General features: G+C 58.2%; 97 protein-coding genes, 1 tRNA gene and 3 pseudogenes (1 of these 101 running past the window's edge). 50 read left to right on the forward strand and 51 right to left on the reverse strand.

The window, feature by feature from the left end; translation table 11 throughout:
• Positions 1–226: 226 nt before the first annotated feature.
• Together ACZ5MJ_RS34760 and ACZ5MJ_RS34765 are read right to left on the reverse strand one after the other, a co-directional pair.
• Positions 227–374 (reverse strand): annotated as a pseudogene (locus ACZ5MJ_RS34760) (DUF3096 domain-containing protein).
• 240 nt (positions 375–614) lie between these two features.
• Complete coding sequence (locus tag ACZ5MJ_RS34765; RefSeq protein WP_464227365.1) at positions 615–815, reverse strand: hypothetical protein; 201 nt, start codon at positions 813–815, stop codon at positions 615–617.
• Positions 816–1,001: 186 nt separating this feature from the next.
• Here ACZ5MJ_RS34765 and ACZ5MJ_RS34770 point away from each other — a divergent pair, with 186 nt between their 5' ends.
• From ACZ5MJ_RS34770 to ACZ5MJ_RS34785, 4 genes are all read left to right on the forward strand, one after another.
• Complete coding sequence (locus tag ACZ5MJ_RS34770) at positions 1,002–1,175, forward strand: hypothetical protein (RefSeq protein ID WP_464227366.1); 174 nt, start codon at positions 1,002–1,004, stop codon at positions 1,173–1,175.
• Positions 1,176–1,474: 299 nt separating this feature from the next.
• A complete protein-coding gene (locus tag ACZ5MJ_RS34775; RefSeq protein WP_464227368.1) occupies positions 1,475–1,936 on the forward strand; it encodes a fumarate hydratase in 462 nt (153 codons plus the stop codon).
• A gap of 142 nt (positions 1,937–2,078) precedes the next feature.
• Positions 2,079–2,152, forward strand: a tRNA-Arg gene (locus tag ACZ5MJ_RS34780).
• Between the two features lie 325 nt (positions 2,153–2,477).
• Positions 2,478–2,792, forward strand: a complete 315-nt coding sequence (locus ACZ5MJ_RS34785) for an H-NS histone family protein (protein ID WP_013954362.1) — start codon at positions 2,478–2,480, stop codon at positions 2,790–2,792.
• Positions 2,793–3,319: 527 nt separating this feature from the next.
• On the opposite strand, the gene ACZ5MJ_RS34790 is transcribed toward ACZ5MJ_RS34785, so the two are convergent.
• Entirely contained in the window at positions 3,320–3,517 is a 198-nt protein-coding gene (locus ACZ5MJ_RS34790) for a tetratricopeptide repeat protein (protein WP_464227369.1), read from the reverse strand.
• Between the two features lie 205 nt (positions 3,518–3,722).
• Here ACZ5MJ_RS34790 and ACZ5MJ_RS34795 point away from each other — a divergent pair, with 205 nt between their 5' ends.
• Positions 3,723–4,175 carry a zinc-finger-containing protein gene (locus tag ACZ5MJ_RS34795; RefSeq protein WP_464227519.1) on the forward strand — a complete coding sequence of 151 codons (453 nt, stop codon included), beginning with the start codon at positions 3,723–3,725 and terminating at the stop codon, positions 4,173–4,175.
• A gap of 156 nt (positions 4,176–4,331) precedes the next feature.
• Here ACZ5MJ_RS34795 and ACZ5MJ_RS34800 read toward each other — a convergent pair whose 3' ends face one another.
• On the reverse strand, positions 4,332–7,652 hold the full coding sequence (locus ACZ5MJ_RS34800; protein ID WP_464227370.1) for a DEAD/DEAH box helicase: 3,321 nt from the start codon (positions 7,650–7,652) through the stop codon (positions 4,332–4,334).
• A gap of 764 nt (positions 7,653–8,416) precedes the next feature.
• Here ACZ5MJ_RS34800 and ACZ5MJ_RS34805 point away from each other — a divergent pair.
• Positions 8,417–9,091 carry a hypothetical protein gene (locus ACZ5MJ_RS34805; RefSeq protein ID WP_464227371.1) on the forward strand — a complete coding sequence of 225 codons (675 nt, stop codon included), beginning with the start codon at positions 8,417–8,419 and terminating at the stop codon, positions 9,089–9,091.
• 459 nt (positions 9,092–9,550) lie between these two features.
• Positions 9,551–10,951 carry an ISNCY family transposase gene (locus ACZ5MJ_RS34810; protein WP_464223391.1) on the forward strand — a complete coding sequence of 467 codons (1,401 nt, stop codon included), beginning with the start codon at positions 9,551–9,553 and terminating at the stop codon, positions 10,949–10,951.
• A 336-nt stretch (positions 10,952–11,287) separates the two neighbouring features.
• On the opposite strand, the gene ACZ5MJ_RS34815 is transcribed toward ACZ5MJ_RS34810, so the two are convergent.
• Together ACZ5MJ_RS34815 and ACZ5MJ_RS34820 are read right to left on the reverse strand one after the other, a co-directional pair.
• On the reverse strand, positions 11,288–11,557 hold the full coding sequence (locus ACZ5MJ_RS34815; protein ID WP_464227373.1) for a Txe/YoeB family addiction module toxin: 270 nt from the start codon (positions 11,555–11,557) through the stop codon (positions 11,288–11,290).
• Complete coding sequence (locus ACZ5MJ_RS34820; protein ID WP_464227374.1) at positions 11,554–11,817, reverse strand: type II toxin-antitoxin system Phd/YefM family antitoxin; 264 nt, start codon at positions 11,815–11,817, stop codon at positions 11,554–11,556. Before ACZ5MJ_RS34820 ends, ACZ5MJ_RS34815 begins: the two co-directional genes overlap by 4 nt.
• Positions 11,818–12,052: 235 nt before the next feature.
• Here ACZ5MJ_RS34820 and ACZ5MJ_RS34825 point away from each other — a divergent pair, with 235 nt between their 5' ends.
• The 3 genes from ACZ5MJ_RS34825 (at position 12,053) to ACZ5MJ_RS34835 (ending at position 16,614) form a co-directional block, all read left to right on the forward strand.
• The gene (locus ACZ5MJ_RS34825) at positions 12,053–13,423 is read left to right on the forward strand and encodes a Fic family protein (RefSeq protein WP_464227521.1); all 1,371 of its coding nucleotides are present in this window, start codon (positions 12,053–12,055) and stop codon (positions 13,421–13,423) included.
• Between the two features lie 271 nt (positions 13,424–13,694).
• The gene (locus ACZ5MJ_RS34830; protein WP_464227375.1) at positions 13,695–14,258 is read left to right on the forward strand and encodes a hypothetical protein; all 564 of its coding nucleotides are present in this window, start codon (positions 13,695–13,697) and stop codon (positions 14,256–14,258) included.
• Entirely contained in the window at positions 14,251–16,614 is a 2,364-nt protein-coding gene (locus ACZ5MJ_RS34835; protein WP_464227522.1) for a TOTE conflict system archaeo-eukaryotic primase domain-containing protein, read from the forward strand. The genes ACZ5MJ_RS34830 and ACZ5MJ_RS34835 overlap by 8 nt, the downstream gene beginning before the upstream one ends.
• Positions 16,615–16,836: 222 nt before the next feature.
• Here ACZ5MJ_RS34835 and ACZ5MJ_RS34840 read toward each other — a convergent pair whose 3' ends face one another.
• Entirely contained in the window at positions 16,837–17,070 is a 234-nt protein-coding gene (locus ACZ5MJ_RS34840; protein WP_464227376.1) for a helix-turn-helix domain-containing protein, read from the reverse strand.
• A gap of 333 nt (positions 17,071–17,403) precedes the next feature.
• On the opposite strand from ACZ5MJ_RS34840, the gene ACZ5MJ_RS34845 reads away from it, so the two are divergent.
• The 5 genes from ACZ5MJ_RS34845 to ACZ5MJ_RS34865 all read left to right on the forward strand — a co-directional run bounded on the left by ACZ5MJ_RS34845 (position 17,404) and on the right by ACZ5MJ_RS34865 (position 21,531).
• Complete coding sequence (locus ACZ5MJ_RS34845; protein ID WP_464227377.1) at positions 17,404–17,565, forward strand: hypothetical protein; 162 nt, start codon at positions 17,404–17,406, stop codon at positions 17,563–17,565.
• Positions 17,566–17,655: 90 nt separating this feature from the next.
• Positions 17,656–18,612 (forward strand): tyrosine-type recombinase/integrase, encoded by a 957-nt coding sequence (locus ACZ5MJ_RS34850; protein ID WP_464227523.1) that lies wholly within the window; start codon positions 17,656–17,658, stop codon positions 18,610–18,612.
• Between the two features lie 8 nt (positions 18,613–18,620).
• The gene (locus ACZ5MJ_RS34855) at positions 18,621–18,872 is read left to right on the forward strand and encodes a hypothetical protein (protein ID WP_464227378.1); all 252 of its coding nucleotides are present in this window, start codon (positions 18,621–18,623) and stop codon (positions 18,870–18,872) included.
• Between the two features lie 128 nt (positions 18,873–19,000).
• Entirely contained in the window at positions 19,001–19,432 is a 432-nt protein-coding gene (locus ACZ5MJ_RS34860) for an HU family DNA-binding protein (protein ID WP_115213685.1), read from the forward strand.
• Positions 19,433–20,394: 962 nt separating this feature from the next.
• Positions 20,395–21,531 carry an IS110 family RNA-guided transposase gene (locus ACZ5MJ_RS34865; RefSeq protein ID WP_464227298.1) on the forward strand — a complete coding sequence of 379 codons (1,137 nt, stop codon included), beginning with the start codon at positions 20,395–20,397 and terminating at the stop codon, positions 21,529–21,531.
• Positions 21,532–21,898: 367 nt separating this feature from the next.
• Here the strand turns inward: ACZ5MJ_RS34865 and ACZ5MJ_RS34870 are convergent.
• Positions 21,899–22,138 (reverse strand): annotated as a pseudogene (locus ACZ5MJ_RS34870) (DNA-binding protein); the annotation flags it as partial.
• A gap of 796 nt (positions 22,139–22,934) precedes the next feature.
• On the opposite strand from ACZ5MJ_RS34870, the gene ltrA reads away from it, so the two are divergent.
• From ltrA to ACZ5MJ_RS34895, 5 genes are all read left to right on the forward strand, one after another.
• On the forward strand, positions 22,935–24,446 hold the full coding sequence (ltrA, locus tag ACZ5MJ_RS34875) for a group II intron reverse transcriptase/maturase (protein ID WP_464227379.1): 1,512 nt from the start codon (positions 22,935–22,937) through the stop codon (positions 24,444–24,446).
• 409 nt (positions 24,447–24,855) lie between these two features.
• Positions 24,856–25,548 carry a DJ-1/PfpI family protein gene (locus ACZ5MJ_RS34880; protein WP_464227381.1) on the forward strand — a complete coding sequence of 231 codons (693 nt, stop codon included), beginning with the start codon at positions 24,856–24,858 and terminating at the stop codon, positions 25,546–25,548.
• A gap of 55 nt (positions 25,549–25,603) precedes the next feature.
• Entirely contained in the window at positions 25,604–26,245 is a 642-nt protein-coding gene (locus tag ACZ5MJ_RS34885; protein ID WP_464227382.1) for an HD domain-containing protein, read from the forward strand.
• 93 nt (positions 26,246–26,338) lie between these two features.
• Positions 26,339–27,361 carry a GlxA family transcriptional regulator gene (locus ACZ5MJ_RS34890; RefSeq protein ID WP_464227383.1) on the forward strand — a complete coding sequence of 341 codons (1,023 nt, stop codon included), beginning with the start codon at positions 26,339–26,341 and terminating at the stop codon, positions 27,359–27,361.
• Positions 27,362–27,640: 279 nt separating this feature from the next.
• Positions 27,641–28,255, forward strand: a complete 615-nt coding sequence (locus tag ACZ5MJ_RS34895) for a glutathione S-transferase family protein (RefSeq protein ID WP_464227384.1) — start codon at positions 27,641–27,643, stop codon at positions 28,253–28,255.
• Between the two features lie 187 nt (positions 28,256–28,442).
• Here ACZ5MJ_RS34895 and ACZ5MJ_RS34900 read toward each other — a convergent pair whose 3' ends face one another.
• The 4 genes from ACZ5MJ_RS34900 to ACZ5MJ_RS34915 form a co-directional block, all read right to left on the reverse strand.
• On the reverse strand, positions 28,443–29,168 hold the full coding sequence (locus tag ACZ5MJ_RS34900) for an SDR family oxidoreductase (protein WP_464227385.1): 726 nt from the start codon (positions 29,166–29,168) through the stop codon (positions 28,443–28,445).
• A gap of 109 nt (positions 29,169–29,277) precedes the next feature.
• Positions 29,278–29,736 carry a MarR family winged helix-turn-helix transcriptional regulator gene (locus ACZ5MJ_RS34905; RefSeq protein WP_464227386.1) on the reverse strand — a complete coding sequence of 153 codons (459 nt, stop codon included), beginning with the start codon at positions 29,734–29,736 and terminating at the stop codon, positions 29,278–29,280.
• Positions 29,737–29,780: 44 nt separating this feature from the next.
• On the reverse strand, positions 29,781–30,662 hold the full coding sequence (locus ACZ5MJ_RS34910; protein WP_464227388.1) for an NmrA family NAD(P)-binding protein: 882 nt from the start codon (positions 30,660–30,662) through the stop codon (positions 29,781–29,783).
• Between the two features lie 1,951 nt (positions 30,663–32,613).
• Positions 32,614–32,919, reverse strand: a complete 306-nt coding sequence (locus ACZ5MJ_RS34915) for a DUF1488 family protein (protein ID WP_464227389.1) — start codon at positions 32,917–32,919, stop codon at positions 32,614–32,616.
• Positions 32,920–33,014: 95 nt separating this feature from the next.
• Between ACZ5MJ_RS34915 and ACZ5MJ_RS34920 the strand changes: the two genes are divergently transcribed.
• The gene (locus ACZ5MJ_RS34920) at positions 33,015–33,323 is read left to right on the forward strand and encodes an H-NS histone family protein (RefSeq protein WP_464227390.1); all 309 of its coding nucleotides are present in this window, start codon (positions 33,015–33,017) and stop codon (positions 33,321–33,323) included.
• Between the two features lie 225 nt (positions 33,324–33,548).
• On the opposite strand, the gene ACZ5MJ_RS34925 is transcribed toward ACZ5MJ_RS34920, so the two are convergent.
• The 6 genes from ACZ5MJ_RS34925 to ACZ5MJ_RS34950 form a co-directional block, all read right to left on the reverse strand.
• On the reverse strand, positions 33,549–34,466 hold the full coding sequence (locus ACZ5MJ_RS34925) for an SMP-30/gluconolactonase/LRE family protein (protein WP_464227391.1): 918 nt from the start codon (positions 34,464–34,466) through the stop codon (positions 33,549–33,551).
• Positions 34,467–34,510: 44 nt separating this feature from the next.
• A complete protein-coding gene (locus tag ACZ5MJ_RS34930; RefSeq protein ID WP_464227392.1) occupies positions 34,511–35,836 on the reverse strand; it encodes an MFS transporter in 1,326 nt (441 codons plus the stop codon).
• Positions 35,837–36,002: 166 nt separating this feature from the next.
• The gene (locus tag ACZ5MJ_RS34935) at positions 36,003–36,374 is read right to left on the reverse strand and encodes an AtuA-related protein (protein ID WP_464227393.1); all 372 of its coding nucleotides are present in this window, start codon (positions 36,372–36,374) and stop codon (positions 36,003–36,005) included.
• Positions 36,371–37,774: an acyclic terpene utilization AtuA family protein gene (locus ACZ5MJ_RS34940; protein ID WP_464227394.1), complete on the reverse strand. Its 1,404-nt coding sequence runs from the start codon at positions 37,772–37,774 to the stop codon at positions 36,371–36,373. The genes ACZ5MJ_RS34935 and ACZ5MJ_RS34940 overlap by 4 nt, the downstream gene beginning before the upstream one ends.
• 827 nt (positions 37,775–38,601) lie before the next feature.
• The gene (locus ACZ5MJ_RS34945; RefSeq protein ID WP_464227395.1) at positions 38,602–40,437 is read right to left on the reverse strand and encodes a tannase/feruloyl esterase family alpha/beta hydrolase; all 1,836 of its coding nucleotides are present in this window, start codon (positions 40,435–40,437) and stop codon (positions 38,602–38,604) included.
• A 152-nt stretch (positions 40,438–40,589) separates the two neighbouring features.
• The gene (locus ACZ5MJ_RS34950; protein WP_464227396.1) at positions 40,590–41,777 is read right to left on the reverse strand and encodes a 4-hydroxybenzoate 3-monooxygenase; all 1,188 of its coding nucleotides are present in this window, start codon (positions 41,775–41,777) and stop codon (positions 40,590–40,592) included.
• Between the two features lie 529 nt (positions 41,778–42,306).
• Here ACZ5MJ_RS34950 and ACZ5MJ_RS34955 point away from each other — a divergent pair.
• Positions 42,307–43,194 (forward strand): helix-turn-helix domain-containing protein, encoded by an 888-nt coding sequence (locus ACZ5MJ_RS34955; RefSeq protein ID WP_464227397.1) that lies wholly within the window; start codon positions 42,307–42,309, stop codon positions 43,192–43,194.
• A 191-nt stretch (positions 43,195–43,385) separates the two neighbouring features.
• Here ACZ5MJ_RS34955 and ACZ5MJ_RS34960 read toward each other — a convergent pair whose 3' ends face one another.
• Positions 43,386–44,747: an MFS transporter gene (locus ACZ5MJ_RS34960; RefSeq protein WP_464227398.1), complete on the reverse strand. Its 1,362-nt coding sequence runs from the start codon at positions 44,745–44,747 to the stop codon at positions 43,386–43,388.
• A gap of 1,527 nt (positions 44,748–46,274) precedes the next feature.
• On the opposite strand from ACZ5MJ_RS34960, the gene ACZ5MJ_RS34965 reads away from it, so the two are divergent.
• Positions 46,275–46,583: an H-NS histone family protein gene (locus ACZ5MJ_RS34965; protein WP_464227399.1), complete on the forward strand. Its 309-nt coding sequence runs from the start codon at positions 46,275–46,277 to the stop codon at positions 46,581–46,583.
• A 252-nt stretch (positions 46,584–46,835) separates the two neighbouring features.
• On the opposite strand, the gene ACZ5MJ_RS34970 is transcribed toward ACZ5MJ_RS34965, so the two are convergent.
• From ACZ5MJ_RS34970 to ACZ5MJ_RS34985, 4 genes are read right to left on the reverse strand one after another with little or no spacing between them, the layout of a single operon-like run.
• Positions 46,836–47,807 (reverse strand): hypothetical protein, encoded by a 972-nt coding sequence (locus tag ACZ5MJ_RS34970; RefSeq protein ID WP_464227400.1) that lies wholly within the window; start codon positions 47,805–47,807, stop codon positions 46,836–46,838.
• A gap of 26 nt (positions 47,808–47,833) precedes the next feature.
• A complete protein-coding gene (gene dmpG / locus ACZ5MJ_RS34975) occupies positions 47,834–48,844 on the reverse strand; it encodes a 4-hydroxy-2-oxovalerate aldolase (protein ID WP_464227401.1) in 1,011 nt (336 codons plus the stop codon).
• A gap of 9 nt (positions 48,845–48,853) precedes the next feature.
• A complete protein-coding gene (locus ACZ5MJ_RS34980) occupies positions 48,854–49,729 on the reverse strand; it encodes an acetaldehyde dehydrogenase (acetylating) (RefSeq protein WP_464227402.1) in 876 nt (291 codons plus the stop codon).
• A 48-nt stretch (positions 49,730–49,777) separates the two neighbouring features.
• Positions 49,778–49,963 carry a hypothetical protein gene (locus ACZ5MJ_RS34985; RefSeq protein ID WP_464227403.1) on the reverse strand — a complete coding sequence of 62 codons (186 nt, stop codon included), beginning with the start codon at positions 49,961–49,963 and terminating at the stop codon, positions 49,778–49,780.
• Positions 49,964–50,583: 620 nt separating this feature from the next.
• Here ACZ5MJ_RS34985 and ACZ5MJ_RS34990 point away from each other — a divergent pair.
• Complete coding sequence (locus tag ACZ5MJ_RS34990) at positions 50,584–51,405, forward strand: IclR family transcriptional regulator (protein ID WP_464227524.1); 822 nt, start codon at positions 50,584–50,586, stop codon at positions 51,403–51,405.
• A 386-nt stretch (positions 51,406–51,791) separates the two neighbouring features.
• On the opposite strand, the gene ACZ5MJ_RS34995 is transcribed toward ACZ5MJ_RS34990, so the two are convergent.
• On the reverse strand, positions 51,792–52,691 hold the full coding sequence (locus ACZ5MJ_RS34995) for a LysR substrate-binding domain-containing protein (RefSeq protein ID WP_464227404.1): 900 nt from the start codon (positions 52,689–52,691) through the stop codon (positions 51,792–51,794).
• 156 nt (positions 52,692–52,847) lie between these two features.
• On the opposite strand from ACZ5MJ_RS34995, the gene ACZ5MJ_RS35000 reads away from it, so the two are divergent.
• Together ACZ5MJ_RS35000 and ACZ5MJ_RS35005 are read left to right on the forward strand one after the other, a co-directional pair.
• Positions 52,848–53,690: a class II aldolase/adducin family protein gene (locus ACZ5MJ_RS35000; protein WP_078199098.1), complete on the forward strand. Its 843-nt coding sequence runs from the start codon at positions 52,848–52,850 to the stop codon at positions 53,688–53,690.
• A gap of 123 nt (positions 53,691–53,813) precedes the next feature.
• Positions 53,814–55,133, forward strand: coding sequence for an MFS transporter (locus ACZ5MJ_RS35005; RefSeq protein WP_078199097.1), 1,320 nt, complete (start codon positions 53,814–53,816; stop codon positions 55,131–55,133).
• A 17-nt stretch (positions 55,134–55,150) separates the two neighbouring features.
• Here the strand turns inward: ACZ5MJ_RS35005 and ACZ5MJ_RS35010 are convergent, their stop codons facing one another.
• Complete coding sequence (locus ACZ5MJ_RS35010) at positions 55,151–55,834, reverse strand: GntR family transcriptional regulator (protein WP_078199096.1); 684 nt, start codon at positions 55,832–55,834, stop codon at positions 55,151–55,153.
• 175 nt (positions 55,835–56,009) lie between these two features.
• On the opposite strand from ACZ5MJ_RS35010, the gene ilvC reads away from it, so the two are divergent.
• The 3 genes from ilvC to ACZ5MJ_RS35025 all read left to right on the forward strand — a co-directional run bounded on the left by ilvC (position 56,010) and on the right by ACZ5MJ_RS35025 (position 59,776).
• On the forward strand, positions 56,010–57,026 hold the full coding sequence (ilvC, locus tag ACZ5MJ_RS35015) for a ketol-acid reductoisomerase (RefSeq protein ID WP_464227405.1): 1,017 nt from the start codon (positions 56,010–56,012) through the stop codon (positions 57,024–57,026).
• A 127-nt stretch (positions 57,027–57,153) separates the two neighbouring features.
• Positions 57,154–58,710 (forward strand): Rieske 2Fe-2S domain-containing protein, encoded by a 1,557-nt coding sequence (locus ACZ5MJ_RS35020; protein WP_464227406.1) that lies wholly within the window; start codon positions 57,154–57,156, stop codon positions 58,708–58,710.
• Between the two features lie 73 nt (positions 58,711–58,783).
• Positions 58,784–59,776: a PDR/VanB family oxidoreductase gene (locus ACZ5MJ_RS35025; RefSeq protein ID WP_464227407.1), complete on the forward strand. Its 993-nt coding sequence runs from the start codon at positions 58,784–58,786 to the stop codon at positions 59,774–59,776.
• A 982-nt stretch (positions 59,777–60,758) separates the two neighbouring features.
• Here ACZ5MJ_RS35025 and ACZ5MJ_RS35030 read toward each other — a convergent pair.
• The 6 genes from ACZ5MJ_RS35030 to ACZ5MJ_RS35055 form a co-directional block, all read right to left on the reverse strand.
• Positions 60,759–61,733, reverse strand: coding sequence for a Bug family tripartite tricarboxylate transporter substrate binding protein (locus tag ACZ5MJ_RS35030; RefSeq protein ID WP_464227408.1), 975 nt, complete (start codon positions 61,731–61,733; stop codon positions 60,759–60,761).
• A 49-nt stretch (positions 61,734–61,782) separates the two neighbouring features.
• Complete coding sequence (locus ACZ5MJ_RS35035; protein WP_464227409.1) at positions 61,783–62,652, reverse strand: HpcH/HpaI aldolase/citrate lyase family protein; 870 nt, start codon at positions 62,650–62,652, stop codon at positions 61,783–61,785.
• A 34-nt stretch (positions 62,653–62,686) separates the two neighbouring features.
• Positions 62,687–63,460, reverse strand: coding sequence for an enoyl-CoA hydratase/isomerase family protein (locus tag ACZ5MJ_RS35040; protein WP_464227410.1), 774 nt, complete (start codon positions 63,458–63,460; stop codon positions 62,687–62,689).
• 3 nt (positions 63,461–63,463) lie between these two features.
• Positions 63,464–64,678, reverse strand: coding sequence for a CaiB/BaiF CoA transferase family protein (locus ACZ5MJ_RS35045; RefSeq protein WP_464227411.1), 1,215 nt, complete (start codon positions 64,676–64,678; stop codon positions 63,464–63,466).
• Between the two features lie 44 nt (positions 64,679–64,722).
• Positions 64,723–65,655: a 3,5-dioxohexanoate:acetyl-CoA acetone transferase gene (gene kce, locus ACZ5MJ_RS35050; RefSeq protein ID WP_464227412.1), complete on the reverse strand. Its 933-nt coding sequence runs from the start codon at positions 65,653–65,655 to the stop codon at positions 64,723–64,725.
• Between the two features lie 85 nt (positions 65,656–65,740).
• Positions 65,741–66,202 (reverse strand): MaoC family dehydratase, encoded by a 462-nt coding sequence (locus tag ACZ5MJ_RS35055; RefSeq protein WP_464227525.1) that lies wholly within the window; start codon positions 66,200–66,202, stop codon positions 65,741–65,743.
• A 220-nt stretch (positions 66,203–66,422) separates the two neighbouring features.
• Between ACZ5MJ_RS35055 and ACZ5MJ_RS35060 the strand changes: the two genes are divergently transcribed.
• From ACZ5MJ_RS35060 to ACZ5MJ_RS35070, 3 genes are all read left to right on the forward strand, one after another.
• The gene (locus tag ACZ5MJ_RS35060) at positions 66,423–67,268 is read left to right on the forward strand and encodes an NADP-dependent oxidoreductase (RefSeq protein WP_464227413.1); all 846 of its coding nucleotides are present in this window, start codon (positions 66,423–66,425) and stop codon (positions 67,266–67,268) included.
• Between the two features lie 87 nt (positions 67,269–67,355).
• Entirely contained in the window at positions 67,356–68,522 is a 1,167-nt protein-coding gene (locus tag ACZ5MJ_RS35065) for an acyl-CoA dehydrogenase family protein (protein ID WP_464227414.1), read from the forward strand.
• Between the two features lie 140 nt (positions 68,523–68,662).
• Complete coding sequence (locus ACZ5MJ_RS35070) at positions 68,663–69,367, forward strand: MarR family winged helix-turn-helix transcriptional regulator (protein ID WP_464227415.1); 705 nt, start codon at positions 68,663–68,665, stop codon at positions 69,365–69,367.
• A gap of 773 nt (positions 69,368–70,140) precedes the next feature.
• Here ACZ5MJ_RS35070 and ACZ5MJ_RS35075 read toward each other — a convergent pair.
• From ACZ5MJ_RS35075 to ACZ5MJ_RS35105, 7 genes are all read right to left on the reverse strand, one after another.
• The gene (locus ACZ5MJ_RS35075; protein WP_464227416.1) at positions 70,141–71,478 is read right to left on the reverse strand and encodes an MFS transporter; all 1,338 of its coding nucleotides are present in this window, start codon (positions 71,476–71,478) and stop codon (positions 70,141–70,143) included.
• A 298-nt stretch (positions 71,479–71,776) separates the two neighbouring features.
• Positions 71,777–73,480, reverse strand: a complete 1,704-nt coding sequence (locus ACZ5MJ_RS35080; RefSeq protein ID WP_464227417.1) for a class I adenylate-forming enzyme family protein — start codon at positions 73,478–73,480, stop codon at positions 71,777–71,779.
• An 862-nt stretch (positions 73,481–74,342) separates the two neighbouring features.
• Positions 74,343–76,169, reverse strand: a complete 1,827-nt coding sequence (locus ACZ5MJ_RS35085) for an acyclic terpene utilization AtuA family protein (protein WP_464227418.1) — start codon at positions 76,167–76,169, stop codon at positions 74,343–74,345.
• Complete coding sequence (locus ACZ5MJ_RS35090; protein ID WP_464227419.1) at positions 76,166–76,948, reverse strand: enoyl-CoA hydratase-related protein; 783 nt, start codon at positions 76,946–76,948, stop codon at positions 76,166–76,168. The genes ACZ5MJ_RS35085 and ACZ5MJ_RS35090 overlap by 4 nt, the downstream gene beginning before the upstream one ends.
• A 25-nt stretch (positions 76,949–76,973) precedes the next feature.
• Entirely contained in the window at positions 76,974–78,581 is a 1,608-nt protein-coding gene (locus tag ACZ5MJ_RS35095) for an acyl-CoA carboxylase subunit beta (RefSeq protein WP_464227420.1), read from the reverse strand.
• Positions 78,578–79,075, reverse strand: a complete 498-nt coding sequence (locus ACZ5MJ_RS35100; RefSeq protein WP_464227422.1) for an acyl-CoA carboxylase biotin carboxyl carrier protein subunit — start codon at positions 79,073–79,075, stop codon at positions 78,578–78,580. Before ACZ5MJ_RS35100 ends, ACZ5MJ_RS35095 begins: the two co-directional genes overlap by 4 nt.
• A gap of 11 nt (positions 79,076–79,086) precedes the next feature.
• Positions 79,087–80,613 carry an acetyl-CoA carboxylase biotin carboxylase subunit gene (locus tag ACZ5MJ_RS35105; RefSeq protein ID WP_464227424.1) on the reverse strand — a complete coding sequence of 509 codons (1,527 nt, stop codon included), beginning with the start codon at positions 80,611–80,613 and terminating at the stop codon, positions 79,087–79,089.
• 270 nt (positions 80,614–80,883) lie between these two features.
• Here ACZ5MJ_RS35105 and ACZ5MJ_RS35110 point away from each other — a divergent pair, with 270 nt between their 5' ends.
• From ACZ5MJ_RS35110 to ACZ5MJ_RS35135, 6 genes are all read left to right on the forward strand, one after another.
• On the forward strand, positions 80,884–82,071 hold the full coding sequence (locus tag ACZ5MJ_RS35110) for an acyl-CoA dehydrogenase family protein (protein WP_464227425.1): 1,188 nt from the start codon (positions 80,884–80,886) through the stop codon (positions 82,069–82,071).
• A 36-nt stretch (positions 82,072–82,107) separates the two neighbouring features.
• Positions 82,108–82,983, forward strand: a complete 876-nt coding sequence (locus tag ACZ5MJ_RS35115) for an SDR family oxidoreductase (RefSeq protein ID WP_464227426.1) — start codon at positions 82,108–82,110, stop codon at positions 82,981–82,983.
• Positions 82,984–83,099: 116 nt separating this feature from the next.
• On the forward strand, positions 83,100–84,680 hold the full coding sequence (locus ACZ5MJ_RS35120) for a class I adenylate-forming enzyme family protein (RefSeq protein WP_464227427.1): 1,581 nt from the start codon (positions 83,100–83,102) through the stop codon (positions 84,678–84,680).
• A 47-nt stretch (positions 84,681–84,727) separates the two neighbouring features.
• Positions 84,728–86,335 (forward strand): AMP-binding protein, encoded by a 1,608-nt coding sequence (locus ACZ5MJ_RS35125; protein WP_464227428.1) that lies wholly within the window; start codon positions 84,728–84,730, stop codon positions 86,333–86,335.
• A 52-nt stretch (positions 86,336–86,387) separates the two neighbouring features.
• Positions 86,388–87,575, forward strand: coding sequence for an acetyl-CoA C-acyltransferase family protein (locus tag ACZ5MJ_RS35130; RefSeq protein WP_464227430.1), 1,188 nt, complete (start codon positions 86,388–86,390; stop codon positions 87,573–87,575).
• Positions 87,576–87,667: 92 nt separating this feature from the next.
• A complete protein-coding gene (locus ACZ5MJ_RS35135; RefSeq protein WP_464227431.1) occupies positions 87,668–88,453 on the forward strand; it encodes an enoyl-CoA hydratase/isomerase family protein in 786 nt (261 codons plus the stop codon).
• A 584-nt stretch (positions 88,454–89,037) separates the two neighbouring features.
• Here the strand turns inward: ACZ5MJ_RS35135 and ACZ5MJ_RS35140 are convergent.
• Both ACZ5MJ_RS35140 and ACZ5MJ_RS35145 read right to left on the reverse strand, forming a co-directional pair.
• Positions 89,038–89,499 carry a MaoC family dehydratase gene (locus ACZ5MJ_RS35140; protein WP_464227432.1) on the reverse strand — a complete coding sequence of 154 codons (462 nt, stop codon included), beginning with the start codon at positions 89,497–89,499 and terminating at the stop codon, positions 89,038–89,040.
• 58 nt (positions 89,500–89,557) lie between these two features.
• On the reverse strand, positions 89,558–91,177 hold the full coding sequence (locus ACZ5MJ_RS35145; protein WP_464227433.1) for an AMP-binding protein: 1,620 nt from the start codon (positions 91,175–91,177) through the stop codon (positions 89,558–89,560).
• Positions 91,178–91,407: 230 nt separating this feature from the next.
• Between ACZ5MJ_RS35145 and ACZ5MJ_RS35150 the strand changes: the two genes are divergently transcribed.
• Positions 91,408–92,607: an ABC transporter substrate-binding protein gene (locus ACZ5MJ_RS35150; RefSeq protein WP_464227434.1), complete on the forward strand. Its 1,200-nt coding sequence runs from the start codon at positions 91,408–91,410 to the stop codon at positions 92,605–92,607.
• A gap of 364 nt (positions 92,608–92,971) precedes the next feature.
• Positions 92,972–93,610 carry a TetR/AcrR family transcriptional regulator gene (locus tag ACZ5MJ_RS35155; RefSeq protein ID WP_464227436.1) on the forward strand — a complete coding sequence of 213 codons (639 nt, stop codon included), beginning with the start codon at positions 92,972–92,974 and terminating at the stop codon, positions 93,608–93,610.
• Between the two features lie 46 nt (positions 93,611–93,656).
• On the opposite strand, the pseudogene ACZ5MJ_RS35160 reads toward ACZ5MJ_RS35155, so the two are convergent.
• A pseudogene (locus ACZ5MJ_RS35160) lies at positions 93,657–94,552 on the reverse strand (porin); the annotation flags it as partial.
• 134 nt (positions 94,553–94,686) lie between these two features.
• Entirely contained in the window at positions 94,687–95,673 is a 987-nt protein-coding gene (locus ACZ5MJ_RS35165) for an IS5 family transposase (RefSeq protein ID WP_464222743.1), read from the reverse strand.
• 227 nt (positions 95,674–95,900) lie between these two features.
• Between ACZ5MJ_RS35165 and ACZ5MJ_RS35170 the strand changes: the two genes are divergently transcribed.
• From ACZ5MJ_RS35170 to ACZ5MJ_RS35200, 7 genes are all read left to right on the forward strand, one after another.
• Complete coding sequence (locus ACZ5MJ_RS35170) at positions 95,901–96,608, forward strand: Crp/Fnr family transcriptional regulator (protein WP_464227437.1); 708 nt, start codon at positions 95,901–95,903, stop codon at positions 96,606–96,608.
• A 199-nt stretch (positions 96,609–96,807) separates the two neighbouring features.
• Positions 96,808–97,107: a DUF6351 family protein gene (locus tag ACZ5MJ_RS35175; RefSeq protein WP_464227438.1), complete on the forward strand. Its 300-nt coding sequence runs from the start codon at positions 96,808–96,810 to the stop codon at positions 97,105–97,107.
• A 580-nt stretch (positions 97,108–97,687) separates the two neighbouring features.
• A complete protein-coding gene (locus tag ACZ5MJ_RS35180) occupies positions 97,688–98,581 on the forward strand; it encodes a LysR family transcriptional regulator (protein ID WP_464227440.1) in 894 nt (297 codons plus the stop codon).
• A 300-nt stretch (positions 98,582–98,881) separates the two neighbouring features.
• Positions 98,882–99,625: a glutamine amidotransferase gene (locus ACZ5MJ_RS35185; RefSeq protein WP_464227441.1), complete on the forward strand. Its 744-nt coding sequence runs from the start codon at positions 98,882–98,884 to the stop codon at positions 99,623–99,625.
• Positions 99,626–99,643: 18 nt separating this feature from the next.
• A complete protein-coding gene (locus ACZ5MJ_RS35190) occupies positions 99,644–100,387 on the forward strand; it encodes an aspartate/glutamate racemase family protein (RefSeq protein ID WP_464227442.1) in 744 nt (247 codons plus the stop codon).
• Positions 100,388–100,394: 7 nt separating this feature from the next.
• Entirely contained in the window at positions 100,395–100,772 is a 378-nt protein-coding gene (locus ACZ5MJ_RS35195) for a RidA family protein (protein WP_078199080.1), read from the forward strand.
• A 237-nt stretch (positions 100,773–101,009) separates the two neighbouring features.
• Positions 101,010–101,216: a 4-oxalocrotonate tautomerase family protein gene (locus ACZ5MJ_RS35200; protein WP_078199079.1), complete on the forward strand. Its 207-nt coding sequence runs from the start codon at positions 101,010–101,012 to the stop codon at positions 101,214–101,216.
• A gap of 235 nt (positions 101,217–101,451) precedes the next feature.
• On the opposite strand, the gene ACZ5MJ_RS35205 is transcribed toward ACZ5MJ_RS35200, so the two are convergent.
• The 4 genes from ACZ5MJ_RS35205 to ACZ5MJ_RS35220 all read right to left on the reverse strand — a co-directional run bounded on the left by ACZ5MJ_RS35205 (position 101,452) and on the right by ACZ5MJ_RS35220 (position 105,220).
• The gene (locus tag ACZ5MJ_RS35205; protein ID WP_078199078.1) at positions 101,452–102,423 is read right to left on the reverse strand and encodes a Bug family tripartite tricarboxylate transporter substrate binding protein; all 972 of its coding nucleotides are present in this window, start codon (positions 102,421–102,423) and stop codon (positions 101,452–101,454) included.
• 54 nt (positions 102,424–102,477) lie between these two features.
• A complete protein-coding gene (locus ACZ5MJ_RS35210) occupies positions 102,478–102,849 on the reverse strand; it encodes an AtuA-related protein (protein WP_078199077.1) in 372 nt (123 codons plus the stop codon).
• Positions 102,846–104,198, reverse strand: a complete 1,353-nt coding sequence (locus ACZ5MJ_RS35215) for an acyclic terpene utilization AtuA family protein (protein ID WP_464227444.1) — start codon at positions 104,196–104,198, stop codon at positions 102,846–102,848. Before ACZ5MJ_RS35215 ends, ACZ5MJ_RS35210 begins: the two co-directional genes overlap by 4 nt.
• A 140-nt stretch (positions 104,199–104,338) precedes the next feature.
• Positions 104,339–105,220, reverse strand: coding sequence for a LysR family transcriptional regulator (locus ACZ5MJ_RS35220; RefSeq protein ID WP_464227445.1), 882 nt, complete (start codon positions 105,218–105,220; stop codon positions 104,339–104,341).
• A gap of 282 nt (positions 105,221–105,502) precedes the next feature.
• On the opposite strand from ACZ5MJ_RS35220, the gene ACZ5MJ_RS35225 reads away from it, so the two are divergent.
• From ACZ5MJ_RS35225 to ACZ5MJ_RS35235, 3 genes are all read left to right on the forward strand, one after another.
• Positions 105,503–106,462, forward strand: a complete 960-nt coding sequence (locus ACZ5MJ_RS35225) for a Bug family tripartite tricarboxylate transporter substrate binding protein (RefSeq protein ID WP_464227446.1) — start codon at positions 105,503–105,505, stop codon at positions 106,460–106,462.
• A 1,159-nt stretch (positions 106,463–107,621) separates the two neighbouring features.
• Positions 107,622–108,575 carry a 5'/3'-nucleotidase SurE gene (locus ACZ5MJ_RS35230; protein ID WP_464227447.1) on the forward strand — a complete coding sequence of 318 codons (954 nt, stop codon included), beginning with the start codon at positions 107,622–107,624 and terminating at the stop codon, positions 108,573–108,575.
• 9 nt (positions 108,576–108,584) lie between these two features.
• On the forward strand, positions 108,585–109,232 hold the full coding sequence (locus ACZ5MJ_RS35235) for a hypothetical protein (RefSeq protein WP_464227448.1): 648 nt from the start codon (positions 108,585–108,587) through the stop codon (positions 109,230–109,232).
• Between the two features lie 495 nt (positions 109,233–109,727).
• On the opposite strand, the gene ACZ5MJ_RS35240 is transcribed toward ACZ5MJ_RS35235, so the two are convergent.
• The 5 genes from ACZ5MJ_RS35240 to ACZ5MJ_RS35260 all read right to left on the reverse strand — a co-directional run.
• On the reverse strand, positions 109,728–111,188 hold the full coding sequence (locus ACZ5MJ_RS35240; RefSeq protein ID WP_464227526.1) for an amino acid permease: 1,461 nt from the start codon (positions 111,186–111,188) through the stop codon (positions 109,728–109,730).
• Positions 111,189–112,249: 1,061 nt separating this feature from the next.
• Positions 112,250–113,356: an alkene reductase gene (locus ACZ5MJ_RS35245; RefSeq protein ID WP_464227449.1), complete on the reverse strand. Its 1,107-nt coding sequence runs from the start codon at positions 113,354–113,356 to the stop codon at positions 112,250–112,252.
• Positions 113,357–113,429: 73 nt separating this feature from the next.
• Positions 113,430–113,984 carry an OsmC family protein gene (locus ACZ5MJ_RS35250; protein WP_464227450.1) on the reverse strand — a complete coding sequence of 185 codons (555 nt, stop codon included), beginning with the start codon at positions 113,982–113,984 and terminating at the stop codon, positions 113,430–113,432.
• Positions 113,985–114,121: 137 nt separating this feature from the next.
• The gene (locus ACZ5MJ_RS35255; RefSeq protein ID WP_464227451.1) at positions 114,122–114,796 is read right to left on the reverse strand and encodes a DsbA family oxidoreductase; all 675 of its coding nucleotides are present in this window, start codon (positions 114,794–114,796) and stop codon (positions 114,122–114,124) included.
• 119 nt (positions 114,797–114,915) lie between these two features.
• Positions 114,916–115,343, reverse strand: partial view of a TetR/AcrR family transcriptional regulator gene (locus tag ACZ5MJ_RS35260; protein WP_464227452.1) — the 3' portion only. It continues 142 nt past the right edge of the window; 428 of the gene's 570 nt are visible here — the last part of the coding sequence; the start codon falls outside the window, past its right edge; the stop codon is at positions 114,916–114,918.

Genomic DNA, 115,343 nt, shown 5'->3' on the forward strand with positions numbered 1-115,343 from the left:
GCGGTGGAAAGATCATAGGCGCAACACGCAGCCGCCCGCGCTAGCCGCTGCCACGGTAATGCGACACGAACAATGCACCAGGATCCGGCCACAGGCGCCGTACGCCAGGAGGCCACCGCCCATAGATGGTGAACTTACCTAAAGTAGGCAGAATGGTCGAGGCAGTAGCTCGCTAGCACCAGGCCGTCGGAAACGGCGCCGAAACGAAGTAGGACACCGCGTCCACTCAGCGCAGATGTCCGCCAAATAGTCCGAGCAGGCCGATGACGATCAGGTAAATGGCGACGATGTAGTTAAGCAGCCGCGGCATGGCCAGAATCAGGATCCCTCGCGATCAGCGAAATGAGAGGGCCAGCGCTGGTGATGATGGTCATGATGCCGTCCGAGATGGCTTCTTCCTGGCTCGGATAGTGCGTCGTTGAGCCATCTGTGCCTTCAACAGCGATAGCCTAGCCTTTGGTCGCCAGCCGGCAGAACATGAATATTTCGGGATGGCACGGTTGGTTTCCTGATTGCAAATTTCCGGCGCGGAGTCCGACGGCTTGGCCATGCCTATCAACCAGTTCGCGGCTTCTCCCGCGACGGTCGTCTGCTTTTGGGCTCAAGCTGACCGACTACCGAATTCGGCGCACCGCTTCGAGAATCGAATGCCCCTGACTTGTCAGGCGAGGATAGGCATTGCCGCTGGCATGACCATGCTCCATCGTGACCAGCTTGTGAACCAACAAGGTGTCCAATTGCTCAGGTTCGAGGTCGTCGATCTCTTGTTCGTCGCCGAGCAGCAGTAGCGCGGCGATTTCATGCGGGCTTAGCATATGTCGGCCTCCGTTGTCGTGGTTTGGAAAAACGAACTACTGCTGCTGCGAGCTCGATTCCCCAGTCGACAGTGGCCGGGGCAATGGTAGATTGGTGCGAGGAGGGCGGGGAAGCGTACACCGAGCGGCCACAATAAACTTCTTTGTCGCTGGCATCAAGCCAAAAGAATGCGGCAACGCAGCACCATGAAGCAACGCAACGAGGCGATGTTGCGTGCACCTACCTTCGGCGGCCTGCTGCTCATCTCCGACCCTCCGTTCGGAGCCTTCTATGTGGAAGAGCGGTCAGGCACGCCACTACGGCCTGATCATGGTGACCCCTCGCTCAACTCGATCGTCACACGATTGGCTACCTCGTGATGCCCCCGGCTGAACGCCGGAAGGCGGCGCCGAAATGATCGAGAGTAGCGGTGTGCCGGTCGCGCAGGCTAGCAGCAGAGGAAGGGGTGGGCAACGTGAGAAGCCGGCGCGAACGATGAGTCGTTCCCGCCAATTGCGCCAGAGAGCCGTATTGGCTCAATCGTGATGCCGCTTTTTCGCCGCCGCTAATTGCGCCGGCTGCAAAAACGTGGCGACACAAGGACGAGCCAGACCGCTATTTGGTACGCCAGCCCTGCGGTTATACTTCGCTCTCCACAACCGACTAACGGGAAATCAACATGGTCGCAGCAACTAAAAAAGCTGTTCAGGCAGAGGCAGTCACGAAGAAAAGGTCTGCCTCGAAGAAGATGATGGTGCCGACGAAAAAGGCCAGCGTGCTTGCCCGTGAGGCTCAGGCAGCGAAGAAGCGCTTGCTGAAGTTGCGCGCCGACACGAAGAAGGCAATTGAAGCGGCAAAGCGCGAAATTGCCCAGGCCGTGGAAACCGCAAAGTCCGCGGCCCGCTTTGAAAAGCAAGCCGCAAAGGACAAGCTCGCGGCGAAGAAGGCTAAGGCCGCAGGCGTCAAGAAGGCGAGGGGCAACAAGGCGGCTGCGACGAAATCGGCTTCACAGAAGGCCGCCGGTACTAAGGTCGCCACGAAAGCTGGTTCGAAGACCTCCGCCGTGAAAGCTGCGACGAAGAAGCGGGTTACGGCGAAGAAGGCGGTTCCTGCTGTTGCGTGGCCTGAAGCGTCGGCGTGATTCTTGCGTCGGCCGGTTCGAGAATTAGCCAACCGGCCGATTGATGCGGGATGGGCGCACCGCTTGCGCTCTGAACGGAACGACTGGAAAGGCTGAAGCCGACGCGAACTTGGCACTGACGGCTTTTCCCTTATCGCTTTATGGGCCTCTAGGCCTAGTTGGGGCAGCGGACTCCTAATCCGTTGGTACCGTGTTCGACTCACGGGAGGCCCACCATTCAACCGCAGATGCGCAGCAGCGTAAGCCTTCGTTATATGCGGATCGCTTGCACCGAGCTCCATTACATCGCCCAATGGGATTTCAGGCCGCCGAGCGTACCCGTTTCTGCGAGCTACGGCTTCGGCGCGAAGGTCCGCCATTCCTGGGGAGGACGATATCTTCGTGGCACTTTATTCGCCGCCGACCGCTGTCACAGGCCCATACGAATATTCATTAAGGTGAATGGAATGTTAAGTTCCGTATGAAGGTAGAGGACGAATACCTTGCAGATGATCTTTAGAATGCGTATAAGTCAATTGTGACTGAACATTTGGAGGCAAAAATGGCAACCTATCAGGATTTGTTGGCGCAGAAGCAAGCATTGGAAGCCAAAATCGAAGAGGCGCGTTCGACTGAGGTCGCAGGCGTCATCGAGCAGATTCGCGAGCTAATGGTTCGGTATAGCCTGTCGCCGGAAGACGTGGCGCCGCGTCGTCGTCGCGGCCGACCCGCAAGTACAGCGTCCGCGGCCACCGAGAAAGCGCCGCTGCCGCCGAAGTACATGGATCCCAAAACCGGCAAAACCTGGTCGGGACGTGGCCGGACGCCGGCGTGGCTGGGCAAACGGCCCGAGCGTTTCCTTATCCAGCAGGAATGAGCGATTGCAACGCCAATGTGAGCGGGTCGGGGCAGGCAACTCGTCATGGGAATGGCCAGCCCGCGGCGGACCGCGCAACACACGCGGTCAAATCGGGCGATGACCGAAAAAAGACGGCTCTCGACTGATAGCAGAGAGCCGCGTCCATGAAGAAATCGGGCAACTGGTGAGTTTCCCGCGCCCAGTATCGCCCAGTCGCCCCGCGCCAGGCAATCGGCCTGCCCACTGTTGGCGCAAAGGCTCGCTTTACCGAAAAAAGAGCCCGCGTCACCAGGGCGGCGAAGCGGGCGGTAGCAGGACTGCTCAGGCATGATATGACGTCGCAAGAAACGCTTAAGTCTGAATTAGGCCGAATTTAACGCGCTTTTTTTTCAGCAGAAGGCTCCCGTGTCTTATTAGGATGGAGCGATCATCACTTTTTCACGTGGAAGTGATCGATTGAGCCTCTTACGATAAGTGCCTTATGCGACCCTCTTGGGGCGGCACATCAGGGTTGGTTGGTCGTCGAATAATGCCGCGCCTTGGCATTACGGACGATCGAGCTTGCGGAATGCGTTGAGGTATCGCAGCGCCTTCTGGAAGTGGACCAGTTCCAGATGCAAACGCGCTGCGTTGTAGTGGGCATCGGCGGCGTCCGGTGCAAGTTCGATGCATCGCTCGAACGCTGCCAGAGCTGACTGCGGGGCGCCGACATCCTCGCGTGCAACCCCCAAGTTGAAATGCAACAGCGCGCGTTCGGAAGGACGGACAACGCCCCCTCATAGAGCATGATGGCTTCGTCGAAGCGATCTTTGGAGAGACGCGCTCGACGCAATCCTGGACGACCGGAACCAGCCCTACTACGAGCACCAGTTGGCAGCGTAGGGAACGAAGGATCCCGATCCCATGTCGTAGAATCGCCCACTTGCATTGAGCAACTCAGGGTAATTGATACGTGTTGGCCGACCGATACCTGCTGCTCCTCAGCCTCTCTGCGATTACTGCGGCGGGAAGGCGATTCTTGCCCGCGTGGGAGAAGAGGCATACCCCTATTTGGAGGACCACGGGCCTGTGTGGATCTGCTCCCCGTGCCAGGCGTGGATCGGCGTGCGTGCGCGAAGCAAGCAACACACCCCGCTTGGAAGGTTGGCCGACGCGGCATTGCGCGAAAAGAAGAGCCGACTGCACGATGCCCTCGAGCCTTTGATCACTGCGAAGATGCGGCGCGACGGTGTCAACGCCTTTGAGGCGCGGGGCAAAGCCATGAAGTGGCTGATTGCAGCGCTCCACATTCCAGTCGACAGTCCCAGCATCCATGCCCTTTCGCTTGAGCAATGCGAAGAGGCAATCCAATTCATCGCCGAGTTCCAGGCTTCACGTCAGCGTGAACCGTCGGGTTCCTAATGAGGGGCAACGAGGACTCCGCTAACAGAAATTCCTGCTCGCGGTGTTCAGGGATCCAAGCATGGGGTCATCGTACTTCTGGTGCAAAATCTGGCGCTAGCAAGCCGGAATGCCCTCGTGCAGTGCAGTCACGTTAGCGGTTGGGGCATGGCACTGTTATGTTCCGGCCCTAATGCGGGACCGAGACTTTGTCGTTGCCACGACGGGCGGTGCAGCCGGGATCGGCTCGAACAGCGCCTCGATGTCTGCGGCGGAGAATTTGACGGCGCCGGCGGCATCTTCCGACAGGATCGCCTCGGCAAGCGCGGCTTTCTGCGCTTGCATCGCGACGATTTTCTCCTCGACGCTGCCCCCGGTGATCAGCTTATAGACGAACACGGGCTTGTCCTGACCAAGACGGTGAGCGCGGTCGGTGGCCTGATTTTCAACGGCCGGATTCCACCAGGGATCGTAGTGAATGACGGTGTCAGCCGCCGTCAGGTTTAGGCCAACGCCACCGGCCTTCAGGCTGATCAGGAAAAGCGGCACCTCGCCTTGTTTGAAGCGCTCGACCGGGGTGACGCGATCAGCGGTATCCCCGGTCAGCATGACGTAGGGAATGCCGGCGTTTCGCAGGGCTGCCGCAATGAGATCCAGCATGCTGGTGAACTGCGAGAACAGCAGGATCCGACGACCTTCCTCGATCAGTTCGGGCAGCATGTGCAGCAGCAAGTCAAGCTTGGCCGATTCCTTGATCCGGGCCGCCTCTTTGATCTTGACGAGCCGCGGATCGCAGCAGACCTGGCGCAGTTTGAGCAACGCCTCCAGCACGATGATGTGGCTGCGCGCGAGGCCCTTTGCAGCGACGGCTGCCCGCACCTTTTCCTGCATGGCAGCGCGCACCGTCTCGTACAGATCGCGCTGCGCGCCTTCGAGCTCCACCGTGCGCACGATCATCGTCTTCGGGGGCAGCTCGGTGGCCACCTCATCCTTGCGCCGGCGCAGCATGAATGGCCGGATGCGCCGCGCGAGCAGGTCGCGTCGAACGGCATCGCCGCCCTTTTCGATGGGGGTGCGCCAGCGTCGGGTGAAGTCCTGGCGGGTTCCGAGAAAGCCGGGCAGCAGGAAGTCAAACTGGGCCCACAATTCACCGAGATGGTTTTCGAGCGGTGTACCCGTCAGGCAGAGGCGGTGTCGCGCACGCAGTCCGCGAATCGTCGCGGCCGACTTGGTGGCGGCGTTCTTGACGTATTGTGCCTCGTCCAGGAGCAGCAGGTGATAGTCGTACCCGGCAAGGATTGCCTCGTCACGCCACAGCAAGGCGTAGGTGGTCAGGATGAGGTCGTGCTCGCCGATCTGGGCAAAGCGATCGTGACGCTGGGGACCGTGCAGATCCAGGACGCGCAGCGTCGGCGTGAAGCGCTGTGCTTCCTCGCGCCAGTTGTGCACGAGGGTCGTCGGAACGACGATCAGCGCAGGCCGGTCCAGCCGGCCACGTTCCTTTTCGGTGAGGATGTGCGCAAGTGCCTGGATCGTCTTGCCAAGGCCCATGTCGTCGGCCAGTACGCCGGACAGCCCGTGCTCGCGCAGGAACTGCATCCAGGCGAGGCCCTGGCGCTGGTAAGCACGCAATTGGGCCTTCAGGCCACGCGGTACTGGCACGTCTGCCACCCCGGGACCGACCATCAGGCGCTGCGCGAGCTGCCGGATCGATGCAGCGCCGTCAAACTGCCAGCGCCCGGTCTGATCCAGGGCATGGAGCCGGGCCGCATCCCACTCGGAGATGCGCATGCCGGTGCCGAGCGAGTCGAACAGGTCGATCAGCACGCGCACGAGGGGTTTCAGCCGGTCGGCACACAGGCGAAGCCGCTCGTTGCGGTCGGTCTTCAGCTCAATTGCTTCGTCGTCAGGGATGCCATCCAGCTTGCCCGACAACCAGCGCGAATCCCGGCGAAAGAGATCCGCCAGCAAGGGCTCCAGGCGCACCGTGCGGCCGTTGACAGTGATGCCCATCTCGACGTCGAACCAGCCATCGCCAGTCTGGCGCAGGTTGCCGTCAATGGCTTCGATCTCAACCACGTTGTGCCGAAACGCGTCCGTCATCACGACGCGCCAGCCGTTTGCCCGAAGCCCAGGCAGCAGCGCCTTCACGAGATTTGGCCAGTCACCGACATCCTCGGGACCGAGCATGTCGGCCGGAAACGGTTCTGGCCCAAAGACATGGCCGGCGCGAATTTTCCGGAACCCGGCTTTTTGCAGCTCTGTCAGACGCTTGCGCTCAAGTTCGGCGTCCCGCTTGATCTGGACGACCTCGCCACCGGTCGTTTGAAGGAGGGTGGTGCTGCTGTGCGCGGGGAGGCTGTGTCCTGCGTAGTCGAAGCTGACCGTCGCAAAGTCCTGCGACGAGGCCCATGTCGACAATGTATCCAGGGCCAGTACGGGCACCAGCACGCAGTGGATGCTCCGCACCGACGCCGTTTCATGCGCGGGCGGCATGGGCAGGTCGGGGGCAACTTCACGCAGCACATTACCAACGAGTGCTGCCTCGTCCAGCGTAATGGCCGGCATGGACAGGAAATCTGCGAGTTGCTCCGATGGCCAAGGCGCGGCGAGGACTCCGGCTTCGCCAGCATCCGCGTCGACATACCAGCACGGCTGCGTGGTCGTCAGCAACAGGGTCGCGGGTGGTTCGGCTTGCAGGAGTGGCCGCACGCGCCTGTCGGGCTGCGTCTGCCAAGTCAGCTGTGCGCTGCGCGCGGGTCCGCAGTGCAGTGCACAGTGCGTTCCGGGATAGTGCGAACCGGCGGGGGAAAAGGAGGCAAAGGCACGTCCGGTTGCCATCAGTTGCTCCAGGATGATGGCACCGGTTGCGCCCTGCAGGCCAAAACCACCCATGTAAGAGGCCTGCGAGCGGCCCAGCCACAATCCACGCAGGATCGGCAGATCCTCCGCAGTGACAAATTTCGGGGGCTGGACCAGCGCCTTCTCGACGTTCTGCCACGGATCGTCAAGCGAGTGAATCGTGCCGTCGGCGCTGACGCGTGCCTTGTAAATCGTCACCTCGCAGCCGCGATACGATTGGCCAATTACGTATGCTAGGGCATGTGTGGGCCTGGATGGCTTTTTCTTGGCAACGGGATTGGCGGCCGTGCGCCTGGCACGAAAGCCTTCAAGCCAGTTCACCAGTTCCGCACGCACGCCAGTGGACGGTGGCATCGGCTGGTACGCCAAGCCCGCGATCAGTAGCGCTGCCACGTGCTTGCAGTCGACCCCGACGGGGCAGGTGCATTCCGCTTCCACCCACATCTCGTCGTCGACGTCGTGGAAATACACGCGCACGTCATACGGGCGCGTGCGGGTGCCTTGCACCAAGCCCGCCAGGGTATCCTCGCCGATCCAGCGCAACTCCGAGACGGCACTCGCATAGGGGCGCGCCTTGGACACCGTGAAGGGATCCAGCCATTGCGCGATTTGCCTGGGATCGTAGGAGACAGACATCGACTGAAGGGGCCGGTTGACAACGCCGGGAGCATTCTACGCGGCTGGACTCCCGGCTGGTAAGGCAGCGGGTGCCTTTCCGCCGTGGGCTGGGCGGTCTCGGAGGGTGGGCAGGCCCGGCGATCGTCTTCCGCGTGCAGGCCCGGCGCAAGCTGGTCGCCTATGGGGCCGAAACTGATGCGCCAGTTGGCAAGGTGCGGGGCGAGCCATCGCCGAATGAATGGTTTTTAGGGCGACGCTAGCATGGCGCACTTCGCTATTGCCAACAACGCAGCAGCAGGTTAGGATTTACTTAACAACTAACCCGCGATGTCGGTGTGGCTTGACCACCTGGTGTGCGGGGGGAAAAGCCGGCGAAAGCCGGTTTTTTCGTTTCGGAAGTCTGGAATGGCCGGGGCAGGGTGGCCGGACGCTCAGGGCGCGCGTCTATGTCGACGGGTATAACTTTTTGCTATGTTTGCCCTTCTGGATCGGTCGTGGCCAGCCTCAAAATGAGAAAGGGCGCTCCGCAGAGCGCCCTCAAAGCAGGAAGTCGGGGGTCCGCCCACCCTTACGGGCAGCTGCCAACACTGATCCCGACTTTTCACTGCCAACTATAAGGATCTATGGACGTCAAGTCAATGGACCACCTGTCCGAGGAAGAGCTGGCCGCTGTCGCAGCACTTCTATCAAGTGAGCGCCTCAGCACTTTCGAGCGGCTCGCCGGCTCAAATCGAGGCGCCATTGCCCTGCACTAGGAAATGCTGCGCTTGGGGACTTCTCTGATGACGGTCACGGCAGTAACTGAGATCGCACTCCGTAATGCAGTGTGCGATCAGCTCACTGGACATTTTGGTACAGCCGACTGGCTGCGTAGCCCACCCCAGCCCTTCCGTTGGGACGATGAACTTCGCGGGAAAATTGCGCAGGCCGAGGGCAGCGCCCAAAAGGCTGCTTACGCGAAGATGAGCCAGGAACATAAGCGGCAGTTGGACGCGCGTGCATTCCGGACTGGGGCGTCGCCCGATGGGCTGTCGCACGAGCGTGTCTCGAAAGCCCGGCAAGCCGCCATCGTCGTGCCAATGGGGCAAGTGGTTGCTCAGCTGACCATGTACTTCTGGAAGCGACTGTTCTCTCCGGACTATGAACACGCATTGTGGAAGCCGGCCCTAAAGCGCGTGTTTCCGGACAAGTCGTTGACCCGCGCAATGGTGGCGACCCAGTTGGAGGCAATCTACCAGACTCGCAACCGCATCGCCCACCATGAACCGGTCTATGGCCGCCGGCTGGTGCAGACCGAGTTGGCGATTAATTTCGTCGCGCGCCATCTGGGTAGCCGCGGGCATGACGGGGCGACGCCACTGGAGAAGCTGCTCCAACTTGAACTGAAGGAGCTCAAAGATCGAGCCGACGCGATGCGACAGCGCCTGACTGCCTTGCAGGCCGGGGAGCCAGAGTGAGTGATGGGAAAGATCTGATTGCCGCAACATTAACGAGGATGGAAAAAAACTCCTCTGAAAGGCAAATGGCTCGGCTACCGTAACGCAAATGGCCAGCACAGCTCCTACAACATGAAGGCGCGCGGTGGGTTCGCTCAATTGTCTACGCACTGCGTAGACAATCCTTTTGAATCACTATCAGTACTGATCAGCAAAACTCGCTTGCCACCGACGTGCACTCTCCAGCGTGCCAGGCAGGCTTGCCCATTTGGGTCGGGAACAAAATTATGCAAACCAACGCGACGCGAGAGCTAAATTTGTTATGTTGCTTAACTAATTTAACATAAAAAGTATTATGCGAAAAATGTCTGTAGCGGCAAAGTTGTAATGTCCGGTTTTAGCAAAGTTGAAATGTCCGCCTGAGGCGCCTGTTCGTGGTATTCAGCCTGCCCGGTTGAATGCATAAAAGGACGCCCGGCGATGGCTGGAACCGAGGTCATTACAGTAAGCATGCGTGAGTTAGACAGGCTCAAGACCGTCCAGGCGGTCGTGGATGGTCAATTGCGGCCCGGGGTGGCTGCCGAACGATTGGAGATCACGGACCGGCAATTCCGGCGGCTGCTGGAGCGTTACCGGCTGGAAGGCGCAACCGGGCTGGCTTCTCGCCGGCGCGGTCGACCCAGCAACAATCGCATGCCAGCGGACCGCGAATCCGTAGCCCTCAGCCTGATTCGGGAACACTACGCCGACTTCGGTCCAACGCTGGCGGCCGAGAAGCTGCGCGAGCGCCATGGACTGACGTTGTCCAAGGAAACAATCCGCCGACTGATGACGGCAGCCGGCCTGTGGGTGCCGCGCAAACAGCGGCCGCCGAAGGTCTACCAGCCTCGTAACCGGCGCGCCTGCTATGGCGAACTGATTCAGATTGATGGCTGCGATCACCGCTGGTTTGAGGAGCGTGGGCCAGCCTGCACGCTGCTGGTTTATGTCGACGACGCCACCAGCCGGATCATGGAGCTGCGCTTTACCCATTCGGAGGCCACGTTCACGTACTTCGCCGCGACCCGCGCCTATCTGGAGCGCCACGGCAAGCCGGTGGCGTTTTACAGTGACAAGGCCAGCGTTTTCCGGGTCAACAAACAAGGGGCGACCAGCGGCGACGGCCACACCCAGTTTGCCCGGGCGTTGTTTGAGCTGAACATCGAAGGCATCTGCGCCAACAGCAGCCAGGCCAAGGGCCGCGTCGAGCGGACTCACCTGACCCTGCAGGACCGGTTGGTCAAGGAGCTACGCCTGCGTGGCATCAGCACCATGGAGGCCGCCAATGCCTTCATGGCGGAGTTCATCGCCGACTACAACGCGCGCTTTGCCAAGGTGCCGCGCAATAACCACAACGCCCATCGGCCACTGCGACCGGATGAGAATCTGGATCTGATCTTCGCTTGGCGCGAGCCACGCTGCGTGTCCAAGAGCCTGACGATCCAGTACGACAAGATGCTCTACCTGCTGGCGGACACCCCGGAGCACCGCAAGCTGGCCGGCCGCTACATTGATGTCTATCACTACCCGGATGGCAGGATCGAGCCGCGGGCGAATGGCGCCGCCCTGCCCTATACCACCTATGACCGGCTGTCGGAAGTGGACCAGGGAGCGATCGTGGACAACAAGCGCCTGGGACATGTGCTGCAGATGGCCCAATACGTTCAGGAGAAGCGCGACAACACACGGTCACTATCTGTGCCTGGCACGGAGGGGGCTCCCCGCAAGCGAGGACGACCGCCCGGCAAGAAGTCGCAGCGATCGCTGGGCCAGAACGATATGTTGGAAGCTCTGAAACGGTTGCAAGAGCAGCCGTGGCCACTTAACGGAACGGAGAGCTAACCTCAGCTTGCGACTGGCAGTTCAACGCGGCCCTGGCAGGACGGCTTCACTCTGAGCTGGACTCAGTCGTGTCAGGCCAGCACCACCGCCCTACGGGAACCCCAAAAAACTGAACAAACAAGACGAAAAGTCACCGGACAACCGGACATTTCAACTTTGCTGGCGCCCGGACATTTCAACTTTGCCTAGACAATGTCTGTTTTAGTCACATTATGACGAACCCGATCGAATTTCACGCGCGTCGTGTGGACGAACAAGGGCGAGCGCCGCGTGTTCGTGGTGACCCCTGGCGCCGACCGAGCCTTGTCGGGCAGGCGTGCCAGGAGCCGGTCTAACCTACTTGTCGCCGTAGTGGTAGCGGCAGGCGGCGATGTACACCGCGTCGTCGTCAGACGTGTACACGAAGCGGTTGGCGTCGTCGATGCGGCGTGACCAGGCGCCCGCCAGGATGCCCTTCAAGGGCTCAGGCTTGCCGATGCCCTCAAAAGGATCGCGCTGGCACTCGACGATCAGCTGGTTGATGCGCTTGAGGATCTTCTTGTCCTGGGTCTGCCACCAGACGTATTCCTCCCAGGCGTGCGGGGCGAAGATGACCTTGCGCGTCATTTAGCGTCGGGGTCGATCAGCTCACGCTCCACCCCTTTGCCTGCACGCAGCTGCGCCAGCGATTCCATGAGTCGCTTGGCGTTGGCCGGGTTGGACATCAGGTACATCGTTTCCATCCAGCTGTCGTACTGCGCCTGCGACATGATGACGGCGTTGGGCGCGTCGCGGCGAGTGATCAGCACAGCGTCGTGATCGTCGATGGCTTGGTCGATGACCGCCTTCAGGTTGTTGCGGGCATCGGAGAAATGAACGGTGCGCATGGCGCTTCTCCCAGTAAACTTGTTCAACTACTGGGACAAGTATAGCACCGGGAAGTTCGGCGTGCGACACGTCACCCAGGAGACCCGAATAAGCTATGCCCGGGGCCGCGTCAGGTATCTCGTACATCATTTAAATGGCTCATCATACCGCGCCACATCCGCGCCAATTGTGGCGCAGTTTGAAGAACTGCGCCACAATGACGCCATCCCTCACGCGAACTGCGCCACGGCCCACATGTCAACTGCTCACGCCCTGCTAGAAAGCATTCGGAAAGCCCCCGCGGGATTGATGCTCGCCGAGTTGCTGGCACAGCATCCCGACATTGCGCGGCGGACAGCACAACGTTGGATCAGCCAATGGATCGATGGCGGACAGATCACGGCGATCGGCGCAGGGCGCGCCCGTCGTTACTTCATGGCGAAAACGACAGAGGTTGCCACGACTGCCACGGAGCGGGACCGCTTCCCGGGTTACATCCCGCTTTCCGCAGACAGCCGCGACATCGTGGCGTATATCGATCAGCCCCCGGCAGCGCGCAAGCCCGTGGGCTACCAACGCGACTTCCTTGACGCCTATCAACCCAATGTGACACGGTATCTGTCGGAATCGCTTCGGCGTCAGTTACACAAAATGGGCAAGACCGCACAGGCTGATGCCCCCGCTGGAACCTATAGCCGGGCGATTCTGGACCGGCTGCTGATTGACCTGTCATGGGCATCGAGTCATTTGGAGGGCAACACCTATTCCCGCCTGGACACCCGTGAGCTGATTGAGCACGGGAAGGCGGCGCAAGGCAAGGCGGCCATCGAAACCCAGATGATCCTTAACCACAAGACTGCCATCGAACTGCTGGTGGAGAACATCGGTACGGTCGGTTTCGACCGCTATACCTTGATGAACCTGCATAGCGCCTTGTCGGAGAACCTGTTGCCCAACCCTGCCGATGAAGGTCGGATTCGCCAGCACGCTGTGGACATTGGCCAATGTGTTTACCGTCCCCTCTCAGCACCACAGCAGATTGAGGACGCACTAGATGTCCTGCTCGAGAAAGTGAATCAAATTGCCGATCCCTTTGAACAATCATTCTTCGTGTTGGTGCACCTGCCATACCTGCAGCCATTCGCGGACGTCAACAAACGCACCTCGCGCCTAGTGGCCAATCTGCCGCTGTTCCGTGCAAACCTTTGTCCGCTGACGTTCCTGGATGTGCCGGAGCAAGCTTATAGCCGCGCCATCCTTGGTATGTATGAGATGACCCGCGTCGAATTGCTGCGCGATCTCTACGTTTGGGCCTACGAGCGCTCAACGCAAGAGTACCTGGCCATCAGGCAGGATCTGGCGGAACCCGATCCACTACGCCTTGCGTGGCGTGATGTGATCAAACAAACGATCCGGGACGTCGTGCTGCAACCCGATCAGGATGCGCTATCCGTGATTCGGCAGGTCGTCATGGCAACAGTGCCGGAGGTTGATCGTGACAACGTGCAAGCGCTGATCGTAGAAGAACTCCGACGGCTGCACGAGGGCGTACTGGCCCGCTACGGCTTGCGCCCCTCGGAACTCGCAGCTTGGAAGGCATCCCAGGTGGCGGGATCTCCCAACTGATGACATTGCCGCCACGTGAACAAGCTCTACACTCTGCACGCTCCCGGTAGGGGTCGCGGCATGGAAGGCTGTCCCGAGGGAAGCCCGCGCGGTTTCTACGAGACCGCAGCCCTGCGCTGCGGCGGGTCGGTAGCTAAACGTCGCAGGGAGTGGCGAGTGAAGGCGCGGCCTGGAGCTGCATGGTCGGACGTGCCGCGCCGAAGCGAACCGGTGTCCGTCCCCGCTGCTACCCGCGACGCCGGCGCGGATCTTCCACAATAGGAGCCTGTCAATGCCGGACGTGAAGTCTAAGGCCGCGCGCAATTCCTCGCCCTCCTGGAGCGATGTCAAAACCAAGCTGGCCGACTTCGACCGTGCCGGCCTGATTGGACTGGTACAGGCCTTGTACGTGGCGAGTAAGGACAACCAGGCCTTCTTGCACGCCCGGTTTACGCTGGGCCAGGATGTGCTCAAGCCATACAAAGTGACCATCGACCGCTGGCTGTGGCCGGATCTGTTCAAGAATCAGGACACCTCGGAAGCCAAGGCGAAGAAGGCGATCTCGGAGTACAAGAAGGCCAATGGCCAGCCGGAAGGGATGGCCGAACTGATGGTGTTCTATTGCGAACGGGCGTCCGGCTTCGGCGCTGACATTGGCTACCAGGACGATGGCTATTTCGACGCCTTGGTGCGGATGTTCGAGCGGTCGCTGCACATGATCGCTACCTTACCCGATGCCCAGCGGCCGGCACTCTGGGCACGCCTTGCCCAAGTACGCCGCACCAGTGACAATTTTGGCTACGGAGTGAGCGATGACATGGATGAATTGCTGGCCGAGCATGGCATCGATGGCTGATCGTGATGCGTTCGCTGCGCTGCAAGCCGAGAACGCCCGCCTGATCGTGTTACTGGAATCGCATGGCATCGACTGGCGCTTGCCGCCGAAGGCCGCCGCGCCTGGCGTTCAGGAAGCGGACCGGTCGCACTTTTCCACGGTCGATAAAGTGGCACTGTTCCGCCGGTTGTTCCGCGGTCGCACTGATGCCTACCCGATCCGCTGGGAGAGCAAGTCCACAGGCAAGTCTGGCTACGCGCCGGCTTGCGCCAACGAATGGCGCGCCGGCGTTTGCGAGAAGCCGCGCATCAAGTGCGGCGACTGCGGCAACCGATTGCTGATCCCGCTCTCTGATCAGGTCATCTATGACCATTTGGCCGGTGAACACACGGTGGGCATCTATCCGCTGCTGGAAGACGACACTTGCTATTTCCTTGCTGTCGATTTCGATGAGGCCGAGTGGCGCGACGATGCCCGTGCCTTCGTGCAGTCCTGCGGGGAACTGGGGGTGCCGGTCGCACTGGAGATTTCCCGTTCCGGCCAGGGCGCGCATGCCTGGGTCTTCTTCGCGGGCAAGGTGTCGGCGCGCGATGCGCGTCGGCTGGGCACAGCCATCATCAGCCACACCTGCTCGCGCACCCGGCAGCTCAAGCTGGCGTCCTATGACCGTCTATTTCCCAACCAGGACACGATGCCCAAAGGCGGCTTCGGCAATCTGATTGCCCTGCCACTGCAGAAGCGATCGCGTGAGCAGGGCTGTAGCGTGTTCGTCGATGCCGATTTTCATCTCTATCCCGACCAGTGGGCGTTCCTGGCATCAATCCAGCCGATGGCGCCGCACGACATCGAGCCAACCATCTTTCGTGCCACCGGTAGCGTCCACCCGCTGGATGTCACCTTCATCGGCGATGAGGATTTGGCCACACCATGGAGGCATGAAGCCTCGACGGCAAAGAAGCTCGGAGGCAAGATGCCGGAGTCACTGACCGTGACGCTGGCCAACCTGATCTATTTTGAGAAGGCGCAACTGCCGCAGCCGCTGGCCAACCGCCTGATTCGTCTGGCGGCATTCCAGAACCCCGAGTTCTATAAGGCGCAAGCGATGCGGATGTCGGTGTGGGACAAGCCACGCGTGATCGGCAATGCAGAAAACTATCCGCAGCACATCGCCCTGCCGCGGGGCTGTCTCAATGCCGCGCTGGAACTGCTGCGCGACAACGGCATCCGCTGTGATCTACGCGACGAGCGCTACTCCGGTGAGCCCATCGATGTTGCCTTCGTCGGCACGCTGCGCCTCGACCAAGAGGCCGCCATTGCCGGGATGTTGCCGCACGAGGCTGGCGTGCTATGCGCACCAACCGCTTTCGGCAAGACGGTGACGGCGGCCGCCATGATCGCCCGTCGCGGTGTGAACACCTTGGTGCTGGTACATCGCACGGAACTGCTCAAGCAATGGCAGGAGCGCCTGCAAGCCTTTCTGGGCGTCGGCAAAGGCGTGGTTGGCACCATCGGCGGCGGCAAGGTCAAGCCTTCCGGCAAGATCGACATCGCAGTGATGCAATCTCTGTCGCGGCAGGGCGAAGTCAACCCGCTGGTCGAGCACTACGGTAATGTCATCGTCGATGAATGCCACCACATCGGCGCAGTGTCGTTCGATGCGATCCTGAAACGGACCAAGGCCAAGTACGTGCTCGGCCTGACCGCCACCCCGATTCGCCGGGATGGCCAGCAGCGCATCATCTTCATGCAGTGCGGGCCAATCCGGTACACGGCGGCGAAGCCGGCCAGCTCACCACACGCCCTGGAGGTCGTACCGCACACCTGCCTTTCGCGCATCGAGTTGCCGCCCGAGTCTGGCATTCAGGAGGTATTCCGGCACCTGGTCCACGATCAGGCCCGCACTGACGCCATCGCTGCAAAAGTGCTCGAGGCCTTCAAGCAAGGCCGCAAGATTTTGCTGCTGACAGAACGCACCGAACATCTCAACGCCATCCAGGCTGCGTTGGACGGGCAAGTTTCCCCGCTATTCGTGCTGCACGGACGGATGTCGAAGCCGCAACACGCCGCATTGATCGCGGCGCTCGATGCCCTGCCACCCGACGCGCCTCGCGTCTTGCTGGCGATCGGCAAGCTGGTTGGTGAAGGTTTCGACCACCCGCCACTCGACACCCTGGTGCTGGCGATGCCCGTGTCGTGGAGAGGCACCCTGCAACAGTACGCGGGTCGGCTGCACCGGGAACATGCCGAAAAGACCAACGTACGGATCATCGATTTTGTCGACACCGGCCACGCGGCATTGCTGCGGATGTGGGAGAAGCGCCAACGAGGGTACCGGGCAATGGGGTATCGGATGGTAGAAGGGGCCGGGACAGAGTGATTGTTTCCCTGCAGCCGGGTTCCTACGAGCGCTTCTTCGCCGATTTGCCCCGCACGCATGGGCCGCCGCCCACGCCGCAGCCGGGGAAAAGCCGCCCGCAAGGATCAGCACTGAATCGGATAGCCCAGCAAGGCATAAGGCGCGTCAGCACGCCAAGCGAACGTCATTTCCGTACCAGTCGAAGAACGCACCCGGGCATGACGCCCGTCCTGATCGGTGTCTCTACCCCTCCAGCCAGTCAGGCTCATCCCTGGCCGCATCCTCGCCTATCTTGGCCGCATGGGCCGCTGCCTGTTCGAGCCAAGGCGCATGCGCCTTGGGAACGACCAGCATCGTCAAACCCAGGCCGTCCAGCACACGCAGGGCGTGCTCGAGATTGACGCCCTTGCCGTTCTCCAGCTTGGACAGCATGCCGATCGAGACAGCGCAATGCCTCGCCGCCTGGTCAATCGGCATCCCCTCCCCTGCCCGCTTGGCTCGTATGCGCTCGCCCAGTTGGTGAATGGTGCGAATTGTCGCGCGCGAAGGCGGCGTCGGATCAGGTAGTGGTCGCGGCATGGAGGCCCGTCCCGTGAAGAAGGGAAATCAGCTTGGAGGCTGCTCGCCCGATTGTTTCATGATAGTGAAATTATACTCCAACGCTGATGGCTGCCCTCAAAGCCAAGAAGGAAACGCGCCAGGCACGCCCGACCAACTCGTGGCGTTGGTCCATGCACGTCTGAAGGCGGGGCGAAGGTCGGCAATCTCCAGTTCCCGCCCGAATAGCGATATGCGCTGCTACAGGAAATCTTGCGCTACTGCGCCTGGGAATACCTGCTCGCGTGCTGCTTCACACAGGAGCACCGCTTGGAGCGGATCGCGGACATGCTGGATGCCACCTATCCACGCTATGCCTGCACCCGCGCAAAACTTGCCGCGCGCCGCAACCGCTATGGCAGGCCGCGGTTCTGAACCCCTCTCTTGGAAGCGATACACGCCGCGACGCGGCGGCACGTGTGCGAGCTGAGGTAATTTCAGTATATAACAGCGGGTATGGCACAAATGGACTCCCTCTGGCTCAGCAACCCGACCCAGGCTTACCGCGACTGGCAGGCACATGAGGCGGCCGGCGCAGATCGCCGCCCCTTCTCGGCACGCTCGATCGTCCAGCATCAGGCAATGTTCGAGCACTTCCGTCGACACCTGATGACCAGGGGCGCGACCATCGCCTCATTTGGCACCGCCGATGTCGACGCGTTCTGGCAGACGACCGACGGCCGGTCGTACTCCCAGGCTACCCGCATGCGGTATGTGAAGCTGCTGGATCGCCTGTGTCGGCATCTGGTCTTCGCCGGCGTGCGGCAGGACAACCCAGCGGCCGCACTCCTCTTTGCTGAGCGATGGCCAGACCAAGAACCCACACCCCTGTTCCTTGACGCGGCTGAGGATGCGCGGCTACAGGCTTATCTTCTATCGCCTGCCGAGGATCTGGCCGGCTTGCGTAGTCGCGCGATTGTCGCAACATTCCTCGCAACGGGTATTACAGCGGGGGAAGCGCGAGCAGCGCGTTTGAGGGATCTGATCCCGGATGCGAGCCCGCCCTACCTTTTTGTGTCGGCGCACGGCGCACGGGACGCGCGCACGGTGCACCTCGCCGACTTCGCGATACCTGTACTACGGACTTGGTGCGCCCGCCGCTCGATCCTCCCCGTCGAGGGCGACCTACTTTTCACGCTCACCCCCGATGGCCGACCGATTACCGACATGAGCTTCGGTCGGATCGTGGCGACCGCACTTGCCGCGATGGGATGCTCTGGTGCAGAGCCAAGCCCCCGTACGTTGCGCAATACGTTCTGCCGGCGCCATCTCCTGGCAGGCAGCTCACGTGATGAGGTCAGCCGCATGTTGGGGCTGGCCAGCCATCGCACTTGTGACCGAATTGCTGCGACACTGCCGGCAGCGGACGAACCAATGCACCAAAACAGCTCGCCTGACGCGCCAGCAAAGGCCGAGGAATAAGGAAGATCATGGATATTCCACTGGACACTGTGAAGGTCATTTACCGCGGTGCGATCGACCCAAGGGCGAGCGACGGTGAGGGTGCGGCCTGGTGGGCCGCCGTCGCGGAGGAAGTCATTGCTGTCGTCCGTGCCGAGGACACCGCGGCTGCCGCCAGCGTTATCGCATGGTGGCACCACGACTGGCATGAAGTGGGCGACTCCGCGAAAGCGGCAGCTGCACGCATCCGGCGCGCCTCGCGCGCGCTCAGGATCAGCTGATCGAGCAACCTTTGGCGCGCACACGATTTCGGGCCTTCCCTCTTGCATACGCGCCTGCTTTTGCTATTCTTCGCCGGTGCGCCGCCCCAAATCGCTGACAGGCGCGCATTTTCTAACCAGACACGACTATGGCCACGAAAGCAAAACCCGTAGCAAAGACTGCCACGAAGACCGCTGCAAAGAAGGCTGCACCGGCAAAGAAGGCCGCCCCGGCCAAAAAGGCTGCCGCAGCTGCACCGGTCGCCAAGCCGCTGAAGGACACGTTCAACAAGTCCAGTCTGCTGGCACACCTGATCGCCCAAACCGAACTGGACAAGAAGACCGTGCAGACGGTGCTCGCCCACCTTGAGAACACTATTGTGAGCGCGATCCACAAGAAGGGCGCCGGCGAATTCACGCTGCCTGGCTTGTTCAAGGTAGCCGCCATTCAGGTGCCGGCCACCAAGAAGCGCTTCGGCAAGAATCCGTTTACGGGCCAAGACCAATGGTTCGCGGCCAAGCCGGCCAGCGTGAAGGTGAAGGTGCGCCCACTGAAGAAGCTGAAGGACGCCGCGCTGTAATCGCATCCCCTGCGGCGAGCAAAAAGAAAAAGTCCCGAAATCTCGCGATTCCGGGACTTTTTGCATTGATTTCCACTAGAACAGGAAAGGCTGCAGCCTAGCGACCTGCCGCCATGCCGACTCCGTCCGCCGGGCAGGCCTTCAAACGGCAATGCCCGCACGCGCAACGCGTCGATGTCGTTTTGAAGATTCAAGCCGAGGCAATCCTTGTCGGCGGTGCGGCGCGCGATATCGTCGTGCTCTGCCGGCTGCGCATGGGAAAGCGTCAAGAACCCACACTAGCGCGTAACAGCAATATCCCGCTGTCACCTGGCCCGGCGCAATGCCAGCGTCATGGGTCTCAAGCAACCGATCCACCTCGAACTCCGAGATGAGCAAAGCCGCCTCCGGGTCCACCGAAAACTGCTGGGCAGTGGCTAATGCCCAGAGTTCGCGGCCGCCTGCCATCACCTGCAGAGTCGGCCCACGGGCGGAATCTGTCGTGAAGCTTCCGAGGTGGGGGTCTCGCAGACCTGTCAGTCTGAAGGGGCGACCGTGTCGTCCCACTCCTCGCCGACATGCATGCCGCCAGCGGAAGTGTTCCAGAAGACCGGGAAAGACTCCAGCTCACCACCGGCACGCTTCACCAGCCTGACCAGCTGGCCCAGTGCAGCGATCGGATCCCCACTCCATCATCAACAGGCCGTCCAAACCCGCGTGGTTAAAGGGATTGGCTGCGATCGACCTGGGGCCTTATCGTCGCTTTTACCGTCAACCGTGTAAAGCATTTGCTAGTGCGGAAGATGGAGCGATTTGCGGGGCGACGACCCTGGCGACACCATTGTCAATCAACTCAAACGATACAGAAATTTCAGCGCCCTGTCCGCGTTCCGCCGACCAATAGATACTATGAAGGGCCGCGAAGGCAAGCCCCTGGAGTAAAACGAAGATTCGCAGTCTCGTTTCTCGAAAGGAGCACGCAAATGAACATGCCTGACACAGCCCTTCAGGGGCAGAATACGACGATCACTGGCTGGCTGTACATGGCTTTCGAACTGGGCGAGAAGAGCTGGAAGCTGTCGCTGGGCGACGGCATGCGCGGACCGAGCCGGCATACGCTGGTGGCTGGCGACCTGAATGCAGTCCTGCAAGTGATCGCCAAGGCCAAAGCACGCTGCGGCCTAGCGCCGCAAGCCCCAGTGCGCAGTTGCTACGAAGCCGGCCGCGATGGCTTCTGGCTGCACCGATGGCTCACGGAGCAAGGTATCCAAAACCTGGTAGTTGACTCGTCCAGTATTGAAGTCAACCGCCGCGCCCGACGCGCCAAGACCGATCGGCTCGACGGCGACAAGCTGCTCTCGATGTTGATGCGTTACCACGCCGGCGAGCGGCGCCTGTGGACAGTCGCGCGGGTGCCAACACCAGAGCAGGAAGATGAGCGGCGTTTGCACCGCGAGCTCGGGCGACTCAGGCAGGAACGCACGGCCCACAGCAACCGGATTCGTTCGCTGCTGGTACTGCACAACCTGCGGATCGCCCACATCGGGGACCGATCCTGGAAGCGCTGGTGGAGCGATTATGGCTCACAACTGCCTCCCGGCTTGCGTGCCGAGATCGAGCGTGAAGTCACGCGATTGGCGCTGGTGGTAACGCAGATTAAGACCATCGAAACCCAGCAGCACCAGGCGGTGAAGGCCGGTACGCAGCCAGCCATCGCGCTGCTCGCGCACCTCCGCGGGATCGGCGCGGGCAGTGCCTGGCTCCTGATCAAGGAACTGTTTGGCTGGCGTCGATTTCATAACCGGCGCGAAGTCGCAAGTTGCCTGGGACTGGCACCGACGCCCTACAGCAGTGGCGAAAGTCAGGTCGAGCAAGGCATCAGCAAGGCAGGCAACAAACGATCCCGTTGGCTAATGATCGAACTGGCGTGGAGCTGGTTACGCTACCAGCCAACGAGTCAGCTCACGCAATGGTTCAATGCGCGCTTCGCGCCAGGCAGCAAGCGCATGCGGCGCGTCGGTATTGTCGCACTTGCCCGCCGATTGGCGATTGCCCTGTGGCGCTATCTCGAGTATGGCGAGATTCCTGCCGGGGCAAGTCTCAAACTAGTGGTGACGTGATGCCGATCTTAGCGCGAACAGCGAAGCGGTAACGAAAGTAGGTCAGCGCGCCCGTAAGTGAGCCGGGCTGCCCCCCGCGGGTAGCCGTCCATATAGATGGGGCGCGCAGGTAACAGGGGTAGTCCCAGCGCTTTGCGCATGTAGTATGTTGGTGCCGGCCATTGCGCCCGGCACGGATAGAAGGTAGTCCGGGCAGCAGCCCGACAATGAGGACCCGACCTCGATTTCGCAAACCGCATCAGTCCGCGAACGAGAAGGAATGGCTTGCAAGGAGAAGAGTTATCGCGCTAGGCATCCCTATGCTGAAATTCAATACTGTAGGGGGTTGACACCCTCGCCCTCATAGAAGGTTCACTCACGCTGGTCACGCTTCTCGTAGCTCGGGATGCTCGATAGTTGACTCGCGTGCGTCCGCACAGCTCCTGCCAGAACGCCTGCAGGACCTCGGCCGGCGTGCCCATGCTGCCCTTGCGCACCAGGCAGTAGAGCTTGTGGCGATAGGCGTGGCCCCATAGCGGAAGAACAGCTTGCCGCAGACCTCCCGGCACAGCGAGCGGGTTGCGGGAAAGCGGCTGCGCAGGTCAGCCTGCAGCGCGGCGTCGTGCATGTCCGGGTCGGCAACGCGCCGATATTAAAATTGCGCAATTACGTAATAATACGGTATTTTTATCGAAATTTTTTCATATTTTTAGATAAAACTGCGCTTATGTCTATAATATGGGCTCGAACGGCCACCCCACGCTGACCCGTTGGTTAAACTAACTTTGTATCCATTTCTAAACTAATTTTGTTCCGTGCGACCTGAAAGTCGCTTGAGTTTCTGTTTCACAGGAGAATTGATGACTGGATGAAACCGGTTGTTCCATCAACCGTTCCCTACCCAGACATGCGGAGCCGGTAACAGCTCTGTGTGAAGCTCTGGGGACAACGTAGCCGCCGGATAACCGGTACGCCAAGCCGCGAGGCGAAGCGGAATCTGCCAGCACGAAGGCGGAGAGGTGCTAGGGATGAGCGGGTACGACCAACACATGTGAACTTCCGATAAACGTCGTTAATTAGACCAAGCCAAACGTGCTGAAAGGCTTGAACCAAAACGGTATGCGGTATGGAGTGGCCACTGTGACATTGGCCACCATGGACGAAAGCCGCCGGCGAAAAGGAAGGGTCCGCCCCGCTCGGAAATTCATGCGGAACAGGGTAAGCCCGTAGCGCTGCCGGTAACGGCAGGCGAACCGCGAGGAACGCTGTTGGCGCTGCGGGTAAAGGAGTGCGGAGAAAGCGAACGCCTGTCTGTAATGGACGGGATACGGGTTGCGACACTACCCGACGCGAAAGCGGGCAGACTTCCGCATGGTCATTCGTGGCGAAAGAACTTTGACAAATCGTTATATGAGGGAAAGCAGATGACGGCGAACGATGCGAAAGCGTCCGGAACTGGTGCGCCCTCGCGCGCTGCACCGATGTGGGATCAGGCAAACTGGCCGCATATCGAGGCGGAGGTGAAACGACTTCAGGTGCGTATCGCCAAGGCCGCCCGGGCCGGCCGGTGGGGCAAGGTGAAAGTCTTGCAACGCCTGCTGACCCGCTCGCATAACGGCAAGATGTTGGCCGTGAAACGAGTGACGGAAAATCGTGGTAAGAGGACGCCGGGGGTGGACGGCAGGATCTGGTCATCTCCGGCGGCCAAATGGAAAGGAGTGTTGTCGCTGCGACATCGCGGCTATCGTGCGATGCCGTTGCGACGTGTTTATATTCCCAAGAGTAATGGGAAAAAGCGCCCGCTAGGAATCCCGTGTATGCGGTGCCGGTCGATGCAGGCTTTGTGGAAGCTCGCCCTGGAACCCGTCGCGGAGACCCTTGCTGATGCCAATTCCTACGGCTTTCGGCCCGAGCGCTCGACCGCCGATGCCATCGCACAGTGCTTCATCGCTCTGGCTAAGCGTAGGTCGCCGGAGTGGGTTCTTGAGGGGGATATCCGAGGCTGTTTCGACAGTTTCAGTCATTCATGGTTCCTCGAGCACATACCGATGGATAAGGAGATCCTGCGCAAATGGCTTGAGGCCGGATACATCGATGAAGGAACCTTGTTCGAATCACGGGCTGGTACACCCCAAGGGGGTATCATCTCGCCAGTGATCGCGAACATGGCGTTGGATGGGCTTGAAGCCGCAGTCTACGCAAGTGTGGGAACATCCAGACTTGCCCGCCAAACGGCCCAACTCAACGTCGTCCGCTATGCCGATGACTTTGTGGTGACTGGTGTATCGAAAGATGTGCTGGAACTCAAGGTACTTCCCGCAGTCAGGCAGTTCATGGCTGCCCGAGGTCTGGAACTCTCGGAAGAGAAAACCAGAATCACACACATAGCGGAGGGTTTCGATTTCCTCGGCCAGAATGTACGCAAGTACAACGGCAAACTGCTGATCAAGCCAGCGAAAAAGAGCATCAAGTCGCTGACTGAGAAGGTCGGGGCGATCATCAAGAACAACGCGAGCGGCACGCAGGAGGCGTTGATACGCCAGCTTAACCCGGTCATCCGCGGATGGGCCCAGTATCATCGCCACATCGTGTCGAAAGCGATCTTCTCCTCGATAGACTCGCACATTTGGCTACGGCTCTGGAATTGGGCGAAGCGTCGCCACCCCATGAAAGGAGCCCGGTGGGTCAAGCAACGGTACTTCCGGCATGACGGGAACCGGGACTGGATTTTTGCAACGAAGGGTTCCACCGCGGGTGCTCCCCATGGCCTGCCACTCTTCCGCGCAGCGACGGTTGCCATACGGCGACACGTCAAGATCCGTGGACTGGCCAATCCGTATGACCTGGCATGGAACACGTACTTCGTCCGCCGTCGAACCGCGACACGCTCCGCCGAGCGGCCCGGTGCCCACAAAGGTGCTGAGGGAATGGCTTGAGCCGTATGCGGGGTGACCCGCCCGTACGGTTCTTAGGGGGCGGCGGCGCAGCAATGCGCCGCTGCTACCCGACTCGACCCTCTGGTTGCCCTTATTTTCCGTGTCCGTGACGGGAACAAAATTAGTTTCACTGACGGCCGCGAAACGCGCATCCGCAGCTCCCGCCGCCATAGCGCCTAAAGTCAGATTCGAAACAGCGACCCATACCCCACATCGACCGAAAGATCGAGTCGTCCCAACGTGGCATGTGTCATCCGCGGGTCGACGCACGGTTCCCGGGCGCGCAAAGAGACCTTGACCGCAATGGCAGAAAACGAGGTGTCAATGGTATTGCTGCCAGCCGCGATCGGCCCTACTTTTGATTGCGAAGCGGCCCCGATGGGCCGGCTCAACATCAAGGAAGACCGACATGGCTTACTCAGACGATCCCGACTATCGCCCCACGATTGGGATCCTGCTTTACCCTGGCTATACGCTTCTGGACCTTGCGGGGCCGCAGATTGCGATCGGCAATCAAGGCAACACGCTCCTGTTCTGGAAGGACAAGAATCCCGTCCGCGGCGACAACGGCCCCGAGTTGGTGCCGACTACCACCTTTGCCGAATATGACGGCCACATCGACGTTCTGCTGGTCCCTGGCGGCTTTGGCGTCGAGGATGCGATGCGCGATCCCGAGATCATTGGGTTTCTTCAGCGCGCGGCCAAGACCGCACGCATCGTTTCCGCTGCGTGCACGGGCACGCTTCTCCTCGCGGCCGCCCGGCTGCTCGACGGTCGTAAGGCGACCACTCACTGGTTCGCCTACGAGGCCATCGAACAGCACTTCCCGAAGATCGAACTGGTGCGGGACGCGCGCGTGGTCATGGACGGCAACGTATTCACCAGCGGTGGTGTCACGGCAGGCATTGAGCTGGGCATCCGGCCCCTGGCGGAAGCCAAGGGAGACAGGGTCGCCGCGACGACGGAGCTCGCCATGTGCTACGACCCCGAACCACCCTTCGGGACCGGTAGTCCGCACAAAGCAGGACCCGAGCTGCTCAAAGCGGCCATCCAATATGCGGAGAAGATCGGGACGGAAAAGCTTTGGCTGGCCGCCGCCTGATCGCACCAAAACTGCCAGGCAAGTGTCTGCCTGGCCCAGAAACTGACGAGGACCTATGAGCCAACCTGTCACGATCGGCGGCATTACCGCGCCCGATTCAGAGCTGTCGCGCAAGGCGGCGGCGCTCGCCGCGCAAGGCCACGCACCAGCGATCCTGAATCACGTTCATCGAACCTACTGGTTTGCCGAGTTTCTCGCCAGGAAGCGCGAGATGAGGTTTGATCGAGAACTCGTGTATGTGGCCTCCCTGCTTCACGACCTTGGCCTTTCGCACGACCACGCGGCTGACAAGCGTTTCGAAGTAGACGGGGCCGATGCGGCGAGTCGGTTCCTGATCGCGAACGAGTACCCGCCCGCGAAGACCGACATCGTCTGGGATGCTATTGCGCTTCACTCCTCGGCCGATATCGCCGATCGCAGAGAGCCCGAGGTTGCCCTCGTTCATTTTGGCGCGCACGTCGACGTGATGGGACTGAGGATCGAGGAGATTTCTCCCCAACTCATCGACGATACGCTTGCCCTGTACCCGCGCGTCGGGTTCAAGCAGGCTTTCACCCAGGCGCTGGCTGAGGTGGCGAGGAAGAAACCGCACACGGCAATTGGTACGGGCCTGGCCGACATCGGACGGCGCCTCGTTCCGGGCCTGGAAATTCCGAACGTCTGCGACCTTCTCCTCTTCGCTCCTTTTGAGAGTTGAGGCGGATCGAGGGTTGCTTGTCAGCATTCGGACCGGAGGCCGCGATTGCACATCAGGGTCTCACAGACTACTTATCCTCACCGAAACGACATCATGCTCTCGAAGCGAGCGACATCTGCGGCACAAAAGCCTCGCAAGGTCGTCCTTGTGATCTTCAACGGAGCGAAGCTCCTCGACATTACCGGACCCATCCAGGTCTTCAGCGAAGCGAGCTACGAGGATGGCACGCCCGCCTACCAGATCGAAATCGCTTCAGAACCGGGAGGGGCCGTTACCACCGATGCTGGCGTGGTCCTGGAATCGGTGCGGCTGGAAGGGGTTCTCGCCGAGCCGGTTGATACGTTGCTGATCGCCGGCGGTGACCTGGCCGCTTCACCGCATGCATCGGAGGCCTTGCGGGCGTGTCTCGTCAAACATGTCGGCCGTCCTCGGCGAGTTGGTTCTGTCTGCCTGGGCGCCTTCACGCTTGCGCAGATTGGACTGCTGGACGGCCGAGAAGCGACGACACATTGGGCGGTCTGCGAACGGCTGCAGCATGAGCACCCTTCCATCATCGTGAAACCCGATGCAATCTTCGTGGTTTCCGATGGCGTCTGGACCTCGGCAGGCGTGTCTGCGGGCATCGACATGGCACTAGCCATGGTCGAGGACGATCTCGGTCACACGGCCGCCCTGAAATTAGCACAACTATTGGTTCTGTATCTGAAGCGGCCTGGCGGCCAATCGCAGTTCAGCTTCGAACTCCGGCGGCAAATGCAAGACGCCCGAGGCCGCTTTGACGCCCTGCATCTCTGGATCAACAACAATCTGGCAGAAGATTTGTCAGTCCCGGCCCTCGCCGCCGCGGCCCACATGAGCCCACGAAACTTCGCCCGCGTCTATCAGCGTGAGACAGGTAAGAGCCCGGCGCGAGCGATCGAGCAGATTCGGGGGGAGGCTGCGCGCCGCCTCCTGGAGGAAGGATCCGACCCGGTAAAGCAGATCGCGCACAATACTGGCTTCGGCGACGATGAGCGAATGCGCCGTGCCTTTGTCAAGGCACTTGGCGTCTCTCCGCAGGACTATCGGGGTCGTTTCGGCAGATTGACAAGCGGAGATTCGGCGTCTGTTTCCTGAGCCGCGAATTGTCGCGAGCGACCGCCAGATTAGACATCCGGCGAACGTCCAGCGCCGTGGCGGACACGCCCTTGGCCGCCTCCATTGCTGCTTCTCGTCATTTCTCGCTACAGCGAGTGCCGACCGGCTACTATTAGACGTGTTGACCCTGTGGATTCGATTGGTGACATTTAATCGTCGCTTTGCGCCTCAGGAAGATGTCGGACCGATGCGGTACACCCGTTTCTACCTGTGCGCCAGTGCAGTAAGACAGTATGGATCCCAATGAGGCAAGAGCGCATGCAAGGTTCAATCGAACTGTATGGAGCGTTGACGGGCAACTGTATCCGTGCCGCGATTGCTCTTGACGAGGCGGGCATTCCGTATACGGTCAAGCGGGTCAATCTGGCTGCAGGCGAACAGCAGAGCAAGCAACATCGCGGCCTGAATGCCTTCGGCAAGGTTCCGGTGCTTGTCGAGTATCGGAACGGCGGCACCTTCGTGTTGACGCAGTCGAACGCCATCATGCTGTTTGCGGCGGAGCGTTCCAACAACAAGCTCATGCCCGCCGATCCGGTGGCACGCGCAAGAGTCTATGAGCGTTTTTTCTATTTTGTGACGGACGTTATCGGGGTCAGCCACGGGGCGTTCCGGCTCGAACAACTCGGCGCGAATGCACAAGCCTCGCTCATCCATGACCTGGCAAGAGGCGCGCTCATCGAGGCGGAGCGATTCCTGGAGTCGACAGCGTTTATGGCTGGCGATATGTTTTCGCTTGCCGATATCGCTGCATTCACTATCGCCAAGGCTTTCAGCAGCAATATTCAGTGGGCAGATCACCCGGCACTGATGCGGTGGTTTCAGGCCGTCGCACGGCGCCCTGGCGTAGCGCAAGGGCTAAGGGCATTCGAATAGGAGACCGGTGCAAACCGGGGCTGAGCGAAATGGCGGCGCCTGTGCCCGGCCAGCCGAAGGTTGCAGCCGTCAATGCCCACCGCGCGGACTGGACTCAGCTTCGGAGCCTCTGTGTCGGGCGACCGGCACATCACGCCAATCCGTTCAGAGTGACGGCACTCGGCACTCGTCCGTCACGAGATTCAGTTCATGAGTTCCTCCTCTCGAGCACCTCGGGATCGATGTACGCCGGAACCCTGGACGAGAGCGTTTGCTTCAACGCACGTGTACCGGTATCGGCCAGGACTTCACTTTCTCCCGCTTCAAGGGTGTCATAGGATTGGCGGACTACATCCACAGGATCCGCCTTCGGCACGTCGAAGCCCTTGGTGAGATCGGTATCCACGAAGCCAACATGCAAGCCGACCACCTGGATGTTTCTTTCCTTGAGAGATGCCCTGATGTTGTTGGTATAGCTCCATGCGGCGGCCTTCGATGCGGAATACGGTGCAAGTGCTGGCACGCTTCTCCATGTGACATCGGACAGCACGTTAATGATCCCGCCTTTGCCATTGCTGGGGAGGGAAGCCTGGAACGCGCGGGTCGTTCGCATCAGGCCAAAGTAGTTCGTCTCGAAGATACGCCGCGCCTGATCGTCTGCGTTTTCGGAAAACAGAGATTCGATTGTCTCTGCAATCCCGGCGTTGTTGACCAGCAGAGTGACATCGTTCGCGAACCTTGCCGCCGCCATGACCGAGTCTGGATCGGTGACGTCGAGCTTGACTGGAACGATGCCGGGCTCGCTGAATCCTTCCGGATTGCGAACGCCTGCATAGACCTTTGCCGCCCCGCGAGCTAGCGCCTCACGGGCAAATGCCAGGCCAAGTCCGCGACTTGCTCCCGTCACGAACACGACGGAATCCTTGATCTTCATTCATAAACTCCAGCGGTGGTGCACCGGATGATGCTGTTCACAAGAAGGCTTGACTCTTTCTTACCTCGGCAAACGTTCAGCGACTCAGGGTGCCCCACCAAAACAGTGACTATTCCTGGGAAGATGCGGGCCCAACGCTGACCTTCATCTCCGAAAGGCTGCGACGCAACATCGCCACATTTGTCGCTCCGTTTATGACGCTGAACTGATGCTGCGCTTCTTGCCAGAGCGGCGCTGCTCGTTCATAGAGCTTCATTCCATCCGGGGTGAGTTCGACGAGGCGAATACGACCGTCCTCAGGAGACGGCCGTACCCTGACAAAGCCATCGCGCTCCAAAAAACCGATCATCTTTCCCATGGCTGTGCGCTCGATGTCGAGTCGCTCAGCCAGGGCATTGACCGAGGCGAACTCCTGCTCGTTCAACGTTGCCAGGGTCAGAAATTGCGTGATGCGAAGGCCGGACGGTTGGAGATACGCGTCATAAAGACGCGAGATCTGGCGGGCAGCCTTCCTCACCGTGAAGCAGTTGCATTGATCCACACCGATGGGTTGGCCTTCCGCCTGCATCTCACTTCTCCTCAACGTTGACAAATGGTTCAGTTCCTCGCATTTCAGGCAAATGCGCTTCGGTACTTTTCGATGAAGGCAGGCACGGACAGCGCCGGTGTGCCCGTGATCTTCTCGATAACATCGTTAGTTCCCTGGAAGACGCCCTCCCGATAGTGCTGGGCGACTTCGACGAGGTGCTGCACCAGGAAGGGAGGGAACTTGTATAGCAGTTCCATCTTTTGCTTGAACGCCTCGATCGAAGTCGGAGCATATTCGATCTTGGCGCCGAGCACCTCGCTCATCGCTGCAGCGATCTCCGTATGGTTCATTTCCACCGGACCGTGCAGCGTGTATATCTTGCCCCCATGGCCTTCAGGCCTTGCCAGCAGATGAGCAATGACCCTGCCCTGGTCGTCCGTGCTGATCGGGGCGTGGCGTCCGTTCTCGAAGGGAAACTCAATCTTCTTGTTGGCCCAGATTTCCTTCGCGAAATGGGGGTAGACGAGCCAATCCGCGAAGAACGTGGGCCGCAAGTGTGTCGTCGGCACACCGGACCAGTCGAACACCCGCTCGGACACCCAGTGGTCCTGTGCCGCATGGCTGGTCGATTCTCGCCGCGCAGAAATCTGCGACATGTTGACGATGGCGCTGACGCCGGCCTCCTTCGCGGCCTGCGCAAAATAGGCGGCAGCCCCGAGAATGCCCGGCGCGATCGGGTGCAGGAAGTAGGCAGCGCTGACGCCTTCCATGGCGGCACGAATCTGGTCGATGTCGGTGAAATCGCCGACGGCGATGTCAACACCGCGTGCCCGCAGCGCCGCTGCGCGCTCGTCGTCCGAGCGCACATAGGCGCGGACGCGCTGGCCCATCTGCAACAGTTCATCGATGGTTGCACCGCCGGTACGGCCGGTTGCGCCGCTGACGAGAATGGATGTGTCTTTCATGGCTGGAATCCTCATTGAGATGAGAGCATATGCTCTTAAACACAATATAGGAGCATATGCTCTCATAAGCAAGTTTTTTGTCTGGCGACTTATCAGAGCCGGGGGGATGCCGCCCCATTCTGAGTACCGTCTCGCTGTCAAAGCGTCGTCGAGGCCACAGACACGCTGGCGGTCTACCCTGGGCACTGTCGCCGCAATGGCTGCCGCACATTCGTGTGGTCATGCCTGCGACGCTCGCTCAGCAAATGCCCCTAGCCGTGGCGGCCTGGGCAGTTACGTGCATCAGCGACCGGCCACAGTGACCGATTCAGGGTTGGAACTGGCGGGGGACCGTGCCAGCGCCGTGGCGAGCGATTTAGGCGACATCGATTTGTTGCGCGCAAACTTCGGGACGCACCCCCTATTCGGCGGGTGCCAGCCCCGCGGCTATTCAGCTTGGCGTGCGGTTCCCGCCCCAGGCGTTTGCCAACCTCAACCGCATGAGCCGCTGCCGACTCGAGCCAGGACTCAGGCTCCTTGGGAACGGCCAATATTGTCAAACCCAGTCCATCCAGCACCCGCAAGGCGTGCGCGAAATTGACGCCCTTGCCATTCTCCCGTGGACAACATGCCGACCGAGACCCCGTAATGTCTCGCCGCCTAGTCAATCGGCAACCCGTCTTCCGCCCGGGTGGCGCGAATGCAGTCGCCAAGTTGATGAATGGTGCGAATCGTCGCGCGCGAAGGAGGCGTCGGATCAGGGAGGGGGCCGGCATGGAGGGAGGATGGCGGGAATGGCCAACTCGGCGGCAGCTCGCCGCGTAGTTTCATGTTCGTGAAATTAGATCAGGTTTGGTGACGATCGCCTGCAGGCAGGACGGCCGTACGCCGGAGGGCACACCATCACCACTGGCTGCGGCCCTTTGCTAGCTCCACAGGAGGTTGGCTTGTGGTGCTGGCGATTAATTGCATTTAAATATTTGAGCCCATTTGACAGGACCTCAACAGTTGGGAAATTCAGCAAAAAACGGCCGTCCGGTCATCTTATGCTTCCACGACAGTACGGACGCGTTATCCTTGCACTGCCTCGCCAGGAGTTTCAGTCTTCATATCTCTCGGCGTTTCCGCCTTGAATCCGGGGCGAGGTGCGCCGGATCTCTCATGGATCGGCCTGGCCGGCACAGAGATTTACCCGCTCCAGTGCAAATGCGGCCGCGTTATGGTTGAAGAAATTCAAGTTTGGATATGAATTGCCTATACGTCCGCACAAAGAAACGCCCCATTAGCCGCATTTCAGCAAAGTTTTGGACGGGAATTGCTTAAATTCCCGGCCACGATTCTCCGAATTTCCCATTAATTCAGCATTGGCCGCGTCTGGTATTCATGCATCACTTAGTGGGCCCGCGGCATTAACGCAGGAGCTTCACCAAGAGGTCGAAATGGACGCTGGACCTGCAGGAACGGTTCGCTTCTTCGTAAAGAGGATGCGAGCCCGGCACCACCGACACTCGCACTACTTCTGCTCGGTGTACCGGGCGGAGCCTGTGAGCGTCGAGAATTCGCTCTGATAAGGAGCTCTTCCCTTACGACTCGAGACAGACTCGCCTCAGGAACGAGGTATCCGAATCTGCGGCGCTACGGCGGAGCGGCTCCGGTTGGATGCCAGGCGCGCAAATCGATAGCGGCGTCTCAATGTCACGCACAGCCTCCATGCTTGTATCACCTTCTGGTGCAACACGGAGGTAAATGTGGCGCGCCACGATGGCAGCCATGACAACGACGATGGCCACAAGTAATGCTCTGGCGAACAACTTTGTCCAAGTGGTCACGGGATGATAACCATCGATCGTAGGAATCACGCACATGTCGCCGCAGTGATTGAGGCTGGAAGGACGACGTCGACGCCTTGGTGTTTTCGGACTCACGTTGGGCGGGATGCCCTCACTCACAGCGTGATGCTGTGGAAGCCAGACTATCCTCGGCCGGTAACCTCGCTGACCTGGAAGTCGCTGGTTGTCAGAACTACGCGATTGTGGCTTGGCGCCCTGCGGCTCCTTGCCGCTGTATCTCTGATGCGCTCCCATCCGTGCATGAAGGAGTCGACAATCACCCGGTCTCTATCCATGGCGGAGGAACTCGCCAGTGCAAGACCGAAATGATCTTCTAGGGCTTCCCGGCTGACCGCAAAAGTCTGGTTGTACCCCCCGATTAGATACTGAAATTCGACCCCAATGTCGTCATCGATGGCTGCGACCTTAAGTCCGACCGGGTAGACCATAGCCTTCTCCGAACGCATATCGATGGCATTAGAATACACCTTATGCTGCAGCTAGTGACGCCCCTGTTCAATGCTAACGTGAGCGAACCCTAACGATGCTCAGTTTCAACGCCCCTAACTCGCCCCTCGTTGAACGTCTCTCGGATGCTCAACAACTACGGGAGCGTGCTGCTGCGATTCTTTGGGTGAAGTCCCAGATGGCCAAGCACAGCATCGCCATCGATGACCTGGTTGCCGCCGGATGCTTTGCCGCAACCACCCCGGTTACCAGCCATGAGAAGGTCCATCCCATTCGCTTCAGAGACGCAGAAGGCCATAGCTGGGATGGCCGAGGCGACCAGCCTGATTGGCTGCAGCGGGCGATAAACGCAGGTCAGTCGAAGGAGCATTTCAGAGTCTCCTGAGAGCTAAGGAAGGTCTGACGGGGCCAGCACCCCTTGCTCCGTCTGGGTATGGTTCTTCAAAACTACCGTACAGGTCCTCAGGGACGATTGGCTATGGCTCTCGACACAGTGGGTTGAGCAAGCGCTGCTTCTTGCGCCGACACAGGGAAATGCGTTTCTGCGGATATTCCCAAAGCTCTGATCGATGACACGTTCAGGCCATCGATCCCCTTTGCAGAAGCTACGTTATCGAGGGAAAGCCATCATTTTCCCGGGAACATCAAGCTCGGCTTTCAAAACCTTCCCCGTTCCGGACTCGGTTATGAACAGTGTTGTCCTATCCTTACCACCGTACGCAACGTTGGTCGTGTGGACACCGGCACACGAATTCACTCGATAAACCGGCTCGCCTCGACTGTCGACAATCCAGACGCAACCCATGCCCGTATGAGCAATGGCAAGCCTGCCTTGCGCATCAAGCGCCAGACCATCCGGACCGCCCCCGCCAGACATCTGAACGAAAGTCCCCACCTTTGAGATGCTTCCGTCGCGCATCAGTGGAACTTTCCACACCGCGTTTGCACGAGTAACGGCCAAAAGAAGCGCCGTTTCTTCGAGATTCATGACTAGCCCGTTCGGGCTGGGGATGTTATCCATCAAGCATTCGAGCTTGCCAGCGGCGCTCATGCGAAACAGCCGTCCGCTCGGATCCTGATGACCGCTAAGACCCTGATCCGTAAAATACAGGTCTCCATTCTCCGCGAAGAACAGGTCATTGAGCGCTTTAAATCTTTCGACTCTGTAGCGATCGAGGAACGAGCTGATTTTTTTTGACTCGCGGTCGTAGACCATGATCCCGTTTTTGAAGTCTGCGATAAAGATGCGCCCATCACGATGGAACTTCAAGCCGTTAGGCCAACCGTCGTATTGGATGACTACTGTCGCCTCACCGGTGGGAGAGAATCGGACGATTCGCCCGTTGGGCAAGTCCACGCAGTACAGATTGCCTTCTTCGTCGAATGACGGCCCCTCGATCAATGACGAGGTGGGGGTGCCCAAAGGCTGACCCATCTCCCAGGCGGATCGCAGTTCGCTAGCGCCGGATGACTCCGGCAACGTAGCAAAGACAGACGTTTCCACCACCTTCGGTGCAGAGAAAAACATGAGAAAGTCTCCTTCAATTTATGGCGTCTCTCGACAATGGGGTTTCAGTTCGCCGTCCGCTGTTTTCGGACGCGAGGTGCCGTTTCATCCAGCAGCGATACACAGACGAAGGTAATTGCTGCATTGAGCATGACATAAAAGACGAGCAACCAGGGGCTCCCGTCGCCAATCTTGAGAAGCCATCCCGTCATAAGGGCCAATGTCGAGCCCAACAGCGTTCCAATCTGCTGAACGAACGACACGCCGCTTGACCGCCGCTCAACGGGGAAGAGTTCGGTAAACATCGCCGCCTGGGCACCGTACATCGCGCCATGCCCGAGAGCGATCGCGAGCGCTATGGAAATGGTCATCGCAGTAGAGTGGCCCTGATAGACCGCGTAGAACGCACAGGGCGCGATGACGAAGCTTGCGAAAGCTCCGAGTCGGTAAATTGTGCGACGCCCGAAGCGATCGGAAAGCGCACCGAAGATGGGTAAGAGGAACGCCTCGAGCAGCAACCCCACAAGGACGGCTGTAGCGATGGTCCCCGTATCAACGCCGCGGACAGTGGCGTACGCAGAAATTACTGTCGCGTAGACCGTGAAGACCACCCCTTCCGCCAGCTTCGCGCCGGATCCAAGAATGAGTCGACGTTTGTCGTTTGCAAAGACGTCAGAAATCGGCGAACGGTCTTGACCGTGCCGCGCACGGACCCCGACGAACGCTGGCGATTCGCTGATGTTCAGTCGGACGTACATCCCGACGATGATCAGAACAGCCGCCAGCAGAAACGGAATCCGCCAGCCCCAACTCATGAAGACATCATCGCTCATCTGCGAACGAAGCAGAGCAAACAGGGCGAGCGGAAAAACATATGCCAGCGGTACACCGATCTGAATCCAGCCGCCGAACAGTCCGCGCCTTTCCGGCTTCGCGAACTCGCACGCAATCAAGATGGCGTTCGCCTGCTCACCACCAGCGGAAAATCCCTGCAGTAAGCGGATGATGAGCAATGCGATCGGTGCCCACATGCCTATTTGGGCATACGTTGGCAGCAACCCGATACAGAAAGTGGCGAGCCCCGAAATGAAGAGCGTAATAACCAGAGAGAACTTTCGCCCCTTGGTATCACCCAGGTAGCCGAAGACGATGCCACCTATGGGGCGAGCAATGAAGCCTGCCGCATAGGTCGTCAGTACCACGAGGGTGCCAACCAAGGGGTCGAAGTTCGGGAAAAATATCTTGTTGAGGACTAGCGCGGAGGCTGTCGCAAAGATGAAGAAATCGTACCACTCCACCAAGGTGCCGATGGCGGAAGAAACGATGACCTTGGTGATGCTTACATTCCTGGTCGTATCGACGATGGGTACCGCCGTATTGGCTTCAGTCATGCTTGTCTCCAGTTTGGCAAGAACCGCATCTTTGTGTGGTCCTTTGCTTGCCAAAAGTCAGGCATATTGCGCGTTCACCGATATGCCGGGAAGGTGGAACGAAGACGTCTGGCCGTCGTATCTAGGTTGAACGCATTGTCGACGCCGCCGTCGGGAGCGCAGTGTCTTAGTCGACTTCTGGCGCTAGATACTTAATCAGCTCGGCGTCTACTTCAATGAGCGTGTCCAGTAACAGGAACGATAAAGCTTTGCCGTGCGTGTCCAGGTTTCTTGAATGATTGACACCTCCATCAAGCACGTTGTCTATCACCACGTTCATGGCGTCAAGATTGGGAACAAGATAGCGGGTGACTGCGCTAGGCTCTCTGTCGCAAAAGACCTGGGCAATTACTTCGGCCGTAAGCTGCTGAACGATTGTTTCGAAGAGGGCAGGATGCCAGGCGATTACACTAATATTTGACCTATCGCCCTTATCGCCGGTCCGGCCATGCGCGGCGCGATAGAGCGGTACCTTGTACTTCGTCGTGATGGTATTCATTCGATGAACTCATAGTTGGATGCGATTGCCGAACGGGGGATGTAGCACGCCAGAGTATCTAGTCGCTGCCGAAGTCCTGCGCGAACACCGCCGCCACCGGCAGGGCCGCACCTGTACAAAGCCGTCACCTCGCGACCGACGAGTTCGGCCAGCTTTGCATCCTGGTGGACCGCCGCAACACGCAGCCGAACGTCTCGCGCCGATCCTTGCGGCGTTCTACCAAGCATGCGTCCGGCATCGTCTCCGTGAATACTGAGAACACCAATCAGGTCAAAGCGAAGGTCCAGTTCATTGCCCAGCCTGTGCTTTACAATATCAGCGGCAAGACGAGCTCGCGCCTCGGCGCGAGGACCTGCATAGGAAATCTCGCCCTCCCCCAACCAACCACCGTCCTGGCAGATCAAGACTTTCAGAGTGTTCGGCCATTGTCGACCCTCGACCCCACTCACGCTGACGCAGTCAGGTCCTACCTGCTCGACTATGCAGTTCGAGATGTCGGAGATGGCGTCCGGAGTAAGGTAAGCGGTTGGGTCGTCAATTTCGTATAGCATTTGCTCACGCACAACTCTGGTGTCCACCAGGCCGCCAGTACCGTCAGCTTTGGTGATGATGCAATTGCCGTCCGAATCAACTTCTGCGATGGGGTAGCCGATATCGAACAGATTCGGAACATCTTTGATTCCCGGATCTGCGAAATAGCCGCCGGTCACCTGAACGCCGCATTCAAGCAAATGGCCCGCCATCACCGCCCTGCCGCGGCGCTTCCAGTCATCCCGCGGCCACCCAAAGTGCGCGAGCAGCGGCCCCACACAGAGCGCTGAGTCGGACACGCGCCCAGTCACTACAATGTCCGCGCCGGCCAGCAGCGCGTCGGCGATCGAATCGGCTCCCAGATAGACGTTTGCTGCAACCATGCGAGATTCATCGAGGGCGTCGCCAAGTGCCTCGCGGAAAAATGGCAAATAGGTTTCGCTCGATAGATCATCTCCTGAAATCACAGCGACGCGCGGAGGGCGTACACCGAGACGACTCGCGAGAGAAAGAATGCACCGACCGGCCGCTTGGGGATTCGCCGCGCCAAAGTTGCTCACGATCTTAATACCGTGATCGAGGCATTTTTCAAGGACCGGAGCAAGAATGTCCTCCAGCCAAGGGTCAAAACCAGCCTCTGGGTCCTTGCGACGCTCAAGTTGGGCTAGTGCTAGAGTGCGTTCGGCGAGAGTTTCGAAGATGAGACAGGATGGCAACTTCCGGCGGATCAAGGTCTCTACGACAGGAAGGGCTGCGTCGCGGCGATCTCCGGAGAATGCCGATGCCGCACCGATAAGGAATGAGGGTTTTGAGTTCACGATGGCGTAGTCCAATGTCACGGGCAGATGACCAGACTCTAGGCACATCATCGCTTGCGGTCCAACTCAAAGATTGGATGACGACGATCCAAGAACGAGATGGAGGTCTGCGTCGAGCGGGGACTATCGTGGCAGGTGATCTCGAATCAAGGCTATCAGGCACTCTGCCGCGCCTCGGGGAGCGCTGTCCGCTCGCCATGCAAGGTAAATACCGCGTGCGATATCGCAGCCAGCAAGGGGACGCATGACGAGGGCAATGGTGTGGATGTGTTCCCTCTCACATACAACCTGCTGGATAGTCGACCAAATCACTCAACTCAACACTTGCACAATCAGCCAGCGGATGGTTTGCACGACACACGAGGCAGAATGGATCTCGCTTCTGTGGTGATCCCCGATGGTGTGACGTCTAATGCAGCGATTGCAAAGTCGGCTCTTTTCGCGGCAACAAGCGTCACTTAGTCCCGTTGGAATACGCAGGAGAGTTCGACTTGAATGCCAGGAATAGATACCCTGAAGTCACTTAGAATTGGCGGCAGCCATGCATAGGTCAGTCCAACCATGGCCGCCAGCGCCACCTGTTGAGTCAAGTGCTTCGCGGATTGCTTGCACTCCAGCGTCGAAGTCACGAATGACGCCTAACGCGACTTCAGTGAACCCCAAGCTTGCGAAGCTTCACTCGTCTCCTCTGCTTCGCTATTCTTGAGGGTTCCGTCGCCTTGACTCGACGGAACACCATTTCGAAAATGCTCTTCATCCGTCTGCCCAATGAGACGCCGGAATCATTGTTAGGCTGACGCTCCTTTATTTTTTCCGTCTGCGCAACTTGCCCCCACTCATGTTCAGTGCTCGAGCACGCGTGGGGCAAATGGCCGCGCTTAAGAGCAGGTGTAGCTGGCGGCCACGTTTGGATCGCCGCTGGTGTATGTAGCCTTTTGCGGGTACATACATAGCGGACGGCTCTTCTGTACGGGGAATGATGTGGAAGCGGTGGTCTGAGCCGGAATCACCCCTGGAGCCTTACCGCTTTCCACCCAATCGGTAAGCAGCTTGTAAAGCTGATCATTCGTGGGCAGCGGAGGATTCGCGCTGGCGTTCGGTGTGCCGTTCGAGAATCCATGATTCATCCCAGGAATCAGGTAGAGACGGTAGAAATTCTGTACTGCGGCTGTACCCCCCATCTGCGTGAGAACTCGCTCGTAGTAGTTGACTGTACCCATCGCGAAGATGAGCGGATCAGCGAGGCCGTGGTATGACAGGAGCTTTCCGCCGCGGTCGCGGAATTTCGAAAGATCCGGATTATCGGTATTGATATGACCGAACACTGGGTCAAGGCTCACTCCACGATCGAACGCGTTCGACAGCTGCGCGTAGCTAAGCGTTTTCCATCCATCAGAACCATTCCCGCTGGCGTTGATGAAGGTCGGCTGAGCCAAGGTCGGATTCTGGAGCGCAATAGCAACTTGGTCAGTGGAGTTTGCGAACGGCGGCGTTCCACCAAGTCGGGTCATAATGGTCCCTCGCGTCAGCCCATACCATTTCTGGTTGCCCGCCAACGTGGGCGAGAGACCGATATCAACAGCTGGTGCCGGAATGCTTCCGTCAGACGTCTGACCGTACCACATCTTGTTTGCGGAGTTCGCCTGTGCAACGGAGACGCAGTTGGCAGTTGAATTGTTTCCGCCGTCACTCGGGCACAGAACGCTCACATCAGTGGTCGGGTCATACCGGCACTGCGTCGGATCTGGGATATAGCCCAAATGTTGGCCGCCAACCACATCACAGGCACTGATTGCGGCATTGGAGAGCAAATCTAACTGTCCGGTTGTCAGGTTGGAGCCTAGGTCTCGCAACTGTGCCAACTGCATGAAGAGCTGAGAAGTCTGGAACTTCGACCAGTTTATGGCGGGAGCGCCTGCCAAGATGCCGTCGAAATCCTCGGGATGTGCCTGGGCTTCCTTCATGCCTTGTCGGCCCCCCGTCGAGAAGCCGTTCCAGTATGAATACTTCGCGTCCTTTCCGTAGTACGCCTTCGTCAGCGCTTTTGTTTTGACGGCCATCTCGTGGAGGCTGCGATCTGCGAAATCTTTCCACAGTGCTTCATTGATGGTTCCATCTGGATTCATCGTGAACGAAGCATTCGCCGCTGCAACGTGTCCCGTGTCTGTAGACGCGGACACAGCGCCCTCGACCATGGCGGTAGTCGCCGCGCTGCCGGCGCTCCCAGAGGAAATTCCCGCCAGCGCGGTAAGAGAGGACTGCGTGCCGCCGGCCCAACCTCCGCCACCCTTTACGTGGATTCGATTGTTCCAGTTCGCTGGCGAGGGGAGCCAAATCTCAATGCCGATGCCCGCCGACGTGGAAGGAGCATCAGCCGGCCCCGGATTGCCTGGGCCCACGTTCAGCTTCACGACGCACACATCGTTAGCTGCGGTCGGCGTAGTTGAGGTCGAAGCTCCCGAAAGAAGAAGTGCATCGCCTTTCTTAAAGGATTTCACCATCAGCACCGTTGTGTCTGCGTCAGGTTTGAACGCTGCCTTCAGCGTATCGTCGCACGATAGGTTGGTCGGCGTGATAGGAGTGGTGGGTGTCGTCGGTTGGAGCTGCGATGCGCTATCGCCGCCACCGTCACCACCACAACCATAGAGGGCCGCAATCGAAAGCACGGTGGCACCGATTACGGTGTACCTTGTACTGATGGTCGTGTATTTCATCGTTGTCTCCTCGTTTCACATTGAAAACTATTTCCACAATGGAACGGATTCGCGTGGACTTCTTTAATTATTAAAGACTAATATTATTTATAAATAACGCTTTACGTCATTTTGATCTCGCAAATCTACTTCCACGAGATTCATAAATTTAGCTACGACGTATACTGCATTGGAAGGCCAACATAATTTTCGGCGAGGGAGGCCGCACCCAAAGGAGAACTTGTGACATAGTCAAGTTCTGCCGTTTGCATCCGGTAGCGAAAGTCGTCATCGCCCGGGAAGCGATGCATCATCGAAGTCATCCACCACGAAAAGCGTTGAGCCTTCCATATGCGCTTGAGCGCCGTTTCGGAGTAGCGCGCCAGCGGCTCGGGATTGCCTTGACGGTAAAAGGCTTCAATGCCGGCCGCCAAGACTTGGACATCCGCAGCAGCGAGATTCAGACCTTTCGCGCCAGTTGGTGGGACCACGTGCGCAGCATCCCCAGCCAGGAACAGGCGACCATATTGCATCGGGTCGGTAACCACGCTGCGCATGCCCACAACTACTCTGCTGAAAATAGGACCTTCTTTCGGTGCCCATCCGTCATTGACTTCGAGCCGCGCACGAAACTCCGACCAGATGCGATCATCAGACCAATCATCAACGTTTTCCGTCGGATCCACCTGAAAGTACATACGCTGCACCTCAGCGGAGCGCGTGGACACCAGAGCGAAGCCGCGCTGGTGCTGTGCATAAATCAATTCAGCTGAGGAGGGCGGCGCCTTGCAAAGAATACCGAACCAGCCAAAGGGATAAACTTTCTCGAATGTCTTCAGCTTTGCCGATGGGATGCTGGCTTTTGAGACACCGTTGGTTCCATCGCAGCCCACGATGTAGTCGCAGCGAATCTCTTCAGCAACGCCCTCGCTGCTCAGAAACGTCAATCGAGGCGTGTCTTTATCGAGATCGTGCAGCGTTACGTTAGACGCTTCGAAGCGAATATCTCCGCCCGACTCCAGCCGAAGTGCGACGAGGTCTTTGATGACTTCATGCTGTGGATAGAGAGCAACTGATTTTCCACCGGTGAGTTCCGGAAAGGCGATCCTGCGTGTTTGGCCATTGAAGCGCAGATGAATGCCATCATGTCGAACACCCTCTCGCTTCAGACGGTCGCCCGCTCCTATGCGGTCCATGAGTTCGACGGTACCATGCTCGAGAATTCCGGCTCGAATAGTGGCCTCAATCGCATCCCGACTTCTTGTTTCAAGAACGATAGATTCAATACCAGCAAGATGTAGAAGTTGGGAAAGCAACAGGCCTGCTGGGCCTGCGCCAATGATGCCTACCTGGGTGCGCACAGATGTCTCCCGCTGTATTAATAATCGTGGCTTTCGGAGCGTTCGCAATGCAGGTCCGGATAGGCCTAATGCTTGGCGCGAAGCTGGGGGCAGCCTTCTAATGTGTGCTCGAATTCTTGCACCCGCGACCGTCAAGGGGAATGTACGATTGCGCCGAAATCTTGCACTTTTCGGTTGTTGGCCGAACCCGGAAAGTCGACCTGCTTTGCGTAGCTACTCCGGTACGTTCGGACATACTGACAGTGCGTTCATGAAACGCATCCATCTCTTATGCACGGAGATGCCCTCGGAATCCGCGGAAATCCAGGGGTAAGCCTCAATGGGTTGAACGTGTGACGCGAGTTGCGGACACGCCATCTCCACTTGAACTCGTGGGCGCGTCGGCTCGGCAAATGTTCCTCTCGTTTGAGCACGCGCTTGCACATTCCATGCAATCACTTGTACTTTTGCTACAGCCGCTCGCCGGCTGTTTCAATAGGAGCTATCCTCAGTTGGAGTACCGCCAGCAAGAGCGGAGACGGAGGAGATAATGAAGAGCACGGGCGTCCCCATCTACATGCTTTACGGTGAACAAGATGTCTGGCCCATGCCAGACATGATGCATTGCGAATCGATTGCGTCTCGATGCCGTCTCCATGATTGGCACATCGAACCTCATCAACACGCCGGGCTACTTCAGCTGCTGTACCTTCAGCAGGGCAACGCGCAATTGCACCTGGATGGGGAAGAGACCCACATGGGAAGCGGACAGATCCTTCTCGTTCCACAGAACTTTGTCCATGGATTCAAATTTAGTACTGACGCCATCGGTTATGTGATCACCGTCGCATACCCGTTCGTCATCAAACTGGCTCAGACGATGGGAGGTGGAACGGGTTGGTTCTCACACCCGTTTCTTCATGAAGTTAAGGGCGGAGACGACGATGCTTGCCTGACCTCTGCCTTCGCTGCGTTTGTACGCGAGTATCGAGGCGGCGCTCCTCACCGACATCTGATCGTCGAATCCCTCCTCTCGACCATTGTCGTAATGTTGGCTAGGAAGGTCCAAGAGGGGCGGCCGCAGAGCGCGCGGGGAGTGAAGGACAATCCGCTGTATTGCCGCTTCACCGACCTACTAAACCAATGGTGGGATAAGCATTACTCGCTAGACCGATATGCAAAGGAACTTGGCATCACGACTGCCCATCTCAATGCGCTTTGCCGCCGCATTGCGCAGCGCTCGGCGCTAGATTTAGTTCATGAACGCCTCATTCTTGAAGCGAAACGGAGCCTCGCCTACACCTCGATGTCTATCAGTCAACTCTCGTACGCTATTGGGTTCTCCGACCCGGCCTATTTCACCAGGTTCTATAAACGCGAAACTGGAGAGTCTCCCCGCGACTTCCGTCTACGCCTCGAACTGCTGAGCGGCCAATAGAACCCAATGCACTAAGAGAGGCGGCCTGCCGACTTTCTCTCCAGCGGATAGGGTCTCAATAGCAGCGGCATTCCGCGAAAAGAATAAGCAGAGTCTCAGTGGCAAGGTGATGCACTTGCGACTGAGCCATGCCAGGACAGACATGCAGTGGAGCACTCAGGCTGCTGTTGCTAGGAGAATATTGGCTCTTGCTAGTGCCCGAGCATCTCATTCGAACGGAATGCAGCTGACTCCGGCTTTTGAGGACTCACGAATTGCTTAATAGTGAGAGCGAGGCATGCCGCCAGGCCAGCCGTAGCGACGATCGCGAAGATTCCGCTAAAGCCAACTTGACGACGAGTGAGCTCTGCAACCAGATACGACCCAGCGATACCGCCGAGCCGCCCGATACCCAGCATCCACGCAACTCCAGTGCCTCGACCCTGAGTCGGATAGAAGGCCGCAGCCAGGGCGGGCATCGACGACTGTGCGGTGTTCATCAATACGCCTGCCGCGAACACGACTGCTACGAGCAGGCCCACATTGCCAACAGCCTGTCCAATTCCATATACGGTTAGTGCAGTGAGCGCGTAGCAGAAAGCGATGACGCGATTGGCGTTAAATTTGTCCATCAATACACCGCACAGAACCGCCCCAATACCACCCAGCGGAAACAGCGCGGAGACCAGCGTTGCCGACTTTGGCGTGAGTCCAGCTTCCTTCAACAGGATGGGCATCCAGTTGATAGATGCGTAGAAAATGACGAGTCCCATGAAGTATGCGAGCCAGAGCATGATGGAGCCGGCCAGGTAGGGGCGCGACAGGACCAGAGCAATGCCGCCCTGGCCCGCCGGCGCTTGAGTCGGCTCGGTCATGATGAACGAGGATGCGTCGTGAGCATCGGAGTTTATCTTCGCGAGTGTGCGGCGAATCCTTTCCACCGGCTGGCCCTTTGCAATCATGTACCGCACGGACTCGGGGAGCAACAGTACGAGCAATACGAGCAGAACGAGCGGCGCAATCCCGCCCAACTGCAGGACACTGCGCCAGCCCAGGTGCGGGATCATCCAGGCCGCCAGAAAGCCACCAAGCGCCGCCCCAAGGGGAAATCCGCAGAACATCAAGTTCACAATCATGGCACGCCGCCTGTCGGGGCAAAACTCGCTCATCAGGGTAACCGCATTTGGCATGGCTGCACCGAGGCCGATACCGGTTACGAATCGCAGAGCTGTCAGCTCAGTGATGTCGCCGGCATAAGCCGACGCTAGGCAAGCCACGCCGAAAACGAGTACTGAGAGGATAAGCATCAGACGGCGACCCAGTCGGTCGGAGAGTGGCCCCGCCACGATCGCGCCAGCTGCCAGACCGAAGAGCGCAGCGCTTAGCACTGGAGCTAAGGCCGGCCGAGAGATGCCCCATTCCGACACCAACGAGGGGGCAATGAAGCCGATTGCTGCCGTGTCAAAGCCGTCTAGCAACACGATTACGAAACACATCCCAAAGATGAGCCACTGAAATGGACAAAAGCGGCTTCCATTGATGATACTCTGGGCATCGACGTTTGATTTGCTCATAGTTTCCATTGATTAAAAGGATTTTATTCCCGATATATTTCTTGCCCAATTAATGCGCACTTACCAGTGCCAATCCTGGCAAAAGCGCTTGATGCACAGCGTCTACGATTCTGGCGCCGAAGCGTTTTACGAAACGCCGAAGCAGTGATTCATGTCCAGCGTTTCGTTGATCGTGGGTGACTGAGAATCTGTGCCAATCTATTCACAGTCGGCTCCGAGGGCGTATCGGGGCCCAGTTCTAATCGCGAACCACAGCTCTCTGTATGCTTGATAGTAGGATTCTTAGAACAGGCCGAAGAATTCGGGATAACCCGTGCGCCCAAGCTTCGCGAGCCGCGCATTATAGGTGCGCAATTTCCGGGATCGGTTGATAGAACATTGTTCGTCTCGCACCCTCTTTACATTAGTTCGCTCGTTTTCAGCGAATAGTGCGAATATCTGACGGCGACAAAGTCGACATGCGACAAAATTTCATACAAACTACGCAAGAAGTCATTGGTGTTTGGCGTCTGGCGTCAGCAACCGCACACCAACCCGGGATCGTCATGTTCAGAGCTTGACGTCCATCGCGGTGCCGAGGGAGGGGGCGACGAGCGCGTTGCCAAGCACGCACATAATCATGCTCTCCGACGTGGTTTCGCTGGCGTCCTCCAACACATGACGCTCGGGCCATGCTGCGCGATGCAGCGGGCCCGCCGCAAGCAATAGCCCAGCAAAGAAACTGACGATCGGCGTACGTCCCTTACGTCCATGCGTTTCGGAGACTCAAGCGTCACGGCTGGCAAGCGGAGGGATTTACCCTCTGCTCCTTCTCGACTGGTATAGGGGCCTGGGCGCGATATACACAGCCCTCCGCCCGTTCTGGAGGCTCATCGAGCTACGCATCATCATGGCACCCGATGCTTTATTGTCACTTGGCGAACATCGTGTCCAGCTTGAGGCCGCAACGGGCCATCTGTGGGCGGGCAGCCGGTTCGGATTATTCGACTTGTCAGCTACTCCGGCTGCTGCCCCACCTGCGGTGAAATCGTCCACCTGGAAGATGGCCGCAAGGAGTTTCTTGGCGGACTCGTCGGCAGGTCGAAGGAACACCCCCGTCGAGCATGTCTTTTCGTTCGATCGGCCACGAAGGTGGGCAAGCCGTTGCAATAGCTCCGCTTCACTAGAACAAGGCGAGAACAGCGTATGGACGACGTACTGAGGGCTCTCAAGGACGAAGTGCTTCTTAAGTTGGGGAGGAACATTTCGGTCTTGAGCTTTCGGACTTTTCCGTTAGCGACCGCGATGCTGCGCTCCTTGAGTCTTTCAATCATGGATGGGAGCGCATTAGGACTGTCGCGGCGCGGAATCGGGCCGTGCCGAGTTCCGGCCGCATAGTTCTGAAATCAAGCGATTTCTAGATGGGGACCGGCTTGGAACTTTGGTGACAAGTCACCGGACTGGCAGAAGCGAAATTTTATATGCACACGAGACGTGTTTGCATTATTCTGTGATTCTATAGCCTAGCCTGAAAAGGGGATACACCGAATGGCAACTTACAAAGAACTCATGGCACAGAAACAGGCCCTCGAGGCCCACCTGGAAGAAGTGCGTGCCAATGAAGTCGCAGGCGTTATCGAGCAGATTCAAAATTTGATGGCTGAGTATGGCCTGACGGTCGATGACATTAACAAGCGCCGTCGCGGTCGTCCCGCAGGCAGTGGCGCTGGCAAGCCGAAGTCGCAACTGCCTCCGAAATATCGCGATCCCAAGACCGGAAAGACTTGGTCCGGCCGCGGTCGCGCTCCGTTGTGGCTGGGGAAGAATCCGAACCGGTTCCTCATCGCAGAGGAGTAAATCAGGCGTCCCGATGCCAACGATGAACGCGCCCTCTGGAGCGGAGACCAGCTTCATCTGCGGTCTGGCCAGGGCGCTCGTTCCGTCGGAGTGACGCCCCCACTGTGGCGTTCATTTTTGGTGCGTTTGCTATCCTGATGGGAACCTGGCGCCCCCTCCGCGGCGGCGTCGTTCGAACCTTATCTTCCGCGAGGAGCCAATATGAGTAGAAGAAGGGGAGCTGCGGCTCCCCTTCTTCGTGTTTGCGGTTCGCTAGCTGCACTCACGCGGGCGAATCAAGGTCCTCATGCCTCTGGGAAGCTTCTGTTCAGCGACCTCGAACAATCCGGATTTGAGGACCAGCGCCTTAAGGTTCTCCTCACCGTACCGCGCCTTGCGGCCAGCAAACGCGTCCGGTTCCAAGCGATTTACAACGATCGCTGCGTGAGCCAGGTCGGTCCACCCATCTGGACGCCTTAGAGCTGCTGTGATTTTGTTGAGCAATTCAACCATTCGGCTGCTCTGGAGATTGACGAGCTCAATGGCGGCCGAGCCCTCATCGGACGGCCCCAAGTCTGCGGCCAACTGTAGTGGCTCAGCCATTGGGCCATGCATCGATTTGAGGCGTTGGTGCATGGCAAGCATCCTCTCTTGATGGCGGTCCAGATGAGCGCTAGCCTGGGCTAGCGACAAAGCGGAACCAGGCTGCCAGAGCGGCAGAAAGTGGTGCGCGAGTTCGTTGCGGTCAGCGGTTAGCGCATCTAGGTCGGCCTCCAGAGCTTCCTTGTCCGACGGCTCAAGGTCGAACCAAATCGTCGTGCTGAACCAAGGCAACGAAGGGTCAGCCGGCTCCGGATTGTTTGGGGTCGCGAGACGTTCGCTGCGAAATCGCCGCTGCGAGCCCTTCATCGAGGTTGCCGTTAGGGGTGAATTTCGGACCTCAACCCGAGCCGGGGCATCCTCCGGTGTACCGTCGATCCTTGCGAGTCCGAGTATGGCCTTCAGAAGGTGTTCTACCTGCTGATTCAGCAGCAGGTTCCGTCCCATCTTGAGCAGAACCTCGTCCTTGAGAGATTGTGGTGCCGGATGTTGAGGGTCATCCATTCGTTTTGAGTTGAATTCGGCCGATTGTTTGCCGTTTCGCAGGCGTTCGAGCACGGCTTCCGCCAAGGCCCGCGTCATCTTAGGCAAAGAGGTGTTGCCCGAGGAGGGCAACACCATTTCGTGCACCTTGCTATGCATCATTCAATCGGGCTGTCGCTCTCGGCGACCTAGGTGGCCGAAGTACACGACAATTTCTGCGCCTCTTCGATGACCACGTCTTCTTGGGCGGCAACTACCTTGCGCTCGCCAAGGCGCAACACCAGTGCCCGCGGGTCACAACGGTACTTTTCGGCAGCATGCCTAACGGGATGGATGTATCCGCCATAGACATTCGCATATCCCATGAGTAGGGAGTCGTTATCGATTACGGGCATGGGTTGCGGAGCCACTTTGTGGGCGAAAATGTCGGCTGCGTCCATGATGCCGAACAAGTCGGCCCCAACTTCGTGACCGGCGCGCTTGAGCGCCGCGATTGCGACTTCAGTCTGCGCATTGCCCGCACCACCACCGAAACCCTTAAGACTCCCATCTATGAACGTAGCGCCCTCATCCACCGCAGCAAGGATGTTGCCGATGGCCAAGCCAAGGTTATTGTGGGGGTGAAATCCGATAGGAATCTTCACAGCTTGACGTACCGCACGAATGCGCGCTGCCACCTCGGTTGGAACCAAATGACCCTGCGATTCGGCTAGGTTCACGTAGTCTGCACCGTACGACTCCAGTTTCTGGGCTTGTTCCGCCAACTGTTCGGGGCTGGCCATGCCGGCCGAGATCAAGTAGCCGACGGTGAACATTCCCAGATCCTTGGCCCGACGCAGATGCTGCTCGGTCACATCAGCCTCAGTGCAGTGCGTTGCAATGCGAGCCACGCTCACTCCGACCTCTGCCGCCATCTCTAAATCAGCAAAGAGCCCAAAACCGGGCAAAAGGAGAACGCCGACCTTTGCTCGCTTCACGGCGCTGCACGCGGCTTCGAGTAGTTGGCGGTCAGTCGACGGCGCACGCCCTACGTGGAGGCAACTTCCGCCGAGGCCGTCACCATGGCCGACTTCAATGATGTCGACCCCCGCGGTGTCCAGCGCGGCAGCCGTCGCGTGCACAATTTCAGGAGTGAACTGATGACGGTATGTATGATTTCCGTCGCGCAAGGTTACATCGACGAAAGTGATCTTTGCCATGGATGCCTCTTAGAATTGTGTCGCGCAATAGCGATCTGCAACGGCCACTGCAGCCGCGTTGATGATGTCCAGGTTTCCTGCATAAGGCGGCAGGAAGTCTCCGGCTCCCTCGACCTCGACTCCAATCATGAAATGATCGTCGCGCAAGAACGGTTCAACGGTGAGACGGTAGCCGGGAACATAGCTCTGGACCTGTTTCACCATTTCCAGTACAGAGTCCTTTACTCCCTGCTCATCGACATCTCGATCCACAATCGTATAAATGGTGTTGCGCATGATGAGCGGTGGATCAGCCGGATTGATCACTACCATCGCCTTGCTGCGCCCAGCGCCACCGACCTCCATTAGAGCCTTTTGCGAGGTAAGCGTGAATTCCTCGATGTTCTCTCTCGTGCCCGGCCCGACGCTTCTGCTGGAAACGGTTGCAACGATTTCGGCGTACTTCACCTTCGCGACACGGCTCACACCGTGCACAATCGGAATTGTCGCCTGTGCCGCGCAGGAGATGAGGTTCACGTTCTTTGCGTCGAACCCGTCGTCCATGTTCACGCACGGCACGACACTGGGGCCAACCTTCGCAGGTGTGAGATCAATTGCGAAGATCCCAGCCTCCTTGAAGCGGGGTGCGTTTTGCCTATGCGCACGGGCCGAGGTTGCTTCGAAAACGATTCCGATGTCACCTTCTTCGAGAATCGACTCTACTCCGTCGGTGGACGTCGCATAGCCAAGTTCTCGCGCTCGCGCCAAACCTTCTGAGGCAGGATCGATGCCGGCCACCAGGCGAAGGTCGAACATAGGGTTACGTTGAATCTTGTACATCAGGTCGGTGCCGATATTTCCCGACCCCAAGATGGCGACGGGCATTCTTCGTGATGGTGTTTTCATGGCGTAGTTTTCTGTTGCGCTATCCGCAAGTGTCAAAACGTTGCTGTGTCAGAGTGCGCGGCTCCAATCGGTACGTGCACACCCGGCCTCGGTTTCTTGTATTTCGAGATAAACCACTCGTTCGATGATGCGCAGCGCGTCGCCATCTAGTTCAGTCGTCGTAACCGCCGGCAGCAAAGAGCTTCGTGTCCCCGCGGTATCCGTATGGATAAGCAGGACTTTCGGATTGACCATGACCGTACCGCCGTCTCGCCGATCGACCGAATAGACTGCATCGCCCGTCGATTTAGCAGCCTGAGGCTGGGCACCTTCCGGTGGGGGACTTACATCTAAGGACCTCATCGGCCCGCGTTCGCGCTCCCTAGCTGAAGGAGGACAGGTTGTCCTGCCATGCAAGGCTGTTCTCGTTGCTCCGACGTTTATGACGTCTCATGCCCGGGGCGCGAAATCAAAGCTGGTTGCGGAAATATTAGGTCTCAATTTCGTATACTGCAACTATAATTTCATTTTAATGCATAAGGGTTTCTACGCAGGGAGCCGGCCCCTCTCCATGCCAGCCCCGAGCCATCAACAGCCCTTTCACGACGAACCGCGGACTCCTTGCCAATCCGCGCGCACTCAGCACTGCCCCACGAAAACAAGTTGCCCTCTGCCCACGGTTCGGGCAGAGACACTACATTCCAAGTGCCGTCTCTACCGCCCTTCTGTTCCAGAGCCCTGCCCACTTCCCGCTACAATGAAACTTTTATTGCGAAATCTGCCGGATTCTTTCGGCATCTCCTCATAACGTGACGAAAAATACACTCAAACCTGGACGGTCTACACTTCGCGCCAAAGGTGATGAGGGTGCTGGCGTGACAGGGTCACTCGCCCGCGGGCTACAAGTCCTCGATGTCCTTAGGCAGGCGAATGGGTACGTATCGTTATCCGACATTGCCGCTGAAACGGGCCTCGACGCGAGCACGGCACACCGACTCCTGCAGACGCTGGTGGAACACGGCTACGCTGTTCGCGAAGAAGTTCAGAAGCGCTATCTGCCGGGGCCGTTGGCGCTATCACCCCTGTCACTGTTTCACCCCATCACTCAGCTACGACGGGAATCGGCGCCGACGCTCCATTCCTGTCAGAAATCCGTAGGAGGGGCAACGGTTGCACTTGTGCTATTCATCGGCAGTGAGCGGCTAATAGTGGACTTCGTCCAAGGTACCAATCCACTTTCGCCCTACTACGACACTTGGCTCAAGAGTCCATTGCACGGGTCTGCCTCTGGAAAGCTCCTACTTTCATGGATGACGGGGGACGAACGTGAGCGATTACTCGGTCCCGATCCTTACGAGGCCCACACGTCGAAAACGATCACGGCACAAGCAGCTCTGACGCAAGAACTCAATTTGGTCCGCATGCAAGGCTATGCCGTAGCGCGCGATGACTATTACGACGGATTGATGGCCGTTGGCGCGCCCCTGATTCACCAGAACGAACTACAGCCACTCGGTGCACTTCTCGTGACTGCGCCGAGTGATGCTGTAGCAGTCGACGCCGAGGAAGCTATTGGCGCGCAACTGAAGGCAGCATCGAAGCTCTTGATGAACGCTGCTCCTTCATTACAGATTCTCAGACAATGGGCTGGTCGCGGGGCCGCCCGCCGGCATCTGGCCAATACAAGCTTTGCATAGTCCTGATGGGCAGCGGAGATAGTTCGGCGATGTTGTGCTTCCCCCTCCGACATCCTGAAGGGGTCGAGAGAGCAAGGACGGGGGTGGGCTCTGACTCAACACTGTGCCGTGGCGCGGGTGCTGCCAGGCCTATATCGCGAACTACTACGCACCCCCGCGTTTCCGCGACCGGCTGGGCGGTTGGCATAGGCCGTTTCGGAGCCATGACAGGTTCGGTGCTGGACGGCTAGATCGCAGGGCCGAATTTGGATCCCGTGTGGAACTTCGCCTCATTTTCGGCCACCGCGGTGCTGACAGCGCTGGCGGTGTTCATCACGCCGAAGCCCGAGCATGTGAAGCAAACCCGAAGCGGGTAGTCGCGAACGGTCTAGCCCGCGAGGTACGCGCTATTCTTGATGGGGCACGTCAAGCTGTTCAGTCAGCCACTGTACGAATGCGCCGACCTTGTGCAGATGCGCTTCGTTCTGCCGATAGGAAAGGAAATGGGTCTCGCGCGCGATGTGTGTGAACTCATCCTCGCCAAGTGCAATCAGGTCTCCCTTCGACAGCTCGCGCTCTGCGAGCCGGATGCTCTCCAGGGCGATGCCCATGCCGTCAACCGCTGCGGAGATGGCAAGCGCCCCCCGATCGAACGACGCCCTAGGTCGCGTCGGGCAGACCATGCCGTTTGCGCCGAACCAGTCGGGCCAGGTTACCCGGCTCAATTGCGAATCAATCAGCGGGAGCCTTTCCATCTGACCGCGCAATGGCTCGTTTGCATCGAGCAATGAAGGCGAACATAGCGGGAGGATGCGCTCCTTTCCCAGGGGACGAACCGTCAGGCCCGCGCGGGTGTGCGCCGAACCGTAGGTAATGGCAACGTCCACCTCGCGGGCGTGCGTAAGGTCGATCGCTTCGGCGCCCGACGACAGCCGGATCGTGATGTCGCCATGCGCCTCCATGAACCGAGGCAACCGAGGGCCTAGCCACTTCACGGCAAAACTGGGCGCGCAATAGACAACAAGAACTTGCGACTGAGGCGCCAGCGCGACCTCATTGCAGGCGGCCTCGATCACATCGAACACACGTGAGAGGCTTTCCTGCAGACGCTTGCCTTCCGGTGTTAGCTCAACGCGCCGCGTGCGCCGGTCAAAAAGCCTCCGTCCGAAATACTCCTCCAACTCCTTGACCTGGTGACTGATCGCCGACTGAGTCAGGTGTAGCTCCTTGGCAGCGAGCGTAAAACTCTCCAGGCGCGCTGCCGCCTCGAATGCTCGAAGCAGCACAAAGTTTGGAACCCGTCTCATGGCTGAGCTCTTATACATGAGTGTGGTTCATGCTTTCATGAACACCCATCGTTTGTCAACCAAGTCCTCCGCAACGACTATGAAGGCGTACCGCAGACACAAAGTGCGTCCTGCGAACACCAACCAGTCCCTACACATTTCTACCGAGGAGTCGACATGGCAGCAGTACTTGAGCGCGCCCCGCAGGTCTTCAACGACAAGGAGCGCACCTCCATCTACCAGCCGGAACAGATGGGGCTGATCTATCCGTCCGTTCCGAAATTCGCCACGCCCGCCGAAGAGCGGCAGCATCGCAAGGAGCGCCTGGTCGCTGCCTGCCGTGCTTTTGCGCTGGAAGGTTTGGACTACGGCTTTGCCGGCCACCTGACAGTGCGCGACCCCGAGCATCCGGAGTTGTACTGGACAAACCCGATGGCGGTTCACTTCGCGCAGGTGAATATCTCTAACCTCATCTGTGCCGACCACGAGGGCCGTGTGGTGGAAGGCGACTATGCCATCAATCGCGCCGGCTTCGTCCTGCACGCCGCGGTGCACGAGATGCATCAGGACATCGTTGCCATGTGCCACGCGCACACCGAGTACGGCACGGCGTTTGCCTCGCTGGGCAAGGGGCTGGACCCGATCACGCAGGATGCAGCCGCCTTCTACGAGGATCACGTGGTGATTGGCGACGAGGCAGGCAAGGTTGCCGTGGAAGTGAAAGGCGGCCACAAGGTGGCCAACGCGTTCAAGGGCGTTAAGGCGGCAATTCACCAGAATCACGGCCTGCTCACGGCGAGCCGCCACAGCATTGAAGCGGCGGCCTTCTGGTTCATTGCCCTGGAACGTTGCTGCAAGCAGCAACTGATGATAGAGGCAACCGGCATTACGCCCCGTCTGGTAACGCCCGAGCGTGCCCGCTACAGCCGCGAACACGTCGGTAGCGACTACATCGGCTGGCTGCACTTCCAGCCGATCTGGGATCACCTGCGCGTGACCCAGCCGGACATGTTCGATTAAGCGTCAGCATCGCACGTCGAGGTTGCGCTGACGCGACCTCGGCAAAAGACCGCAACCCACGTGGCGCAACGCCAGGGTCGGCCTCCCTCCAGATCGATAAATACAGCCCCAAGGAGACACCCCATGCAAACCACAACGAGCGTGGTGACGCCTTACGTCGCCACCGAATCGGCAACCTATTCGAAGGTCATGTGGCGGCTATTGCCGTTCCTGTTCCTCTGCTATATGTGCGCGTACCTTGACCGCATCAATGTCGGCTATGCCAAGCTGCAGATGATGCAGGATCTTGGCCTGAGCGACGCGATCTATGGGCTTGGGGCGGGCATCTTCTTTGTCGGCTACCTTCTGTTCGAAGTGCCCAGCAACCTGATCCTGCTGCGCGTGGGTGCGCGACGCTGGATCGCACGCATCATGGTGACCTGGGGTCTGATCTCCGCGGCCATGATGTTCGTGAATAGCCCGACAAGCTTCTACATCATGCGCTTCCTGCTTGGCGTGGCAGAAGCAGGCTTCATCCCGGCGATTCTGCTATACCTCACCTATTGGTTTCCGGCATCCCGCCGCAGCAAGGTCACTGCGCTGTTTCTGACCGGTATCCCGATGTCCGGCGTCATCGGCGGCCCGCTGTCTGGTTGGATCATGAGCGCCGTGCACGGTTTGCACGGCATGGCAGGATGGCAATGGCTCTTTTTGCTGGAGGGCATTCCCACTGTGTTCGTCGGAGTCATTGCCTACTTTTACCTAGACGACAAGGTCGCGGATGCGAAGTGGCTGAGTGCGTCCCAGCGGACAATGATCGAGACGAATCTGGCCGCGGAAAGCAAAGGACACGCGTTGCATTCAGTGCGCGATGGACTGACCAATCCCCGTATCCTGCTGCTCAGCCTGATCTATTTCTTCTTTACCATGGGGCTGTATGGGGTGAGCTTCTGGCTGCCAACCATCGTCAAGGCAAGCGGCGTCTCAAATCCACTCGACATTGGCCTGCTGTCTGCGATCCCCTACGCCGCTGCCACGGCTTCGATGATTCTCGTCGGCCAAAGCTCGGATACCCGCGGCGAACGGCGCTGGCATCTGGCCTTGCCTGCAGCACTGGGTGCGGTCGGCCTGTGCGCCAGTGTGGCGTACGCACATAACACCGCTGTGGCAATGCTGGCACTGACGATCGGCACGATGGGGATCATGACCACCATCTCGCAGTTCTGGACGCTGCCTCCGACGATTCTTGGTGGAGCGGCCGCTGCGGCGGGTATCGCGCTGGCGAATTCAGTGGGCAGCATCTCCGGTGTCATCAGCCCGTACCTCATCGGCTGGGTGCAAACGAACACCGGCACGACTGGCAACGGCGTTCTGGTTCTGGCTGCGAGCCTCGTGATTGGCGGCCTGCTGGTGTTCTCTGTGCCCGCGCGTCTGGTGAATATCGGCAGACGAGACAACCGGTAACGCAAGCGCGAACCTAGCTATGCCGTCTGGCGCGTGTCGCCGAGGTACTCATCCAGACGGCTGGTCAGGTTTTCCCTGGCACGGGTGGTATGCAGATCAGTGAGTTCCGCGGCGCGCGCGGCGTCCCCTGCGGCAATGGCCTCGGCGATTGCCTCATGTTCGTCCCAGATCGTCTTGCGCTGCTGCGCCGAGGATTGCAGAACGGCTCCCATGGCCCGACGCAGATGTACCCAGTAGTTCTGTGCGCTCTGTTCCAGGAACGGGTTGCCTGCGGCGCGGTAGATGGCGTGATGAAACTCCATATCCGCATCAATCATGGCTTTCACATCCTTGCCTTGCGTCGCACGACGGCCATTCGCAATGATCTTCGGATCGAGCTTGAAGTGCCGCTTTGCGGCCAGCCGGGCTGCCAGGGCATCCAGGGAACCGCGAATTTCATAAAGATGCCCGATCGAGACAGCATCCAGCGGCGTGACCAACACGCCTCGGCCTGGAGCGTCCTGAACGAAGCCATCCTTCTTGAGAATCCTTAGCGCCTGGATCACGGGCGAACGTGACACATTCATCTGCTCGGCGATTTCCTCCTGCGTCAGGCGGGTGCCAGGCGCCAGCGTGCCATCGCTAATTGCGTCGAGAAGCATCTTGTACACCTCATCCACGAAATCGGGACGAGATTGAATCTTCGGAAAAGTGGTTGCCATGGCACTGCCCTTTGCACTCTGTATTCAGTTCATTGTGGTTGAGCCTCGTGCCCAATGCAATCGTTAGATGGCTTTCTGAAATTGCCCTTGACTTTGCAGCACATTGGCACCAACAATCTGAACTCTGAATACAGAGTTCAGATTCGAAAGTATAGTCATCGACAGGAACAGACCAATGAAAGTCTTCTACGACAAAGATGCCGATATGTCACTTCTGCGCGACCAACAGGTCGCCGTGATCGGATATGGCTCCCAAGGCCATGCGCATGCCCTCAACCTAAAGGACAGCGGAATCAACGTTGTCGTGGGGCTGCGCGAGGGAGGCGAGTCCTGGCAAAAGGCCGCGTCGGCGGGCCTGGAAGTCACCACGATGGAGAAAGCGGCTGCCGCCGCTGACCTTGTCATCCTTCTCATCCCCGACGAGACGATTGGCAGGGTCTATCGGGAAGTCATCGAACCAGCCATGCGCGAAGGCACCACGCTTGCCTTTGCGCACGGCTTCAACATCCACTATGGGCAGGTGATACCGCGCAAGGACCTGGACGTCGTCATGATTGCCCCCAAGGCGCCGGGCCACACAGTGCGCGCGACGTACACGGAAGGCGGTGGCGTCCCGGGCTTGATTGCCGTCGCTCAAGACAAGTCCGGGCGCGCACGGGATGTCGCCCTGGCCTATGCCACGGCAATCGGCTGCGGGCGTTCCGGTGTGATTGAAACCAATTTCCGGGAAGAGACCGAGACCGATCTCTTCGGTGAACAGGCGGTGTTGTGCGGCGGAACGGTTGAGCTCATCAAGGCTGGCTTCGATACGCTGGTGGAAGCGGGCTACGCCCCTGAGATGGCGTATTTCGAGTGTCTGCACGAACTCAAGTTGATTGTCGACTTGATCTACGAAGGCGGCATCGGCACGATGAATTACGGCATCTCCAACAACGCCGAATTTGGCGAATACCTGACCGGTCCACGCATCGTCACCAATGACACCCGCGCAGCCATGAAGGCCGTGCTCGAGTCCATTCAAACGGGCGAGTACGCGAAATCCTTCATCCTCGAGAGTCAGGCCGGCGGTCCGACATTGCAATCCCGCCGGCGCCTGACGGCAGCGCATCCAATCGAGGTCGTTGGCGCAAAGTTGCGCGAGATGATGCCGTGGATTCGAAAGTCTGCCCTGGTCGACAAAGCCAGGAACTGATCACTCCATAGACCCCAAGTTTCCACGTATACCCCAACTTACAAGGCCAAATCGCGCACCTAAACTCTGTATACAGAGTTCAGAACTCAGTAGCCAAAGAAAGCCCGACACCCCCAGGAGACCCACCATGACCACCACCCCTTTCGACAAGCACGACGCCGGCAAGGCCACCGGAGGCAATGCAACCAATGCCCCCGTCGTCAAGAAGCTGATTCCCTTCGGCGGCTACTACACCAACCGCGTGCCCGACCACGACCCCGAACTGACCGAGACGGGCCCAGGTACGCCGATGGGCGAATACATGCGCCGCTTCTGGCATCCGGTCTGCCTGTCCATGGAACTGACCGATACGCCCCGCTTCCTGAAGATCCTCAACGAGGAACTGGTCGCATTCCGCGACGGCAGCGGCCGCGTGGGCGTGCTGCATGCGCATTGCTGCCACCGCGGCGCATCGCTCGAGTATGGCGCGATCCAGGAGCGCGGCATCAAGTGCTGCTACCACGGCATGGTGTTCGATGTCGACGGTGCCTGCCTGCATGTGCCCTTCCCCGACGGTGAGGAGAAAGAAGCTGAGAAGTACGCCTGCTCGATCCGCCAGGGTGCATACAAGGCCATCGAGCGCAACGGCCTGGTGTTCGCCTACATGGGCCCGCCGGACGAAGAGCCGCCGTTTCCGGAGTGGGAGCAAGATTTCACGGTGCTACCGAGCGACGAACTGGTGGCCTACAGCAACTTCCAGCACTGCAACTGGCTCCAGGTGCAGGACAACGCCGCAGACAACTTCCACCCGACCGCCCTGCACGCCGCGAAAAATGTGGTGGGCGGCAAGTTCCAGAGCACGACGTTCGACGAGGTCGGCGCCGCATCAATGGAAGTCGCGCCCGACATGCAGTTCATCCCGGTCCATGGCGGCCGAGGCCTGGCCTGTGCCGGCGCGCGTCGGGTGGACAAGGACAAGATGTTTTTGCGTATCCAGCACCAAGTGCTGCCGAATCTCAGCCTGCACGCATACACGTCGGAAGACGGCTCGCAGAAGAAACTGTTCAGCCGGTTCCACATCATTCGCTGGACGGTGCCCGTCGACGACGAAAACAGCAAGATGATCGGCTGGCGCGTGATGGGGCCGGGCATCGACACGCGCGGCGTGGGCGACAAGCGCCTGGTCGGCTACGAGAGCATCGACTTCCTCGATGGCCAGGTCGCCATGCGCCGCCCTGAACGCTTCGGCAAGTACACACTCGAGGACATGCCGCCGATTCCGTCGAACCACCGCGAACGCGAGAACTACAAAAACGCGCAGTACGCACCCGGCGACTACGAAGCCATCATCAGCCAACGACCTATCGCCGTGCACTCGCTGGAGAACCCGACCAAGTTCGACGCCGGCCTGTTCGCCTTCAGAAAAATGCTGCGCGATGCCGTACGCGGCACCAATGCCGCCGCCGCAGCGCAGGGCTTCGCGGAATGGCTGCGCGAAGTCAACGGCGCGCCTAACAGCTACTGTTCGGGCAATGTTTTCGAGCTGCCTGAGGCCGACACCATTCAGCAGGAAGTGGCCAACCGGCGCCTGCTGGCTCGCAAGGCCGTCGCCATCCTGACTGAGGCCGACAAGCTGACCGGCGAAGCCCGCGCGGCGTACGTCAAGGAGAAGTTCGACGAACTGGAGCAAAGCCTCAAGGGCTGACCCTACGCCGCAATGAAGTTGCCGGGCGGCACGGAACCGCCCGGCAGATGTACCTGGAGACGCGAGGTAATACATGAACGCCCCCACAAATGAGCGCGAAGCGCTGACCCACCTTGAACTGGTCTTACGGCAGGTTCGTATGGAAGCTGCCGGGATCAACTCCTACGAGTTCGTCGATCCCGACGGAAACGAGCTGCCGGCATTCACGCCCGGGGCGCACATCGACGTTCACATCGCCCCAGGCGTCATCCGGCAGTACTCGCTGTGCAACAGTCCGGAAGAGCGCCATCGCTATGTCGTCGCTGTCCTGCGAGATGAGTCGGGGCGCGGCGGATCCCGGGGAATGCACGAAACCCTGCGTGTTCCCAACCGCGTCAAGGTCAGCGTTCCGCGTAACAACTTCCGGCTGGCCGGCGACGCAGCGAAGGTCATCCTGCTCGCCGGTGGCATCGGCGTGACCCCGCTCAAGTCCATGGTGCACCAACTCGAGGCCGAATCGAAGGATTACGAGCTGCACTACTGCGCCAAGGGACCAGAATTCGCCGCGTTCCAGAGCGAGCTGGAAGGCATGGCCAAGGTCGGTAAGGTTCACTGCCATTTCGATGGCGGCGACCCCGCCAAGGGTCTGAATATCGCGCAATTGCTCCAAACCCCTCAGGTCGGCACCCACGTCTACTACTGCGGTCCGGGCGGCTTCATGGAAGCCTGCAAGCAGGCGGCGGCCCACTGGCCTGCGGATTCAGTGCACTGCGAGCACTTCAACGCGCCGGTACAGAAAGTGCCGGCTGGAAGTTCCGACACCACAGAAGGCTACATCGTCGAGTTGGTTGCTTCTGGGCAAAAATTGACCGTCTTGCCGGACCAAAACCTGGCAGAAGTTCTTCAGCAAGCCGGCGCGCCTTTAGAAACGTCCTGCGCTTCCGGATTGTGCGGGACATGCAAGGTCCGCCACTTGTCCGGCGAGATCGACCACCAGGATTTCATCCTCGACGACACCGAACGGCAGAGCTTTATGACGCCATGCGTATCGCGAGGCTGCGGCGGAACGCTCGTCTTGGACCTGTAGCTGTGAAAACAACTGGAGCCGGACCATGCGTCACGAATGTCGCCCACTCGTGCTGGTCGCATTATTGAGCGGTCTGGCTTCCACCGGTACTTTTCCTAACGAGAGCCTACTGACGAAGGCGATAGCCTCCGTGCAGGCGGCTGCCGTCCAATCCATCGACGGACAGTTGAAGACCTGCGGTGCGGAACAATGCTCTCGCCTGTTGCTCCTGAAGGACGCCATGCTTTCCTCCCGATGCGAGCCGAGTTCACCCGCAATCGTGTTGTCGGCGTCCCTCATGACCGCGTGGGTAGACACGCCAATGGTGTCTTGCGCTGACTAGAGAAAAGCTACGAGACGGTACTCTTCTGGCTGCTTGCTCATCATAGGGAAAGCTCGCATCCGTGGGGCAAAGAACCTCATCAGTCCGCCTGCGGCGCTCGGACCTTGCAGCCATACTAAGCATGGGTTATGCCGCCGTTGTACCTTCGCGAACGATCGTCGACTCGGCGCGCGAGGCCTAGCCGGCTGGGGGCGGGCAAGGGACCGTCAACATACAGCGGATTAAAGCGAAACCTGGCAAGTCCTCCCTTCCGCAAACGAAGATAAACGGTGATTCGAGCGGCTGCTTCGTGCGAGCAGCGAACCTGATGTGCGCACAGCATTGCGATTGGCGTGGCATAAGGGCAGGAGATACCGGCTGTCTTTAACAGATACCCGCTTGGTCCGGCTCTCCGTAAGTTGGGTCGAGAGGGCCACGCCGCCGGTCGGCGTCAGTATTGCGCCGATGAATTACGTCCTCGTGACGAGGAATGATGGCTCCTTGGCGTAGGCAAGCTCGAGTACACGGAGACCAGTGGCATGGAAAAGATGCCATCCAAGCCGCACCGACTACGAACTAGTGGACCCTTTTGCTAGGAACTAAGGCGAACGAAAGATGCAACCGCCAGTCCGCGCACTTAACGCTTGCATCTTCGTCAACCATCGTGCTTGCCCGTTTTTCTTACTCCGGCTGTATTCCTGCCTCCTTCACCTTCTCTCCCCAAACGGCCTTCTGGCGTGCCACGAAGACGGTGAATTCGTGCGCCGGCGCAGGAGTCGGTTCGGCACCGAGTTTCCGAAGCTTTTCGTCCACTTCGCGCGAGGCGGCAATCTTGTAGAGTTCATCGCTCAGCCGCTTCGCAATGGCCGCCGGCATTCGGGCCGGGCCGAAGATTCCCACCCACGCCACGAGGTCAAAACCTGGCTTTCCTAATGACTCGGAAACCGTGGGCAAATCGGGAACGAGTGCACTGCGCTTCTCCGATGAGACGGCAAGCGCCTTTAGGTTTCCCGCCTGGATCTGTGACGCTGCCGAGGCAAGGTCCACAAACATGAAGCTTGCCTGCCCGCCGATGACGTCCGTCATCGCCTGCGGCGTGCTCTTGTACGGCACTGCGGCGGCTCCCATGCTAGTCATCTTGTCGAACGAGGCGGCGGCGATCTGCCCGGTACTGTTGCCATAGGCGTAGTTGACCGAACCCCGATTGGCATTGCCGTACTTCAACAAATCCCCGACGTTCTTCACAGGTAGCTTACCGCCGACAACCAGGAGGAACGGAAAGTTGCACACCTGTACGAGCGGGGTGAAGTCCTCGATGGGGTCGTATCGCAGCTTGCGGAACAGATATGGGTTGGACGAATGCGTCGTGTTGGTAGCCAGAATCAACGTGTAACCGTCCGGCTTGGCATGTGCGACAAAGTCGGTGGCAATCTGGCCGGATGCGCCGGGCTTGTTCTCCACGATTACAGGCTGGCCCAGCGCGGTACGAAGCTTTTCCGCGAACATGCGGGCGACGATATCACTAGCGCTTCCCGCGGCAAATGCCGTGACTAGTCGGACCGGTTGTGACGGGTAGTTCGGCTGCGCCTGTGCGGATGTCGAGCAGGCAACGAAAATTCCCACGAGAGCGCTCAGCATCTTATGAAAAATGGCCATCTTTTGTCTCCTTTTGGCACGCCGCCCCGGGCGCACTATTTTGTCATTATTAAGCGGGAAGGTTCGCCAGCAAGCGCTGGGCCTGCTTCAAGTGCGGGCGGTCGAGCATCTCGCCGTCGAGTTGCAGTGTCCCTGCAGCCCCAGCTTGCTCGAAGGCTTCGACGATGCGGCGCGCACGTGCCACCTCGCTAGCATCGGGCGTGAAGGCTTCGTTGATTATCGGCACCTGATCCGGATGGATCGCGATCTTGCCGGAAAAGCCGGCACGCCGTGCACTGGCCGCATCCCGCTGCAGACCAGCCGCATCGCGGAAGTTGCCCCAGATGGTATCAATAGCCGCCACGCCGGCCGCATGAGCGCCAAGCAAGCATAGCGAACGCGCCATTCGATACGTGAATTCGTATTCACCGCTCTCGACACGGTTGCTGCTCGCACCGACTGCAGCCGCAAGATCCTCCGCTCCCCAAGTCAATGCACGCAGTCGCGGACTAGACCCGGCAAAGCTGCCCAGCGCGAATAGCGCCTGAGGTGTTTCGGTGGCCACCGGCAAGATGCCAATCGACCCGCTTGGGATACCGTCGCGCGCTTCCAGTGCCCTTAAGTAATGATCCAGAAGCACGATGTCGGACGCCCCGCTGCACTTGGGCAACAGGATACCCGCAGGCGCACCCTGAACCACCGCTGCGAGATCGTCCAGCGCGAGTCGCGAATCTAACGGATTGATACGCACCCACAATGCCGGTCCGGCTCGGTCTCGGCTTGCGAGATACTCGCGCACCATTCCGCGGGCAAGCGGCAGCCGAGAAATATCCACCGAATCCTCCAGGTCAAGCACCAGCGCGTCAGCGCCCACGCTTTCCCCCTTGGCGAGTTTGCGCTCGCTGTCGCCTGGAACGAACAACAAGGACCTCAATCTCATCTCAATCCTCCATTCTCAAATTAGGTAGGGAAATTTAGTGTCCATTGAAGCGCGGTACCCGCCGTTCGGCGAACGCCTGCGTACCCTCGCGGACATCATCCGACTCCTGCAACTGGCGCAGAAGCGCCTGCTCCATGCGCAGCCCAGTGGCGAGATCCATGTCCCGACTGCGCAGTGCCAGCTCCTTGGCCATCTGCACGGCCAGTGGCGCATTAGCCGCCAAGCGACTTGCATACTCGCGCGCTGCCACCATCAGCGCGGAGGCTGGCACCACCCGGTTGACCAATCCCCAACGCTGCGCGGTGGATGCATCGAAGCGGTCCCCGATTAGCAACATCTCCATGGCAATTGCGTGCGGTAGTTGCTGCGCAACTCGCTGCGTTCCTCCGTTTGCGGGAAAGACGCCGCGCTGCACTTCGCTCAGCGCGAAAGTGGCGGAATCCGTGCAGACACGCAAATCGGTTGCCAACAGCAGCGTCATGCCACCACCGAGGCAGTAGCCATTAACCGCAGCCACCACAGGCTTCCAGACTTCAAGACCGCGGTTGAGCAGTTGATGCTCCTGTGTCCGCATGAAGGCGCTCAATGAAGGCTTGGCGCCTACGAAAGATTTTAGGTCGGCACCAGCACAGAACGCTTGGTCGCCCGCTCCTGTGACAATTGCGACGCGAATGGCATCATCATCGCGGACGGTCTGCCATGCCCTCGACAACAGTTCATAGTGCTCGAGATCCAAAGCATTGCGTCGCTCTGGGCGGTTGATGGTGATGGTAGCGATGCCTTCATCTACGGAAAAATCAATTGGCACTTTTCATCTCCCGGACTCCCCGACCACTGCGGCATTGAGGCCCATACGGTCATGAGTGAGCACGCCGATTTGTTCCTCGCTGTATCCCAACGCCTGCAGCACCGGACGAGTGTGTGCGCCGAGCTCGGGCGGGGCTGCGGACGGCACCGAGCGCTCGCCGTCGAAGCGCAACGGCTGGGAGACCACGTTCAGGCCGTCCTTGGCAGCGCCGCCAGCAAGATGCCGGATCATGCCGCTCGCCTCGGTGTGCGGATGCGCAACGACGTCACCTATACCCAGAATGGGTGCGCAAGGTATGCCCGCGCGCGAGAAGCGCGTCACCCACTCGTCGCAAGTGCTGTCAGCGAGCCGGGTGAAGACTTCGCGTAGCACCTCATCACGGTGCCGGACGCGGTCGGCATTGGTAAGGTAGCGCGGGTCCGCCCCAAGGTCCGGCGCCTCCACCTCCCGGCAAAACGCCTGCCACAGTGCGTCGTTCGCCACGCCGAGCAAGATCGGCTGGTCGCGTGTATCGAAGACCTGATAGGGGCACAAGGATTCGTGCGCTGAACCCCAACGGCGCGGGTCGGTGCCGCGCTCCCAATAACTCTGCATGACATAGGCCATGAACGCCAGCGAGGTATCGAACAGCGCTGCCTCAACGCGCGTGCCAGCGCCAGTCTGCAGGCGCCTGACCACTGCGGCGAGGATGCCGATGGCCGCATGCATGCCGGTGGCTTGGTCAATGGGAGAGATAGGACTGCGAATGGCTGGTCCACCCTCCTCGCCCGTAACCGACATCATGCCGCTGAACGCCTGGAGGATAACGTCATAGCCCTTGCCGTTGCGTAGCGGGCCCACGCTACCGAAGCCAGAGATGCTGCAGTAGATGAGGCCGGGTTTCCTTGCCGTTAGTGTTTCGTAGTCGATGCCGAGCCGCTTCGCCACTCCCGGGCCATAGCTTTCCACCACGATGTCGGCGGTGTCTATCAGGCGCTGCGCGGCCTCGTTGCCGAGTGGCGACTTCAGATCTAGCACTACGCTTTGCTTGCTGCGGTTCGCGCTCAGAAATACTGTGCCCGTGCCATCGTGGAATGGCGGCCAGTGGCGCGTGTCGTCGCCTCGCGGCGGCTCAACCTTGATGACCTCGCATCCCATGTCGCCGAGGTACTGCGTGCACAGCGGGCCCGCCAGAACCTTAGAGAAATCGACGACCCGCAGTCCATTTAATGCATTCATGTTCGCTGTCTCCCTGTCAACCGCCCCGTCGGCGGAAACGATACTCAGAACGCGACGTTGTCGGCGCCCTTGGTCTGCAGCATCCGGCGAGCTTCTTCCGGTGTGGCGATCTCCAGCGAGAGTTCTTCGAGAATGCGGCGGATCTTTGATACCTGTTCCGCGTTCGAAGTCGCCAGCCGGCCCTTGCCAGCGTACAGACTGTCTTCGAGGCCAACCCGCACATTGCCGCCGAGCAGCGCGCTCATGGTGACAAACGGCATCTGGTGCCTACCCGCCGCCAGCACTGAAAGGTAGTAGTCCTCGCCGAAAAGCCTATCGGCGATCATGCGCATGTGCATTAGGTTGTCGTGGTCCGCACCTATGCCGCCCAAGATGCCAAAAATGCACTGCAGGAAGAATGGCGGTTTGACCATGCCACGATCGACGAAGTGTGCAAGGTTGTACAGATGACCGACGTCATAGCATTCAAACTCGAAGCGCGTTCCCTGGGCTGACAACAGCAGCATGCCGCGCTCGATCTGGCTGAAGGTATTGGACAGGATGAAGTCGCGAGTCTTCTCCAGGTACGGCTTTTCCCACCCATACTTGAACTCCGCGATGCGCTCGCCCGCCCCAGCGATATTGAAGTTCAGCGAACCCATGTTCATCGAGGCCACCTCTGGCTGCGCCCATCTGGCCGGCGCTAGGCGTTCTTCCAGCGTCATGCCAAGGCCACCGCCCGTGGTGATGTTTAGGATGGCGTCGGTCCGCTCGCGAATCCGCGGAAGGAAGGCCGCAAAGCGCTCCACACTCTGGTCCGGCGCACCGTTTTCTGGATTCCGCGCATGCAGGTGAAGCATCGCCGCACCCGCTTCGGCCGCCGCGACCGCGTCTTCCGAGATTTGCTCGGCCGTTATCGGCAAATAGGGGGACATGGACGGCGTATGGATGGACCCCGTGACCGCGCATGTGATGATGACCTTGTTGGCTTTTTTCATGATGTCTCCTGGGCTTCGAGAAATCGAAGCTCTATCTGGTATGTGAGGCGATGCGCCAGATCATGGCGCGCGGCGAGCGTAGTCCTTACTTCGCCTCGGCCGGGAGTCGATACATAAGCCCACTGCGCTTGCACGACGCCACTACCTCATCGCGTTGGTTGAAGGCCGTATGCTGGAATAAGACGATTCCATTCTCTGGCCGAGACTTGCTCGGTCGCTTTTCCAGCACAGTGGTCTCTACTCGCAGCGTGTCGCCGGCAAAAACCGGGCGGGGAAAACGAACCTCATCCCAGCCGAGATTGCCGACAGTCGTCCCTAGCGTGGTATCCGCCACGGAGATCCCGACCATCAGCCCCAAAGTGAACGCGCTGTTCATCAGCGGCTTGCCGAACTCCGTGCCCTTCGAATACTCGGCATCGATGTGAATCGCGGCAGGGTTGTGGGTCATGGTGCTGAACAGCACGTTGTCAGTTTCGGTCACCGTCCGACGAACTTCGTGCCGGAACACCTGCCCTATCTCGAACTGCTCGAAGTACAAACCAGCCATCATCTCCCCTCCGCCAAGTATTAGGTATGCATGCATACTAATTTCTCAGTTCTTGCATTGCAAGTAGAAAGAAGGAGGTCGATCCGGAGTGAGCTATGGTGGACATTTTTCCCGACATTCAACGTGAAACTCACGGGTTTACCCTCCCTGTGAAACCGAAATGAATTTAGTATGCTTCCATACCTATTGGATGCCAGCAGACTAATTTTCGGGAACTCCGGTGTCTTGTTTGGATGCCGATGCGGTAACGATAGGCGACGTCATGCGTGCTTTCGCGGCAGGCGAGGTAGTGGCTACTCGGAATGTCGATTTCGCCGTGGAAGACAAGGTCATGGGACTGTTGGGGTGGCAGGAGTACAGCGTGACGACGGCACGTGCCATCCGCCGCAAGGTGACCGAGATCGATTTGCCGTTGTCGCTATCGCTCGGCGTGCTTGGTATCAACGGCGTGACTGCCTACTTCGCGCTGACGGAGGTCGGCTTCCCACGCCCCGGCGACACCGTCGTGGTTTCCACTGCCGCCGGCGCGGTCGGCTCAGCGGTCGGACAGATAGCGAAGCTCGCGGGATGCAGAACTGTAGGCATCGCCGGCGGACCTGCGAAGGTCGCCGCCTGCCTGGAAACCTTCGGCTTCGACGTGGCGGTGGACTACAAGTCGCCGGATTTCGAGGAAAGCCTCGCGACAGCCTGCCCTGACGGCGTCGATGTCTATCACGACAACACTGGAGGCCCAATCACCGACGTCGTATTACGCCACATAAACAGGGGCACGCGCATAGTCATCTGCGGTACTGCGTCGGTGGCGAGTTGGGATCCTTGGCCGGCGGGACCAAGGCCTGAACGGCATCTGCTGAACAAGGCCGCCCGCATGCAGGGCTTCTTGGTATGGGACTACGAACACCGCTATGAGGAAGCCGTGGCGCGGCTCGCCGGTTGGGTGCGCGACGGTAGCCTTCGCTACCGAGAGGAGATCGTGGACGGCATAGAGCAGGCGCCAGACTCAATTGCCGCCTTGTACCGAGGCGAAAACCTCGGAAAGCGACTGATACGTCTGCTTCCCACATAACCTCGCGGCAAGCGTCCTCATCGTCGGAGCATTTTGAGATTCGGCCCACCAAAGCTTCACGTTCACAACAAATCCACAAGGCAGATCATGGACTTTTCCCTTACTGACGACCAGCTTGCCATCCGCTCAGCCGTGGAGGAAATCTGCAAACCCTTCGACGATGAGTACTGGCTCAAGAAGGACCGGGAGGGCGGATTTCCCGAGGACTTCTACGCGGCCATGGCAAGAGCCGGCTGGCTGGGTGTGGCGATGCCCACTGAGTATGGCGGCGCAGGGCTTGGCATCAGCGAAGCCGCGTTAATGATGGAGACGGTTGCCGCATCCGGCGCCGGGCTCTCCGGAGCATCCGCCATTCACATGAATGTCTTTGGGCTGCATCCAGTGGTCATGCACGGAAGCGATGAGCAACGCAAGCGTTGGCTGCCGCCCGTCATCGACGGGCAGACCAAGGCGTGCTTCGGCGTGACGGAACCCAACACCGGCCTGAACACGTTGAAGCTCAAGACGAGAGCCATCCGCAAGGGCGACCGCTATGTCGTGAACGGACAGAAGGTGTGGATCTCCACGGCTCAGGTAGCGCAAAAGATCATGCTGCTCGCACGGACCACGCCGATTGATGAGGTCACATCGCCGGCGCAGGGCCTGAGTTTGTTCTACACGGACCTCGACCGCAGCAAGATCGAGGTCCGTGAAATCGAGAAGCTCGGGCGGAAAGCAGTGGACTCAAACCAGTTGTTTATCGATGGCCTGGAGATTCCCGTCGAGGATCGCATCGGCGAAGAAGGTCGTGGGTTCGAATACATCCTGCACGGACTGAATCCTGAGCGGGTGCTTCTAGCAGCCGAGGCAACAGGACTGGGGCGGGCTGCGCTGCGACGCGCGGCCGCTTACGCGGGCGAGCGCGTGGTGTTCGACCGCCCCATCGGACAGAACCAGGGCGTGCAACATCCACTGGCGGAACGATGGATCGACTTGGAAGCGGCCACCCTACTCTACCAGCGCGCCGCATGGCGTTACGACCAGGGCCAAGCCGCCGGCGCCGAGGCAAACGCCGCCAAATACTTCTGCGCGGAAGCCGGGTTCCGGGCCTGCGAAACTGCGGTGCTAACGCACGGTGGGATGGGCTATGCCAAGGAGTATCACGTTGAGCGGTATTTCCGCGAAGCGATGCTCCCTCGTATCGCGCCAGTTTCTCCACAATTGATCTTGTGCTTTATCGCCGAGAAGGTGCTCGGTCTGCCCAAGTCATACTGAGTGCGAGGCCGGCCGCATGAGGCGGGGAAGGCACTATCGTGAAAGGGAATGCCTTGCTTCTTTGCCCTGACTACCCCCTGTCTAGGGTGAGCCAGGTCGGGAACTGTAAAATCGTGGTCCGGTTCACTATCGAGCCGGTCATGTCGGCGAAGCTTCAAATAGGTCATTCCGTGAAAACAGCACAAGGCAAATCGGCTCCCACGCGAATTAGCAAATCAAGTACCGCGCCAGCGGAAAAGCGCGGTGCGCCGTCGCTGCTGGACGAGTCGAGCAAGACAGACCCGTTGCCGGGCGGTAAAGGCCACGTTGCCAAGACGGCCACGATGCGCAAGCTCAAGGAAGAGAATTGGGATCAGCGCTTGGGCTTCCTCATGCACGATGTCTCGCGGCTGCGCCGGAAGGTCTTCGACGAGTTCATGAAGCCTCTGGGAGTAACACGCTCGCAGTGGTGGATCCTGGCACATCTGTCGCGCCACGACGGCATGATTCAGAGCGATCTGGCTGCTGTGCTCGAAATCGGCAAAGCATCCCTCGGCGGCCTGATAGAACGGCTGGAAAGCGCAGAAATGGTAGAGCGGCGCCCGGACGTGGTCGATCGCCGTGCCAAGCGCGTCTATTTGTCGTCGAAAGGCACGCGTCTCATTTCGGAAATGCGCTCCAAAAGCAACGAAATGAGTGAGCGCATGCTTAGCGGCCTCAGCGTGAAGGACCGACTCGCGCTCGCAGACATGCTCTCCCAGGTCAAGCTCAACCTGCTCTCGGTTGCAAGGGAGCAAGAGCTGGACATGGAGGAAGCGGACGGACCGGACGGCACTGACGACACTAATGACATCGGACGAATCTGAGCCGACGCGCTGGAATTCCACCGGCCGCGGGTTTGTTCGTTGCCACCAGCCAAAGCAACCATGCACGAAAGCGCCTGTGGCCAGCGAACCCAAGCTACGTCAGCTGCGAATCTCCTCGCCGAGATTCGGCGCATGCGCGTAGAAGCCGAACGGGTCGCGCAAGCCTTCGCTTTGCCGGGTAGCGAAGGCTACCAGCGCAAATTGGCGAGCGTGCTAGACGAGTGGATGCTGCGAGGCAGCAGCCGGCAGCAGCTAATCTGCCTCGCTTGTGCGACTGAGGAAGGCACAGTTGGGCTGCATAGCCTAACGATTGGTCGCCGCGCCTTACAGGAAACGCAGGATGCCGCACTGAATACACTTTACTGGGCCTGCGTTCGTCGCTGGCGGCATGCGGAGACTTCTAAAGCCGATCGCCGGCGCGTAACCGACTCCGCTGCGGTGCTGCCTCACAATTCCAGGCAGCCAAGCTAGAGCTCATCGCTCAGTGCCGCGTACCCTACTAATGCCCCCGCCTCTACCCAACGCCCCGCTTTCCCCGGTGGCCCAGGATACCGACTTCTTCCAGCACCCTGCTCCACGGCTTGTACCAAGTGACGTGCTCTGCGGGCATACATTTCGTCAAACAAATCAGCGTTGTGCGCGTTCATTTCGCAAACTCGTGAACTGCAGGTTGCTTTATGGATTTGATTGTGTGGCGTTCGTCTTGCGTCAAACTGTCTCAGGGCAGCTGAGACAGCACCGAAGACCAGCGACATCACAGCGAGACCGCATCCTTACAGAGACTCGTTCTGGACTTGCTCTATCCCAAAAGCTGGCGCGGAGGCACGATGATCGATGAAAGCAACCGCAAGCGCGCCCAGCACACCGAACACCGAGATCACCATAAAGTTCTGTTCCATCGGTAGCTTGATTGAAACCAGTATTCCAATCGCGATTGGTGCAATGATTGCACCGACGCGACCGACTCCAGAAGCAAAGCCGACTCCTGTCGATCGAATCGAGGCCGGATAAAACTGGGCCGCGTACGTATAGCACAGGATTTGAGTTCCAAGCGTAGTGGCTCCAACGCCGGCAACAACCAAATACAATGGTTGGATTCCATTGCCAAGCATCAGCAGGAAGACCGCCGACAACGCATAGGACACACATAGCACCGGCTTGATCTTGAAACGATCGGCAAGCCAGCCACCACCGACGGCTCCGACAATCCCTCCAATGTTGTATGCCAGCAGGAAGTTCAGCGCAGACCCAATGCTATGCCCGGCAAGTGCCATCAGCTTGACCAGCCAGGTGCTAATCGCGTACATCATGAACAGGCCCATGGCGCAGGCCACTCCAAACATGACAGTGCTGAATCCACGCCCGCCACGGAACAGATCACCAACGCTTCCAACCTTATCCGCACCGCCAGATGGCAACATGAAAGTTTGACTCGCTCGCAGCCCGAGTCCCGGTTGTATGTGTGCCGCAATCTCCCTCAGTTGGGCATTATCTTGCTTGCTTACGAGAAACTGCAGGGATTCAGGCATCCGATTCAAGATGAGCGGTATCAGGACGACCGGAACTCCGGCCGCGAAGAATACGGACTGCCAGCCATATTCTTCGATGAACTGCTTGCCCAACCAAGCCGCTAATAGGCTGCCAACTGCGTAGCCGCAGCACATCACGGCAACTAGCATGCCTCGGAACTTCCCTGGCGCGTACTCAGCCATATGCGCCGTAACATTGGGAATAGCACCGCCGATGCCGAGGCCGGCAATAAAGCGCATGACGCTGAAGTAGACCGGATCACTGGTGAATCCGGCCGCTGCCGTGAAGACGCTGAAAAGCAACACACAGATCGACAAGGCCCGGCGTCTGCCAATCCTTTCCGAGAGTGCGCCGAGAATGACGGCTCCGAACGCCATTCCGAAAAGTGCCGAACTCGCCATGAATCCAGCTGCGGTAGCTTCGATCTGCATGGACTTCATGATTGACGGCAGCGCCGCTCCTGCGACAGCAAGATCATAACCGTCCAGGATTAGAATCCCAAAGCACCAAGTTAAGACTTTCAGGTGGAATTTGTTGAAATTAGCATCGTCCGCTAGCCTACCTATATTGACTCGATCCATTGATGTCTCCTCGTTACCGTCATTTTCAAAACGACTTGTAATTACTCTTGCAACAACGATTGAACTTGTTGAAAGCGAGCGCCCTCCTGCTTCGGCCATCTTGCCGATACATTCGGCTTAGAAGGCAGCAGCGCCGGTTAAATTAATTCTTCACCAAGAAACAGCCAGACGGGTCTGGTAACGCAAGCTGTCCTACCTGAACACGCATTTAAGACGGCTGAGACTATGCGTCAATTTTCGTCAAATTCACAATGCTCATAGGTCCATTTCGTCCGTACATGGGCAAACTGCTCATGGATTAACAACCTTCGCCTTCGCGATAGAGATCGGCCCAAGTCGCGCGCAGTCGATGCTTCATGACTTTGCCGCCAACAGTCTCCGGCAACGCATCGACGAAAACGATTTTCTTCGGAGCTTCAAAACCTGCGAGACCACTCCGCGCCCAAGAAAGGAGCTCATCTGCAGAGATCTCCGGGAGAGACCGCACCACAAAGGCCGTAACTGCCTCATCCCAGCGCGCGTGTGGTAATCCCACGACCGCAGCCTTGGCTACGCTGGGGTGGGAGTGCAATCTCGCTTCCACGCGCAAACTGGAGACATTCTCGCCACCGGACTTGATAATATCCTTGTAGCGGTCCACCATTACGCGGGTGCCATCCTCCGTTGCAAGGCAACAATCACCCGAGTGGAACCACCCGCCTTCGAACGCTTTGGCCGTGGCCTCTGGGTCGCGATAGTATCCCGCCATCGTTACGGGAGATCGATAAACAACCTCTCCGGGAGTATTTTTTTTACCCTCTGAGATAAGATCCTTGCCATTCTCATCAATAATTGTAGAGGCAAGCAAGGGACTCGGTAAGCCAACGTAGTTCGTCGCGATACCGCCAGACTCGAACATCGACCTTTGGGTAACAGGCCAGAAGCGATGACAAGCAATTGCCTCAGTCTGTCCGAAAATACCCAAAAGCTGAAATCGAGGCTTTGTCAGTAACTCAAGGCGCTTGAGCACAGCCGGTTCAACGGCTCCCCATCCGTACAGCATTACAGTTAGCGTCTTCTGTTTTGGCGCTAGCGCCTCCAACTCGAGACTTATCTGTTTGATCGACTGCGGAGCCCCACCCCATATTGCGGTAGCACCATACTTGACCGCTGCTTCAGCAGTCGCTCGGGGATTTGCGCGCCTTCCGATAACAAGGCGACCTCCTGCGACTAACGCAGGCATTCCCAAGATCTGCCCCCCTATGTGATAGATAATAGGCAAAAAGGAGACGAGGCAAACTTCTGACTCGACCTCAAGACCTCGAGTTATTGACAAAGCAAATCCATGTGCAGCCAGGTATGTGTACACATGTGATAGCATCACCGACTTTGGTAATGACGTAGTACCTGACGTGAAGAGAATTTCCCAGATGTCATCACCATGAACAGTAGCTTTTGGCTCACATGGCGAATGACGCTCCACTTCTTCGGAAAAATCAACCGTTCCGGGAATTAAGTCGCCATCAATGCAGATCGTGACGTTCAGAGAGGCCCCACCACGCGTAAGGGCATGGATGATCTCTGGCCTGGTGCTCGCATCCGCAATTACAAAGGAGGGACTGAGAGTCCGTGCCAGATGTTCGACAACATCAGCCGCGAACGCTGGGTTCAGCGAAGCAGGCACGACTCCGACCTTTGCCGCGCCAAGTTTCGTCACATACGCTTCAACCGAATTTTCACAGGCGAGCATGAGACGATCACCGCGCTTGAGCCCGTGATTTAGCAGCATATTGCCGACTCGGTTTGCCAACTCGTCGGCCTGCCTCCAGGTGAGAGAAGCAAACTGCGGCGCGGAAAACGCCCCTTCCCACCCGATGATAGCTACCTCATCTGGTCGGCTCCACGTCATGCGCTCTGTTATGTCCCCAACGCAAACCCGATTCCAACGTTGATCTGCCCGCCTTTCGTAAAGGCTCTCCGTATCGGGGATTGTGACGTCATATTCAGAAGTATCTGCCAGCATCTTGGTTCTGTCTCCTCACAATCTGATTTTAATAATTCACAGAATCTACCCTACTAGTGCGCGTCTTGATCCGCCAAGCGGTACTCTCGAAAATATTCACTGGGCGTCAACGTTCAAGTGATTGGACTTCGAAGTGTCTTCTCTATAACGACTCCCTCTTTGGCGTGCAGTGCGGATCGCTGACTGTCTGGTGCGGAGCACAGACGCTATATGTGGTGTAGCGATGACGCGAAAGCGTCGCCGCGCGGCGCTCAGCGGCTACCCTGGCGAGAAGCTCAAGCAGCACGGCGCCCCTCTTTATCAATGCGCACTTTGCCTACTGTGCAGCATGACGCAACGATCTCCAACGTGGCCTCAAGCGCTCCCGGAGACGAGATTCGAGCTCGGCGAGCGCGCGTGCAGCCACCCGGGTCTTCGACTCACCTTGGCAAGTCTGTCGCGCGTCGGGCAATAGAACGACGTGCGCACGTCTAAGTAATGGAGCATAGGCATCACAGAAGATCGGCGTGTCGGTCACTGCAACCGCGCCAACAGTTTCCCCCGCGCTTCGCCTCGTGCAATTGCTAGCGCCCCCCCAGCGCCGTGACTGGGTGCTCGCAGCGGTGTGCATGGGGGCCACACTGCTCGCGAACTGCGCTCGGCGAGCGTTGCGAGCGGAAGGATGCATTGACTTTTCACGGGATCGCTCTTTCTAGAAATTTGCAGGCACAGCCCCACGCTCGAGCCGGCCCCCGCCCGGATTCGGGCAGCGACCGACACTGTGGCATTCTCGGAGGAACGCTCGAGGAAGACATCGGGTACGGCCGCCAGCAGCCGTACCCGATAACCGAGCGCTTCGTACCAAGTGGTTACGCGCTCTAATTTATTGCGATGCAGTATCGAAAACGGACGTATCTAGCCACCCATCAGCCAACCATTCGCGCGGGACCTGCACCGGAAAACTCATCAGTACTTGTGCAAGCATCTTTCCTTGCGGGTCATAGCGCAACGAGGCAACACCGCCTCCGCCCAGGGCGTCATGCATAAGAAAGTTAAAGCCCATGAGCCCAGGTAGTTCGTACCTTGTCACTGCCCCCTGCACGAAATGCCGGAAATAGCTCATCACTGCTTCGCTTGTTAAAACGCCCCGCAGCAGCGGCAGGAACTCCGAACGCCTGCTGAGCACACCAATATTTGCATGGTTACCTTTGTCACCACTGCGCCCATAGGCGATCGCAATCAAGGGCACAGTTACGCTGTCAATCGGAGCGTTGGCAACCGGCGCCGAACACTCCGATTCGGGTCGTGCTACCTGCTTATTGGCATGCGTCGGTTGTGTGTGCAGACGCATTGACTGGTCGGCCACCTCCACAGCAATGACAACAGAGTCCTTGGGAACCAGGCAAGAGAACAGGCGAACGAGAGGCGTAATCGCTGGACGGCCCCCTGCAAAGCCTGTGATACCCTGCGCCATCGAAGTCGCGGAAGCAAACACTTCACGAGCAAAGAACTCAAGGGCCCGCTTATCGTCATGGTGCAATGCGATCTTCAATACGACTTCACGGGTCTTCGCACGTGCGTTGCTCCCCCAATTCGATTCCCCGCCGAGGACTTCGATATCCGTACGGCGATAGTCGCCATAACCCGCCTCAGCCATCAACCTTCGAGTTCTCGCAAGAAGCGCCTCCCCAATCCGGCGGGCTTTGAGCACAGCGTCAATCCCACCCAGGAGCATTGTGCCGGTACAGCGGAAGCCGTCCTGATAGGTAGCGGAGACCTTATAGTCAGAAGGTGCCTGATAGCCGCGGGCTCCAACGACTTCGACCCGGTCCTCTCCGACCTGAACGGCAGTTACGTCTCGGAAGTCGCAAACGACATCAGGAAGCACATATGCAGCGGGGTCGCCAATTTCGTAGACGATCTGCTCGGAAATAGTCGCCGGAGTGACGAGCCCTCCAGTACCCTCCGGCTTTGTGAGTACAAAGCTACCATCCGGCCTGCATTCGGCAATTGGGAAGCCCATTCTGTCCCAATCCCCTGCAACCAGATGCCAATCCGTGCTGACACCGCCGGTCGCCTGGGTACCGCACTCAATCACGTGGCCGGCTAAGCTCCCACCCGCTAGCTTGTCGTAATCCTGCTCCGTCCATTGGAATTCATGGATTAGCGGACCAAGAGCTAATGCACTGTCGACACAGCGGCCGGTGATAACAATATCCGCTCCGGCATCGAGAGCTTCAGCTATTGGGAAAGCCCCGAGGTAAGCATTGATGCTCCAAGGCTTCTCCGGGAAAGCATCCCCGGAGAACATCTCTGGTACACCCTCCGCACGCAAAGCCTCTGCATTGGGCAACAAGTCATCGCCCGTTACCAGTCCAACCGTCAGGTCGATGCCCTGCGCCTTAAGTCGTGCCTCGACTTCGGCTTTGCATGCCTGCGGATTGACGCCACCGGCATTGGTGATCACCTTGATGCCTTTCGCCTTGATCGCTGGTGCTAGTGCCGCCAGTAACTCGGGGAAATCCGTTGCAAATCCAAGGGCAGGATCCTTCCGCTTCAGCCGGGACAGGATCGACATTGTGATCTCAGCCAAGTAGTCGAGCATGAGATAGTCAATATCCCCCTGCTCCACGAGCTGCCGGGGACCTTCTGCACTGTCTCCCCAGAAGCCGGCTCCGCCACCAATACGTACGAGCTGCTTGCCGTTCATTTTCCTGTCCACGTCGGTGCGCGCTTGTTCCCGAACGCAAGCTTCCCTTCTTTCGCGTCATGTGTGCTGGCCATCATGGAGATCATCAACTGCGCATACTCAAGGGACTCATGCAAGCTCATATCCTGCATCGCATGAAAGCCTTGCTTGAACAGTCTGATTGCGGTGGGCGACTTTCCAGCGATTCGGTCCAGCAGCCATTCTGTCTTGTTATCCAGATCGCCACGAGGCACCACATAGTTGACAACACCCATATCCAGTGCGTCGCCGGCCGTGATCAACTCACCGGTGATACAGAGCTCAAGCAGCTTGCGACGGGGTAGGACCCTTAGCATATGACCAAGAATCATCATAGGTGCGACGCCGATCTTGGTCTCCGGCGTCCCAAAACGAACGTCATCCGCCGCGATGGCCATATCGCAGGCGCAGAGAATTCCGAAGCCGCCGGCCAAGGCGTGACCATTGACTCGCGCCAGGATCGGCAGACTGCACTCCTCCATTGCCTTGAACAGCTTGACAATGTAATGCCGCGGATTACTGTAATCGATGTCGAAGGCGCCGCCTTGTACACTCTTCCCAAGGTCCGCGCCTGCGCAGAATGCCTGGTCGCCTGCCCCGGTAATAACAATTGCACGCAGCTCTGGATCATTGGAAGAAGCGACAATTGCCTCACGCACCAGCCCGATAACTTCCTCATTGATTGCGTTGCGCTTCTCAGGCCGGTTCAATGTGATCCAAAGCGCCTGACCTCGGGTTTCTACTACAACAGGATTTGTCATGACAATGTATCTTTGTGTCTTTAAATCACATACGGAAGACTCCGAACCGGGAATCTGCCAACGGCGAGTTCTGCGCGGCAGCGATGCCCATACCGAGTGCATTCCGTGTAGCCACCGGATCAATGATTCCGTCGTCCCAAATCTCCGATGTGGACCAGAGGGCAGACTGCTTTAATCGGAACTCGTCGAGCACTGGCTCACGGATTGACGCGATTTCCTCCGCCGTAAGCGTTTTTCCCTGCCTGGCCATCTGTCGAACTTTGACATCCGCTAGCGTATTGGCTGCCTGCTCCGCCCCCATCACCGAGATCTGCGAATTTGGCCAGCTAAAAAGCAACCGCGAATCAAAAGCACGCCCGCTCATCCCATAGTTTCCGGCACCAAATGAGCCATTGCACATGACCGTGAACTTCGGGACATCTGAGCAGGACACAGCCATGATCATCTTGGCACCGTCCTTGGTGATACCCCTACGCTCGTACTCTCTCCCTACCATGAAACCTGTGATGTTTTGCAGGAAAACCAGAGGAGTCTTGTTCTGGTTGCACAACTCAATAAAGTGGGCTCCCTTCAGGGCGCTGTCGTTAAACAACACGCCGTTGTTTGCCAAAATTCCGACCTTGTGCCCCCAAATATTTGCGTAGCCACAAATCAGGGATTTACCGAAGTTCGGCTGATACTCGTGGAAGCGCGAACCATCAACGATTCGGGCGATGACTTCAAGCATGTCGAACTGCTGCTTGATATCGCGCGGCAGAATCCCATAGAGTTCGCTCGGATCGTAATAGGGATCTTCCGGTGTCTGCCATTCAGCAGCCCCTTTCTCATTGCGGTGGAACTGACTGACGATGTCCCGGGCAATGGCGATCGCTTCCTCTTCGCTGGAAGCAGGGTAGTCGGCGGTACCGGACGTCGAGGTATGCATGTCGCATCCCCCCAGTTCCTCAACCGTGACATCTTCGCCGGTGGCCGCCTTTACAAGCGGTGGTCCAGCCAGGAAGATGGCACCGGTACCCCGAACAATGACGTTGTATTCCGAGAGCGCCGGCACATAGGCGCCGCCAGCCGTGCAATGACCCAGCACAACGGCGACTTGGGGCACACCAAGCTTTGACAACTGGCACTGATTGCGGAAGATACGACCAGCGTAGTATTTATCCGCAAACAGGTCCGCCTGCTCCGGAAGGAAGCCACCCGCAGAATCGCAAAGGTGGACCACCGGCAGCCGATTCTCGATGGCAATGTCCAGGGCGCGCACGGTCTTTTTCACCGTGAGCGGATACCATGCACCGCCCTTCACGGAAGCGTCACCAGCATTAATGACGACTTCCCGCCCCCCGACAATGCCAATCCCAGTGACACAGCCCGCGCCGGGGACTTCGCCTTCGTAGGCCTTATTTGCCGCCAGCGACGATAGTTCGAGGAAAGGGGTGCCCGGATCAAGAAGTTGACGGAGCCGATCGCGCACGAACATCTTCCCCTGTGCAGCAAGCCGGTCCAGATCCCTCGCCGGGCGCTCGTTACGCACCTTCTCCTGCTTCGCACGAAATTCCGCAATCAGTTGCTGATTGTGGGCCTGATTGGCCAGGTACTCCGGGGCGGAAGTATTAATTTTCGATTCGATACGTTTCATGTCTGCGGTTCCAGGCTAATCAGCACGGAGTCTCGGTCAAAGGTTTGCGCAGTGTCGTGGTGCACGACCTTGACGACACCATCCCGCGGCGCTGTGATGGTGGTTTCCATCTTCATACTTTCCATGACAAGCAGCGCCTGCCCCCTCGTAACCGATTCCTCCGCCTTTACCAGTACAGAAACGACAGCGCCGGGCATTGGTGCGCGTACGTGATCCTCCGCCGAGGCATCAGACAACGCTGCCAGCCTGTCCAGAGGGTGGCGATATCGCAGGTGATAGGTTTCGCCGTCGAGGTGGACATAAACGTCGTCCCCCTTCTTTGCAATGAAGGCGTCCTTATCGATACTGCCGACGATGACGCATGCCGCCCCCGATCGCCCAGGACGAAGATTTACGTCCAGAGTCCTCTGCCCCAGATGAAGTCGATAGCCTGTCGCAGACCTTGACAGTTGGACGTCAAAAGTTTCCGCTTCCAGTTCAAATCCGTGATACATGCGTTGCCCTCCTAGTTTTGCCATGCGCCCATGGCGGCGTGCAGGTTCGGGACCGCATCCGCTGCATCTCGCATTGCGGGCATCACAAGGCTGGCTGCCGCCAGGATTTGCTCAAGCGTTTCATCTGAAGGGGATGGCTCTTTCGCAATCTGTGGGTTCGCGTCCAGGAATCCTGTGTGCACGTCGCCCGACTGGAAGGCCGGATGCTGGACAAGCCGCGCCAAGAACGCGATGTTGGTCTTGCAGCCAAGCAGCACAAATGCTTGCAATGCTTCCACCGCACGCCGCAAGGCCTCGGCGCGGTCCGCACCATGCACAACGAGTTTTGCCAGCATCGGATCGAACGCCGCGGTGACCTCTTGCCCTTCCGCGACGCCGCTATCGAGCCGAACGCCGTGCCCAGCAGGTGCGTGCATCAACAGGATCCGCCCGGTAGTCGGCGTGAAGCCGCGCCCGGCATCTTCTGCGTAGATCCGGCACTCAATGGCGTGTCCACTAACTTTCACATCCGACTGGCCATAACCGAGAGGCTCTCCCGCGGCAACGCGAAGCTGTTCGCGTACCAGATCGACGCCCGTGATCTCTTCTGTCACCGGATGCTCGACCTGCAATCGGGTGTTCATCTCCAGGAAATAGAACTCGCCCGCCCCAAAGATGAACTCCACCGTACCGGCATTCCGATACTCAACTTTGCGGGCAATCCCTGCGGCAACCTCACAGATTCGAGTGCGGGTGGCCGAATCCAAAGCCGGCGAAGGCGTTTCTTCGACGATCTTTTGAAAGCGACGCTGCACGGAGCACTCGCGCTCGAATAAGTGCACCACGTTCCCGTGAGAATCACCCAGCACCTGGACCTCGATATGACGCGGATTCTCCACATAGCGTTCGACATAGAGGCGGTCATCGCCGAAGTAGCGCTTGGCCTCACTCCGCGCTTGTTTGATCTCGGCCTCGAGGGTGTCGAGATCCCGGACGATGCGCATCCCCTTACCGCCGCCGCCCGCTGCCGGCTTGATCAAGAGCGGGGCCCCAACAGCTCGAGCACGCTCCACAAACGTCTCAGGAGCGTCATCCTCAATCGCACTGGGAGCCACAGGAAATCCGGCACCAGCAACAAAAGCGCGGGCCCTAACCTTGTCCCCCATGAGGTCGATCTGGTCGGGTGTTGGGCCCACAAAAACGAGGCCCGCGTCCTGCACCGCCTGAGCAAATGCCGAGTTCTCCGACAGGAAGCCGTAGCCAGGATGGATGGCCCCCGCGCCTGAAGCGCCCGCTGCCGCCAGAATCTGCTCCCCGTCCAGATAGGCTGCCACCGGTGTCTTGCCGGTGATTTCTACGGCCTGATCCGCTAATCGGACCGCGGGGGAGTCGCGGTCAGCGCTGTGGAACACAACGACCGCTTTAAGTCCGAGGGCTTGGACGCTACGGAGGATCCGGACTGCGATCTCACCTCGGTTAGCTACCAAGACTGACTGGAACGGCCACCCAGCAACAGAAGGCGATGTGGTCACACTCACCCCTTCCCCCTGATGGCTCATCCCTGATGACTGTGCGTGTCTGTTTCCCATAGTGTTGCGTTGATTCGTTGGTGAGTGCGACTCACTATAGATCAACTTCACATCACTAGTGAGTTGAATTTCGCTAGGGAATACCCGAAACTATTAGCCTCTTGCAAAGGGCGACGGCTACTTCTATGCTGCGCAGGTGAGTCTTGCTCACCTCAAAATCGAGCATCCACCCTTGAGCACATCTGATGCGCAGCGTTTTGCGCACCGGGATTTCGGTACGAACCAGGAGACAGGAAGCACATGAGCACAACGTCAGTCGCACGCATTTTTTCCGGCCTTTCCGATCTGGAAGCGGAAGTCCTCGACCAAGCTGACCGGTTCGCCCGTGCAGAGTTGTATCCACTGGCCCCTCGCATGGACGACGAGGAGTGGTGGCCGGAGGAAACCTTCAAGAAAGTCGGCGCCAATGGCTACTTCGGCGTCACGGTGCCCGCGGAACTCGGCGGCTCCGGGCTCGACTTGTTCACGAGTGGCCTCATCGTTCAGGCATTTGCTCGATGGAACCACGCGTTCGCGCTAAGTTGGGTCGCGCACGAGAATCTCTGTCTCCACAATATTCTCCGCAATGCGAACGACGAGCAGAAACAAAGGTATCTGCCTGGAATGAGCAAGGGAACGCTCATTGGCGCCCTCGGCCTCACGGAGCCTGGAGCCGGCTCCGATGCCTTGGGCTCGATGCGCACTACCGCTCGCCGTGAGGGTGATTACTACATCCTCAATGGGTCCAAGATCTTCATTACCAATGGCCCTGTCGCCGACGTGTTGCTGGTGTACGCAAAAACCGATCGCGAAAAGGGGGCGCATGGCATTTCCGCATTCATTGTGGAAAAGGACATGCCGGGCTTTCGAATTGCGCAAAAGCTCGTCAAGATGGGCTTCCGCGGTAGCCAGACCGGTGAGCTAGTGTTCGACGAATGCCGAGTACCGGTCGCCAACCTTGTGGGGGAAGAGAATCAGGGCGTAAAGATCGTCATGAGCGGCCTGGACCTAGAGCGTTCCATGATCTCCCCTCTTTGCCTTGGTATTGCCGAACGCGCCCTTGAACTATCGGTGGAGTATGCCAAGACCAGGCAGCAGTTCGGCAAGCCGATCGGCAGCTTTCAGATGGTTCAAGACAAACTGGCGCAGATGTACGTGTGGGTGGAATCGATGCGTGTGTTCACCTATCAGACACTGCGCGCCGCAAATCACCTTGAAGAAGGCGGCGGCGGTCGAGGCGAAATTCACAAGCTCACCGCAGGGTCAGTTATGCATGCCGCAAACACGATGAATAGCGTACTGGATGCCGCGGTCCAAGTACATGGTGGCACCGGATATGTCTGGGAATCGGAAATCAATCGGCTGTACCGTGCGACGAAGCTGCTCGAGATTGGCGCCGGCACGACCGAGGTCCGCAAGATCATCATCAGCGGTGAGCTGCTGCGCTAAGCGCAGCCTACAGTACAAAACGATAGGCAGAGAATTATGAGCACAGAAGCAGCCGCTGACTACTTCGAGACATTCGCGGAGCAGATCTGGCGAGCGCCTACGGCTTTCCGTGATGGTCTCTTTGACGGAAAGACGGTTTTGGTGACGGGCGGCGGTAGTGGAATTGGACTGGCGATTGCCCTGCTCTTCGCCAAGCTCAATGCCAACGTCGCGATCTGCGGACGAAACGCAGAAAAGCTCGGCCGCGTTGAGAAATTTGCTGAAGCGCAGAAAATCAGGCTCCTCGCTCAGCAGACCGATATCCGCGAGCCGGAGGAGATCGCACAGCTATTTAACCGAATCGCCTCAGAATTCGGTCCCGTGGACGTGCTGGTCAACAATGCCGGCGGACAGTTTCCGAAGCCGGCAATCGACTTTTCCGTTAAAGGTTGGAATGCCGTTATCAACAATAATCTTAACGGCACGTGGTACATGATGCAGGAAGCAGCACGTCGATGGAGCGCGGCAAAGCGGCCCGGGACGATTATCAACATCGTTGCCCCAACCGAGCGCGGTATGCCGGGCGTAGCGCACACAGTTGCAGCGCGGGCGGGAGTCATCGGCTTAATGAACACCATTGCAGTTGAATGGGCTCCTTTGAACATTAGGGTTAACTGCCTTTCACCTGGCCTCGTGGCTACTAGCGGCCTTGATGTCTACCCGCCAGAGGCGCGCAAGGAGTTTCCAAAGGCTAATCCAATGAAGCGTCCAGGAACGCCGACCGAAATCTCGGAGGCCTGTGTCTTCCTTGCTAGTCCCTCGGCATCATTTATCACTGGAGAAGTGCTGCATGCTGACGGCGGATACCGGCAATGGGGCGAGCTCTGGACCGCCGGGCGCCCCGACTACTTCCGGGATGACAGCGCGGAATAAGAAAAGCTGGGAACCAAGTTATGGAGTTTCCGAGCAATGGGCATACTAGCCTTGGCTAAGGAGTGCGTCGTTTGTGTTTCTCTCCAAGGGAACACCACGCAAAGGAGGAGCGAGAAATGATGACGGATGTTTCCCCTGGACAATGCAACGTCGCACCCTTAGCTTCCGACATTACGATTGATGGAATCTTCCGGCGCGCATTCCGGATCTTTCAGGATCGTGTCGCTGTGACATGGGAGGATGGCCAGCTGACTTACGGTGAATTGAGGGGCCGATCATGGCGCCTCGCGAACACTCTGAAGTCCCTTGGGTACTCCAAGGGCGACAGGATCGCAGTCCTATCTGAGCCTCGGCCTGAATATATCGAGGCGTATGTCGCCCTATCAGCACTCGGCATCACCCTAGTCGCACTTAACACCCGACTTCATCCAGATGAGCTACAAGCCTGCATCGAGAAATGCCGGCCATCCGCATTGCTGGTCTCCAGATCTCTCATCGGGCTAGCAGACCAACTTCGCCAGCATGCCGCAGAGATTCGAAACTGGATCTCTTTCGACTCCACGGCTGGTTACGAGAACTACGGCGAACTGCTATGTAAAAGCCAGGAGGATGAGCCACTCCAGATTGCTGAAGGGCCAGACATCCACAATGTGCTCTTTACTAGCGGAACAACAGGACGTCCAAAGGCAGCCACTATTAGCCAACAGGCGGCCGCTGTTCGAGCACTACGCATTGCGCAGTGGTTCAGCCTAAGCGAGCGTGATGGCTTTGTCGGGTGGCTTCCACTTTTCCACTGTGCCGGCAATGAATCTCTTTATGCGACTTTCCTGACTGGTGGTGTGTACGCAACTTTAGGTCGTGCTGACGTTGCGACAATGTTCCGAGTAATTGAACGCGACCGACTGACGTGGACGCTTCTGCTGCCCGGCGTGATCAGCAATTTCCTGAATGATCCGAGCCGTATCGAGCATGACTTATCGAGCCTTCGGTTTGCTGTCGGTTATGCAAATATGATGTCCCAACTCGTTGCACGCGTTACTGAAGCGTTTCACATCGACTTCTACGACGCATTTGGTCAAAGTGAAACCAGTTATCTGGTTGCACATGGCCGGTCGGGCCCAGGGGAGATGCCAAGCTTGAGGAAGGTCCCCACTCCGTTAATGGAAATTCGAATCGTCGACGACGACATGAACGACCAACCCATCGGAACACCTGGGGAGTGCGTCATCCGCGGGCCGAGTCTAATGTCCGGTTACTTTGAGGACGACAAGGCCAACGCCGAGGTGTTTCGCGGCGGCTGGTTACACACTGGCGATGTCCTCCAGCAGGAAGCGGATGGGACTTTGGTCTTCGTGGATCGCAAACGTTATTTGATCAAGACGGGGGGCGAGAATGTTTACCCCGCCGAAGTGGAATCGGTTATTGCCCAGCACCCAGCAGTTGAAGAAGTGTGTGTTTTGGGGGTACCTGATAAGCAATGGGGTGAAGCAGTCAAGGCCGTGATTGTATTGCGATCCGGACACTCTGCCGCTGTAAATGAGATTGAAGATTGGTGCAAAAAGCGACTATCGGCCTACAAGCGCCCTCGCTACATTCAATTCCTTCCCCATGAGAATCTTCCCCGGAGCACTACCGGGAAAATACTTCGGCAGGAATTAGCAAAATTTTCGATCTCCGACGATCAACGAACGAACTGACCTGCAGTCGGCTAATAGACCGTCACACTCATCAATATATAAACGCTATGGAAAACCTTGCGATAAACCTCGCCCAACGAGTCAATGTCGGCGATCTTTTGACAAGGAGCGCGTCGCGCTTCCCCAATAAGACCGCTATCATCGATGGCACGCGCCGATTTACTTTCCAACAATTCAATGCGTGGTCTAATCGAGTCGCAAATGGCCTCGCTTCCCTAGGGTATCAGCCCGGCGACACCCTGGCTCTGATGTCGGACAATTGTGCGGAATTTCTTGTCACGTATTTCGCATGCGCCAAGCTTGGTGCAGTATGTGTCCCTATTAACCTGTTCTGGCGAGACAAAGAAATCGCGTATGTCCTCGGGCATGCGGCAGTAAAAGGCGCGATTGTCGGACATAATCGACTCGATCAGTTCCTGAGCGGAACAGCCAGCAACGCTGCGATACGTGATGTCTTCGTAATTGGCGATGAATTGGAGCCGAAGCGACTCCCCTCACAATTCCGAGTTCGCGCCTTTGAGGCCCTATGCAGGGATCAATCTGAACAAGAACCGGCTCATCTTATCGATGATCGCGCGCCGCTATCCTATCTATACACAAGCGGGACGACATCTGCACCCAAGGGAGTTGTCGGAAGTCACCTGGCGGTCTATCTCAACTCCCTAGGCACAGCCATTGATACGCGGATGTCGGATCGCGATTGCGTAGCCGCTTTCATGCCGATGTTTCATACCGCGCAACTGAATGCGATCTGCACGCCTGCGCTTACAGTCGGCGCCTCTATTTACATCATGAAGGCGTTCGAGACTGCTGCACTGCTTGACGCCATCGAGCGAGAGTCCGTCAGCGTGTTGTTCGCGCTTCCCATGATGTACCGTTCCTTGGTCGAGGAACAGCAAGCCCGGCCGCGCCGCATTGCGAGTCTGAGGCTAGCGGTCTACGCGATGGCCGTAATGCCTGAGCAAGAACTGCATGCAGCCCTCGATACTTTAGACTGCGAGTTCTCGCTGTTGTTCGGCCAAACCGAGATGAGTCCGGTCGCGACATTCTTCCGCCCGGAACATCAACTGTCCCACCCCGGTGCCGTGGGTACACCGGCACTTAATGTACAGGTTTCCATCATGGATGATGAAGGCCGTCTGCTGCCACAGGGGCAGATGGGCGAGATCGTCTATCGTAGCCCCCAAACTCTCACCGGCTACCTGGACAACGAAAAGGCAACGGAAGAAGCGTTCCGATTTGGCTGGTTTCATTCTGGGGACATTGGCCATTTCGATGCTGATGGAATTCTCTGGTTTCACGACCGCAACAAGGATGTCATTAAGAGCGGCGGGGAGAATATCTCATCGCTGGAGATCGAGAAGGCGCTTTATGAGATTGAGCCGAATGTTGCCGAAGTAGCCGTCATCGGCTTGCCACACGAACGCTGGACGGAAGCCGTTACTGCGGTCGTCGTCACCCGACCGGGTGCGAACCTCGACGAGGCGGATCTTCTCGCTCGTCTCCGCAATGCAATTAGTCCATTCAAATGTCCGAAAGCAATTGTCTTCCTCAATCAATTGCCGAAAACCGCGACCGGAAAAGTTCAAAAGGCAGAACTGCGGAAAGAATTCAAAAAATTCTTCGAGAATTCCGGCGGCACCCCTGAACGGTAACCAACGCTGAAAAAAACAGGAGACGGCTTCTACTTGGCCGTGAAATTAGGAAATGACTACGATGCGTGACATCTATATTGTTGGCGCCGCTCGAACCGCGATCGGGACCTACGGCGGCTCACTGAAGGACATGCCGCTGACCAAGCTGGCTACGACCGTAGTGAAAGCTGCGTCCGACCGTGCGGGTCTGCCAGGGGACGGAATCGGGCATGTGGTGATGGGGAACGTCATTCCCACCGAACCTCAAGATGCCTATCTCGCTCGGGTTGCGGCGATTGATGCAGGGATCCCAAAGGAAACGCCCGCTTTCAACGTCAACCGTCTTTGCGGGTCGGGCTTGCAGGCAATCATCTCCGCTGCTCAGACCATTGCGCTAAACGACACGGATATAGCGATCGGAGGTGGCGCGGAATCTATGAGCCGAGGCCCCTACATTCTTCCTACGACGCGGTGGGGGGCGCGGATGGGAGATGCTTCCGTCATCGACTATATGAACGGAATTCTCCATGACCCGTGGCAAAGGGTTCACATGGGCATCACCGCTGAGAACGTCGCTGCCCGATACGGGATTACCCGTGAAATGCAGGACGCGCTGTCTTATGAAAGTCAGCAGCGCGCGGCAAAGGCGATCGCAGACGGCCGATTTGATGAGCAGATTGTCCCGATTGAGTTGAAATCACGCAAGGGCATCACCGTGTTCGATACCGACGAACACGTTCGAGCTGACGTCTCGCTTGACGCTCTCTCCAGTATGAAGCCTGTCTTCAAGAAGAACGGCACGGTGACAGCGGGAAATGCATCGGGAATCAATGACGGAGCTGCAGCGGTTGTATTGGCTGCGGACTCCAAGGTGAAGGCCCTCGGCCTTCGCCCACTAGCGCGTTTGGTTGCCTACGCGCAAGCGGGTGTTGAACCAGAATACATGGGGATTGGTCCGATTCCGGCAACGCGGTTGGCTCTGCAACGTGCGGGCCTTCGTGCGTCTGATCTCGATGTCATTGAGTCAAACGAAGCCTTCGCGGCACAGGCCTTTGCCGTCTCCCGGGAACTGGATTTCGATCCGACCAAGGTGAATCCCAACGGTTCCGGTATCTCCCTTGGACATCCCGTTGGAGCAACTGGAGCAATTAATACAGTCAAGGCTATATATGAACTTCATCGCACTGGCGGAAAGTATGCCCTAGTCACAATGTGTATCGGTGGAGGGCAAGGGATCGCGGCCATTTTTGAACGATTCTAGATTCCGCGTGCACGATTGTATTTTTTAGTTGATGAAACTATAACTGGAACACCAAAGCATCGACCACGCTTATTATTAGCTCTTGATAAGGCATGAAAATGGACAACGAATTGCCTATTCGCATGGAATTGTCAGACGGAATCGCGACGCTTACGCTTTGCCAGCCCGCCCGGAAGAATGTGATAGACGAGAGCTGGCTCGCCGCTCTTCAGCAGCATGTGCAACAACTTCATGAACAGGATGATCTCAGCTGCGTGGTGTTGCGTGCTGAGGGACCAATATTCTGTGCCGGCGCCAATGTGAAGGAAATGGCTGAGCATATTGCTCATTTACCCGAGCATATTGACGCTCTGATCCGGCCCGCACACCGCGAGATTCTGCGGCTAGCCGCCCTCCCCGTGCCGGTGGTTGGATTGCTCCGCGGCATCGCTGCCGGGGGGGGCTTGTCACTAGCGCTTTCCTGCGATGTATTACTTGCAACGCAATCGGCACGGCTTGTGCTCGCGTACCCGAGGCTGGCAACCACTTCGGACATGGGTCTCAGCTATGTCTTACGGGAACGACTGGGGCCTCATCGTGCGTTGCAACTGTTTCTGCTTACAGAAAGCATCGAAATGGACCAGGCTGAACGCCTGGGTCTGGTGCACCAAGTCGTGGACGATGCGGATGCTGAGTCAACTGTTCAGCGGCTTGCGCAGAGGCTATCTAGTCTTCCTTCGAGAGCGGCAAAAGCCCTTTTCCTTCATGACCGGCAGGTCGATTTAGCAGCACAATTGGAACGCGAGCGGGAGCTATTTCTTGCTTGCTCGCGCACAGAGGCGTTTCGAAAAAGCGTACTTGCATTTGCGGGGATAAGCGGCAGTGGAATGAAGGCGTAGCCTTGGGTTAATACGAGAACCGACGCTAGTGCAAATTCCCCACGACTTACACTCCTCTGAGCATGAGACATTACACTTCAAGATTTTCGCGAGATCTAATCCAAGTATTATAGACGCGAGGATATCAACTTTTGCGGCAAGGCCGGCGTCATCATTCCACACGCGGATCACGCATGGTGGCAAGTCGCTTGAGCTTTGGCCCGGGGCAACTCCGGGAAGTGTCGACACAGATCACGCGCTGAGCAGTGCGCGACGGTAATCGACCGTGCCGTCGGGCGTGGTATCAGAAGGTCGCCCGTTCGCGAACGGCATACTGCCTGCCGTGCAGCCTCCACTACGCCTGCGTCATTTCACCATGATGAAATTACCTTCCGTTGCTCCGCAGCCCTGGCAGCCCTGTCAAGTGGACCGCCCGTTTCCAGGACCGGTATGGAGCGCCCAGCTAACCGGACGTACGTGGGGCTTGCCGGAGAATCCATACAGTGTGCAATAGCAGTTCTGTGACGCAGAAATGCGTCAAGGCCAGCAAGATGTCGGTGCACCGCAAGTAACGGCAGAGCGTCGAGAGCGCAATGCCTGTTCGGTCAGGCTTGCGATGGTTGCACCATGGGCGTGCGCTTGAACATGATTTTAGAATATCCGCGCTGTACAAGCACTTGGTGCTGGTTGTGGATTTCGAACTGAAGCCCGACAATGCCGCGGTCCGGCTTGCGAGTTTCGCGGGCGTCCATGACGGTGATTATGGCCCCCAACGTGTCGCCCGGCCTTACGGCACCCAGAAACGTCCACCCGACGTCCAGCATCCCCAACACTGTCCCATCGAAAAGCCCCGCCCTTGCCCCAAGTCCCAGGGTTATACCCAGCACCATCGGACCGTGCGCGATGCGGCCGCCATAACCCTCTTCCTGGGCGAATACCTCGTCGGTGTGAAGCGGGTTGAAGTCGCCACTCAGTCCTGCGAATGCGACGATATCCGATTCAGTAATCGTCCGCCGTGGCGTAACGATTTGACGCCCGAGCTCAAACTCTTCGAAAAACCAACCCATCTGTCTGCTCTTAGGTTCGGGACCATCGTCGAAACGACGGTGGCAAGTCTTAGGAAGACTAACGCCTCTTTAATTGACGAAAATCGACCATCCCAGGTAGCGTTCGTGGATCAACGCCCTCGGGAAATATCTGGTGTTTCTGAATTTTCTGCGTCGCAGTTTTCGGAATAAAGTCTGCAAACCAGATCCAACCTGGAGCTTTGTAGTAGGCAAGGCTGGCGTGACAGTAATCGAACAGCGTCCTTGCTACCGACGCAGCTTCGACGTCACTGCGCAACACCACACAAGCTAGTACCTCTTCTTCGCGCATTTCGTCTGGTACAGCCACCACGGCCACTTCCACGACAAGTGGATGGCTTTGCAGTAGAGCTTCAACCTCCGCCGCAGCAATGTTCTCACCTGAACGGCGGATGATGTTCTTGCGCCGCTCGACAAAGTGAAAAAGCCCGTCCATGTCGCGCGTCACAATGTCCCCGGTGTGAAACCAATCGCCGCGCCACGCCTCAGCGGTCGCCGCCTCATCATCCAGATAGCCACTGAAGAAGCCACACCGCGGCGTTACTGCCGAATGCCGGACCAGCAGTTCGCCAGGCGTGCCATCGGCGACATCTGTGTCCGCTCCATCAACGACCCTCGCCTCGAGCCCAGGTCTCACCCGGCCAAATGCTCGCGTACCAACCTGTCGAGGCTCCTCGTTGTCGATAATTGCTCGAACCATCTCCGTCATGCCCCAGATCTCAATGAGCGGGAAGCCAAAACGCCGCTCGAACATCTCGTGACGCTGAGGATCTACGCCTGCACCTATCGCGAAACGCACCTGATGATCGCGTTCGGCAGGATGCAACGGCGCGCTCAATAGCATTGGCACCATCACACCAAGGTAGTGGATTACCGTGGCGCGTGACTCCGACACCTCGGTCCACCAGCGTGCAGTCTGAAATCGATCCGTCTGTACCTGGCAGTTCCCTGACAAGATTGCACAGAAGAAGGAAAGCACGGATGAGTTGACGTGGAACAGTGGCAGCGGATTAAAGATGCGCTCTCCATGTTCCCGGAATGCTGTCAAACCACCGCTAGACGCATACCACGCACCTACAGCAAGTTCGTACCCGTGCGAGAGAATGCAGCCCTTGGGGCGCCCAGTTGTCCCTGACGTATAGAGCAAGCTTGCAGGAGTATCCGGCTTAGGACACATCGTTTCAGCCTTATTGGACGGCGCCTCCAGCCCCGTCCCAAATTGCTCGAGTTCTATCGCCGCTGGCCGATGCGTGGCCAGCGCCAGGCCGTCTCGAAGGAGGGATTCCATCCTATCGACGAAGAGCACAAGGTCCACCTTGGCATGATCGATTACGAATGCCAACTCGGGGGGCCGATGGTCCGGATTCAGGGGGACGCAGCAGATCCCCAAGGCATTCATAGCGAGCTTGTGCAGCAAGTGTTCCGGGCGATTCTCAAGCATCAACGCGACACGGTGCCCTACACCGTAACCAGCTCTCTGATAGCACCCCATCAATCCCCTCACCGCCCTCTCGGCCTCAGCGTAGCTAAGTTCGCTGCCCTGCGCCGCATAGTGCCGCGCTGGGTTGGCCGGTACTGCGAGAAATGCATGGTTGGAGTAGGCGGCCGCCGCGCGCATGAACGTCTCGCCGATGGTCGAGTTGTCATCAATGGAAATCACGCGGCCTCCATCGCTCAAGTGGTGAGTTACACTCACATTCTCGGTTGCATTCCTAATCATCGCAACCAATGGTAACCCCTATAGACACGTATTGATGGTAGTTTATCTAATCATGGACGATTGTCACAGCTAGCGAGTCTGCCTCACCACGTAGAGAAACGCGATCCATCAGTCTGGCTCACTAGGCACAAATGCCGCTTAAAGCACACTTTCATCGGAGAAAGAACTTCATGCGTTCAGTGATCTACAAATTCGCCTTGCTGTGTAGCATCACAGCTTCGCTGTCACAAGGTGCCCAGGCAGAATCGCAAAAGGTGAAGATCGGCTTCTTGACCGACATGTCGAGCGTGTTCGCAGATATTGACGGCAAGAACGGGGCCCTGGCCATCCAGATGGCAATTGACGACTTTGGGGGTAAGGTACTCGGACGCCCTATCGAGCTGATTGCCGCAGACCATCAGAACAAGGCCGACATCGCCTCGTCCAAGGCCCGCGAGTGGATGGATACCGGCGGCTTGACTGCCCTGCTGGGCGGATCCAACTCCGGGGCAGGCCTTGCGATGGCTCGAATTGCGCAAGAGAAGAAACGGGTGTACATCAACATCGGGGCTGGAACGCCGCTGCTGACCAACGAGCAATGTAGTCCATACACCGTGCACTATGCGTTCGACACGGTAGCGCTCGCGCGCGGCACTGGCAGTGCAATTGTGGAGAACGGTGGCAAGAGCTGGTTCTTCCTCACGGTGGACTATGTATTCGGCCATTCGCTTGAGTCCGACACGGCGAGGGTGGTGAAGGAGAAGGGCGGATCGGTTGTCGGATCTGCGAAGCATCCGCTCAATTCCCCCGATTTCTCGTCGTACCTCGTGCAAGCAAGAAGCTCCAAGGCGCAGATTCTTGGACTTGCCACCGCCGGCGGCGATGCACACAACGCGATCAAGGCCGCCAAGGAGTTTGGAATCACCAAGTCGATGAACATGGCTGCTTTGCTTATCTTCATCAGCGACATCCATAGCATGGGGCTTAAGACCACCGAAGGTCTTTTATTCACGACCAGTTGGGATTGGAATCTAAACGATCGCTCGCGCGCCTTTGGCAGGAAATTCTTTACCAAGACCAAGCGCATGCCGACAGACTTGCAGGCTGCAGACTATTCGGCCACCACGGCCTACCTGAAAGCCGTGGAGGCCGCGGGAACCACCGAAGCAGACAAGGTAATGCTGCAGCTCAAGAGCACGCCGATCGACGACTTCTATGCTCGTGGGCGGATCCGCCCCGACGGTCGGTTCGTACACGATATGTATCTCATGCAGGTAAAATCCCCGGCCGACTCCAAAGAGCCATGGGACTATGCCAAGCTTGTTAAGCAGTTGCCCGGTGAGACCCTTTATACAAGCAAGACAGAGAGCCGATGCAGTTCTTGGAAGTGAGCGGCTTTTTATCTCAGTAGTTGGACTGCAATCCCCTGCCCTGACCAAGGGAAGCCCATTCTGGTATGGCCCCGCCTTCGGCACTTGACGGGCAAGTTTCGCTGCCAATCCCGATCGTATCTGGTGAGCTGACGGGCCGCGCCTTGAGGGACATAGCGTGGCGGGCCGCCACCGGGTAGCGCGTCGCGAAACTGAATTGGCGGTCCCATCGGCCACACGATCCGCAAGGTAGAATGCACGCCGCGGCACTGATAACCGATGAACGCCCCCTGTGGGTGCCGCCACCTTGATCGATGGGGCATTGCACTGAGAAACGAGCGTGACAGCAAAACGATCGGGGGTTCGGCTCGGGCGCGAAGAACGCGTGGACAACATCTTGGCCGTGGCGCGCCAGGTTTTCACCGAACGCGGCTACGAGAACACTGCCGTTTCTGAGATCGCGGCCCGCATCGGCATCGTCGAGGGCACGATTTACAAGTATTTCGAGACCAAGCGTGAGCTACTGCTCAAGGTCATCGAGTCGTGGTACCAGGAACTTGTCACCGATTACGAACGCAACCTGGCCGGCGTGCTCGGCGTGCACGGCCGTCTGCGATTCTTGATCTGGCGTCATCTTCAGGCCATCGTGGACAACGCTGCCCTGACGCGCTTGATGTTCCGTGAAGTTCGTTCCGAGGCCGACTACCCAAGCTCGAATCTGTACGAACTGAACAAGCGCTACACCGGGCTCATTCTTGAAGTTGTCCAGGAGGGCATCAATGAGGGTACGTTCCGGGCCGATCTCCCATTGGGACTGGTGCGCGACATGATCTTCGGCGGTATCGAGCACCATACGTGGGGTTTTGTCGCTGGCAGTGCGCCGCTGGATGCTGAACTAGTTGCAGATCAGGTAATGTCCTTTGTTGTCTCCGGTATCTGTAGTGATGACGGCAACTCGCTCGATAGACAAATCCAGCGTCTCGAAGGGGTAGCAGATCGATTCGACAGAATCGGCAAAGAGTAGCCAGAGTGTGTTGGACCACCAACTCCTTGCCGATCTCCCGCCTCATTCAGAACTTGTGACGAATACCCACGGCAGCGCCGAACATGTTGCTCTGGCCGTTGCCCAGCACATAGCTGTTACCTAGCGACAGACTGTTGGCAAAGATGGTCGTACCGCTTTCTAGCATCAGGCCAGCGTTCTTGGCGTAGGCGGTGGTTAGGTAAATGTCAGTCCGCTTGGAGAACGAGTAGTTCGCCACGAAAGCGACCTGGCAGGGGTTTGGCGCATTCGAGCCGAAGAAGTTCTTCAGGTCGTCGTAGATGTATTCCAGTGCCAGGCCGACCGAGGGCGTAATCTGGTAGTTCGCGCCGAGCCAATAGTAGTCGTCACGCTGGATCACCACATCGGCGGCGTTCTTGTTCTGTCCCCAGCGGTAGCCACCCATGATCTTGGCGTTACCGAAGCTGTAGCTGCCGGCGATGGTAGCCTTCTTCAGCGTGCCGTTGCCGGTGCCTATAGTCGGGTTCCACTGGTCGTAGCCGGCGGCCAGACCGAACGGACCGACCGTGTAGGCCAGCGCCGCACCGTAGGCGCTGTCGCGACGGAACGACCCCGGCATTCGCCGTTACCGCCGATGGGTGTGGCCACACCGACGGTGGCCGGCAGGGCCGTGCCCACGCCGAACGACCAGTGCGCCAAGGCCGTTACTGGGCCAAACTGGCCCGTGTACTTGACGGTGTTGTCCTCACGGAAGTTCGCGCCGGCCTGCAGCACGACAGGTTCATATTGGGTGGCGAACGCCATGGGCGAGAAGTTGGTGAGCGCCTCGAACATCGAGGTGTACTGGCGGCCGAAGGAAATTTGGCCAAACTGCGCGCTCTGCAGGCCGACAAAAGCCTGGCGCCCGAATAGGCGACCGGCCTGCTGCATCGTGCCTGAGTCGGAGTTGAACCCGCTCTCTAGGGAATCGCTGATCAATGAGGTTTGCGCTTGATGTTGCACAAGCCAAGGATTTCGGTTTTCGCAACGCGGGAGAGATGGGCCGATTCAAGCCATTTTTCTCTCGTTTGGCACCATTTCTGGCGCGCTTTGCGCGCTCAGGACGGATTGCTCCCCTGTGAGGCCAACAACAGCTTCCTGCCGAGCACCAGATTCGCCAGACCAAACAGGCTGAACAACTGTGCCGTGTTCTTGACCAGGCCCTTGTAGCGAACCTTGCGATGACCAAACAGATTCTTGATGACGTGGAACGGATGCTCGACCCGCGCCCGAATCTGGGCCTTGGCCCGCTCGACAGCGATCAGCAAGTCCTTGACCGCACCGTCACGCATTGCCTTAATCTTGCCGCGCTTGACGGCCACGTGCCACTTCACGGACTTGCCTTGCATCTCCTTGCGCTTGTCCACGCCCGTGTAGCCCGCGTCGCCAAACGCGTGCTCTTCGTAGCCATGCAGCAAGGCATGCGCCTGCGACACATCCGACTCGTTGGCCGCCGTGCCCACCACGCTGTGCACCAGCCCCGAAGTCGCATCCACGCCGAGATGCGCCTTCATGCCAAAGTGCCATTCATTACCCTTCTTGGTCTGGTGCATCTCCGGGTCGCGGCTCTTCTCCTTGTTCTTGGTCGATGGTGGCGCCTCGATGATGGTGGCATCCACAATCGTGCCTTCCTTCATCATCAGCCCCCGCTCGCACAGCATGATGCCGATCTCGTCAAACAGCTTTCGCGTCAGTTCATGCTCGACGAGCAGGCGGCGAAACTTCAGCAGCGTGGTCGCGTCTGGCACCGCTTCGACCGCCAAGTCGATCCCGGCAAATGCCCGCATCGCCATGCTGTCGTACAGCGCGTCTTCCAGCGCCTCGTCCGACAGCCCGTACCACTGCTGGAGGAAGTAGATGCGCAGCATCCGCTCCAGACCGATCGGCGGCCGTCCACGTTTTCCCTTGGGGTAGTACGGCTCGACCGCCTCAATCAGGCGCGACCACGGCACCAAACTCTCCATCTCCGTCAGGAAGCGCTCGCGTCGCGTCACCCGCTTCTTGCCGTGGCTCTCGGCTTCCGCAAAACTGATCTGTCGCTTCATCTCCGACTCATATCGTGGGCATGCACATGACAACGCTTGCACGCCAGTCAACGATGACTGCCGCGCTGATTAAATCAGTCTTTCCCTAGTTTAGGCCCCAACGGGAATTCCCCGCTGTGTGGCCATCTTTTCGGGTTCGCTACCCACAAGCAACTCTCTACACCACCACTATTCCGAACACAGCGCCCTCTCGAGTCAATGCGGCTCCCAAACCGAACATAGTGAGCATGAACAATTCCGCTCTACCAGATCTTGAAACGCTGTTGTCGGTGACTGACTGGGTCCAGCGCTTACCAGCAGCCGCAAGGCACCGAGTTATCGCGGACTCGTATGACCGCACCTATGGACCCCGTGAACTGGTGGGCCGTAGAGGTGAACTCGTTACGTCTTGGATCGGGGTAGTAGAAGGTCTCCTCAAAGTCAGTACAGCTACGCCTAGCGGAAGAACAGTCATGTTTACCGCGATACCTGGCGGCTCTTGGGTTGGTGAAGGCTCTGTGATCAAACGGGAACTGAGGCGCTATGATCTCATCGCACTTCGAACAACCCGCGTAATCCACGTACCGCAGGCGACATTCATGTGGTTGCTCGCCACGAGTAATGCGTTTAGCCGCTATGTCATTGATTATCTGAACGAACGAGCTGGCCAATTCATTGGAATGCTCGAAGTAGCGCGGATCACCGATCCCGTCGGTCGAGTTGCAGGCGCAATTTGCAATCTGTTTCACTCGGTCCTATATGCGAATGCCGGGCCGCTCTTAAACATATCTCAGGAGGAGATTGGCGAACTGGCAGGTTTGTCCCGCTCAACGACGAACATAGCGCTGAAAAGGCTTCATCAGCTTGAATTAGTCGACACCCAGTACGGTGGATTGCTCGTCCTTAACCTTGACCGCCTGAAGACATTCGTGAACGATTGCTGGCCAGAAAACTAACGTTCTTATCCGCACAACCTCCCCGGCGATGGGAAATCTGCTCTCCCATAGAAGCGCGCCAATCCGAGCTATCACAACTACGGTGGTCGCCGACTGAATTTCGTCGCAGGATGACTTGGCCTCGCTGCTGCGTGCAGACTCCTGGCCTCACCGTCTGCAACGCCCTAGGCATAGCGCAAACGTATCCACGGCTGTCCGTGTGACAGATACCGAGGCGTGTGCCGCAGAGAATCCGTACTTTGGAGAGACTCGGATGGGTGCTGGGGCGCCCATTGACGCCCAAGCAGCAAAGTGTCAACTCGCACCGCTGAACCGCTCAGGCTATGGCGTGACGTTTTCAGATTTACAGTGGGCAAGGATGCAGGCAGCCTTTCCGCAAGGTGTATGTGACTGGACCAAGCCTGGGGCCAGTCAAAACGGCGCGGTTCCATGGCTAACGTATGTCAACGGTCCTGGCGGCGAACCCATACCTGCAGCGCCCGTAGCTCTGGATGAATAGCTGGCCACAAGTGCCTTCTGGCTGCCAACGCCAAGGGTGCCGTGCTCGCTAATGTCAATGACCCCGACTCTGCGAGCACGGCTTAGGATGCTGACTAAGGTGCGGAGATTGAAAGCACAAAAGCTCTTCTCGCCGGCTTCCCACAGCAAAAGTTCAAGATCTTGCCTGTTCAAAGAGGCTGCTCAAAGCGACTCCACACAAAAGGGCCAAGTACAACTGCGCTGACAAAGCACGGGAGCATGCGCTGTCTGGCTTTGTCAAATTCGTCCGGCGTCAAGGGCTTAACTTCCCCCTCCTTGGCGTTCTCCTTCGCAGCCTGACTTTACCTATCAGACACGGCAATGCGCCGACGACACCGCGGTTTCCCGGGGCGCCGGCGCTACCGCTCCTTCCCACGGATCTCGGCGAGCGCGGTTTGGCGTCCTTGACTTAGCCCCGCCAAGAGCCGCCTTCATCACATATTCCTACCCAAGTCCATGTGTTTCCGGCTGCCGCGAGGAGGAATCGGTGAGAACTGGCTCTCGCGCCGTTATCCCGTTGTATGCTAGAAAATGAAAGTTCACGCAGGAAATTTCCCGAAATGAGAAAAGTAGACCTTGATGATCTTCACATCTTCCGCTCCGTTGTACGGGAAGGAGGTGTCGCTAAGGCCGCTGCCCGGCTTAACCGTGTACCGTCCAATGTAACGACACGCATAAAGCAACTGGAGGACCGCCTTGGGGTTTCACTGTTCAGGCGCCAAGGTCGCAACCTCGTGATCACGGAGTCAGGTCGCATACTCCTCGGCCATGCTGAGCGGCTACTGAAAATGGCAGACATTGCGGAACAGGAGGTCCGCAGCGGTATGGCGGCTGGCGTCCTGCGCCTTGGCACCCTGGAAAGTACTGCTGGCGCTCGGTTGCCGCCGCTGCTGTCCGCCTACCATCTGCAGAACCCCGGCATGTCGATCGAGCTTCAGACTGGCATCACCGACGCGTTGTTGCGCATGCTTGAACGATTCGAGATTGATGCAGCGTTCGTTGCGGAGCCATTTGAGAAGGGGCGCTTCTCCAGCTTACCGGTCTTTGAAGAAGAGTTGACGCTCATTTCGGCCAAGGGCGGCCCCAAAATCCGCAATGCGAGCGATCTGAGTGGCCAAACCATTGTTGTATTTCCACATGGCTGCTCTTACAGGCGTCGTCTTGTCGAATGGCTTGCGGAGGAAGGTGTGTCTCCGGGACGAATTCTTGAGTTCGGCTCCTATCACGCTATCGTCGCATGCGTTGCTGCCGCAACCGGAATAGGCATTATCTCGGCCGAACTTCTCGAGCGAGCAGTATTGGGAACGGCAGTCCAGCGCCACCCCCTGCCTGCAAGGCTTCGCGGAAACCGGACACACCTTATCTGGTCGGACGATCCCAGTCCACCGCTGGAGGCTCTAATGGCACTTTTGCCGATGCTACGTAACAAGCGACAAATGGAGATGGCAACCTGAGCTTCTAGCGCGCTTGCGGTCGCGCTAGGTTAGCCCTCCCTGGCAAGCCTTCGATCAACGGCATATGAAGGGAAAAAGTCACACTCCCCTTCTCTCAGGCGCATCGGCTAGGACGAACAGCCGGCAATGGGGGGCATGTAGTTGGCCAGCGCTCGGCTCGCATAGGCCTATGGCAATTCGCCGCGGTCAGAGCCGCACTCATCATTTCTTTTTTAGAGAATTGATAACCAATATAATTCACTATTCAGCAGCATCCGGCAAGCCTAGACTGCGACTTGATCGACGATCCGGTGTTGCTTCGTGCGCTCCAACCCACTTCTTCTCATCCAGGCCGGTACACCACCTGCGGACATCCGCGAACGCGAAGGCGACCTGCCAGACTGGTTCCGGCGGGCGCTTGGCCCACAGGCTGACGGGCTAGAAGTGATCCGGGTATTCGAGGGCGAGCCCCTGCCTTCGCCAGGTTCCCACCGGGCAGCGATCATTACTGGCTCCTGGGCGATGGTCACCGAGCGGCTGGACTGGAGTGAAGCCACGGCGCATTGGATTCGTCAAGCAATGGACGTCGGCATGCCCTTGTTCGGTGTGTGCTACGGACACCAGTTGATGGCCCACGCCCTGGGCGGGCAAGTCGGCTATCACCCCGCGGGCCTGGAAGTGGGCTGTCAGGAGATTGAGGTGCTCCCCGCCGCCGCATCCGACCCACTCGCGGACGTTCTACCCTCACGCTTCGCGGCCCATCTGATCCATCTGCAAACCGTATTGACGCCGCCACCAGGAACCGTGGTCCTGGCCAGATCGTCGCATGACCCGCACCAGATCGTGCGCTATGGACCGCATGCGATCTCAACCCAATTCCACCCCGAATTCACTCCCAGCATCTCCGCTGCCTGCGTGAAGCGCCGCGTCGACATGCTGCGCAACGAAGGCCGCGACCCCGAGGCGATGCTGAACGATTTGCGTGAAACGCCTATTCCCAAAGACTTGCTGCGGCGCTTCGTTCAGACCTACGTTGGCGAGTTGGAAGCCCACACCACCATTTGAGTAAAGGAAGCCCTTTCCATGGCACTGAAGAAAATCGGCCTGATCGGAGGCATGAGCTTCGAAGGCTCAGCCGTGTACTACCGCAAGATCAACGAAGCGGTGAACCGCGCGCTCGGAGAGTTGAACTCGGCGGAAATTCTGCTGGACTCAGTCAACTTCCAAGACATCGTGGCAATGCAGAAAAGCGGCCGCTGGAACGATGCCGGTGAACGGCTGGCCAAGGCGGCACGAAATCTGAAGGCGGGCGGCGCGGACTGCGTGATGGTGTGCGCCGTCACCATGCACCTAGTCGCCGAGGACGTAGCTCAGGCTACAGACCTGCCATTTATCCATATCGTCGACGAAATGGCCAAGCGCCTGAAGGCGGCGGGCCGCAGCAAGCCCCTGCTGATCGCCACGCGCTACACCATGGAAAACGGCTTCTATCCCGCGCGCATGAAGCCTCACGGCATCGAGGTCATGGTGCCCGATGCGGAGGGACGAACACAGATTCACAACATCATCTTTGACGAGCTGAGCCTTGGAAAGGTACTTGATAGCTCCCGCGATGTACTGGTGACGCTGATCGAGAAGGCCAAGGCACAAGGCGCTGATTCGGTCATCTTTGGATGCACAGAGATTTGCATGATTCTTGAAACCGACAAGTTGCCTTTGCTGGGCTTCGATTCCACCGCTGTACACGCCGAAGCCGCCGTGGAATTCGCTTTGGGCAACTCCGACAGCCACGCTGGTGCGAATATTCCTTCCAAGCAAGACAAATAGACAAGCAATGAAAGAAATCCAAACCTCTCAAGCGCCTTCCGCCATAGGCCCGTATTCGCAGGCCATTGCGCATAACGGATTTCTGTATGTCTCCGGCCAACTGCCGCTCGATCCGGTCAGCGGCGCTATCGTCGGTGACGACGCAGCAACGCAGATCGTCCAGTGCTTGGCCAACATCCGCGCCATCGTGCAGGCCGCCGGCAGTGACATGAACAAGACCGTAAAGACCACGGTGCTGATGACTGACCTAGCTGAATTCCAGGCCGTGAATGAAGCCTATGGACAATTCTTCCAGGCACCCTACCCGGCGCGTGCTACTTACCAGGTCGCAGCATTGCCGAGGAGCGCGCGCGTCGAGGTGGAAGCCGTCCTCGCCTTCGACTGACTCGCCTCCCCGGTGATGCCTGCGCGGACAAGGAACTGCCTTCCCTTGGGCTGAGAACGACTCACACATTTACAGCACCTTTAGGGCCTCGTTCAACGCCCGCGCATCGCCGCGCCGCCACCGGAAGGTGTAGTGCAACGGACGCGAACTGAGTATGCGCGCCAACGGCGCGCGGGCCCCAGGGCGCCGCCTACCCAATCAGCGGGAAAAAAGCCTGAAAATTTAAAGGAGCTTTCTATGCCTTACGTCAACATCAGAATCACAGACCAAGCCACGGCTGATCAAAAGGCGGAGCTGATTGCAGGCGTAACTAATCTTCTCAAAGACGTCCTCGGGAAGAATCCAGCAACGACTGTTGTGGTCATCGAGGAGTTTTCCACCGACAACTGGGGCATTGGTGGAGAGTCTGTCACTGCTCGCAGGAAACGAGATACGCAACGCTGACTCCGCCTCACTGCGAGTGTCGCACCACTATTGCGCTTCTGGTCTTCAGCAAGCCTCTGAACACCACTTGACGCGACACAGCCACACCCGTTGGCCAGCGCTGAAAGTAGACCCACATACTTCTACAGGAGCGTCTGGCTCTTGGGCACACAAGCGCGCCACTGACGGGGTAGTTCCGCAACTCTTAGCCTCGATAATAGGTGGCGGTTGGAAAAACATCTTGCGATTCCTTTTTTTAATCCATTTTCAAACCAAGTTCCTTGATGAGTGGCCCTAGTTTTCCGGTCTCGGCGTCAATCATCGCTTTGAGCTGATCGGGGGTACTGGACGTGGCGGCCAGACCAAGCTCAAGGAAACGCTTCTTGATATCCGGCATCTCCAGCACGGCGCGAAGGTCAATTTGAATGCGTTGCTGTATCTCTCGCGGCAATCCGGCTGGGGCCACGATAGCATGCCATAGAGGCGCATCGGAGTTCTTAAGTCCCAATTCACCAAGGGTTGGCACCTCCGGTAGTACAGTCACCCGTTTCGAGTCACTGGTCGCTAGGGCACGCATCTTTCCTTGTTTGACAAACGGTAGATTTGCGGCGACACCGTCCATCGCAAGATCAATATCGCCCCCGGCGAGCGCTCTAGTCACGTCGGAGCCGCTCTTGTATGGCACGTAGACGAGTTGAATTTTCGCGTCGCGACTCAACCTTTCGACCGCGAGTTGCAGTCCTACTGTACCGCCTCCTATTGTGTACTTACCAGGATGAGCGCGCGCCAGCGACAGAAACTCCTGAAAAGTCTTCGCCGGGAACTTCTCGTTTGCGAAAAGCACAATCGGGACTGTCGCAACGAGCGAGATAGGGGTGAAATCGCGCTGGACGTTGTAAGACAGTTTCGTAAACGTGAATGGGTTGACAGTCAGCGTAGAGTTCACGGCTTGAAGCAGCGTATATCCGTCGGGCGCAGCACGCGCGACTTCACTCGCGCCGATTGCGGTGTTGGCTCCAGGCTTATTGTCGATAATGACAGACTGCCCCCAACGCTCGCTCAGCTTTTGGCCCACCGCACGAGCGACGGTATCCGCTGGCCCACCTGCAGCAACAGGCACGACAAGTCTTACTGGGCGACTCGGCCACTTCGCTTCGGCCGATGCCGAATCTGCACCAAATGCCGCAATCATCATGACGGCATGCAAGGCGAACCATTTCCTTCTCATTATTTGTCTCCGTAATTATGTTATGAAGCGCAAATGTGGAACCAACGGAATGTGTCAGTCAACTTCTGGAGCCAAATACTTGACCAGCTCGCTGTCGACTTCGATGAGCGTGTCCAGTAGCAGGAAAGACAGTGCTTTGCCGTGCGTGTCCAGGTTTTTTGAATGGTTCACACCCCCATCAAGTACGTTGTCAATTACGACATTCATGGCGTGAAGATTCGGTAGCAGATACCGAGTCACAGCGCTCGGCTGCCTGTCACGGAAGATCTGTGCCACCACTTCCGCGGTTACTTGTTGGACGATCGTATCGAACAACGCGGGATGCCATGCGATGACACTGATGTTGGACCGGTCGCCCTTATCCCCCGTGCGGCCATGTGCGGCCCGGTACAGGGGAACGCTGTATTTTGAAGTGATGGTATTCATTCGATGATCTCGTAGTTGGATTGGATTGCCGAGCGCGGGACGTAGCACGGCAGAGTATCGAGACGTTGACGGAGTCCTGCTCGAACACCACCTCCGCCTGCGGGCCCGCACGTGTACAGGGCGGTTACCTCACGTCCGACGAGCTCCGCAATCTTCGGATCTTGGTGTACAGCTGCGACACGCAAACGGACATCTCGAGCTGAACCCTGTGGCGTTCGGGCAAGTCGGCGTCCGGCATCGTCCCCATGAATGCTGAGAACCCCAATCAAGTCAATTCGGAGGTCCAACTTAGCTCCAAGCCTATGCTTTACAATGTCGGCGGCCAGGCGCGCTCGAGCCTCGGCTCGCGGGCCCGCGTAGGAGATTTCTCCCTCTCCGAGCCATCCACCATCCTGGCAGACGAGAACTTTTAGCGTACTAGGCCACTCTCGACCTTGGACACCGCTCACCCTTACACAGTCCGGCCCCATTTGCTCGACAATGCTGTTCGAGATGTCGGAGATTGCGTCCGGTGCGAGATAGGCGCTCGGGTCATCAATTTCGTAAAGCATCTGTTCTCTTACGACCCGAGTGTCCACTAACCCGCCAGTATTGTCCGCTTTCGTGATGATGCAATTGCCGTCAGCATCGACTTCCGCGATCGGGTATCCGATGTCAAAGAGATTGGGCACATCTTTCACGCCGGGATCGGCGAAGTATCCGCCCGTCACCTGAACTCCACATTCAAGTAGGTGGCCAGCCATTACAGCTCTGCCGCGTCTCGTCCAATCGTCTCGTGCCCAACCGAAGTGAGCGAGCAACGGCCCGACGCAAAGAGCTGAATCTGATACCCGCCCTGTTACCACGATTTCCGCTCCTTCCAGCAAAGCGTCCGCGACCGAATCAGAGCCGAGATATACGTTTGCAGCGACCATGCGCGCTTCATCAAGAGAGTCGCCTAGAGCCTCACGAAAAAAGGGCAGGTAGGTGTCGCTTGAAAGATCATCACCCGATACAACGGCGATACGAGGTGACCGGATCCCCAAGCGAGTTGCCATGGATTGGATTCGGCGAGCGGCCGCCCGAGGATTTGCAGCGCCAAAGTTGCTGACAATCTTGATGCCGTGCCGGAGACATTTGTCCAGGACGGGCTCGAGGATATCCTCAAGCCATGGATCGAAGCCCGCTTCCGGGTCTTTGCGTCGCTCCAACTGGGCAAGTGCGAGGGTACGTTCGGCTAGCGTTTCGAAGATGAGACACGACGGCAAGTTGCGTCGAATCAAAGTCTCCACCACAGGAACTGCGGCGTCGCGGCGATCTCCGGAGAATGCGGAGGCAGCACCAATAAGGAAAGAGGATTTCGAGTTCACGGTGGCGTAGTCCAATGTCACAAGTACATGACAGGACTCTAGGCGCGCCCTCGAAGACCGTCCAACTCAAAGATTGGATGGTGGCCATTCAATAACGAAATGGATGTCTATTCGTTGGCGCCACGTCGCCGGCTGTCCAGCTACTTCGGAACACGTTCTCGCAGCAGCCCTACCAATCGCTCTGCTGCCCCTTTTGGAGGGCTGTCCGTTCTCCAAGCGAGGAATATCTCCCGCGCAAAGTTGCCTCCCGCGATGGGGCGCATGACAAGGCTCTCCGACTGGAAGATCGAGCGGTTCACGTCGGTAGCAACGCTGATTCCCACGCCGGATTCGACCAGCGCTTTGATGGTATGGATGTGTTCGGTCTCACACACCACTTCCATTGAGTCAGAGCTGAGTGCCGCGTCGATCTGCGCACGGGCCGCGGTTCCCTTCGCATAGTGGATGAACGGATAGTCGATGAGGTCCGTCAGTCCAATACTGGGCCGCTCCGCGAGAGGGTGATCCGCGCGACACACCACTCGAAAAGGGTCCCGCCAGAGGACTTCCGTGGTAATCCCTGGGGGGGCTACGTTAAGGGCCGTCACGGCAAAATCGGCCCGCTTCGCCTCAACGAGCGTCATACAGTCACGAGGAAAGACAGCGAACAGCTCTACCTGGATGCCGGGAATCGCTTGACGAAGCTCTCCGAGGATGGGAGGAAGCCACTCATACGTCAGCCCCACCATGGCCGCTATCGCCACCTGGTTCTTAGGATCTAGCGCCTCTCGGATGGAATGCATCCCCTCATCGAAATCACGTACAACCCGAGCCGAAAGCTCAGCAAACCGCTCTCCTGCTGGCGTTAGATGCACACCTCTTGAGTTCCGAAGTATGAGCTGGTGCCCTACTGTCTCTTCCAGGCCGCGCATCATTGCGCTAAACGCCGGTTGAGAAAGGTGTACTGCAGCTGCTGCCTTCGTAAAGTTCCGAAGCTGCTGCAATGCAATAAAGGCGCGCATTTGACGGGTTGACAGATCCATACAACTTGGTTGTGAGGTTCGTACCTCGAATAGTACCCTTCCCTTGAGCCTTGAGCACACAGTCAGTGTCCCCGAGTGCGCTCGAGTACTTGGTCCGCTTCGGCGGCCCTCCCTGTAAATCCAGAGCACCCGCTACGCTGCAATCGGAGCCGTGGATCGCTGCAATCCAACTTTTGATTTGGACTGGTCACCGCCTTTTGCTTACAGTCTCGACACGGCATTTGGCCGAGCTAGAACCAGATTGCAGGAGACACAATGCAGGAAATGCGACGCAGGAGCGTCATGGCACTGGCACTTTCGCCGCTTGCCCTAACAGCGGGCGGTGCGCGGGCGCAGACCCCTGCCTCCACATACCCCAACAAGCCGATTCGGCTAGTGGTCCCATTCTCGGCAGGCAGTGCAACCGATCAGTTGGCGAGGGCTCTCGGCTCTGTCATTTCGGCGGCAAGTAAGTTTCCCATCGTTGTCGAAAACAAAGCCGGCGCCGCGGGCATCCTGGCTGTGCAGAGCGTGACCACGGCAGCTCCAGACGGGCACACCCTGCTAGTGGGCGGTACAACCACTCACAGTGCGAACCCCTTTCTCTTCAAGCACCTTCCTTACGATCCCATACGAGATTTCACACCGATCACGATGCTCGGCCAAGGGTGGCAGGTGCTCGTGGTCTCTCCAACACTACCGGTGCGTTCGCTTGCAGAGTTGATTAAGTACGCGGCCGCTCGACCAGGCATGCTCAACTATGCGAGCGGAAGTTCCGGGAGCCGAATCGGCAGCGAAGCGTTTCTTCAAAAGACCGGCCTCAAGATGACACACGTGGCGTTCAAGGGTAACCCCTTAGCGATCACTGAGGTGATGGCGGGCAGAACCGAGATGATGGTGCTGGATACGGGCACCGCTATCCCACACATCCGAAGTGGGAAGGTTCGAGCGTTGGGTGTGACGAACACAACGAGGTCGCCGCTCTTGCCCGAGGTACCCTCCATTAGCGAGTCAGTGCCAGGATACGACGTGTCAAACTACTTTGGTCTTTGGGGGCCAGCAGGTATCAGGCCTGAGCTCGCAGGGCGCATTGCTGCCATGTTCGCCGACGCGGCGAAGTCGGAGAAGGCCCGGAGCGCCTTCTATTCAGTGAGTGGCACTGCTGTACGCACGTCGACACCGGTAGAACTGGCGGAATACCAACGGCATGAGGCACAGAACTACGGGCGCATAATCCGTGCGGCAGGAATTGTCCCGGAATAGCCTACTTCATAGCGTGGCGCGGGCGTCGGCTTGAATTCGAGGCCCCGCCATCAAGCTAGTAACGTATTGAGAGCGGTCTCCCGCAGCAGGAAAATCACCTTATATTTTTTTCAACGTGTCGTGGCATCGCATATAGCAAATGAATCTAAGCCATGCCACCTCCACGGAGATATACGATATTGTCACACGTCGGTCGACCACAAGGCGCCCGACGGGAGGGCCGCCCTTTCCATTGAAAGGCTTCGGTGGTGACCGCCTCGTTGGTCGGCTAGATTACGGCAGCAACGGGGGGAGACCGGTCTCTGTGGGGGAAAGAGTTGAGACGGCCGGCACGCGGGCGAAGATAGCGCGTGGCTCGAAAAGACTGTCGGAAGCATCCAGGTCCGGATGCCGGAAGGAGCCTCGCTTTAAGCGTGTAGGGGGCCTTCGGCTGTCCCCAGCATATATAAAGTGAGAATATTCTTACTAAAAAAGCCTAAGCATATCTTTACGTAAGCATATGCATTTGGTTATTCCTGATCCTATGCTTAGGTTTCCATATGTATTGGGAATAACCCAATACTCCTCAGCGCAGATCTCTTCGTCTGGTTGAGCATACCTGTACGTGCACATGGACCGCTTCGCGGTCGGGCAGCCAGGAAGAACTGTACGGATGCAAGCCATTCCTGCTCCACACATCCCTGCGCTCGCTCCGAACCACCAAGGCATACGGGTTCTCGTACACGCGTTAGATTCCGCCCAGAAGCCGCGCAAAACTCCCATCGGCTGCAGGGGTCTGCAGCGCATCTCGCCCTCCGCTGTCCGAAACCTGTCGTCTGCCCCATTCCACTCTCGGTAGTGCTGGAGTCCATCGCCACAGAAGGTCGGGGGTGTCGGGGGCATCATTTTCATCTACCGCGTTCCCCGTCTTGTTGAGTGCCAGGCCAAGGAGGCCAAGTGTCTGCCGTCCCTCTAGCCGGATTCTGCAGAGAACACTAGGGCCAACATTTCTCATTTTGAGAATGTCAGTTCTCAAACAAACACTTTAATCAGCATTATCTGTCATAAATCTCGATTAACGTCATGTTGGCCGTGCACTCCTAATCGAGCTGCTCAGTGCTACCTCGCGTGTATTACCAGCGAACACCTCACCTTTCTTAAACGCTTCGACATTACTGAAATGAAAACCCGCTACATCGCCGCAGCCTTACTGGCCTGCACGGCGAGCCCGGCCTTCGCTCTGAATATTTTGCTCACCAACGACGATGGCCTCACCAGCAACTTAAAGGCACTGTACGAAGCCCTTAAGGGTGCAGGCCACAACGTCATCGTCAGCGTTCCTTGCACTGGACAGAGCGGCCGCGGCGCAGGCATCGTCATGTACAGCACGACGATCATCGTCCCTGACAATGACAAGACCCAAATCGAGGCCGAAGGCGGCTGCCACAACGGCGCCGCTGCCACCGGTGAGCCGGCGGTGGGCCCTTTTACAAAGGCGGGCTACACCAACGGCGACTACAACTACGCCCATGGCACCCCGGTAATGGCGACGATGTACGGGTTGGATGTGCTTGCTCCTGCGCGCTGGGGTAAGGCGCCCGACCTGGTGCTATCCGGGCCAAACGAAGGGCAGAACCTCGGCTACGTCGTCAATAGCTCTGGCACCGTGAGCAACGCCCAGATCGCGGCACAGCGCGGCATTCCGGCCATCGCCCTGAGCGCGGGCGGGGACTCTGTCGACAACGCAGGCCTGGCAAGCCCCGTTTCCGGGGTCGTTGCACAGCTGACTATCAAGCTTATCAACACGCTGCGTACCAAGGCGAACGGTGGTCCGCTGCTACCTGCAGGGCTGGCGCTGAACGTCAACTTCCCGAATGCACCGTCGGCAGCCACCCCTTTCGCGTTCTCGCGGCATGGCACTTACGACATCTACCAGTTTAGGTTCAAGGGCACGGCGCCATACGGCCTGGGAGTGGGCGGGAGCCCGGGATCGCCAACGCCTGCTCAAAGCGAGGATGAATCCGTTGTCTACAAGACCAAGACGGCCGTCACAGCCATGCAGGTCGGCTTCGAGCAACGCCCTGCGGGCCAGCAATGGCTGCGACTGCGCCTAGCTGAATTGTTTGGTCAGTGAGGCATGCCGATGAAACGCTTCCTTCCCGTTTTCTCCCTGGTGACCGCGACAGTACTGACCGGCTGCGGCGGCGACAATACGTCCGATAGCGCGAGCGCGGCCACCAGCTTGTCGGTCGCCGATGTCGATCCTGGTGCTTACATTGTCAGCGTTGGCGACAGTGAGAATCCCGCGGTTGGCAAGTACTACGCGGCACCGGACGGCAGCCGGTACCTAGTAATCGCCGATGCAGTCGACAAGGCCACTCTCATCTACCGGCGCGCCAAGGGTGGCAACTGGGTTGCCGCCCCTGCTTCCACTGACGCCGTTAGCGTCAAGCTGTTGCGGGCGGATCCAGTGCCTGCGGCAATCGTCGAGATGATTAGCGTGGCGGGAATGTACACGACCGCGCTACCATCTGGCGCTGCGGCGCGCTTCACGATCACGCCGGAAGGCAAGGTCACGCCCGGAGATTCGGCGTGTCAGCTCTCGGGCATTGTAGGCGCGCATGGCATGCCGAATACGCTGAGCCTGAAGCTGTCTGCGGCAGACTGCGGCACGCTACCTGCCAACGTCAACGGCATACTGGCGGTCGACACCGACTACCGTCCCGCCGCATTCCGCCTGATTGCAGACGATGGCAACCGGATTGTGGACCTCTGGGCCTATCGCGACTGACCTGATCAATCGCCCTGCCAAACGGTGCCAATCCTACGGAGTAGGCGCCGTTTATCGCTTCGCTGCGGCGTTGGAGCGAATGAGCCGTCGGAGCAAGGCGTTGGCGTGCGGCGTGTCACGTGGCCCGGTCAACTTTGCATTCGCTTGGTTCGAAAAAAGACCAGCCATCATCCACGGGGACAAACGATGGCCGGATAAAGGGTCAGGTTCAAGCCCCTCACAACGCTCTTGCTATTATCGAGTCGCGCGGAAGGCCTCGGCCTTCAGGCCAGGTACGCAGGGCGCTATAGCGCTCGTGCAGAAAGACGCCACGGTTCTTGGAATAAGAGGCAACGGCTGCGGAACGGTTCAGGACCGCAACGTTCACGCCGCCAAGAACATCCTTGTCCTCGGGTACGGGTCTAGCAGCAAATCCCTGCCCTTCCAGCACCGCGGCAGTCGCAGGCTGAGGGCACGGAGAACATCAAGGCTTGACGCCGCCTCTGCACATGCAGATCAATTTTCCACCTGAGAGCCTTGCGCATAGGTTGATACACGGAACCGCTCTTTCGAGCCTGTCGCCTTTCGTCTGGCAAGGCGCCAGCCAACTGCCAATCCAATAGCGAGTACCGGAATCATTGCAAACGTAATCGTCCCATTCGGATAGTCCAATGCCATCAATAGCAGCACGACTGCGAGGAACACCAAGGTGAGCCACGACGTGAATGGCGCGCCAGGCATCCGAAACGAAACATCACGCATCTCGCCGCGATTCACTGCGCGCCGGAAGAGAATCTGGCAAAGGACGATGGACGCCCACGTCGTAATGATGCCGATGGCAGCAATATTAAGGACAATCTCAAATGCTCGCTCTGGAACGATATAGTTCAGAGGGACGCCAATCGCAATGAGGCAGATCGTCACCACAATGCCGCCATAAGGTACGCCGCGGGCATTCATCCTGGCGACGTATTGAGGAGCTGACCCACCCATGGCAAGGGACCGCAACACACGCCCAGTCGAATACAAGCCAGCATTGAGATTGGACAACGCAGCGGTGAGCACAACAACGTTCATAATGCTGTCGATATGCGGGATTCCCAGCTTGCTGAAGAACGTCACGAACGGGCTTTCATGCGCACTATATGCAGTCCAAGGAAGCAGCGTGATCAGCAACAGTACCGATCCAACGTAAAATAGTGCGATCCGCCACATGACGCTATTGATGGCTTTAGGCAACACCTTACGAGCATTTTCGGTTTCACCTGCTGCGACCCCAACAAGCTCAATGCTGGCATACGCGAATACCACACCCTGAACAATCAGAACGGCGGGAAGAATCCCATGCGGAAAGATGCCGCCATTGTTCGCGATGAGTTGCAGTCCTGGAGTATGTCCGTCAATAGTCTGTCCACTGGCGAGAAAGAATGTTCCAACAACCAAGAACAACACGATTGCGCCGACCTTGATAACGGAGAACCAGAACTCCATTTCGCCGAACAGTTTCACTCCGATCATGTTAATGACCGACACAACTGCGAGTGCTCCTAGCGCAATCGTCCACTGAGGTACGTCCGAGAAAATGGCCCAGTACTTCAAATAAATCGCAATAGCCGTGCTGTCAGCGATGCCCGTTGCCGCCCACGCTAAATAGTACATCCAGCCTGTAACAAATGAAGCGCGTTCGCCCATAAACTCACGGGTATAGGAAGCGAAACTCCCACTTGTCGGCCTGTGCATGACCAACTCGCCGAGTGCTCGCATAATGAAGAATGCGAACACACCGCACACGAGATAGGCGACTGCCAAAGCAGGCCCCGCACTCTGCAACCTGCCGCCAGCACCCAGGAACAAACCAGTCCCAATCGCGCCCCCCATCGCGATCATTTGCACGTGCCTGGGCTTTAGCTTCTTTTCATAGCCTGCTTCATGAGAAGCTAGCCAGCTTTCCTTATCGAAATTACCGTCGCCTTCTATTTTGGCAGTAGGGGCTGCTCTGTTGTTAAACCTATCCACTATGTTCCTCCTCTGTTGACGTACTTATTAAATACTTTCAACGACATATAGAGCGGATCAGCCTCGCAACCCGACCCACCCTACTAGTTGGTAAGTGCACCTGCGCAAAAAAAGGAACCATGTCGCCTGCGAGCGATGGTTCCCTCAGCCGAAACTAATGATCGCAACGTTAGTTGTCGCGGCCACGTCGCGCGCCGCCTCCCTTTGTGGCACCGGAAGGTTCATGTTTTCAATACAGGCTACCTACTAGTTGGTAATCCGTCAACCCGTGGTAACACCAATCTGGCGCCTGATGCCAGGGAAGATATGCTGTGGATCTACGACGGTTGTGCTATTTCGTCTCCGTTGCCCAGCACGGAAGCATCAGCTTTCTGCTTCAGGCCAAGCATTGATTGCCCAACCCACGCCGACTCGTCAGCTGCGGGCGTTGACGGAAGCTCGAAACTGCGCTGTTTGAGCGAACGCCACGCGGCGCAATCTGACCGACGCAGGCAAGCAGTTGCTAACGGACGGGAACAGGATCCTCGACGACACGGCGGCAGCGTGGAGTTCGCCTGGCTGCCTCGCAATATCGCCCAAATCTGGCACGACAAGCTGATTCACTGCATTTTTTTAAGGCAGTGTTCATTCCCAAGCATCCGTCCACGGTGTGGAAATGGGTTCAATGCTTACGCTAGTCGCAGCGGGCATGGGGTGCACAGCGCTCCCCGAATCGATGAGAAAAATTGCGCCAGTGGTCTCAAGCTACTTTGCGAGACAAGGCAAAAGCATGGGCTAGTAGGTTTCCCATACTAGCCCATACACCGCTCTTTCGCAGAGAGCAAAAATGCGCATAGCAGCCGCGCACGCAGCAGACGCTGCGCCCATGGAATAGCCATGAAGCAACCACACCGGTGGCCGTCTTCACGCAAGATCTCATGAGTGGAAGTCGCCGCGACTTGGAAGTCGCGGCACGAGTCTGGACTAGGGCAGGGCCCCGTCAGCGGCTCCCATCCATGCTTACGTCGCCCCGAACGTTTCGATTATGCAGCTTCACGCTCGTAGCGCGGATAGTCGGTATACCCCTTCGCCCCGATGACGCCATAAAAAGTGGATCGATCGCTTTCTGCAAGCGGCCAGCCATGTTTCATGCGCTCGACCAGGTCCGGGTTAGCAATGTACGCAGTTCCGAAGGCAATAAGGTCCAACTCACCCTTCCTCAACTCCGCATCGGCGATTTCGCGATTGAATCCGCCAGCGGCAATCAGTGTGCCTTGATAGGCTTTTCGGAACTTCGCCCCAAAGCCGGCGGGCACATCCGCGGCAGTGATGGTGGGCTGATAGTTCAGATGCACGTAGGCCAGCTCTCGCACATTGAGTTCGGCCGCGACACTCATCCAAGCCTCCTCCTCGTCGGCATAGGGCCCCAAATCGTAGAGGCGTCCAAACGGCGAGAAGCGAACACCGACCTTCTCACCGCCAATTGCTGCAGCAAGAGCGTCGATTGTTTCCAGCAGGAAGCGTTGGCGATTCGCGAGAGAACCACCATACTCATCCGTCCGCTTGTTCAATTCACTGCTGAGGAACTGGTCAAACAGGAAGCCATTCGCTGCCATGAGCTCGACTCCATCGAACCCTGCCTCCATCGCGCGCAGCGCAGATGAAACGAAGTCCATCGTGACACGTTGGACCTCTTCAGTGGTCAGTGCTCGCGGAACGCTAGGCGCGACAGGGCCGGCTTCGCCGGTTTCCGTCCATGCGTACACGGTTGTATTCGTAGCGGGCACTGTGCCCGAGGACACGGGAGCGGCATTGCCGGGTTGAATGGAAACATGAGACATCCGACCAACGTGCCACAACTGCGCGAAGATTTTGCCGCCCTTCTCATGCACAGCCGCGGTGACCTTGCGCCAGGCCTGAGTCTGTTCGTCGGTATAGAGTCCAGGCGTGTACAGGTATCCGCGGCCTTCATCGGAAATCGGCATTCCCTCAGTAATGATCAGGCCAGCCGATGCTCGCTGTGCATAATAGAGCGCCGTGAGTTCATTTGGAGTATTGTCGGTCGTTCTGGTCCGCGTCATCGGGGCCATGACCACCCGATTGGCCAATGAGATGCCGGACAGATTGTATGGGGCAAACAGATTGTTCATTTCGTTCTTCGCTAAGGAGTTGAGCGCCGAGGAGGTGACTTCGACGTGATAGAGGAAAGATGCGCTTGGCAGGTTACGCCTCGCGGATCTCCAGCGTGGGAACCATGCGGATGGCCTTGGAGAAGTTAGCCAAGTTCACCGAAGTCTTGGATACGATCTCGTGCAGCTTTTCCACCTCCTCACGCGACGCGTCAGTGTGCAACCGCACTGCGTACCTCACTTCGTCGTAGCCAGGATTAACGGTTTCGTCCAGACCGAGAAAGCCACGCAAGTCCAGCTCGCCGTCGGTTTCGATTTCAAGGCTGTGGACCGTGATCCCCATCGCTGCAGCGTTGACAACGTAACCCACCGACAGGCAAGCATTGAGCGCAGCCATGAGGAGTTCCTGAGGATTCGGTGCAGAGTTTTGCCCGAGCAATTCAGTGGGTTCGTCTGCGGCAATTTCGAAATGCCGCTGGTGTTCGACGCCACCCAGGGAATAGTGGCTAACAGTCGCCACGCTACGAGTCTGATGCTCCCATTTCGTCTTGACGTTGAAGCGGGCGCTTCGCTTTGAAATATCTTCGGCCACGCCCTTTGCAAATTGGCTCAAAGCTGCAACGTCGATACCATTCCGCTTATCATTCATGGATAAGTTCCTTCTTAAAAAGGCGCTTCTGCGCATATGAAATTTACGAGACACACATAGCGTGTCCGCTAGCTTGCGAATGCCGGCCTACTTTGTTGCCAACCTCGCTTAAATGAGAACACTATTTTCTCCACCTACTAGCTTGTACAGCCATTGATGCTGCAAGTCGCGCCGGCATCCTCCGCCGAATCTTCAACATCAGCCGCCGCCTTTAGCAGGGTCGCTTCAAAATTGGCCACTTCGCGCGCTCCCGAGACGAAAAATTTGTCATTAAAGACAAACAACGGAACGCCATTTGCTACCTGACTAGCCTCGATCTCATCACGCGCTATCTCTGATGCCAGTTCGCGGGACTCCAAATCGAAGGGCGCGCTAACGCCGAGCTCCTTTGCGAGGGCAAGAAGTACGTTGCTATCAAAGATGTTGAGTCCGTCTGTGGTAACGCCACGGTAGATTCCTTCAATCATCCGTTGCCTGTCAGCTGACGACTCGATACTCTTGACCAGAACATGCGCAGCGGTCGTATCACCAAAGCGCATGGTGTCAAAGTTGTACTGCAATCCTTCCGTTACGCCGGCTTTTGCTACTGCCGCCATCATCCCTTCGGCTGCAGCCGAATTACCAAACTTTGTGTAAAGAGTTTCCTTAAAATCCATAGGCGCCATGCCTCTAGCAAGGCGGTAGGCCTTCAGGGTGACAACTACCTCGACTTGATTTTCCAGAGCCATCACGGCTTTTTCAAAACGCCGCTTGGCAATCCAGCACCAGGGACATACGAAATCCGACCAAATCTTGACGTTGACTCGCTTCATGATTATGTTCCGCGAACCCAACCTACTAGTAGGTAGGTATTGAGATTAAATAAAAGGACCAGCCCATACAGACGGTCCTAGTGCAACCAGGGATATGATTTTCCCGCGACAATCAGTCCTTACTTATCGAGGCCGGCTACAAGTCGAACAAAACTCCAATCGAGTGTCTCACCGTCCTTCAGCGCCCAGTTAATAAAGCTCGCGCCTTCCAGTGCACTCAGCAGCTGGAATGCCTTCTGCCGCGTGCCAGGAACTGCCGGAATCTCTCCATTGACTACCCCCACATCGAAGATCTTTGTCAGCCACTTCAACTGAAGATCGAAGAAATGGTGCGTGAGTCTTTGCAAACCCACCGGTAGCGCTGCCATTTCGGCGGCGAGCGCACCACAGAGCGGCAACAAGCCGCCTTCACTACTGGCGCTGAAGGCGAGGAAAAACGCCTTCAGGCGACCTTCCAGGTCTTGATGGAGCTGTTCGATGCGCTCGAAGTCGATGCGCACCCGATCGATGTACGCTTCGACGATGGCTACACCCAAATCTTCCTTGG

Source organism: Cupriavidus sp. LA-1, assembly GCF_055385985.1.

What these genes read in the sequence shown, in the direction of transcription:
- ACZ5MJ_RS34830 (WP_464227375.1), top strand. Translation starts at nt 13,695, where the DNA reads ATGCCGGACGTGAAGTCTAAGGCCGCGCGCAATTCCTCGCCCTCCTGG.
- ACZ5MJ_RS35150 (WP_464227434.1), top strand. Translation starts at nt 91,408, where the DNA reads ATGCGTTCAGTGATCTACAAATTCGCCTTGCTGTGTAGCATCACAGCT.
- ACZ5MJ_RS34965 (WP_464227399.1), top strand. Translation starts at nt 46,275, where the DNA reads ATGGCAACTTACAAAGAACTCATGGCACAGAAACAGGCCCTCGAGGCC.
- ACZ5MJ_RS35075 (WP_464227416.1), bottom strand. Translation starts at nt 71,478, where the DNA reads ATGGATCGAGTCAATATAGGTAGGCTAGCGGACGATGCTAATTTCAAC.
- ACZ5MJ_RS35200 (WP_078199079.1), top strand. Translation starts at nt 101,010, where the DNA reads ATGCCTTACGTCAACATCAGAATCACAGACCAAGCCACGGCTGATCAA.
- ACZ5MJ_RS35115 (WP_464227426.1), top strand. Translation starts at nt 82,108, where the DNA reads ATGAGCACAGAAGCAGCCGCTGACTACTTCGAGACATTCGCGGAGCAG.
- ACZ5MJ_RS34935 (WP_464227393.1), bottom strand. Translation starts at nt 36,374, where the DNA reads ATGAATACCATCACGACGAAGTACAAGGTACCGCTCTATCGCGCCGCG.
- ACZ5MJ_RS35140 (WP_464227432.1), bottom strand. Translation starts at nt 89,499, where the DNA reads ATGGGTTGGTTTTTCGAAGAGTTTGAGCTCGGGCGTCAAATCGTTACG.
- ACZ5MJ_RS35025 (WP_464227407.1), top strand. Translation starts at nt 58,784, where the DNA reads ATGAACGCCCCCACAAATGAGCGCGAAGCGCTGACCCACCTTGAACTG.
- ACZ5MJ_RS35100 (WP_464227422.1), bottom strand. Translation starts at nt 79,075, where the DNA reads ATGTATCACGGATTTGAACTGGAAGCGGAAACTTTTGACGTCCAACTG.
- ACZ5MJ_RS34920 (WP_464227390.1), top strand. Translation starts at nt 33,015, where the DNA reads ATGCTCAGTTTCAACGCCCCTAACTCGCCCCTCGTTGAACGTCTCTCG.
- ACZ5MJ_RS34955 (WP_464227397.1), top strand. Translation starts at nt 42,307, where the DNA reads ATGAAGAGCACGGGCGTCCCCATCTACATGCTTTACGGTGAACAAGAT.
- ACZ5MJ_RS34985 (WP_464227403.1), bottom strand. Translation starts at nt 49,963, where the DNA reads ATGGTCAATCCGAAAGTCCTGCTTATCCATACGGATACCGCGGGGACA.
- ACZ5MJ_RS35130 (WP_464227430.1), top strand. Translation starts at nt 86,388, where the DNA reads ATGACTACGATGCGTGACATCTATATTGTTGGCGCCGCTCGAACCGCG.
- ACZ5MJ_RS35065 (WP_464227414.1), top strand. Translation starts at nt 67,356, where the DNA reads ATGGACTTTTCCCTTACTGACGACCAGCTTGCCATCCGCTCAGCCGTG.
- ilvC (WP_464227405.1), top strand. Translation starts at nt 56,010, where the DNA reads ATGAAAGTCTTCTACGACAAAGATGCCGATATGTCACTTCTGCGCGAC.
- ACZ5MJ_RS35120 (WP_464227427.1), top strand. Translation starts at nt 83,100, where the DNA reads ATGATGACGGATGTTTCCCCTGGACAATGCAACGTCGCACCCTTAGCT.
- ACZ5MJ_RS34855 (WP_464227378.1), top strand. Translation starts at nt 18,621, where the DNA reads ATGGATATTCCACTGGACACTGTGAAGGTCATTTACCGCGGTGCGATC.
- ACZ5MJ_RS35210 (WP_078199077.1), bottom strand. Translation starts at nt 102,849, where the DNA reads ATGAATACCATCACTTCAAAATACAGCGTTCCCCTGTACCGGGCCGCA.
- ACZ5MJ_RS34995 (WP_464227404.1), bottom strand. Translation starts at nt 52,691, where the DNA reads ATGAGACGGGTTCCAAACTTTGTGCTGCTTCGAGCATTCGAGGCGGCA.
- ACZ5MJ_RS35205 (WP_078199078.1), bottom strand. Translation starts at nt 102,423, where the DNA reads ATGAGAAGGAAATGGTTCGCCTTGCATGCCGTCATGATGATTGCGGCA.
- ACZ5MJ_RS35170 (WP_464227437.1), top strand. Translation starts at nt 95,901, where the DNA reads ATGAACAATTCCGCTCTACCAGATCTTGAAACGCTGTTGTCGGTGACT.
- ACZ5MJ_RS35030 (WP_464227408.1), bottom strand. Translation starts at nt 61,733, where the DNA reads ATGGCCATTTTTCATAAGATGCTGAGCGCTCTCGTGGGAATTTTCGTT.
- ACZ5MJ_RS34835 (WP_464227522.1), top strand. Translation starts at nt 14,251, where the DNA reads ATGGCTGATCGTGATGCGTTCGCTGCGCTGCAAGCCGAGAACGCCCGC.
- ACZ5MJ_RS34785 (WP_013954362.1), top strand. Translation starts at nt 2,478, where the DNA reads ATGGCAACCTATCAGGATTTGTTGGCGCAGAAGCAAGCATTGGAAGCC.
- ACZ5MJ_RS35195 (WP_078199080.1), top strand. Translation starts at nt 100,395, where the DNA reads ATGAAAGAAATCCAAACCTCTCAAGCGCCTTCCGCCATAGGCCCGTAT.
- ACZ5MJ_RS34800 (WP_464227370.1), bottom strand. Translation starts at nt 7,652, where the DNA reads ATGTCTGTCTCCTACGATCCCAGGCAAATCGCGCAATGGCTGGATCCC.
- ACZ5MJ_RS34850 (WP_464227523.1), top strand. Translation starts at nt 17,656, where the DNA reads ATGGACTCCCTCTGGCTCAGCAACCCGACCCAGGCTTACCGCGACTGG.
- ACZ5MJ_RS35085 (WP_464227418.1), bottom strand. Translation starts at nt 76,169, where the DNA reads ATGAACGGCAAGCAGCTCGTACGTATTGGTGGCGGAGCCGGCTTCTGG.
- ACZ5MJ_RS35020 (WP_464227406.1), top strand. Translation starts at nt 57,154, where the DNA reads ATGACCACCACCCCTTTCGACAAGCACGACGCCGGCAAGGCCACCGGA.
- ACZ5MJ_RS34980 (WP_464227402.1), bottom strand. Translation starts at nt 49,729, where the DNA reads ATGAAAACACCATCACGAAGAATGCCCGTCGCCATCTTGGGGTCGGGA.
- ACZ5MJ_RS35250 (WP_464227450.1), bottom strand. Translation starts at nt 113,984, where the DNA reads ATGAATGATAAGCGGAATGGTATCGACGTTGCAGCTTTGAGCCAATTT.
- ACZ5MJ_RS35055 (WP_464227525.1), bottom strand. Translation starts at nt 66,202, where the DNA reads ATGGCTGGTTTGTACTTCGAGCAGTTCGAGATAGGGCAGGTGTTCCGG.
- ACZ5MJ_RS34895 (WP_464227384.1), top strand. Translation starts at nt 27,641, where the DNA reads ATGCAAGGTTCAATCGAACTGTATGGAGCGTTGACGGGCAACTGTATC.
- ACZ5MJ_RS34930 (WP_464227392.1), bottom strand. Translation starts at nt 35,836, where the DNA reads ATGACTGAAGCCAATACGGCGGTACCCATCGTCGATACGACCAGGAAT.
- ACZ5MJ_RS35235 (WP_464227448.1), top strand. Translation starts at nt 108,585, where the DNA reads ATGAAACGCTTCCTTCCCGTTTTCTCCCTGGTGACCGCGACAGTACTG.
- ACZ5MJ_RS34810 (WP_464223391.1), top strand. Translation starts at nt 9,551, where the DNA reads ATGGCTGGAACCGAGGTCATTACAGTAAGCATGCGTGAGTTAGACAGG.
- ACZ5MJ_RS34910 (WP_464227388.1), bottom strand. Translation starts at nt 30,662, where the DNA reads ATGAAAGACACATCCATTCTCGTCAGCGGCGCAACCGGCCGTACCGGC.
- ACZ5MJ_RS35080 (WP_464227417.1), bottom strand. Translation starts at nt 73,480, where the DNA reads ATGCTGGCAGATACTTCTGAATATGACGTCACAATCCCCGATACGGAG.
- ACZ5MJ_RS35255 (WP_464227451.1), bottom strand. Translation starts at nt 114,796, where the DNA reads ATGAAGCGAGTCAACGTCAAGATTTGGTCGGATTTCGTATGTCCCTGG.
- dmpG (WP_464227401.1), bottom strand. Translation starts at nt 48,844, where the DNA reads ATGGCAAAGATCACTTTCGTCGATGTAACCTTGCGCGACGGAAATCAT.
- ACZ5MJ_RS34885 (WP_464227382.1), top strand. Translation starts at nt 25,604, where the DNA reads ATGAGCCAACCTGTCACGATCGGCGGCATTACCGCGCCCGATTCAGAG.
- ACZ5MJ_RS34945 (WP_464227395.1), bottom strand. Translation starts at nt 40,437, where the DNA reads ATGAAATACACGACCATCAGTACAAGGTACACCGTAATCGGTGCCACC.
- ACZ5MJ_RS34815 (WP_464227373.1), bottom strand. Translation starts at nt 11,557, where the DNA reads ATGACGCGCAAGGTCATCTTCGCCCCGCACGCCTGGGAGGAATACGTC.
- kce (WP_464227412.1), bottom strand. Translation starts at nt 65,655, where the DNA reads ATGAAAAAAGCCAACAAGGTCATCATCACATGCGCGGTCACGGGGTCC.
- ACZ5MJ_RS35000 (WP_078199098.1), top strand. Translation starts at nt 52,848, where the DNA reads ATGGCAGCAGTACTTGAGCGCGCCCCGCAGGTCTTCAACGACAAGGAG.
- ACZ5MJ_RS34770 (WP_464227366.1), top strand. Translation starts at nt 1,002, where the DNA reads ATGAAGCAACGCAACGAGGCGATGTTGCGTGCACCTACCTTCGGCGGC.
- ACZ5MJ_RS35090 (WP_464227419.1), bottom strand. Translation starts at nt 76,948, where the DNA reads ATGACAAATCCTGTTGTAGTAGAAACCCGAGGTCAGGCGCTTTGGATC.
- ACZ5MJ_RS34925 (WP_464227391.1), bottom strand. Translation starts at nt 34,466, where the DNA reads ATGTTTTTCTCTGCACCGAAGGTGGTGGAAACGTCTGTCTTTGCTACG.
- ACZ5MJ_RS34860 (WP_115213685.1), top strand. Translation starts at nt 19,001, where the DNA reads ATGGCCACGAAAGCAAAACCCGTAGCAAAGACTGCCACGAAGACCGCT.
- ACZ5MJ_RS34865 (WP_464227298.1), top strand. Translation starts at nt 20,395, where the DNA reads ATGAACATGCCTGACACAGCCCTTCAGGGGCAGAATACGACGATCACT.
- ACZ5MJ_RS35095 (WP_464227420.1), bottom strand. Translation starts at nt 78,581, where the DNA reads ATGAAACGTATCGAATCGAAAATTAATACTTCCGCCCCGGAGTACCTG.
- ACZ5MJ_RS35070 (WP_464227415.1), top strand. Translation starts at nt 68,663, where the DNA reads ATGTCGGCGAAGCTTCAAATAGGTCATTCCGTGAAAACAGCACAAGGC.
- ACZ5MJ_RS34820 (WP_464227374.1), bottom strand. Translation starts at nt 11,817, where the DNA reads ATGCGCACCGTTCATTTCTCCGATGCCCGCAACAACCTGAAGGCGGTC.
- ACZ5MJ_RS35135 (WP_464227431.1), top strand. Translation starts at nt 87,668, where the DNA reads ATGAAAATGGACAACGAATTGCCTATTCGCATGGAATTGTCAGACGGA.
- ACZ5MJ_RS34890 (WP_464227383.1), top strand. Translation starts at nt 26,339, where the DNA reads ATGCTCTCGAAGCGAGCGACATCTGCGGCACAAAAGCCTCGCAAGGTC.
- ACZ5MJ_RS34880 (WP_464227381.1), top strand. Translation starts at nt 24,856, where the DNA reads ATGGCTTACTCAGACGATCCCGACTATCGCCCCACGATTGGGATCCTG.
- ACZ5MJ_RS35225 (WP_464227446.1), top strand. Translation starts at nt 105,503, where the DNA reads ATGGCACTGGCACTTTCGCCGCTTGCCCTAACAGCGGGCGGTGCGCGG.
- ACZ5MJ_RS34905 (WP_464227386.1), bottom strand. Translation starts at nt 29,736, where the DNA reads ATGCAGGCGGAAGGCCAACCCATCGGTGTGGATCAATGCAACTGCTTC.
- ACZ5MJ_RS34970 (WP_464227400.1), bottom strand. Translation starts at nt 47,807, where the DNA reads ATGATGCATAGCAAGGTGCACGAAATGGTGTTGCCCTCCTCGGGCAAC.
- ACZ5MJ_RS35180 (WP_464227440.1), top strand. Translation starts at nt 97,688, where the DNA reads ATGAGAAAAGTAGACCTTGATGATCTTCACATCTTCCGCTCCGTTGTA.
- ACZ5MJ_RS35165 (WP_464222743.1), bottom strand. Translation starts at nt 95,673, where the DNA reads ATGAAGCGACAGATCAGTTTTGCGGAAGCCGAGAGCCACGGCAAGAAG.
- ACZ5MJ_RS34900 (WP_464227385.1), bottom strand. Translation starts at nt 29,168, where the DNA reads ATGAAGATCAAGGATTCCGTCGTGTTCGTGACGGGAGCAAGTCGCGGA.
- ACZ5MJ_RS35035 (WP_464227409.1), bottom strand. Translation starts at nt 62,652, where the DNA reads ATGAGATTGAGGTCCTTGTTGTTCGTTCCAGGCGACAGCGAGCGCAAA.
- ACZ5MJ_RS34840 (WP_464227376.1), bottom strand. Translation starts at nt 17,070, where the DNA reads ATGCCGATTGACCAGGCGGCGAGGCATTGCGCTGTCTCGATCGGCATG.
- ACZ5MJ_RS34775 (WP_464227368.1), top strand. Translation starts at nt 1,475, where the DNA reads ATGGTCGCAGCAACTAAAAAAGCTGTTCAGGCAGAGGCAGTCACGAAG.
- ACZ5MJ_RS34960 (WP_464227398.1), bottom strand. Translation starts at nt 44,747, where the DNA reads ATGAGCAAATCAAACGTCGATGCCCAGAGTATCATCAATGGAAGCCGC.
- ACZ5MJ_RS35230 (WP_464227447.1), top strand. Translation starts at nt 107,622, where the DNA reads ATGAAAACCCGCTACATCGCCGCAGCCTTACTGGCCTGCACGGCGAGC.
- ACZ5MJ_RS35110 (WP_464227425.1), top strand. Translation starts at nt 80,884, where the DNA reads ATGAGCACAACGTCAGTCGCACGCATTTTTTCCGGCCTTTCCGATCTG.
- ACZ5MJ_RS35190 (WP_464227442.1), top strand. Translation starts at nt 99,644, where the DNA reads ATGGCACTGAAGAAAATCGGCCTGATCGGAGGCATGAGCTTCGAAGGC.
- ACZ5MJ_RS34915 (WP_464227389.1), bottom strand. Translation starts at nt 32,919, where the DNA reads ATGGTCTACCCGGTCGGACTTAAGGTCGCAGCCATCGATGACGACATT.
- ACZ5MJ_RS34940 (WP_464227394.1), bottom strand. Translation starts at nt 37,774, where the DNA reads ATGATGTGCCTAGAGTCTGGTCATCTGCCCGTGACATTGGACTACGCC.
- ACZ5MJ_RS34765 (WP_464227365.1), bottom strand. Translation starts at nt 815, where the DNA reads ATGCTAAGCCCGCATGAAATCGCCGCGCTACTGCTGCTCGGCGACGAA.
- ACZ5MJ_RS35005 (WP_078199097.1), top strand. Translation starts at nt 53,814, where the DNA reads ATGCAAACCACAACGAGCGTGGTGACGCCTTACGTCGCCACCGAATCG.
- ACZ5MJ_RS34825 (WP_464227521.1), top strand. Translation starts at nt 12,053, where the DNA reads ATGTCAACTGCTCACGCCCTGCTAGAAAGCATTCGGAAAGCCCCCGCG.
- ACZ5MJ_RS35045 (WP_464227411.1), bottom strand. Translation starts at nt 64,678, where the DNA reads ATGAATGCATTAAATGGACTGCGGGTCGTCGATTTCTCTAAGGTTCTG.
- ltrA (WP_464227379.1), top strand. Translation starts at nt 22,935, where the DNA reads ATGACGGCGAACGATGCGAAAGCGTCCGGAACTGGTGCGCCCTCGCGC.
- ACZ5MJ_RS35010 (WP_078199096.1), bottom strand. Translation starts at nt 55,834, where the DNA reads ATGGCAACCACTTTTCCGAAGATTCAATCTCGTCCCGATTTCGTGGAT.
- ACZ5MJ_RS34805 (WP_464227371.1), top strand. Translation starts at nt 8,417, where the DNA reads ATGACGGTCACGGCAGTAACTGAGATCGCACTCCGTAATGCAGTGTGC.
- ACZ5MJ_RS35245 (WP_464227449.1), bottom strand. Translation starts at nt 113,356, where the DNA reads ATGAACAATCTGTTTGCCCCATACAATCTGTCCGGCATCTCATTGGCC.
- ACZ5MJ_RS35220 (WP_464227445.1), bottom strand. Translation starts at nt 105,220, where the DNA reads ATGGATCTGTCAACCCGTCAAATGCGCGCCTTTATTGCATTGCAGCAG.
- ACZ5MJ_RS35105 (WP_464227424.1), bottom strand. Translation starts at nt 80,613, where the DNA reads ATGAGCCATCAGGGGGAAGGGGTGAGTGTGACCACATCGCCTTCTGTT.
- ACZ5MJ_RS35125 (WP_464227428.1), top strand. Translation starts at nt 84,728, where the DNA reads ATGGAAAACCTTGCGATAAACCTCGCCCAACGAGTCAATGTCGGCGAT.